Raw genomic sequence first — 113,548 nt, forward strand, 5'->3', positions numbered from 1 at the left:
TAATCTCAGAGACTTGTGCATAACAGAATATGCCTGCAGGTGGATGGTCAAGGAACAGCTTCACTCTGGCATATTGCCCAAGTTCGAGTGATTGTCTGCTAAGGTAAGTAAGCTGTCCGGCTCCAAAACTGGTGGTCATATATCGGAATTCAGGGGTGTCCTGCTGAGAAATCAGGTAGTTGAGTAGCAGGTTAAGTTTCCGGTTCTGCTGTTCTATCAGTTCGGCAACGTGTTTGAGGTTGTGTTGATTGAGTTCATGTTTTGCGGCATCGTTTTGTTGGTCCAGCAGGGCAAATTCGCTGGAAGCGACAAAAGGTGCGGGGATCTCGGCAATGTACTGTTCTAACTCGGGGAGAGCGGACCCTTGCGGGACCGGTTCAATATTTGCCTTCAGTGGTCCATTTACCGTAAAGAAATCGTTGTGCTGCATACGTTATTTCCTAATCAACTTGGATTAATTATCTCTGGGTATGTCAGAGTTAGCAAGAAAATGACCGATGAAATAGTCAAAAGTACGTAATTTAAAAGGAAAATTACGCCCGAGGGCTACAACCACAGTAGATTTCTGGGTACATTAACTAATAGATTTCATCCTATGGCCAACATTATGTTTCACCCTTTGCCCGTTTTTATTGGACTGCGCTACCTTCGAGGTCGATCAGGTGATCGGTTCAGTCGATTCGTTTCCTACATTTCTACTGCAGGAATCACCATCGGCGTCCTGTCTCTCGTGACCGTGCTATCAGTGATGAATGGCTTCGAGTCCCAGCTGAAGGGGCGGATATTGGGCGTTTTGCCTCAGGCAGTAATTTCCCATGACTCCGGTAGAATCAATGTCAATGAAAAGCCCGAAGCTTTGTTGAAGGACTTTGCGACTGCTCAACCCGCTGTACCTATTGTACGTAGCGAGTCGGTTGTGCAAAGCCATCAGGGATTGTCTGCGGCAATGCTGATTGGGATTGAGCCCAATTCTAATGATCCTATCCGTTATCGCTTGGTTAGCGGTGATATGGATAGCCTGGTCCCAGGCAAATACCAGATTTTATTAGGGCATGCTCTGGCACGAGAACTGGATGTGAGAGTCGGCGACAAAGTTCGCCTTATGGTCACCAGTGCCAGTCAGTACACGCCTTTAGGGCGTATACCCAGCCAGCGAATGTTTACCGTTGCCGGTCTTTATAGCACGGGGTCAGATGTAGACGCTCAGCTAGTGGTCACTCACATAAAAGATGCGGCGAGGTTAATGCGTTTTAAAGCGGATGAGGCCAGTGGTTGGCGACTGTTCTTTCAAGATCCTTTTGTGGTCTCTTCACTTAGCGAGCGAGCATTACCTGAAGGTTGGTTATGGAGTGACTGGCGTGACCAACGGGGTGAACTGTTTCAGGCGGTAAAAATGGAAAAGAACATGATGGGGCTGATGCTCGGGCTTATTATCGGCGTCGCTGCCTTTAATATTATTTCTGCTTTGATCATGGTGGTGATGGAGAAACAGTCAGAAGTAGCTATTTTGAAGACTCAGGGTATGACGGACAGACAGATACTTGCCATATTCATGGTTCAGGGAGCGAGTAGTGGGGCTGTCGGTGCCATTGTTGGCGGTGCATTGGGCGTACTACTAGCCAATAATCTCAACACACTGTTAGATGCCATGGGGGTTGCACTGTTTAGTTTTGGTGGTCAGTTACCTATTGAGGTAAACCCTGGCCAAATCGTGATCGTTGTCGTTTCTGCCGTAGTACTGAGTCTCGCGGCAACACTTTTCCCTTCTTATAGAGCATCATCCGTTAAACCTGCAGAGGCGTTAAGATATGAGTAGTCCATTAATCTCATGCAATAATATTTGTAAAACCTACCATGATGGTGCCGTGGATACCGAGGTACTGAAAGGGGTGAGTTTTGACATAAAGCAGGGTGAACTGGTGTCGATTATCGGCTCTTCAGGATCTGGAAAGTCGACGTTGCTGCACGTATTGGGGGCGCTTGATGATGCCACTCAAGGTGAGGTGACATTTTTGGACATGCCGCTACTTAGCCTGAGTGGTAACCAGCAGGCAAAATTGCGTAATCAACATTTAGGGTTTGTCTACCAGTTCCATCACTTGCTAAGTGATTTCACAGCGGTGGAAAATGTCGCTATGCCGCTTTTGATTGCGGGAAAAAGTGCCAAACAAGCGAGCAGTGAGGCGGCATCACTGTTAGAAAGGGTTGGGCTCAAACATCGATTGCAGCATCGGCCTTCAGAACTGTCTGGAGGTGAGCGTCAGCGTGTAGCGATTGCAAGGGCTCTGGTCAATAAACCGTCCCTGGTACTTGCAGATGAACCGACTGGAAATCTGGATCATTCAACGGCATTGGCGATTTATGATTTGATGCGAACCCTTAATCGTGAATACGGTACCGCTTTTTTGGTCGTTACCCATGATAATGAATTAGCGGCAAAAATGGATCGTCAACTGCATATGCAGGATGGATTACTTGTCGATGCTAAGTCGGCATAAACGGGGGAATTCATTTGTCACTTTCATTTTTTATTGGTAAGCGATTCAGTAAAGCCAAGCAGCGGAACTCCATGGTTTCGTTTATTTCTATTTCCTCCATCGTAGGTATCGCAGTCGGCGTAGCAGTGATAGTCATTGGCCTGTCAGCCATGAATGGTTTTGAGCGTGAACTTAAAAACCGGGTGCTATCGGTGATTGCCCATGGTGAATTTGAGGGGGTGAATGCACCTATTAAAAACTGGCAGAGCATCATAGACTCTTCATTACAACACAAAGAGGTTGAAGCTGCGGCACCCTATGTACGACTGACTGCTTTGGTTGAAAAAGGAACCCAACTGAAAGCGGTTGAGGTTCGGGGAGTGGCACCTGAACTGGAAACTCAGGTCTCACGTTTACCCAGTTATGTCAGCGGAAATACCTGGCAAAGTTTTCAAGCCGGGGAACAGCAGGTCATTCTGGGTAAAGGTGTTGCGGATCAGGTCGGTGCGGATGTCGGTGATTTCGTGACATTAATGATCCCGACCAGTAATGATTCCACGAAAGTTCAGTCACCAAGAAGAGTTCGGGTTAAAGTCACAGGGCTGCTTGAGCTCAACGGCCAGATTGATCATAGCCTGGCGATTGTCCCGTTACAGGATGCGCAACAATACGCACGACTGGGGGAGCAGGTTACGGGCGTCTCAATCAAGGTTAATGATGTCTTTAATGCCCCGTTAGTGGTTCGTGAAGTGGGCAACACGTTGACGGAATATGTCTATCTACGCAGTTGGAAGCAGAAGTATGGGTTCCTGTATCGTGATATTCAGTTGGTGCGCACCATTATGTACCTGGTGATGGTACTTGTAATTGGTGTTGCCTGCTTCAATATCGTTTCGACCTTGATGATGGCAGTCAAAGACAGGGCTTCGGAAATTGCCATATTACGGACAATGGGAGCGACAGATGGCCTGATCAAACGCGTCTTTATCTGGCAAGGCGTGTTCTCAGGTGTAGTGGGCAGTCTGGTTGGCGGCGTGTTGGGAAGTTTGGTTTCGATGAACCTGACCCCTATCGTATCCGCACTGGAGTCCATGATTGGGCATAAATTTCTTTCGGGAGATATATACTTTGTCGATTTCTTGCCATCCCAGCTCCTTTGGAATGACGTGGTACTGGTGGCGGGGACAGCGACGATGCTGAGCCTTATTGCCACCTGGTACCCAGCCACCAAGGCCAGCCAATTGAATCCAGCGGCGGTGTTGAGCGCCAAATAATCTACTTCTTACTAAGCATTACTCACTACGTATTAAAAAGCCCATTCACCGACAGGAGAATGGGCTTTTCATTAATTATCGACGAATCAATTGCATCAAATGGCTATGTTGCTCGAAACATGACGTTGATGAAATGTACCCGTATCTGCACTCAAGTTATCGTGTTGCCCGCTGCTGCCAACTGCGTACTACGGAATAGCGCCAAAGTCCGCGAATCCCAAAATAGCCAGCTAATCCGGCGACCACACCACAGATGGCACAACCAAGCAGGAAAGGGGGACCGATGGTGGTCATTTGTTCTGACAGATATTGCCAGGACAGCTCAAAGTGGAACGGCTGCGGAGGGGTACTCATGAAAAATGCCCCTACTTTGTAAGCGAAATAAAACAGCACGGGCATAGTGACCGGGTTGCTGACCCAGACCAGAGCAACGGATAAAGGAAGGTTTACACCAAATACTATGGCTAACCCTGCTGCCATAATCATTTGGCTAGGCAGAGGCACAAAAGCCATAAAAAGACCGACTGCGAAGGCACCGGCTGCTGAGCGGCGGTTTAAACACCACAGATTGGGGTTGTAGAGGACATTGCCGAACACTTTCAATGCCTTTTGTTTTTTGATCATCTCGTGATCGGGCATGAAACGTTTAATGAACTTTCTTGGCATAGGGAAACATGACTCTCTTATCAGGCATTCTTGCACCACTTCTCTACACACTCATTATAGTCAGTGCGGTGTGGTGGCCAATAATGCCTCATTACTACTGGTTGATTCCTACATCCTTGATGAGTTTAGCCTTAATAATAAAGCGCCAGTTGGTGATAGGGTTGGCGTTTACTGCAATGTCCGTGGCTTTAATACAAGGGAACCTATTGAAGCACCAATCAGAAGTGCTTTACCGATTTGGAACCGATATTAACATAAAAGCACAGGTTGACAGCTATTTTAAAAAAATAAGTCACGGGTATGAGGTCGAGGTGACCATTTTCTCAATCGATGAACTTGAACTGGACTATTTTGCTCGTCCAAAAGTCAAACTAAGGTTGCCAGTGGCGTTAGATATCGGGGCTGTCGTCAGCGCCGAGGTTAAATTGTCTCCGGTATTTGGTGTACTAAATTATGTCGGTTTCGATAAGGAGAAATTTTACCTTTCCAAAGGGTTAGTTGGGGAGATTGCCATAAGTCCCAAAAGCCACTTCATAGTAGAGAGTCACAGCCATTGGCGTGCTCGACTCCACAATGCGGTGACCAGGCATACCTCAGGCAGTCATTATCGGGGTTACTATCTGGCGCTCATTTTTGGCGACAGAAGCCAGTTAAAGCCCAATGACTGGCAAATGCTTAAACAGAGTGGTCTGTCCCACTTGATCGCCATCTCGGGTTTACATATCGGGATGGTGTTTGTTGTCGGCTTTGTGTTAGTGCGTGCAATAGCGCAATGGGTCGGATGGTTGCTACCAAGGCGCTGGCGCCATTTATTAACATTACAACGTCATTGGTTGAGTGCTCTTGCAGGGCTAGCTTTGGCGTTGACCTATGCTGCATTAGGCAATTTTGCGGTGTCGACAGTGAGAGCTCTGGTGATGTTGATGGTGGTTTACGGGCTGTCTGTCTCCCAGAGGCGTTTACCGTCAATGCTGATAGTGTTAATTACAGCTTGTGTGGTGGTGACCGTTGTACCTTTTTCGGCGGCCAGTAGCGGATTCTGGCTCTCGTTTCTGGCGGTAGTCTCTTTGATGATATCTGCTACGTTAACCCAGTCTTATTTTGGCATCAGGGCTATGCTCCTTACCCATCTGGCTTTGACTCTGTTATTTGTGCCGATTGTTCTCTACCTGTTTCAGGGGATAGCATCACTGACACCAATTTATAACTTGGTGTTTGTTCCCTGGTTTAGTTTTCTGGTTGTTCCGTTGTTGATGGCCGCAATGGTTTTTACTGCGTTAGGTTTACCTTGTGGATCTCTCTGGCGGCTGTTGGATACAGTCATGGTGCCCTTTGAAAATGCTATTAGTTTAGCGGACGCATTCTGGGTTGCACTGCCGGTCGATAATGCCATTTACGCTATTCCTTTGCTCATCGCGCTGGCTCTCGGACAAGTTGTCGCAAAACAGTGGTGTTTCATCTTTCTTATAGTCACCGTCTTTGGCGTTCAGTTCAGGTCAGTCAGCCGTCCGTTCTCTGTTCACTTTCTCGATGTTGGTCATGGGCTATCAGTGGTGATACAACAAGGGCGGGAAGCGGTAGTGTACGATACCGGCCGGGCCCGCGAGCACTTCTCGATGGCCAGTGCAGTGGTGACACCCAACCTATATGGGTTTGGTATAGCGCATTTAGAGGGGCTTATCATCAGTCATGCCGATAACGATCACTCTGGTGGTGAGCAGGTAATGGTCGAGGATTGGCGGCCAAATTGGGTGCGTAAACCAGATAAGACTTTAGGTAGTGAACCTTGTATAAGAGGTCAAAAGTGGCGTTGGCGGAGCGTCACATTTGAAGCGCTCTGGCCGCCAAAGCCGGTTTCACGTGCCTATAATCCCCATTCTTGTGTCGTGTTGGCCACTTTTCACTGGAAAGGTGGTGAGGAAAGGGTGCTGTTAACTGGCGATATAGAAAAGATGAGTGAAATACTCATCAGTCGTCAACTCAAGCCTTATACGCTTTCGGTAATGAGCGTCCCCCATCATGGCAGTTCCACTTCTTCTTCTAAGTATTTACGGCAAGTACTGATTGCTGAGAACGCGGTAGCCTCTACCCAGTACCACTCAAGATGGAAACTACCCAACCCCAAAGTGAAAGAGAGTTACCAGCAACAGGGTATTAATTGGTATGAGACCGGGAGGGATGGTGCGGTAAGTTTGCGCTTCATTGATGGAGAAATGACCGTTTCCACACTTAGAGCCCAGAACCTCGACCCATGGTATAGGCAGATGTTACGAAGCAGAGTAGAATGACGCAATAGATAAAAGAAACTGAACAATAATTATGTCGCTAAATCAAGATGAAACGACGCTGCAGACCTTTAAGCGCCTATGGACTTATATTCGCGAGTATAAAAAAGGACTGGTCGTAGCCGTTATTGCATTGGTCATCAATGCTGCCGCCGATACTTACATGCTGTCACTGCTTAAGCCACTTCTGGATGAAGGTTTCGGCGATGTGGAGTCTAATTTTCTAAAGATCCTTCCTCTTATTATTCTTGGGATGATGTTCATTCGGGGCACCAGTGGGTTTGTTTCAACTTACTGTTTGAGTTGGGTTTCTGGCAAGGTGGTCATGGAGTTGAGACGAAAGCTGTTTCGTCACTTTATGCACATGCCTGTGGCTTTTTTTGATAAAGAGTCGACGGGTGGACTATTGTCTCGTATTACCTATGATTCCGAGCAAGTAGCCGGGGCGACTAGCCGCTCACTGGTCAGTATTGTACGTGAAGGTGCCAGCATCATTGGCCTGTTGATTCTAATGTTCTGGAGCAGTTGGCAGTTGTCACTGGTGTTACTTGTTATCGCACCACTCGTTGCTTGGGCGATTAGCGTGGTTTCGAAGCGATTTCGAAAAATCTCGCGAAACATGCAGACATCCATGGGGCATATGACTACATCAGCGGAGCAGATGCTGAAAGGTCACAAGGTAGTTCTTAGCTATGGTGGTCAGCAGGTAGAAGGTGAGCGCTTTGACCAGATGAGCAATCAGATGCGACAACAAACCATGAAAATGGTAGCGGCCTCAGCTATAGCGAACCCGGTTATTCAGATGATCGCCTCACTAGCGTTGGTTGCAGTGTTGTATCTGGCCAGTTTTGATGAGATCCGCAATCAACTGACAGCCGGTACCTTTACGGTTATCTTCTCGGCTATGTTTTCATTGATGCGTCCGCTTAAAGCTCTTACCGGGGTGACTGCTGAGTTCCAACGTGGTATGGCAGCAAGCCAGACCCTGTTTAGCTTGATGGACTTGGACACTGAGCGAGATACCGGTGCGGTTGAACTGAGCAAGGTAAAGGGTGATATCAGGGTTAACGACGTCACATTTACCTATGAGGGAACAGAAAAACCGGCTCTTCGCCATGTGAGTTTTGACCTGCCCGCAGGTAAGACTCTGGCCCTTGTAGGGCGCTCTGGTTCCGGTAAAAGTACCATCGCGAATTTGTTTACCCGTTTCTATGACCTGGACAGCGGTAGTATCGAACTGGATGGTCACAAGATTGACGACATTAAACTAAAGAATTTGCGTAAACATTTTGCTCTCGTTTCTCAGAACGTGCACCTGTTTAACGACACTATTGCAAATAACATTGCCTATGCTGCCGAAGGTGAATATAGCCGTGAGCAAATAGAGCACGCGGCGAAACTGGCACATGCAATGGAGTTCATTGAAGGTATGGAAGAGGGGCTTGATACCGTCATCGGAGAAAATGGTGCAAGTTTGTCAGGTGGACAGCGACAGCGTGTTGCAATCGCCCGGGCGCTGTTACGCGATGCACCGGTTTTGATTCTGGATGAGGCAACGTCTGCTTTGGATACTGAATCGGAAAGAGCGATTCAATCGGCTCTTGATGAACTTCAGAAAGACAAAACAGTGCTGGTGATCGCGCATCGTCTTTCAACCATTGAACAAGCTGATGAGATCCTGGTGGTCGACGATGGTGAGATCATTGAACGAGGCGATCATCAATCCTTGCTGGAGCACAAAGGAGCGTATGCTCAGCTTCATAAAATCCAGTTTGGTGATCACTAGTGATCGACAAACTCTGGTTCAACCGCCATCCTCTTTACTACTTTCTGTGGCCACTTTTGTGGCCACTGAGCCTCGTCTATCGAACCATTGCGAAAAATCGCAGAGCGGCCTATTGCTCGGGGGCAAAACCAAGCTATCAGGCTAATGTTCCAGTTATTGTCGTGGGAAACATAACGGCAGGTGGAAACGGAAAAACGCCCATGGTGATTTGGCTGGTGGAGCGATTGAAACAGCAGGGGCTAAAGCCTGGTGTGGTTTCCCGGGGCTACGGTGGCAAGGCAGAGCAATATCCGCTGCTGGTTACCGCCGAAACCTCAACTAAGTGCTGTGGTGATGAGCCTAAGCTCATCTTCGAGCGCACTCGAGTACCGGTGTGCGTTGATCCTGTTCGATCAAATGCAGTTAAAAAGCTGGAGTCAATGAATGTGGATGTAATCATCACTGACGATGGATTACAGCATTATAAGTTATCGCGTGCATTTGAAATTGTTGTTGTTGATGGTACACGGAGATTTGGCAATGGGCATTCTATCCCGCTGGGCCCGTTACGAGAACCCGTGTCACGCCTGAAGGACGTTGATTTAATCGTCGTGAATGGCGGGGAAACGGTCAGCTCTGATGAGAAAAAGTTCGAGCTACAACCAGATAATGCTGTCAATTTGCAAACCGGTGAGCAAATGCCCGTTACTGAATTAGGGAAGCTGGCTGCGTTCGCAGGTATTGGTCACCCGCCACGGTTTTTTAACACGTTACGCAAACTAGGTGCTGACCTTGCTGTCGAGCAAGGTTTCGCCGATCATAAAGATTTTGAACCCTCGCAATTGTTCGCTTTGGGTCAGGGCGTCGATAATGTCCTAATGACCGAAAAAGATGCGGTAAAATGCCGAACTTTTGCTAAAGATAATTGGTGGTATTTGCCTGTTTCAGCTCAATTTACTCAACAGGACAGCGGGCAAATACTCGAAAAAATAAACAAGGTAATAGAAAGTTATGGATCACAGACTTCTTGAAATCGTGGCATGCCCGGTATGCAAAGGAAAACTGACGTTTGACAAAGACAAGCAGGAACTTATTTGTAAGCTGGACAGGCTTGCTTACCCGATCAAAGAAGGGATACCTGTGTTGCTTGAGCCAGAAGCGAGACAGATGAGCATGGAAGAGGGGCGCTAATGTCGTTTACAGTGATCATTCCGGCCAGGTATGAGTCGTCTCGACTACCCGGGAAACCATTGGCTGATATTGGCGGTATGCCAATGATTCAGCATGTGTATGAGCGTTCACTGCAGTCTGGAGCAGAACGCGTTATCGTCGCGACTGATGATTCTAGAGTCGAGCGGGCTGTTCAGGCCTTTGGTGGTGAAGTGTGTATGACTTCTGCTCAGCATGAGTCAGGTACTGAGCGTCTGGCCGAAGTGGTTGAGCAAATGAACATCGACCCTCAACACATAGTGGTAAACGTGCAGGGAGATGAACCGCTTATTCCAACCAGCATTATTGCTCAGGTAGCGGGTAATCTCGAAGACAGCACAGCACCCATGGCGACGTTGGGTGTGCAGATCGAAAACGAAGCAGAGACCTTTAATCCCAATGCGGTGAAGGTTGTGACCGATGAACAAGGGTATGCCTTGTATTTTAGTCGTGCCACAATCCCATGGGACAGGGACGCATACGCGCTCGAACCAAAGAAGAAGTCTTCAAGCCCATTGCTACGCCATATCGGAATTTATGCCTATCGTGCAGGCTTTATAAAGACCTATGTTGAATGGGCTCCCAGCGCTCTGGAAAAGATCGAATGTCTGGAGCAGTTGCGTGTACTTTGGTATGGCGAGAAGATCCATGTAGCGGTGGCTCAGGAAGCTCCGCCTGCGGGTGTCGATACACCTGAGGATCTTGAACATGTACGCAGATTGGTCGCCTCTCAATAGAAACGACCTCATCATTATTTGCTCAAGGCCGGGTGATTGGATGGTAACTCAACCCATTCACCTGGCTGAAGTCCGTTGAGCTCAAACTGTCCCATCGATACACGTATTAGCCTTAATGTTGGAAAACCAATATTCGCGGTCATGCGCCGTACTTGTCTGTTTCGTCCTTCAATAATCGTAATGCTTATCCAGGTAGTGGGGATATTAGCTCGAAAGCGCACCGGAGGCGTTCTTTCCCAAACATCGGGTTGTTCTATACGCTCTACGCGCGCAGGTAGCGTTGGGCCGTCTTTGAGCGTGACACCGTGACGCAGTTTGTTTAAATCCTCTTCCGTCGGGACTCCGTCTACCTGAACCCAATAGGTCTTTTCAGATTTTGATTTCGGTTGCGTTAACCGAGCCTGCAAGATGCCGTCATTAGTCAGAACCATCAACCCTTCACTGTCCCTATCCAGTCTGCCAGCGGCATACACATCCTTCACGGAAATGAAGTCCGCCAGGGTGTTGCGGCCTTCGCCATCGGTAAACTGGCTAAGTGTATCGTAAGGTTTATTGAATAATATTACTTTGCGCTCAGAAACAGATAGTCGTTTCTTATCGGGTTTAGAACCGGTAGCTGAATGGCGTTTGTTGGGGCGCTTTTTAATCCGGCCCCCTTGGTTCGACTCTTGTTTGAAACGAGCTCCCGGCGCGCGTTTGCGGCCCTTTGGTTTTCCCGCCGCTGTTTTAATCGTCATGTTAACTACCTTGCAAAAATGTAAACAAACTGTGTGCTGGAGTTTTGTCTACTGACGTTTTGAGCTATCATAAGCGCGCTCAAAAACAGGAATAACGCACAAGATAATAGACTAATTGGCCAAATTTGTTTAATTATAAGTGCTTAGGATTTCGTTTGACTGAACAGATAACGCGCAATCTAGTGGGTTTTTATCTGCATCTAACTTGGATTGACCACAGATTGTGTCCAGTCATAACGTTTACGCAGCTCAGTTTAAAGCTGCGTTAATTGATAAGGGTAGCCTTACCCGATTAGAACGATAGGGAAATTTCATGCCTACAGAAAAGCCGACAATCATCTATACCATTACTGATGAAGCGCCAGCGCTTGCGACATACTCGCTACTGCCAATTATTCAGTCTTTCACCGCTTCATCTGGTATTAATGTTGAAACACGAGACATCTCACTTGCAGGGCGTATCATTGCTAACTTCCCTGAATACCTGAAAGAAGAGCAACGTATTGGCGATGCACTTGCAGAGCTAGGTGAGCTAGCGAAAACGCCAGAAGCAAACATCATTAAGCTGCCAAATATCTCAGCATCGATTCCACAGCTACAAGCGGCCATTAAAGAATTGCAAGCCAACGGCTACGACCTGCCTGACTATCCAGAAGAGCCGAACTCAGCTGAGCAGGAAGCGATCAAAGCGACATACGACAAGATTAAGGGCAGTGCGGTCAACCCGGTTCTACGTGAAGGTAACTCAGACCGTCGCGCACCACTGTCTGTGAAAAACTATGCTAAGAAAAATCCACACTCAATGGGTGCATGGTCTAAAGATTCGAAATCACATGTATCAAGCATGTCAGGTAACGACTTCTTTGGCAGTGAAAAGTCTGTAACCGTTGCTGAGGCGACGGACGTTAAGATCCAGTTCACTTCAGCACAGGGTGATGTCAAGGTTCTGAAAGAGAAAGTAGCATTACAAAGTGGTGAAATCATAGACGCTTCTGTGATGAACAAAAATGCATTGGTTGCTTTCTTTGAAGAGCAAGTTGCCGAGGCTAAGAAGCAAGATGTATTGCTGTCTCTGCACATGAAAGCAACCATGATGAAGGTATCGGATCCGGTGATCTTTGGCCATGCGGTTAAAGTTTACTATAAAGATGTGTTTGCTAAGCACGGCGCATTGTTCGAAGAAATTGGCGTTGACGTTAACAATGGTATTGGTGACGTGTACGCGAAGATCGCGACGCTACCGGCTGAGAAGAAAGCAGAAATTGAAGCAGACTTAGCTGCTGTTTATGAGACTCAGCCTCCACTGGCGATGGTAGATTCCGACCGCGGTATCACCAACCTGCACGTACCTAGTGATATCATCGTCGATGCATCTATGCCAGCGATGCTGCGTTCCTCTGGCCAAATGTGGGGTCCGGATGGTAAGCAGAAAGACACGAAAGCAATGATACCTGATCGCAGCTACGCAAGTATCTATCAGGCAGTTATCGATTTCTGTAAAGAGAATGGTGCATTCGATCCAACGACAATGGGTAGCGTGCCTAACGTTGGCTTGATGGCTCAGAAAGCAGAAGAGTACGGCTCACACGACAAGACATTTATTCTTGAGCAGACTGGTAAAGTTGAAGTCGTTGACGCGGCAGGTAATGTTTTGATTGAACAACCTGTAGAGGAAGGGGATATCTTCCGCATGTGTCAGGTTAAAGACGCACCAATCCAGGACTGGGTGAAACTGGCGGTAACGCGTGCTCGTGCCTCTGAGACACCAGCGGTATTCTGGCTAGATGAAAATCGAGCTCATGATGCTGAACTTATCAAGAAAGTGAAACAGTATCTGCCTGAACACGACACATCAGGACTTGAGATTCACATCAAGTCGCCTCTGGATGCGACTCTGTTCTCGCTAGCGCGCATTAAGCAAGGCCAGGATACGATTTCGGTCACGGGCAACGTACTGCGTGACTACCTAACCGATCTGTTCCCGATATTAGAACTGGGTACATCGGCTAAGATGCTGTCTATTGTTCCGCTAATGAACGGTGGTGGTCTGTTTGAGACAGGCGCGGGCGGTTCGGCACCTAAGCACGTACAGCAGGTTCAAAAAGAAAACCACTTGCGTTGGGACTCATTGGGAGAATTCCTGGCATTGGCGGCTTCTCTGGAGCACCTGGCAGTTGTTTCTGGTAAGGCGCAGGCCAATGTTCTGGCGAAAGCTTTGGATGAGGCTACAGGTAAGTTCCTGGATAACAACAAGTCACCATCACGCAAAGTGGGTGAGCTGGATAACCGTGGCTCTCACTACTATCTGGCTCTTTACTGGGCACAGGCACTGGCACTGCAAACGGAAGACAACGAACTGGCGAGCCAGTTTGCGCCGATCGCTGAGCAATTGGCATCCAATGAAAGTGTGATTGTGTCTGAGCTGAATAATGCGCAAGGTGTAGCAGGTGATCTGGGGGGTTATTATCAACCGGACAACGCAAAAGCCTCACCGCTGATGCGCCCTAGTGCGACACTGAATAGCATTATTGGCTAACAGCACGTCACTCATCAAGCATTAAAAAAACCACCGAAAGGTGGTTTTTTTTTGTGGTCGTGTCTTCTGTGTGAGTCGTTGACGGTAGAACTACTTCGCTAAGTCACCTTCAACAGGGGTAACTTCGCTCGCGTGAAAGCCCTTTGGCCCTTCTTCTACTTCGTAGTTTACTTGTTGTCCTGCTTTCAGTGTACGGTACCCATCCATCTTGATTGTGGAGTAGTGGGCAAAAATGTCACCATCTTCGCCTTCCGGGCAAATAAAACCAAATCCTTTGGCGTTGTTAAACCATTTTACTGTACCTGTAGCCATGCTATACATCCCTCATGCATTTTGTTACTGAAGTCGTTTCGAAGACACTGACCTGTTGCTGCAAATTCTTCTTCACGGTGACTAAATTCTCCAATGACAACGCATGTTGTCCCCAGTACGGAATCCGTATTGAGTTGGGGTAAATTGCGTCAGGTTATTCTTACTAAGCGAGGAATACCGATGCAAAAGTTGTTAAATTTTAGTCACTAATTAACCACTGTAGTCAAACATTGGGCGTAGTCAATAGGAAAGTCGTATAAATAACTACATATTCTATACATATGCGCTTTGGTTTTAACAAAAGTGTAAAATGATACTTCTGTTTGCACCGGCTTCATGTATTCTAACTAGTAGGGAGGCGAAAGTTTTTCAAACGTGGCTCATATGTGATACACACTAATAGCATTGTTTTGTTTGCAGCGATACAATTGGTGCATTAGTCTCTTTTATTAGAGATGTTTTTCGAGTGTTGATATGGGGTTAATCTGGGCTGCAAGATTGGCAACATAACTTACACAGTGTTTTGAAATGTAAAGAAAACTCTCAAACATTTGGCCATGAGTAAAAATTTTGAATGGGTGACTCCAGACTCAGACTTACTGGAGAAAGAAAAAACTAAGGTTGAGCCGCCGGCAATGTACAACGTTATCCTCAATAACGATGACTATACGCCGATGGACTTTGTAGTAGAAATCTTGGAACGCTTTTTTTCACTCAACGAAGATAAAGCGACTCAAGTGATGTTAGCGGTACACTATGAGGGGAAAGCCATCTGTGGTACCTACACATCTGAAGTCGCGGAAACGAAAGTTGCTCAAGTGACCATGTATTCAAGGGAACATGAACACCCACTATTGTGTACCATGGAAAAAGCCTAATTTTCGCATGGATGACGTTTGTCATTCCTTAGGAGGTACTTATGCTTAACAAAGAATTAGAATCGAGTCTGAATGGTGCATTTGCTCGTGCCCGTGATAAAAGACATGAATTCATGACCGTAGAGCATCTCCTTTTAGCTTTGTTGGAAAATGACTCGGCTAAAGAGGCCTTAACCGCTTGTAACGCAAACCTCGAGAATTTGCGCAACGAGTTGGACACGTTTATCGATCAAACCACGCCCCTTATTCCCGAAAGTGACGACACCAGAGAAACTCAGCCTACCTTGAGCTTCCAGCGTGTCCTTCAACGCGCTGTCTTTCATGTTCAGTCTTCTGGGCGCAGTGAAGTCACGGGTGCCAATGTTTTAGTGGCAATTTTCAGCGAACAAGAGTCTCATGCAGCTTACTTGTTGAAGAAAAATGATATTAGTCGCCTCGATATCGTTAACTTTATTTCCCATGGCATTACTAAAAACGCCGGCCCTTCTGGAGATGAACCATCGAGTGGCTCATTAGGTGGCAGTAGTGAGAACATTGAGGAAGCCAATGGTGAAGACCGTTTGGAAAGTTTTGCTACTAACCTGAACCTGGTAGCGAAAGCTGGCAATATCGATCCGTTAATTGGCCGAGATAAAGAGCTGGAGCGCACGATTCAGGTGTTATGTCGTCGCCGTAAGAACAACCCATTGTTAGTGGGTGAGGCTGGCGTAGGCAAAACTGCTATTGCTGAAGGTCTGGCTTGGAGAATTGTTGAAGGTCAGGTGCCTGAGGTTATCAAAGACAGTGTGATTTACTCACTGGATATCGGCTCCCTGTTGGCGGGGACGAAATATCGTGGTGACTTTGAGAAGCGCTTCAAGGCGATTCTGAAGCAGCTTGAAAAAGAAGACGATGCCATTTTGTTCATCGACGAAATCCACACCATTATCGGTGCCGGGGCGGCGTCGGGCGGACAAGTGGACGCGGCGAACCTGATTAAACCACTGTTAAGTAGTGGAAAACTGCGTTGTATTGGCTCAACGACTTATCAGGAGTACAGCAACATCTTTGATAAAGAGCGTGCATTGTCTCGTCGATTCCAGAAAATCGACGTTGTCGAGCCGTCTCTTGATGATACAACTAAGATCCTGATGGGGCTCAAACCAAAATATGAAGAGCACCATGAGGTACGGTACACCAATAAGGCGTTACGTGCTGCGGTAGAACTTTCTGCCAAATATATTAATGAGCGCCACTTACCTGACAAAGCGATTGATGTTATCGACGAAGCCGGTGCGAGAAGCCGCCTGGTCCCTGCTAGTCGACGCAAAAAGACTGTCGGTGTGGCGGACATCGAAGCCATGGTGGCGAAAATGGCACGTATTCCGGAGAAGTCGGTGTCATCGTCTGATAAAGACATTCTGCAAAATCTTGATGACAAGATGAAGATGTTGGTATTTGGTCAGGACGATGCAATCGATGTGCTGTGTGAAGCGATCAAGATGACCCGTGCCGGATTAGGTAATGAAGACAAACCAGTGGGTTCATTCCTGTTTGCAGGCCCGACTGGTGTGGGTAAAACGGAAGTGACGGTACAGCTGTCCAAGCTGCTTGGTATTGAATTGCTTCGCTTTGACATGTCAGAGTACGGAGAGCGACATTCGGTAAGCCGATTGATCGGTGCACCTCCGGGCTATGTGGGTTACGATCAGGGCGGCTTACTGACTGACGCGGTAATTAAACATCCCCACTCAGTCGTGCTTCTGGACGAAATCGAAAAAGCTCACCCAGATATCTTCAACTTGCTGTTGCAGGTGATGGATAACGGTACGCTGACAGACAATAACGGTCGTAAAGCCGATTTCCGTAATGTTATCTTAGTGATGACCAGTAATGCGGGTGTGGCTGAAACGGAGAAGAAATCCATTGGTCTTATCCAGCAGGATCACAAGCCGGATGCTATGGGGGCCATTAAACGCGTGTTTACCCCTGAGTTCCGTAACCGTCTGGATGGCATCATTTGGTTTAACAGCTTGGATGATCGTGTGATTCATCAGGTGGTCGACAAGTTTATCGTCGAACTTCAGGCTCAGCTGGATTCAAGAGGCGTTTCACTGGAAGTCTCTGATGAAGCTCGTGACTGGCTTGCCGTTAAAGGCTATGACAAAACCATGGGTGCAAGACCAATGGGGCGTGTGATTCAGGACAAACTGAAGAAACCGCTGGCAAACGAGTTGCTATTTGGATCCCTAGTTGATGGCGGGACAGTGAAAGTCACGTTGGATAACGATGATCTGGTCTTCGAGTATATGGGCTCGAAGGAAGAGGCCGAAGCTCATCATTGATAAGCGCAGTAAACAAAAAACGGAGCCTAGGCTCCGTTTTTTTGTGTTCGGTTAAACTTAAAGATTAACGAGCACGGAAGACGATGCGACCTTTTGATAGGTCATATGGAGTCATCTCTACAGTTACTTTGTCACCAGTAAGGATACGGATATAGTTTTTACGCATCTTACCAGAGATGTGTGCAGTAACTACGTGACCGTTTTCTAGTTCAACACGGAACATTGTGTTTGGTAGAGTATCAAGGACAGTGCCTTGCATCTCAATTACGTCTTCTTTAGCCATTTAATCCTCTTTCGAAATGTGGCGTTTTTATCGGCAGGCATTGTGCCGATAAAATCTTTATATGTAAAGTTGCGCTGTATTCTACCCTTGCCAACGCTGATTTACTAGCCTTTGATGAGGCCTAAAGCGGGTTTTGTAGTTCATCGCTGCACAGTCATCGATCTGATAGCCTAAATACAGCCACTGTTTATTGTATTGTTGACAGAAGTCTAATTGGCACAGAACAGCATATGTACCAAGGGATAGCGGATAGTCTGGATCGTAGAAAGTATAGAAGGCACTTGCGCTGTCTTCGAGAACATCGGTAATCGCAACACCGATGAGTGTATCCCCATCAAACACATTAAGATAATGCATCGATAGCCATGAGCACTGGGCAAAATCGAAAAATTCCCGCTCGCGAGGTGGATACATGCTGCCAGAGGAATGTCGGTGCTCGATATAACGAGAGTAGAGTTCGAACCAATCGGAATGCAGCTCGGTCGAGATTTCCCAGCGCAGATGCCTGGCTTTTGAGCGTAGCCGTTTCTGACTCTTTGAAGGATGAAATTCAGCAACTTTGACTCTGAGAGCATCGCAGGCCAGACAGTGATCGCACTGCGGTTTGTATATCGCATCACCGCTGCGACGAAAACCGTTTGCTAATAGCATTTCGTAGTTACTGTCACAGTGAAGTTCTTTTTCGAGTACGATCGCGACTCGCTCTTCACGTCCCGGCAGGTAACTGCAATCTTGCTTACGACTTAATCCTATCCTGATTTGCTGTACAGCCATATTCATTTACTTCTCTCCATCTCAGTAGCAAATGATAGCTCTTGCGGCACAAAACAGGAAGTATGCACCGGTTTCTGTCGATAGGAATGAAGTTTTTCGATGAATGACTCACGACTGATTTCCTTGGCACCTAAGGACTCAAGGTGTGGATTCATGACCTGACAGTCAATCATCCGACCACCGTTAGCGCAAAAATGTCGACAGAAGTACCACAGTGCGATTTTCGAAGCGTTGGTTGCCAGCGAGAACATTGACTCACCACAAAATACTTGCCCAATCGACAGTCCGTACAGGCCTCCAATTAAGCGATGCTCATCCCATACTTCGATTGAGTGACAGTGACCTTGTTGTGCCAGTTCGATGTAGGCATTTTGCATATCTTCATTGAGCCAGGTTTCTTCGACTGGACGGGTACTGGCACAGTAGTGGATGACTTCCGGCGTACTCATATTAAGCGTGACTCGGTAACGGGTCTTACGTTGAAATTTCTTGAGGCTGCGCGATGGGGTATAGGTTTGCGGATCAAATATCGCTCGGGGAGCCGGACTCCACCACAATAGAGGCTCATTGGGACCAAACCAGGGGAAGACTCCTTGCTGATAAGCGCTCAGCAGCCGGGACGGACTGAGATCGCCCCCAAATGCGAGTAGGCCATTAGGTTCCTCCAAAGCTTCAAACGGAGAAGGGAAACTATAGTCGGTGTCACTGAGCTCAGTAAGGTAGATGGTCATAAACGGATTAGTGTCTTTTCCTTTAGCTAAAAGTATACGCAATTTTCAACTGTACTAGTCAACTAGTATTGATTGGTTGCTAATTGAGCGCTCAATGGGTTTTAGGGCTGGTGTTTACGGGTTATTTTCGTTAGGCTGCAATTACGAAGAATTATTGAGGATGCTTCAAATACAGGAATGAAGCATCGACAAAGGATTAGACACCATCAATGGAAAGCTTAACACTCCAACCTATTAAAAAAGTATCTGGAACCGTAAATCTTCCTGGTTCAAAAAGCGTTTCCAACCGTGCACTGTTGCTTGCAGCGCTTGCAGAAGGCACCACCACGTTAACCAACCTGCTTGATAGCGATGACATCAGACATATGCTTAATGCTTTGACCCAATTAGGCGTTGAGTATCAATTATCTGCAGACAAAACACAATGCGTTGTCAGAGGTTTGGGTAAGCCTTTTTCTGTTACTGAGCCTACAGAGCTGTTCCTGGGTAATGCTGGGACCGCAATGCGTCCTTTGGCTGCCGCTCTCTGCCTTGGGCAGGGTGAGTATGTGCTAACTGGCGAGCCACGTATGAAAGAGCGTCCAATTGGTCACTTGGTTGATGCTCTGGTAGAAGCGGGAGCGGACATTACCTATCTGGAAAATGAGCACTATCCACCGTTGAAAATTGTCGGTACAGGCTTAAAGGGCGGACATGTGAAAATTGACGGGTCGATCTCCAGTCAGTTTCTTACCGCTTTCCTGATGTCGGCTCCTCTAGCGGACGCGGATGTAACGATTGAAATTGTTGGTGAGTTGGTGTCTAAGCCATACATCGACATTACCCTGCACATTATGAAGCAGTTTGGGGTGGAAGTAGAGCACGATAATTATCAGCAGTTTGTGATTCGAAGTGGTCAGCAATACCGTTCACCGGGTCAATTCCTGGTAGAAGGCGATGCCTCATCTGCGTCATACTTTTTGGCCGCTGCAGCTATTAAAGGTGGTGAAATTAAAGTCACCGGTATTGGTAAAAACAGCATTCAAGGGGATATCCACTTTGCCGATGCGCTTGAAAAAATGGGTGCTCAGATTGAATGGGGTGAGGATTACATTCTTTGTCGAAAGGGCGAACTGAACGGCATAGATATGGATTACAACCACATTCCTGATGCAGCGATGACCATTGCGACCACGGCACTCTTTGCGAAGGGTACGACAGCGATTCGTAATGTTTACAACTGGCGCGTTAAAGAAACAGATCGTTTGGCTGCCATGGCCACAGAACTGAGAAAGGTAGGAGCGACAGTGGAGGAAGGCGAGGATTACATTATCGTTGAACCTGCTGCAGAGCTAAAGCATGCTGCTATCGATACTTACGATGATCACCGTATGGCGATGTGTTTCTCTCTGGTGGCGTTGAGTGATACTCCGGTGACCATTAATGACCCCAAATGTACCTCAAAAACATTCCCGGATTACTTTGATAAACTGTCCGGTTTGAGCCAATAAACGCGAAACGCCCCTTAATCAAAGGGGCGTTTTTTGTCGGCAAAACGAATTTTACTTGAGTGTAAACTCTTTAGATAAGTGGTGGGCCAGGTACTTAAACATATTGAAAACTGCCGTGGTTTTTTCTGTTGGCAGACCGTTACTGTCTAGGAAGTAGTTGCCCTTGAATACCAGCACGCCGTCTTTTTCCTCGACGCTATCTGCGCGCATTCCTTCTATATAATCATCGTGTTCCTGGATGATTTGGTTGGCAATTAAAAGTAGATCGAACTGTGTAATAGCATTTTTTTGTGACATATTGATGCCCATTTCTAAATAACGACAATGGCCGTAGTGTATACCTAAGTTAACGTGATATGAAGGTTGCTTGTTATATGTGTTGCTAATAATCGTAGTTGAGTGAATATATATCAGGTCATAGTCTGGATATTTGGCAGTACACTCAAGCGTATCTTGCATCAACAAATTTCTTAGCTATAGTTAGCAGCAATTTGTGATGTGACACAAATTTTGATTATTGTTGCTAGTCAACCGTGGTCTTTGACGTTTACTATTGCGCCATTTTTCAAGTAGAGAACGCATTCTGATCGGACATTTGTCGAGCAATTAGAATCTAATTGCAAAAAAACTGGTTGATCTTCTTTTGTTCTCGCTCAATAGTAAAAAGAAGCATAAATTTCGAACATCGTGCGATTAAATGTCGCAATGTGATATAGGACGTTAGTGTCATTATGGGAAAGTCACTGGTTATAGTGGAGTCACCTGCAAAGGCTAAAACTATTAACAAATACCTGGGTAAAGACTTTGTCGTCAAGTCGAGTGTGGGTCACGTGCGTGACTTGCCGACTGCCGGTCAAAGTACAGGTAAAAAAGCCGCAGCTGTGTCTACTAAAGGCTTAAGTGCGGAAGAAAAAGCACGCATTAAAAAAGAGAAAGACCGCAAGGCGCTAATCAAAAAGATGGGCATTAACCCATACGATGATTGGGCAGCGAACTACCAAGTTCTGCCTGGAAAGGAGAAAGTGGTTGCTGAGTTGCAGAAACTGGCCAAAGATGCTGACCACGTTTATCTCGCAACCGATTTGGACCGCGAAGGAGAAGCCATCGCTTGGCACCTTCGTGAGATCATCGGTGGCGATGAAGAGCGATATAAGCGAGTAGTCTTTAACGAAATCACTAAAAACGCTATCCAACAGGCTTTCCAGGATCCTGGTGAGTTGAATATGGATGGGGTTAATGCCCAGCAAGCACGTCGTTTCCTCGATCGCGTTGTTGGTTTTATGGTTTCGCCGCTACTTTGGAAAAAAGTGGCCAGAGGCTTGTCCGCAGGTCGTGTGCAGTCTGTAGCAGTAAAACTGTTGGTTGAGCGTGAACGAGAAATCAACGCGTTTATTCCTGAAGAGTTCTGGGATATTCACGCTGACACTAAAACTGGTGATAAAACGGACTTTCGTTTGTTGGTGGCTCAAAAGCAGGGTAAAGCATTCAAACCTGTTAATGAGGCCGAAGCTAAATCCGCCGTCGCGGTTTTGGATAAAGCCACTTATGAAGTGTGCAAGCGTGAAGATCGTCCGACACAAAGTAAGCCTTCCGCGCCATATATCACATCAACGCTGCAGCAAGCGGCAAGTACACGTCTTGGCTATGGTGTGAAAAAAACAATGATGCTCGCTCAGAGACTCTATGAAGCGGGTTATATTACATATATGCGTACTGACTCGACCAACTTGAGTGCCGAAGCAGTAGACGCTGTACGAGGCTATATTGGTACTGAGTTCGGTGACGCCTATCTGCCAGCCAAACCAAATTTCTACGGCAGCAAAGAAGGTGCTCAAGAGGCGCACGAAGCCATTCGACCTTCTGATGTGAACGTAAAAGTTGATGACCTTAACGGTATGGAAGCGGATGCTCACAAGCTGTACGCTTTAATCTGGAACCAGTTTGTTGCGTGTCAAATGACACCTGCAAAATACGATTCTACGACCATCAGTGTAAAAGCGGATGAATACACCCTTAAAGCCAAGGGGCGTATTTTGAAATTTGATGGCTGGACTCGAGTCCAGCGTCCGATGGGTAAGAATGAAGACGCAATCTTGCCAGCAGTGCAATTGGGTGACAAGCTGGATCTTGTTGCTTTGGATCCTAAGCAGCACTTCACCAAGCCGCCCGCGAGATATACCGAAGCCGCTTTGGTTAAAGAACTTGAGAAGCGTGGCATTGGCCGTCCATCAACTTATGCTTCGATCATTTCTACCATCCAGGATCGTGGTTATGTCAAAGTTGAACAGCGTCGTTTTTATGCTGAGAAGATGGGTGAGATCGTGACAGATCGTCTTGATGACAGTTTCACCGATCTGATGAACTATGATTTCACAGCCCGAATGGAGCAGAAGCTCGACCAAATCGCTGAAGGTGATGCAAACTGGAAGGGCGTACTGAACGAATTCTTCGAAGAGTTTACGACTGACCTTGGTAAAGCTGAACAAGATGAAGAGCACGGCGGTATGAAGCCGAACCACATTGTGATGACGGATATTGAGTGTCCTACGTGTTCACGTCCAATGGGGATTCGAACGGCATCGACCGGTGTATTCCTTGGCTGTTCCGGTTACGCACTACCACCTAAGGAACGTTGTAAGACGACCATTAACCTTGGGGATGAAGAAGGTATCATTAACGTTCTTGAAGAGGACGTCGAAACGGCTGCGCTAAGAGCGAAGAAACGTTGCCCAATTTGTGAAACTGCTATGGACGCGTACCTAATCGATGATAAGCGTAAGCTTCACGTTTGTGGTAATAACCCTAACTGTGATGGTTATGTCGTCGAACATGGTGAGTACAAAGTTAAAGGATACGATGGTCCTACTGTTGAGTGCGACAAGTGTGGCTCCGAAATGGTTCTCAAGAACGGCCGTTTTGGTAAGTACATGGATTGCACAAGTGAAGACTGTAAGAATACTCGTAAGATCCTGAAAAATGGCGAGATCGCTCCGCCAAAAGAAGACCCGGTACACTTCCCAGAGCTACCGTGTGAAAACTCAGACGCATACTTTGTCTTACGCGATGGTGCCTCGGGGCTATTTATGGCAGCGAGTAACTTCCCTAAATCTCGCGAAACGAGAGCGCCTCTTGTCAGCGAGCTGGCGAGATTTAAAGAACGATTGTCACCGAAGTTTATCTATCTTGCCGATGCGCCAACGGAAGACCCAGATGGTCGTCCGACTGTGGTTCGCTTTAGCCGTAAAACGAAAGAGAATTACATACGTTCTGAAATTGATGGAAAACCATCTGGATGGACAGGGCTATATGTTGACGGCAAATGGGAAATTACCGACAAACGTAAAAAGCCTAAAAAATAACCGGAATAAACGGTACGAAGAAAACAGCATCCATAAGGGTGCTGTTTTTTTATATGTACTAAAACGATTATTACCAATACAGTTTATATATTGACTAATAGGCGTCTCTTGCTGACTTCGTGGTCACTGGTCGTATAAGATACAGTTATTTGATTTAATTATATTTTTATAAATAACCATAGGTTTCGTGAAGTTAATGTTAACCTCATGTGTTGAGTATGTTTTATCGGTATGGCATTCTGTGAGGTAAGGCAGAAGTTTTAATGCAACTAAGCTCAATGTGCCGGAATGAGTGTTTGCTCATTGTATTCTTTATGGAAAGCGATAATTTAGAGAAAAGCCATATGCGGACTATGGTTGCGAGGAGGCTAAATAATAGACAGTCATATTAAAAAATAGACGAAAATACTGCTCTGGCTAATGATTGATATACAAGAATCAACGTTTGAATGCCTGAACGAATAATCAGGTTCGTCATCCGTTAAAAAACGAAGTTAGATACCCCCCTAATTTATAAGTATGTATCTGACTATAAATGGAAAAGCTGTAAAAAGACGGAGAAATCAATGGCTGGTGTATTAGGAATGATTCTTGCTGGTGGAGAGGGTTCTCGCCTGCGTCCTTTAACTGAATCGCGTAGTAAACCTGCGGTACCGTTCGGAGGGAGTTATCGTCTTATCGATTTTGCTCTCAACAACTTTATTAACGCAGATTTGATGCGCATTTACGTTCTTACTCAATTCAAATCACAATCCCTCTATCAACATATGAGGAAAGGCTGGAATCTGACAGGTATTACTGACAGGTTTATCGATCCTATTCCTGCTCAAATGCGCGACGGCAAGCGTTGGTATGAAGGGACGGCGGATGCAATTTATCAAAACGTACGATTTATCGAACTTGCTAATCCTGAGCACGTTTGTATTTTCGGCTCGGACCACATCTATAAGATGGACATCCGACAGATGCTGGACTTCCACAAGCGTAAAGAAGCGAAGCTGACAGTTTCCGCGCTTCGTATGCCATTGGCAGAGGCCTCGGAGTTTGGGGTTATCGAAGTGGATGAAGACGGTAGAATGATTGGTTTTGAAGAAAAGCCAGCCAACCCGAAATCCATTCCGGGTCATCCCGATATGGCGTTGGTTTCAATGGGCAACTATATTTTTGAAGCAGAAAGTCTTTGTAAAGAGCTGCGTTTGGATGCCGAAAATGAGGCCTCTAGCCATGACTTTGGTAAAGACATCATTCCTAAAATGTTCCCTGAAGGTGACGTATTCGTCTATGATTTCTCTACTAACAAAATCAGTGGCGAAAAAGACACCACCTACTGGCGTGATGTAGGTACTATCGATTCGTACTGGGCGGCGCACATGGATCTACTGCATGAAGATCCAGAGTTCTCACTGTATAACCGTAAGTGGCCACTGCATACTTACTATCCACCACTACCACCAGCAACCTTTGTGGATGCGGAACAAGAGAAAATAAGGGTAACAGATAGCTTGATTGCGGGCGGCAGTTACGTACGTGGATCTTCTATTTACAAGTCAGTATTAGGCTTTAGAAGTAACATTGCTGCTGGTTCAACAGTAAGTGAATCTGTTATTCTAGGTGATGTCAAAATTGGTGCTGGTTGTACAATCAAGCGCGCCATTATCGACAAGGACGTAGAAATTGCCCCTGGAACAGTGATTGGTGAGGATCTCGAACTGGACGCGAAGCGTTTCCATGTGTCTCCAGGTGGCATCGTTGTCATCAAGAAAGGGACAAAAGTTGGATTCTAAAATGAGAAACATAGATGTATGGTTTCCAGTTTCAGAGGTTCAGGGGCTCATCAAGAGCGGAGGCTTGGCGGATGTCGCCAAGGCTCTGCCAAAAGCTCTGCAGGAACTCGGCAAGCAGGTAGCGATAACCCTACCCGGTTATCAGAAATTACCAAATAAGCAAGACTACGAGTTCGTACTGGCCACTGAGCTTGAACACTGGCCACATACACCATATCAAGTAAAGAAAACCCATCTAGACGGTGTTGAAGTCTTTGTGATCGAATGTGATCAATACTTTGACAGACCAGAGCTATACGCAGAACACAATAGGGCCTATGCCGATAATGGTGAACGCTTCGGTTTTTTCGCAGCGGCAAGCCTGGATGTACTACCTAAGTTGGGAATCAAGCCGTCGGTGGTTCACGCCAATGACTGGCACACAGGGTTAATTCCGTTTCTGTTGAAAACTCGCTATGCTGAAGACGAGCGTTTTACTGGGGTGAAATCTGTACTGACGGTACACAACGCAATTTTCAAAGGTATTTTCTCCTACAGCCAGCTTGAAATCATTCCAGAGTTGCATCTGTCGGGCATGGAGTTTTTGCAATATGGCGAAGGCTGGGTGAGCACACTCAGAGCAGGTATAGCGTTTGCTGACAAAATCAATGCAGTGAGTCCAAACTACGCCGCAGAATTAGTGACACCACTTGGTTCGCATGGCTTGGTCGATGACTTTGTCCATCGCTCAAGAGACCTACACGGTATAGTGAATGGTTGTGATTATTCTGAGTGGAACCCGCGCCATGATCATTTCCTGCCTACCAACTTTGAAGACGAACTCGATAGTATGCTTGCTGGTAAACTTGCTTCCAAGCAGGTCTTGCAGCAGGAGCTAGGGTTGCCTGAGAAGGACGTGCCTATGGTGGGCATGGTGTGCCGTTTAACGCATCAAAAAGGTTTTCACTATATTCTGCCCATTCTGGACAAGTTCCTCAAAAATGATGTTCAGGTTGTGATTATCGGTACGGGTGAGCCACAAATAGCGTCTCACTTGAAAGATATTGCCGCTGAATTCACGGATAAGCTGGCGTTTGTTGAGGCCTATAGTAACCGCTTTGCTCATTTGGTTGAGGCAGGATCCGATTTCTTCCTGATGCCTTCTGAGTTTGAAGCCTGCGGACTGAATCAGATCTACAGTATGGCTTATGGCACCTTACCTATTGTGCGTAAAGTGGGTGGCTTGAAAGATACTGTCATCGATTTTGACGATGACCCGCAACAGGCAACGGGCTTTGGTTTTGACGAGCCTTGTCACGATGCTCTGCTTATCGTGCTGCAACGTGCACTATTGTTTTATCTTCAGCACCCTGATGAGATGCGAGAGATGCAACTCCGGGCGATGAGAAGAGACTTCAGTTGGACCGAGTCGGCCAAAGAGTATGTGAAGATGTACGACCTTGCTCTAGAGCAGGGCCATTGTTAATAATGAACGGAATAAGGCGGCTTTGAGCCGCCTTATTTTATGCAACTCACTCCATTTGCCGAAATATTTGGTAATCTTTTTTTGAGAAAATTCGTCTGGTTTTTGCCAGACACGTCTAGAATTGTGGTAACGTAATGTCCGTTATCAGTTAGTCCATTTGAGAGCCATGTCTGAGAGTCTTCTATTCCATAAAACCTACACGCACCCAACCAGCAAGGAGTGGGTAGTATTTGTTCATGGTGCAGGTGGCAGTTCAAACATATGGTTTAAACAGATAAGAGCTTACAGAGAGCACTTTAACCTGCTGTTTATTGACTTGCGTGGCCACGGGAAGTCCAATCAGCTCCTTAAAGACATCATGGCAAATAAGTACACGTTTAAAGATGTCACTATGGACATTGTTCGAGTATTGGATCATCTCAAGATTCAATCAGCTCACTTTGTCGGTATGTCCCTTGGTACGATCATTGTGCGGAATATTGCAGAGCTGGCGCATTCTCGTGTACGTTCGATGGTGCTGGGCGGAGCGGTAACGCGCTTTAATGTCCGCTCTCAAATACTGGTGAAAATTGGTAATCTCAGTAAACACATCATTCCTTACATGTGGCTCTATAGCCTATTCGCCTATATCGTGATGCCTCAGCGTGGTCAGCGCGAGTCCAGACACTTATTTGTGCGCGAAGCAAAGAAACTGTGTCAGAACGAGTTTAAGCGCTGGTATCGACTTACAACCGAAGTGAATCCGCTTAATCGTTATTTTAAAGACAGAGAGTTGCCTATTCCGACGCTATACTTGATGGGCGACAAAGATTACATGTTTATTAAACCAGTAAAGGAAATGGTGGCAGAACATAAATCGAGCCGTTTACTGGAAATCAAGGATTGTGGCCATGTCTGCAATGTGGAACGTCCGGAGGAGTTTAATAAGCACTCCATCGAGTTTATTAAGTCAGTGACTCCTTAGGTGGAGCGGGGGTTTGGCAGTTCCAGCACGCGCCAAATTGAGCTTCATTTAACTCATTGCATACCTGACAGATCCATTCTGGATGCAAACCACGGTGATTGGATTGTTGTTGCCACTCCAGGACAATGGCTTTGGCGAGGACTTTCTGTTCCACATCCAGCAACCAGACGTATGGAAGCGTGTCTTCATCGAATGGCACTTCTCCCCTCAAACCGAAGACTCCCTCACCGCGAACTTCACACCGAACGCCTTCAGCGCTCAACAGTTGCTGAACGATATGCGTTTCGGGTGAATTGCTACCAATAAAGACTTTCATCTATTCTTGAACCTGCGGTGCACGAGAAAACTTGGCCATGATCCATTTTGCAATTAACGGGAATAGGCCGAGTAGGGCAAACGAAGCGAGAACTGTTGGGGATACAATGCCTGAGAGGCTGTCAATGTTCGCGAGTTGAGTACCGGCGTTGAGATAGACGGCGGTCCCCGGCAGCATACCTAATTGGCTCACTAAGTAATATCTGGCAACATGAATTGGCGTCAGTCCCATCAACAGGTTAATGAGAAAGAAAGGAAATACCGGGATCAGCCTGAGTGAAAACAGATAGAATGCACCGTCTTTTTCAACGCCTTTGTTGATGGTGTCTAGTTTTCCACCAAACTTACTCTGTACCCAGTCACGTAATAAAAATCTGCTGCTTAAGAAGGCTAAGGTAGCTCCTATGGTACTAGCAAAAGAAACTAACAGCAGGCTGGTCCAGAATCCAAATAAGGCGGCACCCAGCAGGGTCACGACCGCTGCGCCGGGAACCGAAAACGCAGTAATGGCAATGTAAGCAAAGAAATATGTGAGGGCTGCGGCAACAAAATTCTGGTCTATGTATTCGCTAAGAGCTGCTTGCTGGGCCTTTGCGTTTTCCAGTGTCAGATACTGGCCGAAGTTCAATGCTAGAAACACAATGATGACGACCAGCAGCAATCCTAGTAATAATTTCTTGCTCATGAGTTAATCCTTAAAGGTGACTTTCTATAGTCTAGTAGAAAGGTCAAAGCGCTAATTACTTTCATCATAACCAAAAAAAATCAGCCAAGCGGCTGATTTTTCATAGAGAGACGGGTTGACTAGTTAATTAAACTTGCCAGTTCCTCTCTTTTTGTCTGCGGAATGACTGACCAGTGAGTACCATTAATGGCGCCCTCTAGTGCCCAGAGCAACTCAAGTCCGACCGTGTTTGAGTGAGTGCGTTGAATCGCTTTGAAAGCTTCAACGGCGCCCTGCTCCTGAAGGTCATACACTGACTCGATGCCGGCTTTTTTGAGCATACGCTCAGTGGCCAGTCTCAAGTTAGGTAAGTCTTTGAGTCGATTGGGTTTAGTCTCCGACTGTTGCACCTTTTCTGTTTTTGCAAACTCTAAAGCGGCTTTGGCATAGTTCAAGATTTGATCTTGATCTTCCCAGCATTCTTCAGGGAGTGCGAAGTATTTGGTAACAACAGGAAAGCCACGCTTCTTATAAACGTATGGTTTATAACCAAGTTGTTTAAATTTAGCGATCGTCTGACGGTTAGTTCTGATATGTAATTTGTTATTCACTGCTAATGCAAACATGGTATCGTCGACGAAGATACCAAATCCACCAAACATAGAACGAGATTTAACTCTTCCAAGCTGAGCGAACAATTGCATCGAGTTTTTTAGTATAGGATTGTCCATGCTTATTTTTTTCTCGGTGTTATTGATTGTGTCACCAGAATCAGGTCCGAGAGTTTAGCAAACGGGTGTCAGCTCTCTGTTAAGATTACCCTAAAAGAGCGCTAATACCTTTGCCATCGGTAACCCCGCTACCTATCAAAAAAAATTTGGTTTAGGCCGGTGGCTTTGCGTCCCACCCTTTCAAGTGGTTTGCCCTGTGCGTGACATCAATAGAATAAATGAAAAACGTACAAATCTATGACGGTTCAATCGTAAAAGTGTGACATTGCTTCAAATAATCGCTCGGGATTTGTGCTTGAGCGTATGTCGAATCAAACAATAAGCGATGAGTTTTATTGGATGGGGATCAAAAAAAAGTGCCGTATACGGCACTTTTTTTAAAACTAGGTGATTTTTTTGACAGAATCACGTTCTACAACTTCGGGGTGCATTTCGAAAATGCGTTTTTCGTGACCTTTATCTTTGATTCTTTCTAGAAGAATCTCAAAAGCATTCTTACCGACACGGCGTTTTGGCTGGTGAATGGTTGTCAATGGTGGTGAGAAATATTCTGCCAGTTCAATATTGTCGTAACCAATGACCGAGATGTCTTCAGGTACATTTACACCGAGTTGTTGAAGGCGACTCATCAATCCCAATGCCATTGTATCGTTGAAGCAGAAAATCGCAGTTGGACGATCTTCCATCGCTGCGATTCTGTTGGCGGCGATCACTGCAGTGTCACACTCGAAATTACCTTCGAGGATGCGGTCCTCTTTCATCTCGATTCCGGCTTCTGCCAGAGCACGTTTATAACCAACGATACGCTCCTGACAAACGGCTTTTTCCAGATGGCCACTCAGGCAGGCAATATCAGTATGGCCATTCTCGATAAGGAATTTCGTTGCCAGATAGCCACCTTCTTCAGAGTTGTCGATGATCTTGTCCGCTTGAGAGCTTTCTGGGCCCCAGTCCATAATAACTTTAGGAATATCAGACTGGCGGTCCAACATTTCCAGCAGCTCCTCAGTGAGATCCGAACACATGACCAGAATGCCGTCGACGCGCTTTTCGGCAAGCATGCGAATATAGTCTCTTTGTTTCTCGTAAACACCACCAGTGTTACACAGGATCAAAGTGTAACCCTGACGGTAGCAATAGCTTTCTACACCATCAATCACTTCTGAAAAAAACAGGTTGGTTGATTGAGTAACCAGCATACCGATGGTCTTGGTAGAGTTGCACTTCAGACTACGGGCAACGGCACTAGGTGCATAATTCAGTTCGTCGACAGCTGCCATGACTTTCTCTTGCGTGGCTTCTGCTACAAAACGAGTTTTGTTGATAACGTGAGAAACAGTGGTCGTAGAAACGCCGGCTAGGCGGGCGACATCTTTAATTGTTGCCATAGCTATATCCTATTAGTCGCGGCTTGCTTATATGTAGAGTATACCGCTTCGAATTGAGTGACCTCAAACGTTTGCTTCGCAAGAAGCCAGACAAAGCGAGATCGACTGTATTGTGCATTCCGAATGATAAAAACCGCTTTTGCGAAGGCCTGGCTTAATAATGTCTTTATTATAAATAGCGAACGCGAAAACGGATTTTACATTTAAACGGCGGATTGTAGACGCACCACAAGGCACAAGCAATCACTTATACAACAAAATTATAGATAAGGCGCATTTTTGCTCATCTGATGTAAGAGAGCCAGAGCATACGCCTGAACTATTTAGGCTTGATCACCTTTTAGGTAGGTCAGATCCAAGCGGATAAATGCTTCTAATAATCTTGCTGCCGCTGCATAAAAGCCAAATTCATCATGCTGTTGGCATTTAGTGACAAATTGGGGCACCCATGAAAGTAAAAAACCTTCGATGAAGCGAGCTTGCTCCTCGAATGCTCTGTTCATATGAGCTTCTGCTTCGAGTTCGTTGGAACGGATAATCAGGTTGCCTAAAAAATCCAGTTCGATAGCGAGGTGGTCTGCGGGTTCATTTAAATTCTCATCAACCGCAATGCTGTGTTTACTGAGCAACTCAGCCATCTCTTGAGCAGGCTTATCATTGAGCAGGCCAGACTCACCGATGTACATGGAAGCGTAGGGTAGTGCACCATGTTTGTCGGTTTTCAGGAACAAGTCACAGAAATCCGCTGAAAGTTCCAGTTGAGCATCTTCCCGAACCTGAAGTCTATTTAACGCATCGACGAGACTTTCGATAGCCTGTGTCAGTGTGGCGTTTTCCCCGAGTCCGGTTAAGAACGCACGAATTTCCGGACTGTGGTATTTGTCCAGTTCTTCGGTTGTCAGTTCTTTAGCAAACAGGCTTGATAGCCACCAATATATTTCTGCGCGTTGTTCATTAAATGCTTTGATTTCTTGCATTTTTGTTATCTCCAAAAGTGATATCACTATTTTAGCCAATAAAGATGAACAACAGTAATTATAGATATGAAAAAACATATCCAGTTGTGAAAGAAAATGAATAAAAAGAAGGGGTTGGGGGGGTAATTTATCGTGAGATTTAGTTGCATATCCGGAGCTGAAGTTGGATTTGTTTTGAATCAAGAAAACACACATTTTCTTCAAAACGACGCAATGTGCGCTAGAATTGTGACTAATTATGAATAGAATGGCATGGTCATTAGAGATTGAGAATAAAGACATGAAATATCACGTATTGGTAGTGGAAGATGATGTCGTTACTCGCAGTAAGCTTGTCGGCTATTTTGAAAGCGAAGGTTATTTAGTGAGTGAAGCAGAGAGCGGTGAGCAAATGCGCCAGATCCTTCAGGAATCGAGCATTGATCTCGTCATGCTGGATATCAACCTTCCTGGCGAAGATGGCTTGATGCTAACACGTGAGCTGAGAAGCCAGTCAGACATCGGCATTATTCTTGTCACCGGACGTACGGATAGTATTGATCGTATTGTCGGGCTCGAAATGGGTGCGGATGACTATGTGACTAAGCCGTTTGAGCTACGAGAGCTGCTGGTTCGTGTTAAGAACCTGCTTTGGCGCATTTCCCTTGCGAGAAAACAGCCCGTAGTAGAACAGGATGTGCAGAATGAAAATCTTATCTTCTTTAGTGACTGGGTGTTTGATAAGCAGCGTCGTTCACTGAGCAATAATGGTGAACCAGTCAAATTAACAAAAGCAGAATACGAACTGTTGGTTGCGTTGTCGGCCTACCCAAATCAAGTGCTTAGCCGTGAGCGTATCCTAAACATGATTAGCCATCGGGTCGATGCGCCTAATGATCGAACCATTGATGTATTGATTCGTCGAATGCGCGCTAAAATGGAATCGGACCCTAAAAACCCACAAATCTTTATTACGGTTCACGGCGAAGGGTACATGTTCGCAGGCGACTGATTGTTTTAGTTGTCGAATAAAAGCCAGACCATCTTTTGACGGGCTGGCTTTTTTAATGGTTTATTTACCACAGACGTTATTCAGGTAATGAGTGGCGTCGCAAGCAGAAGAACTATTGAGAGGGGACAGGCTCTTCCGGAGCGAGTTCGGCTTCCAGATCTTCGACAGTCACCTTATCGGATACCTGTGGTTGTTCCAGTTCGGATACGACAGGTAGGAATTCCTGATTGCCCTCATTTGCGACCCAGTCTCGTAGACCCTGCCAAATTTGCCCCATGGTTTCGTGCCAATAGCGTTCGGTCTGCTCAAGGTAACGTGATTGAGGAGTATACTTTTGCCAGGCTTGATCAATTTCCTTCTGCGCCAGGAAGTTGGTTGGTGCAGGGTACGGAGACAGCCCGGCAGACTCGAACTCATTCATCGCTCGCTTCATATGACTTGCTGATGTAACCAGAACAAGTTTTTTACTCTGCACGAAAGCGGCAGCTTGCCTCGCTTCTTCCCAGGTGTCTTTGGCAGTCTCAAGTAGAATGATATCAGGTTTTGAAACGCCTAATGCCAGTGCCACTTTTGCCATCACACGGGCGTGGCTTACATCGGTTCCACCAGCATAGCCTGACAAAATGAGCTTAGCGCCAGGATACATGCGTAATATGCGTATTCCTTCTGACAATCTCATTAGTGAAGCGCGACTCAGTTCTGAGGTGGGAGGGACTTGGTCATCCACGACATGACCACCGCCTAAAACCATGACATAGTCGATGGTCTCATTAATGGGGAGAAACGCACTGTACTGGCGCTCAAGTGGCATAAGCAAGCGACTTGACAAAGGTTGGAAAGAAATAAGAAATGTCCCACACAGAGAGACAAGAATAATCAGGCTTCCTAGCTTACGGCGCGCCGTAAACATAATGAGAATCAAGCCCAAGAAGCCAAGGATTAACATGGCAGGCAAAGGCATTAGTAAGGAAGACACGACCTTTTTCAGCTCAAACATAGAATAATAGTCCGAAAAAACACCACTTAACGCTAAAAAAGGGAGTTGACCCTTTATTCCTGTCACTTATATGACAGAATAGCTGTACGACTGGTTATCTTAACTTAATAAACCGTGATGCAAGACCGAAATTTCGACGATATCGCCCACAAATTTGCAAAAAATATTTACGGCTCTGAAAAGGGAGAAATTCGCCAAACCATTGTTTGGGAAGACTTAACCCAAGCTCTTGCCGAGTTGGATGATACTAGAAAAACGTTGCAAGTTTTAGATGCAGGAGGGGGTTTAGGGCAAGTTTCTCAACGAATTGCCGAGCGAGGGCACAGTATTACATTGTGTGACCTCTCTTCTGAAATGCTCAAACTAGCAAAAGCAGATGTTGAAAAAAATGGCCTACTCTCGCAATATCGCTGGATTCATAGTCCGGTACAGCGTATTGCAGAGCACATGCAGCAGCCTGTGAATCTGATGTTGTTTCATGCCGTAATGGAATGGTTAGCGGATCCCAGACCAGCGCTTGAAGCGGTATTAGCTCAAGTGAAACCCGGTGGTATCGCTTCTGTCATGTTTTACAACCATCATGGCTTAGTGTTCAAAAATGTTATATGTGGCAATATCCCCCACGTGTTAGAGGGTATGCCGCATAGAAAAAGATTTAAGCTTCAGCCTCAAAAGGGTCTGAAGCCAGAGGAAGTGTATCAGTGGATTGAAGACGCCGGATTTGAAATATGTGGTAAATCCGGTATTCGTTCGTTCAGTGATTACATCGGCAATATGCAGTACATGGGAGAGTACACCGCAGAGGATGTGCTTAAAATTGAGCAACAACTGTGTCGTCAAGAACCGTATCTCTCCATGGGCCGATACATTCATGTATGGGCCAGGAAAAAACAATAACAGGAAAGACCATGAGTGATAACACTCTGATTGCGGATGACCGCCCGATAGATGAACTCGTCGGTTGGGTCAAACAGCATGATTTTGCATTGAATCTTTCCACTGAACGGTTGGCATTTCTCATCTCCATCGCGGTGCTGAGTAATGAAAGATTTGATGAAGAGCTGGGTGAAGGTGAATTGCATGATGCGTTCAAAATCGTGACCCAGCAATTTGAGCAAACGGGCGAAGCCACCGCGTTTCGTGCCAACAATGCCATTAATGAGTTGGTGAAGCAGCGACTGCTGAGTCGATTTACCAGCGAAGTCAATGATGGCGCGAGTATATACAGACTTAGCCCTTTGGCTATTGGTATAACCGACTATTACGTCAGACATCGAGAATTCTCTAAACTCCGACTTTCTATTCAGCTCTCCATGATTGCCGGTGAGATGGCGAAAGCTATCCAGGCCGCACAGGAGGGAGGCACGGTAGATCACTGGCGTAAGAATGTGTTTGCTGTGCTGAAGTACTCGGTGGGGGAGATTTTTGACCAAATCGATCTCAACCAGCGCGTAATGGATGAGCAGCAGCAGTCGGTGAAAGTCCAGATTGCAGAGCTATTGAACAAAGATTGGCGTGAAGCTATCAATAACTGTGAAACACTTCTGTCCGAGACGTCCGCGACGTTACGAGAGTTGCAAGATACGCTGCAGGCAGCGGGTGACGAATTACAAACGCAGATCCTGGATATTCAGGAACTGGTGTACGGTGATGACGAGTTGGAGTTCGTTGGCGAGGCATTGTTTGGTTTGCAAATGAAGCTCGACCGAATTATTAGCTGGGGTCAGCAAGCTATCGACTTATGGATAGGTTATGACCGTCACGTTCATAAGTTTATCCGTACCGCAATAGATATGGATCAGAACCGGGCATTCAGTCAAAGGTTACGTCAATCCGTTACCGACTATTTTGATGCGCCTTGGTATCTGACTTATGCCGATGCCGAGAAGCTGAGAGATCTCAGGGATGAAGCCCTTGTCCTTCGTAATGACGAAGTTACAGGTGCAGTGCCACTGGAAGTGGAATACGAAGAATTTGAACAAGTAAATGATGAGCTTGCAGAGCGCATTGGAGAGATGCTGAAAGTCCACAAACAACAAGGCACGCCAATCGACTTAGGCATAGTGCTAAGAGATTACTTAGCCTCGCATCCGCATACCCATCATTTCGATCTCGCACGAATTGTTGTCGACCAGGCGGTCAGACTTGGTTACTCGCAGTCTGATTACTCCGCTATTCAGCCCGACTGGCAGGCGATCAACGATTTTGGCGCAAAGGTACAAGCAAATGTCATCGACAAATATTGACGAATACATGCCAGAAAAACTGGCAAAAGCGATCACAAACCCGCTGTTTCCAGCACTCGATAGTGCACTTCGCGCGGGAAAACATATCTCCAGCGAAGATATGGACAACCATGCGTTGTTATCTGACTTTGAAATGGAGTTAGCCAGTTTTTACCAACGCTATAACACTGAGCTGGTTAAGGCTCCAGAGGGCTTTTTCTATTTACGACCACGTTCCACTACATTGATTGGGCGTAGTGTCCTTTCGGAACTAGATATGCTGGTGGGTAAAGTATTGTGTTTCCTTTATCTGAGCCCCGAACGTCTGGCCCACGAAGGTATTTTTACCAATCAGGAACTGTACGAAGAGTTACTGGCACTGGCTGATGAGAAAAAGCTGATGCGATTGGTGACCAACCGAGCAACGGGCTCTGATCTGGACAAAGAAAAACTGTTTGAAAAAGTGCGTACTTCGTTGCGTCGACTTCGCCGCCTGGGAATGACCATTTCAATCGGTGATACCGATAAGTTTCGCATCAGTGAAGCCGTGTTCCGTTTTGGAGCAGATGTGCGAATCGGCGATGACATGCGCGAAGCGCAGCTAAGACTGATTCGTGATGGCGAAGCGGTTGTTCACACTCAGGCTCCGTCTCAGGGAAGCTTGATTCCAGGTGAACAAGCGAATGCTTCCGAAGGCATTGAACGTGAAGATACCCAGCAAATTCAACAGGAGGCTGACGTATGATTGAAAGAGGTAAGTATCAATCGATGACGATGGTCAACTGGAACGGCTTCTTTGCACGTACTTTTGACATCGACAGTTTGGTGACCACACTATCCGGTGGTAATGGTGCGGGTAAATCCACCACCATGGCGTCTTTTATTACTGCACTTATCCCGGACCAGAGCTTACTGCATTTTCGTAACACAACGGAAGCGGGTAGCTCTCAAGCATCCAGAGATAAGGGCCTGTACGGTAAGCTGCAGCCGGGCACCTGTTATTCGGCATTGGATGTGGTCAACTCTCGCAATCAGCGCATCTTATTTGCGGTGAAACTTCAACAGGTCGCGGGTCGGGACAAAAAAGTCGATATCAAGCCATTTATCATTCAGGGCTTGCCGAGCAGTGTGAAGCCAACGGATATCTTGATTGAAGCGGTATCGGATAACCATGCTCGCGTACGTCAAATCAATGAAGTTAAAGACGCTGTAAGCTCAATGGAAGGCGTGCACTTTAAAGCCTTCAACTCGATTGTGGACTATCACGCGCAAATGTTTGAGTTTGGCGTTTTGCCGAAGAAACTGCGTAACAACAGTGACCGTTCAAAATTCTACCGTTTGATTGAAGCCTCACTATATGGTGGTATCTCGAGCGCCATAACCCGTTCTTTACGTGATTACCTGTTACCACAAAACGGTGGGGTGAAGAAAGCGTTTCAGGATATGGAATCCGCACTGCGAGAAAACCGCCTGACTCTGGAAGCGATTAAGACCACTCAGGCTGACCGTGATCTTTTCAAACACTTGATTACAGAGTCGACTAATTATGTTGCGGCTGACTATATGCGTCATGCTAATGAGCGTCGCAACAAGCTGGAAACCACATTGTCGATGCGCAGTGAGCTGTTCGGTTCCAGACAGACCCTGATTGCACAAAATGAGTTGCTCAACAAAGTACAGCAAGAGCTGTCTATGTTGCTCGAGAGTGAATCCGGATTGGAACAGGATTACCAGGGGGCTCAGGACCATTTATTGCTGGTTCAGAACGCCTTGCGTCAACAAGAAAAAATCGAACGCTATCAGGAAGATCTTGAGGAGCTCAATGAGCGACTTGAAGAACAGATGATGGTGGTAGAAGAGGCGACAGAGCGCAAGCTGGCAGCAGAAGAGCAGGCCACATTTGCAGAAGAAGAGGTGGACAGCCTCAAGACTCAACTTGCCGACTATCAACAGGCTCTGGACGTTCAACAAACTCGTGCACTGCAATATCAACAAGCGGTTCAGGCACTCGATAAAGCTCGTGACCTGCTTGCAGATGACTCGTTAAATCAGGACAAAGCCGTTGAAACACTCCAGCAACTGAAAGCCGATGAAACTAAAAGTACTGCACAGGTACTAGAGCTTAAACATCGCCTGGACATGTCTTCGGCTGCGGCCCAACAATTTGAGTTGGCACTATCTCTGGTTAAACAGGTCGCCGGTGACGTTGTTCGTACCGAAGCAGGCAGCATTGCCCGATCGATGTTGAAACAAAGTGATGAACAGCAACAGCTATTGAAAAATGAGACTCAGTTGCGAGCTCAGTACCGCGAAGTAGAGAAAAACATTGAGCGACAAGAGCAGGCCAAACAACTTGCCAGTGAACTCGAGCAAACTGGGGTACGTGTTGCCACTGATGTTGATCTTGAACTGGAAGCAGAAAGTCAGCGTGAACGTGTGCTCGAAGTTGAACAGCAGCTTGATACGTTGAGAGACTGCGCCGGAGAACTGAAGCAGCGTGAACAAGAGTTCACCTCTGCGATGAGCAAACTGGAAAGTTATGCTCCTAATTGGATTCGCTCGTTCAATGCTCTGGAAGATCTTCGTGAGCAAAGCGGACTGGAGTTAACAGATCGCGCTGATGTCATCAGTTCGATGCAAGAGATCAATGATAAAGAGCGTCAAACGGCGTTCGATCGTGATGTATTAGCCAAAAGAAGGGAAGAACTGGAGCAGGAAATCGAGCGTCTGGCTTCTCCTGGAGGCTCAAATGACCCGCGCCTGAAAGGTTTGGCTGATACATTAGGTGGCGTTTTGTTATCGGAGATCTATGACGATATCACCATTAATGATGCGCCATATTTCAGTGCTATGTACGGTCCGGCACGTCATGCTATCGTGGTTTCTAACCTTGAAGGTATTAAGGAGAAACTGGTCGAACTGGATGACTGCCCGGAAGACCTGTACATCATTGAAGGTGATATCGATGCGTTTGATGACAGTTCATTCGATGCAGATGAACTAGACGGAGCGGTTTGTGTTCAATTGAATGAAAGGCAGCTACGTTATTCTCGTTTTCCGAAAATTCCGCTATTTGGACGAGCAGCACGTGAACAAAGACTGGAACTGCTGCGCGAACAACGCGAAGAAACGGTTGAAAAGCATGCTAAAGCTGCTTTTGATGCGCAAAAACTGCAGCGTTTGTATCAGGCATTTAATGCCTTTGCAGCACAACACATGCAACTAGCCTTTGAAGCGGACCCTGAAGCAGAGTTAGCCCGTTTACGTGAGCAGCGTAGCCAAGTTTCTCGCGAACTGAATGAGAATAAACAACGTGAACAGCAAGTCAGCTCGCAGCTGGCGAAAGCGAAGCACACTGTCACCTTACTGGACCGATTGGCCATATCATCAAATGTACTGTTTGATGAGACATTGACGGAACGTTTTCAGGCGCTCAATGAACAGATTGAAGCATTGAACTCGGCGAAGGCTTTCATGCATCAGCACGAGAAAACACTCGATAAGTTATCAGCTGTGGTCAACGCGCTAGATAGTGACCCAGAGCAGTTTGATGCATTAAGCCAAGAGTACCAACAAGCGGACAAAGCACTGCAGGCATTAAAAGCTCAGATCTTTGCGGTTGCCGATCTGGCAGAGCGACGTCCTTACTTTGCGTATGCAGACTCAGTGGATATGCTGAGTCAGAGCAGTGAACTGAGTGAACAGCTTAAAACCAAATTGGTTCAGGCAGAAGCGAGTCGTACCCGTTTGCGAGATGAACTGAAGCAGGTTCAGGAACAGAGCAACCAGTACAATCAGGTGTTGGCGTCGCTTAAGAGTTCACATCAGGCGAAACAGGAAACGGTTCAGGAGTTCAAAGCGGAACTTCAGGAATACGGCATCGTCCCTGATGAGTCGGCGCTTGAACGCGCGGAAAAGCGTCGTGATGAACTACAGATTGCGTTGCAAACTTCTCGTAGTCGCAAGTCGGAATATGAGAAAACCATGACCTCGACAGAACTGGAAATGAAGGGGCTGGCAAAGCGCCTGAAGAAAGTCCAGAAGGAGTACATCGAACTACGTGCTTATGTGGTTGCGGCTAAAGCGGGGTGGTGCAGTGTATTGCGCCTTGCCAAAGCGAACGATGTTGAACGTCGCTTGCATAAGCGTGAGTTGGCTTATTTGAGTGCGGGTGAGCTACGCTCGATGTCAGATAAATCGTTGGGCGCATTGCGTCTGGCTGTTGCTGACAATGAAGATCTTCGTGATTCATTACGTCAGTCCGAAGATACCTCTAAGCCAGAGCGTAAGGTTCTGTTTTATATTGCGGTCTATCAGCATCTGCGAGAACGCATTCGTCAGGATATTATTCGCACGGATGATCCTGTGGAAGCGATCGAAGAGATGGAAGTGGAACTGGCTCGTCTGACAGAGGAACTGACGCAGCGCGAGAACCGTCTTGCGATAAGCTCTGAATCTGTATCGAGCATCATCAATAAGACGATCCAGCGAGAACAGAACCGTATTCGCATGCTCAATCAGGGCCTGTCGAACATTCATTTCGGTCAGGTGAAAGGCGTGCGTTTGAATGTGAAGATCCGTGAGAGTCATGAACAGCTTCTGGTGGCACTGACAGGTGATCACAAGGATCTGTTTGAAAGCTCTCGCTATACCTTCTCGGAAGCAATGGCGAAGCTATTCCAGCGAGTGAATCCTCATATTGACATGGGACAGCGTTCCCCACAGGTGCTGGGTGAAGAGCTATTAGATTATCGTAACTACCTGGAACTGAGTGTAGAAGTGAATCGTGGTTCTGATGGTTGGTTACAAGCTGAATCGGGTGCCCTGTCGACCGGTGAAGCGATTGGTACCGGTCAGTCGATTCTTCTTATGGTGGTGCAGAGCTGGGAAGAAGAATCCCGTCGCTTGCGCAGCAAAGATATTCTGCCATGCCGACTGTTGTTCCTCGATGAAGCCGCCCGTCTCGATGCGAAGTCGATTGCGACTCTGTTTGAGCTTTGTGACCGTCAGGGAATGCAGCTTCTAATCGCAGCGCCTGAAAACATCAGTCCAGAAAAAGGGACTACCTATAAGCTGGTTCGTAAAGTGTTCAAAGATCACGAACATGTACATGTGGTGGGACTTCGTGGCTTTGGTGAGAATAAGCGACTGGAAGATGCCGAGAAGCTTGTCGAGCAGGTAACGGCTTAGAGTTGGTTCGTTGACAAAAATGCCTCCACATGACAATGGAGGCATTCTTGTCATATCTATACTGGGCCGTGCCTTTGCTAGATGACTGCGACATCGGTATCCAGCATGATAGGACAGTGTCGGGACTTAAGAGTCACTTCCAGATAGTTTGCTATTGAGGTCGGCTATTTGTTTCCAACGTTGAGGATACTTGTCTCCTAGCACAAGAAAAAAGTCGTCAAGATCCAATCTCTCATTTACAGCAATTTCGGCAATCCGATTCAAATAAATTTCTTCAGTTTCAAACGATCGAATGGGGTTTCGCTCCAAAAATAGCATCACAGCGTTACTCATATCTGCACTCCGCTTCAAAGAAAGTATCAAAGGGTTAAGGCACTGCACATTGATAACTATAGGGGTTTAAGACTTCTTTAGCTATTGATTTTTTTGTAGGTCGTTCTTTATGAACTCTAGCGCTTGCAATGCGACCTTTGGAACCACCTGATTAGCTGTCGGTCACTAAGTCATGACATTGGACCCTGCAATGTACCCAACTCTTAGCGACCGTATCCCTTTTCGTTACTACAATGGATAAAGATCAAAGAATCTAGCTATAGTAAAAAGGTTACTTTACCTTCGATAATTTACTTATTGCGCTTACGAGGTGGTGAGTTTTCTAAGTAGAATTGTGCCATAGGAGAAAGTTAGTGGACCGGCAATTGAAAATCCTTCACATCGTCAACAGGGTAGGCAACGGTGGTTCAGAGTCGGGTACCATTAATCTGGCACGTGGCCAGGCACATTTTCATCATGTTCGCGTCGTAGGGATCAAGCCCCCTCTGAAGACCAATCAAGACATCGCAGGCGCACTTATCAAATTACTAGAACAAGACGGAGTGGGTTATCATGAACTCAATTTCTCCAATTTACCGCCACGTTTGTTCGTTGCCGCATTTAGGTTAAAGTCTATCATTCAAAGCTTTGAGCCTGATATCGTACACTTGCATACCGACCATCCCGAATACTTATTTTCGATTATTAAACCCTGGGTAAAATGCCTGGTAGTGCGTACCATAAGAAATACCGTGTTCTGGCCCACAAGCACCTATCGAGGTCGCTTTACAGAGAGAAGAATTACCGATGCTGTCACTGTCCACTTTGACCACGACAATATCGCCTCGTTGAATCGGCGCAGAGCTGAGTTTGGTCTGAAACCACCCACCACTATTGAGGTGATTCCCAATGCGATTAACCGCCATTGCGAAACCAATAGTGCTGAAGCTCCGGTGCAGTACCATGAGGGATTCGTTAACTTGGGCTATATTGGACGTCTTTCATCTCAGAAAGGTCCTGATATTTTGTTTCAAGCTCTAGAGCAATTGCCAGCTCATACCGTTGTGTTGCATGTGATTGGTGATGGTGAAGATAAACAAAAGCTGATGAAAATGGCGGAGTCTATACAGCAAGAAATCATATTCTATGGTGCAGTCCCTTTTGCCAGGCAATATATAAAGGTCTTTGACTACCTTGTGGTGCCGTCTCGATATGAAGGCTTCGGACTTGTATCACTCGAAGCACAATTAGAAAAAACGCCAGTTATTGCCGCTCGCTCTCCTGGGTTATTAAACTCACTTCCTGAAGAATGGCCTTTGCTGTTTGACAATGAAAACAGCAAACAGCTAGCGGAGTTATTGACGCGCTTGATAGACGGTCAGGATGACTATACAGAGACAGTAAAAACTGGCTATGAGAATGCATTAAACTATACGATGGAAGCGCAAGTACGACGTTACACTGATCTTTATTTGCGATATCTGTAAAGTAGGTATGTCACTACCATTGTGAGCAGGGATGGGCTCTGTAGGCTCTGACAATTCAGAGCAGTCTATTTCTTCGAGGATGTTCCTGTTAACGATACCATACGCCACAAGCCGGGGCGGAAACGAAGCCTAGCCCTCAATTTTTTTCAGTAAATCGCCTTTCACTATCTCAAGTGCCTGCAAGGCGATTTTGGGGTCTACCTCATTACTTTCCAGTAGAAAGATAAGGTCAACGGCCAGTTTTATTTCTTCCGGCGCATGTTCTAATCCAGATTCATTCGACATTATATAAATTTCATCCTTTGGCTAATGGCATACTTAATGGCATTTATCGCACTCCGGCAACGTTGTAATCTTTGCTCGGTGGCAATGAGATCTTGTTTGCTTTGTCCTGAAGCGTCCAGTTTCAGCTCTTTTTCCCTGACCAGTTGACACAATCGCTGTTCCCAAGCCTTATGTTGCTTGAGGTCTGCTCGCAATTCAGTCAGAGGCTTGTTGTTCAGTGTCTGTCCGGAGCTTAACGGAAAGTCTGCCAATACTCTTTCCAGAGCTTCAAGTTGAGAACTAAAACGCTCGAGTAGGAATTCAACGGAAGACACATCACTCTGGCAATTGTTGATGTTTGTCAGAGCATGAACAAGGTTACGTTCCGCCTCTTCTACACAGGGGGTCAATTTGTACCCGGACGTATCAAAAAGGTGTTGATCGAAATAACGATGTCCCTGACTTATGTGTTGTTTATCGAATAAAAGTGCTTGGGTTTTGAGTTCCCCTAGTCTGGACTTTAGCTGGGCAATATTCATATGAGTCACCAAGTCAGCCGATATTTCGGCTAGAACCACGCCTCGTACGCGAGTTTGATCGCCAGGACACTGACGACAGAGACAAATATCGGTCGGATAAATTTAGCACCAAAGCGAATCGCTGAATGAGCTCCGATGTAAGCGCCAGCCATTAGACAAACGCCCATCGTTAAGCCTAGCACCCAATTGATATGACCTAAAACCGCAAATGTCACCAGCGAGGTAAAGTTACTGGTGAAATTCATCGCTTTTGCCAAGCCGGAGGCGAACAGAATATTCAGACGGTACAACGCCATGGAACTTACTGTCCAGAAGGCACCAGTTCCCGGACCCGCGACGCCGTCGTAAAAGCCGAGGGACAGTCCTTGTAAATATTGCTTTCTATTGAACGTAGGGCAGCCGATATCAACCTTATTATGCTCACCTTGAGGCGCGCGATGGAAAACGGTGTACAGGGCTGCTGCCAGGATAATCAGTGGCAGTACTTTTTCCAGCCACTCTGTGCTGATCATGTCGACCACTAACGTACCTAAGGTCGCGCCGAATAAGGTAGCGACAAAAGCCCGGAACCAGCATTCGGGGTTAAACAACCGTTTGCGGTAGTAAGTAAAAGCCGCAGTAGAGGAAGCAAAGGTGGCTGCCAGCTTATTGGTTCCCAGCGCAATATGGGGGGGTAATCCCAGTGAAAGTAGGGCGGGAACCGTTAACATGCCGCCGCCACCAGCAACGGCGTCAATAAAGCCCGCTGCAAATGCAACCAGCGCCAAAATCACCAACATGCTTGGTTCGATAAATTCCATCGAGACTTGTGACCTTTAATATTCAATAGTTCTTTTAAACGGGGGCAGGGAATCGAGCAGTGACTTGCCATACCTTTTTGTGACGATTCGCCTGTCGAGAATATAGAGCGTTCCGCAGTCTCTTTCTTTTCGCAGCAAACGGCCAGCAGATTGTATCAGCTTTTTACTTGCCTCAGGAACCGTAATCTGGAGAAATGCGTTGCCACCTTTGCTCTCTATATATTCTGCATGGGCCTGCTCAATGGGCGAGGTGGGTACTGCGAACGGGATTTTGGTGATGATCAGGTTTTCCAATAGTTCGCCCGGAAGATCCAATCCTTCTGAAAAACTGCCGGTACCAAATAGCACGCTGGTCTTGCCACATTGAGTCAACGTTTTATGTTTATTTAGAATTTCTGTGCGTGATTTTTCGCCCTGAACCTGTAATTGCCAGCCCTTAAGTGCGAACTTGGCTTTGACTTCGTCGGCGACTTTATTCATCTGCCAATAAGAAGAGAACAGTACCAGATTACTCTTTCCTTCCTGAATGTAGTTAAACAGCGAGTCGATGAGTTCGTCGGTAAACTGCGGCACCTGAGGTTCGTAACGCATTTTGGGCACAATGAGTTCTGCCTGGTCAGCATAGTTAAACGGAGAGGCTAATGCCAGAAACTGAACGCCGTCCTCGGCTTTTTGGCTGATCCCCGCCTGATTGCAAAAAAACGAAAATGAATTCAAAGCACGCATAGTGGCGGAAACCAGAACGGCACCAACGCATCGTGACCAAAGCTGTTGGTCAAGCTGCCAACCGACTTCCAATGGCGCAACACTGACAACATGGTCACCTTCTCGTTCACTGCTTTTCTCAACCCAGCGTGCTAATGGGGCGCCTTTCTCTTTTTGTGGTTCAGCCATAAGGCGCCAGACTGCGGCGAGGTTATCAAAGCGCTGGATATAAAATCCCAGCTCTGCCAGAGCGGGTTCGGCAATTCTGGCAGCGACTTCGCCGTCCTTGAGTCGCTCGGAGATAAGGTCGGCGATTTTGGCCGCGGCTTGGGCACCTTTTTGCGAATACTGTTTGAGTACTTTGGCTTGTTCCTCTAGCCAATCAGGTAGTTCGCCATTTTCAAACCGACAACTGTTTTCTTCAAAGGATAATCCTGAGCAGAACGTATTGACCTCACCAAGCATTGGGATGAGCTGTTGTATCGAGTCCTGAAGCTCGTTGCGAAAGCGACTGACACGTTTTTCATCAGCCAGACCAGAAAACTTAGCGGCAGACTGGTTCAGGCGCTCCAGCCAACTGGCCGCGCCTTTTAGTGTTGCCGCTGCAGAGGCGTGGTCTCGAGCAACGTGAGGCAAATGGTGGGCCTCGTCAAAGATAAAAATGGTGTTCTCCGGCTCCGGGAGAATCACACCGCCTCCTAAGTCCGCATCTGCCATCACTAAACTGTGGTTGGCGATGATGACATCATTTTTGTCCAGCTCTGAACGTGCCTTGGCAAACGGACAGCCTCGGTGCGCAGGCAAGCTGTTATTGCAACTGTGCTTTTCACTGACGATGGTCTGCCAGACAGCATCGCCAATGGGTTTGGGCCAGGAGTCGCGGTCACCATCCCATTTACCCTGTGCCAGTTTTTCGTACATAAGCTGCAGTTGCTTTATATCAGACGCTTTAGGCTTAGTTTCAAACATGGCGAGTTGGCCACCATCAGCACCACATGCTACGGCGAGCTTTTCTGCGCAACAGTATCGTTGTCTGCCTTTAGCAATAATAAAAGAGAAGTTCTGATCGGTAATGCGTCGAAACAGCGGCAGATCTTTATCGATAAGCTGTTCCTGCAGTGCGACGGTAGCGGTGGAAATAACAATCTTGCGGTTATTTTGTACCGCCACCGGAATGGTCGCCATTAAATAAGAGAGACTTTTACCAATTCCGGTTCCGGCTTCGGCCACCATCATGCGCGTCGACTTGTGATATTGACCACATAGTGTTTTAGCAATTTCTGAAACAAGATAGTTCTGTGCCCGTCTCGGAACAAAGTTTTCCAGCTGACTTTGCAGGTTCTGATAACTCTGGCGAATGGATTGTTGGATTTTACTGGTAAGCATAAGGTGACCCAAATTAACGACGTCGGAGTGTAGCACACTTTGGGTTTCAAAAAATATGGCCAAAATTCGCCGGGGTAAGTGGCTGGATTTAGATCGAAGTCACAAAAAATAAGTGAACTTTCATTAGGGGGGATATTTTTTGGATGGGAAAAAATATAAAACGCCAAAAAACCCACTTGTAACAAATAAAGTCCCGTTTGGGTGGGCTTTGTTTCTTGTTTAATGAAATAAAATACTGCCAAGTGTCATAAAAACAACATCGCTGTTGCAATTGAAAGGTGTTCAAAAAATTTGCAGTTGGTCACGCTGGTTTTTGTAAGTTGTTGTTTTTATTTGTTTTATATATATTTATTTATCTGGTTTAGAGTGTTTGACATTGCCTGATAACTTTTGCATTCTTGGTTTCGAGATTTAAAGGCGCTAAGTCAACCAAAGGACAAAAGGTTGTCGTTCTGAAGGAAGATTTAGACGTCACATATATTAAAAAAGGGAACCGAAAAGGAATTCCCATCTAAGAAAAGGCAGTGGATTATCATGAAAAAAACTCTAGTAGCTCTAGCAGTTCTAGCATCAGCTGGTTCTGCGCAAGCAATCGAACTTTATAACCAAGACAAAGTTACAGTTAACATGACTGGTGACGTTGAAGTTGTATACCTTAAAGATCGAGTTAAAGATGCTGAACTAACTCAAGAAATTCAAGACGCAGATTTCGGTTTTGATACTCGTTACCAAGTGAACGATGACCTTCAAATCGGTGCGTTCTGGGAGTTCTCTGGTGACGGCGGCGTAGCAGACACTGGTGACGTTTACATGGCGTTCTACTCTCAGTCTCTAGGTTCTATCAAGTTTGGTAAAACAGCTACAGCACTTGATGATGCAGGTATCGGTTCTGACTACCAGTTCGGTATTTCTTCATTCTTCCAAAACGGTACTCCTTTCTCTGGTGACGAAGCAATTCGTTATGACCTAGACAAAGGCACTTTCTACGTTTCAGCAGCATTCCTACAAGACAGAAACGGTAACAACGGTCTTGGTAACGACGGCACGTTCTTCGATGCAAAAGCTGGCTTCCGTGTAGCAGACTTCGACTTCACTGGTTTCGTTGGTAAAGCATCTTTCAAAGAAGAAGGTGCAGCGTTTGACGGTCAAGAAGAAACTCTATACGCTCTAGAAGCACGTTGGGGTGGTGTTGAAAACCTAAACCTAGCAGCTGGTTGGTACCGTGTTGACGGTGATACTGCAGGTGCAGACGTTGCTTCAGACACATTCGGTATCTCTGCAGACTACACATTTAACGCTATCAAATTTGCTGCAGGTTACAGCAACTCTTCAAACGACGTTGCTAACTCTGAAGACCTAAACTCTTGGTACCTAAACGCTGGTTATTCTCTAGCTCCTTCTACAACAGCTTATGTTGAAGTTGGTGGTGACGATGCAACAGATAACGAGCTAGGTTACGCAATCGGTCTAAAAGCTGAATTCTAATCACGCTTGTTGATTATCTTGCTTAAAAGCCACCTTCGGGTGGCTTTTTCTGTTTAATGAACAGTGTGTTAGAGCGCTCGGTTTATGCTAAAAATTACTAAAAAATACTTTTGTCTTTGGTTGAATATGGCATGATGACGGTACTGAGTCTGACTGAGTAAACCACAGAGTAATTAAGGAGTGACTCCAGTGAAGAGGTCTTTTATTGCAGCAGTGTTAACTGCAGGCGTTGTTTTTTCCACAAATTCGGCGACCCTCATTCCGATGAAGGGTATATCGTTACTGTACATTAATGGGCAGGAAGCGGAGTCAAAGATTAAACCTAATGAAGTAAAACCGGGCAAAACTCAGGTGGTACTTCAAATGGATAAAAAGGTGGGCCGAGGCAGCTCTCAAGCCGTGTACACGTCTGCCCCTTATGTACTGACGTTTGACGTTACCGGCGATGAAATTAAAATCAACCATCCGGTCGCGCGCAGTAAGCAAGAGGCGGAAGCGGTGTTTAGAACTGGCAACCCAGAGTGGCGAGTATCTCAGGATGGCAAATCGCTGACTTACTCCCAAGAGAAATTGCAAGGCCGTGAAGGTATGTTGCCATACATGGGTATGGTTGAACTGGTTGCCAAACATAATGAAGAACGCGGTATTACCTTTGGCAGTGGCGAAATGGTCGCGGCAGAAGTGGCAGCACCAGCTGTGGCAACGGCGGCGGTTGCCTCTGCTAACGGCAAGTCAGTTGAAGCCAAGCAAAATGCACAAACAGACAAGAAGACTATGCCAGCGGCAAGCAATGCCAATAACATTGAGCAGCTAAAAGCCTGGTATCTAAAAGCTTCTAAAGAGGAGCGTAAAGAATTCCGCAAATGGATGATCGATCAAGAGTAATTGACGCTCTCTATTTCACTTTTCTATTGAGGGGCAATATGCCCCTTTTTTGTGTCTGGCTAACAGGAATCTAACCATAGTCTGTCCAGAACTGGGTTATGATAACGCCATTATTCTGTTGCTAACGTCAGGCCCGTGAACCGTCTATTTTCACTTATTCAGCGCTTTCCTAAGCTTGTTCTTATTATCGTCACCTTCATTACTGGTGTTGCTATCTGGTATGGGCAACAGCACTTTCGGATGAATGCCGACTTATCTTCATTGGTCGAGCAAAATGGCGCTTGGGTTGAGGATCTTGATTATCTCAATGGGACTTTCCCTGAGTCGGGCAATGTTACTGTGCTGGTTACCAGTACTAATGGTTCGGATGTTAAAGTTCATGTCGCCGCGATAGCGGAACAACTGCGCGGGCAAGCTATCTTTAGTGAGGTTTTTGCGCCCCAGCTGCTGACTTGGTTTGAAGAGCATCCGTTGGGGTTTGTGAGTCAAAATGAGTTTGACCGTATTGAAGCCTTCACGCGCGACACGATTAAGCCAGCCGCGCTCGCTGCACAAGCGGTTAGCCTTGAGCTTTATTTGGCTGAACTTGCCCAAAGCGAACAGCCGAACTTAACGCCGCTGTTAGAGGCGATAAACAACCAGTCTGTTGATTGGGCAAAACTGGCTCAGAAAAATCTGACAAAACCCACCGCCTATGCCATTACGCTGGTTGCAGAACCAGACGCTTCGGCCACTGAGCCAAATCGTGCCATCATTGAGGCCATTAATCAGAGCATCATAGCTGCAGATTTACCATCAGACGTTGACGTTAAAATTACCGGTCAGGCAGCGCTGGATTATGATGAAATTGCTGATGCGAATAACAGCATTGCCGTTGCTGGTAGTGCCTCATTAGTTGGACTTATTTTAATCCTGGCAATTGGCATTCGCTCATTGCGGGTGATTGTCGCCTGTTACTTAACCGTATTAGTAGGTCTGGCCTGGACATTTGCGGCTGGCCTGGCTGTTATTGGTCATTACAACACGATATCCATCGTGTTTATGGTGATGTTCATTGGCCTTGCTGTCGATTTTTCTATTCACTTATGTCTCCACATTCAAGAGATTAGACTTAAAGGGGAGAGTGACTTGATAGCGATGCGCGATGCAATTGCCCATTCGCTTCGACCTTTGTCACTGTGTGCGCTTTCTTCTGCACTTGGTTTTCTAAGCTTCTACCCAACGGCTTACACTGGACTAGGTGAGCTAGGTGTCGTGTCTGCGTTGGGTATGGTGCTTGGCCTCGTTGCAACCTTTATCATTATTCCGCTGTTCTTTACTTTGTTTGGCTATCCGAGAGTGCGCCATCAACGTGATACCCATCGTTTTACCTGGTTTGGAGCGCAGCTGATGCGTTTTAAGGGCGCTGTGTTTAGCTTAGCGATAGTTTTAACGGTCGTGATGGGATATGGCGCAACTCAGTTTAAGTTTGATTTCTCAACGTTAGTGCTCAAAAACCCTCAGTCAGAATCTGTGCTGGCATTGAATCAACTGCAGCAAGAAGGGCTGGGTTCAAGCTATCAGCTGTTTGCCATTGCCAAAAATCAACAGCAAGCCGAGCAGTGGCAAAAACGTCTGATCAAGCAGGCTTCGGTGGCCTCAGTCAGAGTGGTTAGTGACTTCATGCCTAAACATCTCGAGCAGAGAACGCTACAGCTGCAAGCATTGTTTGCCGACTCTGATATAGAGGCACCGATGAGTTATTCAGAGTTCGTGGATAGGGCTAAAACTGAGCATTGGCAGGATAGCGAGCTCTTACCTGATGCGATAGATAGTGCAACGGTCGCTGAGCATTTATTCTCGGGTCTAGCAGATAGTTTGAACACACTGACTCAATTTGAACCCGTTGCTATTGAATCACTGCCAAAAGCTTTGAGTGAGCGCTACATCAGTCAACAGGGTAAATGGCTGGTGGTTATCTCTCCGAGCGAAGACATGACTAATGTCGATGCTCTGGAGCAGTTTATTACCGAGGTTAAGCAAATTGCACCTCAAGCCACGGGCAGAGCAGTCGCTGAACAAGAAGTGGGTAGTATTATTGTTCGCGCGTTTCAAGCGGCGATCATGATGTCGGTGTTTGGTATTGCGCTGATTCTTATTTGGACTGTTGAGAAAAAGCGAGACGTGTTACTGATTTTTATCCCACTTGCTTTGGCGTCAGTGTCGACGTTAGGGCTAATGCACTGGCTCGGGTTATCGATGAACATGGCGAACATTATCGTGATCCCGTTGATCTTTGGTTTGGGCGTAGATAACGGTATCCATATCGTGAAGCGTTTTCGTGCGGTGAGAACCTTGGCTGCGTTCTTTAAAACGTCGACGCCCAAAGCCTCTTTGGTGAGTTGCTTAACGACGTTGGCGACATTTGGTGCCTTGATCGTTGCCGATCACCAAGGCATGCATTCCATTGGACTCGTACTCACTATCGCATTGAGCTGTATTTTGGTATTCAGTTTGACGCTATTGCCGTTACTGCTTGAAGTCACGAAGAAAAAGCCCATTGAATAATGGGCTTGATGAGTTTTGAAGGTTAGAAGCGAGCGTCTAGGGTGACGAAAAAGCTCTTTCGTTGACCAAAGCCAAGTTCACTGATCAGTACCCAGTTAGGGGTGAACTCGTATTGTGCACCGACGAGTGTATTCCACTGATTTGCCAGGCTTTGCTTCACGGTGAACTTAGCGTTGTCTGGTACCGGTATCCCACCGAGAGGAAGATCCTTGATGCTTCCGGAGAGGGTTTGCTCAATATTCTGGTACTGAGCACCCACCCATGCACGTAGGGGCCAATCACTGTTACGGGAAAAGTCATAGCCGATACGAGGAGAAATCACGATGGAATCAATCTCTCCTTCAATAACTGTGAGGCTGGTTTTGGTATAACTGGCATCAACCAAGGCAAACAGACTTTTATAGCCACCGGCAATTACGGTACCCGCTCCATACATATAGCCGTCTAAATCCAGTTTAAATGGCTCGTTAACTTCGATACCGTCTCCCGGAAGGCCCGGAAACAGCTTAACGTTAGTGATCGTCGTTTCGGAATAGCCGTTGAGTTTGCCGCCAATCGCGTAAAAGTTAAGAAACGGCAGTACCCAAACATCGGCCTTGAGCGTCAGTACGTCGCTTTCCTGATATCCCCCTTCTGTCTTGATACCAATATTATCGAGGGCACCCAGACCAGACAATGAGATGGAATCGACATTAATGCCCTGAGAGACACTCATATACCCAAGACTCAATCCAAAAGCTTCAGGGAGAGTGTAACCACGCTCTTCGGCTTCTTTTTTAAATAAGGGAAGCTCGAGCGAATGGGCGATGTTTGCGCTGAGCAGGGGGAGAAGGACTAAAGTTCGGATCAATTGTCGAATAATTGCTTTCATTGAATGCGCCATGTTAAGGGGAATGATATACCTCAATTATAGGAGGGCGGATTGTAGTTGAGGTGTATATGGTTGAAAAGAGAATTTATTGTCAGAGAATAACAAAAATCCGCAAGCTCAAGGCCGGCGGATTTTTATCGTCAAAGGTGCGAACTATTATTTATCGACGTTCAATGCGATAGAGTTCTCTGTAGCAAACGCTGTTGCAACATTACCGCCTGCTAATGTCACGTTGGAAGCGGAAAGGAGAACGTTTGTTGTTCCCGCTGCAGCGACGGCAAAATCATAAGTGCCCGCATCGACATTAAGCACTGCGCTGTCTTTAAAGTCGACACCAGCCAGTACCACAGTATCTGCTGAGAACCCAGCTCCCGCAGGCGTCGCATGGATATCTACCAAGCCGGCTACAGGATTGGCGTGGACCACTCTCAATTTGGCGTACGTTGCCACACTGCGAAGATCTTCGACGATTGGCAATGCTTCAATCGAGCCTGCTGTACCTACTGCAAAAATGGTGGTTTCTGAACCTGGGGTGAACTCAGTATTTGGAGCGCTAAGAACAGCTGGCCCTGTGGTGCTTGTTGCGACAACATCTAGATTATATGTAGCAGCCGCGACATCCGTGCTTGCGATAGTCTCATAAGCAATGTTGCCAAGGCCGGGCACGACAGTTCCACCGACTAGCACGTCTACATTTGGAGCGCCATTAACAGCGTGGCCCACACGTACCGTGGCTTTCTCTCCACTGCTTCGCACGACACTCACTGACGTGCCATCGGCGACCAGCAAGTTCACCGGAGAAACAATGCCACCGCTAACGTTTGGTACTGCTGTGACCATCAAATCACTACCGCCGTCGAGCGCCAGTTCACCACTGTCAAATACTACGTCTGCGTCTGTACTTTGCCCAGCCAGCGTAATTCGAATTCTGTAGGTTCCAGCAGGAAGAGTGACGGGTAAATTAGCGTCGTCTTCTTTGAACGTCAGGTCGGAGATAGCAACAGTCCCGGAGCTGATACTGGCATCGGTGGTCACGTGAATGTCAACGCCGCCTACTGCAGGGTGAGCGTGCAAAACGTCGAGACGAATCGAAGATGCATCTGGACCCATACTTGAGCGAGAGAGGATGACTGGTTCAATCGCAGTCACATTATTGACGGCAAAGACGTCGTACTGCATATCGGGCGCCAGATTAACCGCGTTTGCGGTAATAACGTCAGCCGTCGCATCACCGGCGAGCAATCCTCGCACAATAAGATCGTGGTCACCGGAGTCAACGGTAAGAAGTCCACTACCTTGAGAGTAATCCACTTTGTCCAGACCAGAGACGATAGCACCATCCATCAATATAGACACTTTGGGGGCATCTGCACTGGCGTGCGTGACTCGGAGTTGAGATGAAGGGGTTGAGTCATTCGAATCACTGCCACAGCCAAACAGGGTGATTGCTGCAGCAGCGACTAAAGATATTTTAATAGTTTTCATAGCAAGCCTCTTTGCTTTTCATTAATCGCAAAAAGGCTTACGGTGTGAAAATCTAGTTAGTTCAAAAAAAACTCAAAACAAACTATCGGTTAAGAAACTGGTGTCTTATTGTCAGTTGAGCGTTAACTCGTTGAGTGGAAGCCAGTCAACGCTCACTCCCGCCTGTTCAAACATATCCTGGCTCACCATCACCTTTTCACCCCAGCGCGACATAAAGTCTTCGTCTTGCTCGGGGCAATGGACCACTGAAATACCTGTCTGAATAATTTTGGCTGCACAGTTGGGGCATGGGAAGTGAGTCACCCATATTTCACAGCCATCCAAATCTCGCTTGGCAAAAAGAATGGCATTTTCTTCGGCATGGAGTGTTTTTAGATATTTCGTCTCGCGCTCATCTATTTCTGCGCTATCGGAAATCCCGTGCGGGTAGCCATTAAAACCCACTGAAACGATACGATTTTTTTTGGTAATGACGGCGCCGACCTGAGTAGAAGGATCTTTGCTCCATGACCCAACCAGTTCTGCCATTTGAATGAATCGCTTCGCCCATTTAGAGACCATAATCACTCCATTTTCTCATGTTAAAGATAACTGCCAATGTATTGGCTAGAGTGTACAAAACTTGCTGTAACAAAACGAGTAATTTTGCAAACGATTACAAAGCTCAGCCCAGTTGTAGCGCAGTTGGATCAAGGTTTTTAGCTCAAATGATATATCGGTGAATGGAATCTAGACAGCAGCCCGATATTTTTGTGACTAACACGAAATTCTTTGTCAGAGTATCGCCAATTCTGCTTAAATTTAGTGAGAAGTGTCATAATACTGTGGCAGAATCTGAGCAAATCTTTAAGGATGGGAATATACAATGCGAAAAACACTGTTAGCGGTTTCTCTATGTAGTCTGTGTTTTAGTGCAGGAAGCTTTGCGTTTGTAAAAGATTGGTCGACCCAAAGCGTTCGCCAAGTCGAACAGGGAGCGAATCAAGGGGACCTGTTTGCTCAGATAGAGCTTGGTGATCGTTACGCAATTGGAAATGGCATTAAAGAAGATGATGCCAAAGCGGTTGAGTGGTACCACAAAGCTGCTAAACAAGGTAGCGAAACGGCCATGTATAAAATCGGCATGATGTATGATAACGGTCATGGTGTTGACTATAACCCAAAAGAAGCGGCATCCTGGTTTGAGAAAGCGTCTAAAAAAGGCAGCGTAGAAGCTCAGTACTATTTGGCAGGCATGTACAAATGGGGACGTGGCGTCGCTAAGAGCAATGCGAAGGCGGTGGAGTACTATCGTCAGGCTGCAGAGCGCAATTATGATGTAGCCCAGAACAGTCTTGGTGTTATGTATGCCAAAGGTCTGGGTGTAGAGAAAAATGATGCCGAGGCGGTTAAGTGGTATAAAAAAGCGGCAAAGAATGGTTATGCCTACGGTCAGCGTAACCTTGCTTATAAGTATTCTTTGGGTGAAGGCATAGAACAGAGCAATGTTGAGGCATATGCCTGGGCTTCTGTCGCATCCACTAACGGTTACGCAACCGCTGAAAATCTACGTGATGAACTGGCCATGAAACTAGCACCAGAACAGCTTGCAGAAGCCAAGAGCAAAGCGAGTGAGTATCTGGCCGCGTACTCTTCTCACAAGTGACGTCATAAAATTGGAATGAAAGGGAAGCATGGCTTCCCTTTTTTAATCGCCAAATTTTCTGTGATAGCGAGAGAGCATGGTTTCGTTACCCAATAACCCACCCTGATGGACATACATCAACGTCGTATCTGGGTTTGTGGCTAGCCATGGCGTCAAACAGCGCCACATCATGGGGTCATACAACAGATCAAATTCGATATCGGTGTGTTGCAGTAGCGAGAGCCATATCAGGTAATCTTCGCGGTAGAGTTTGCCAAAATGGTGTTTGTCCTCTAACTCCAGAATGGTTGGATAGTTTTCATATTCACCTAACTCCTGAAACTGACTTAGGAGGTAATCCTTCCCTCCAACGCAGGGGCATGTCAGAACCTCTATCCCTTTTGGTTTCAGCTCCTGAGATAAGTACAGGGCCGTTGTTCCCGTCCCAGATGGCAGTGCGACCTTGATGTTATTTCCTTTTTCAAATCGTGACCACGACAGGATCTCTTTTGCCAATTGCTCAATACCAACACGTGCTGCCTGAAAGCGACCTCCCTCGGGAATGATATAGCATGCTGGGTCCGAACCATGAACTGTTTGGATGTACTGTTCAGGGTGAGGAGCATCGCTCCCCACTATATCCGCTATTGAGAGCACTTCTGCGCCCAGTTCGAGAGCAGTGCGGTAGTTACCCATAGGGCGGTCATCGAGCCAATGGGGTTTGTGGGCGACATAGTAAGTGAGTTTGAGTCCTTTGATGCGGGCAAGGGCGGCTAGTGAGGTCAGAGAATTTGCTTGAGCAGAACCCCATCCAATAAGCCTGGTTACCCCAGGCAAAGGTTCATCTAATACCGAGGCAAACTTTCTTGCTTTATTTCCGTTAAAGTGTCCGTGAAGCAGATCATCTCTCTTGAGGGAAAAGAGATGTCCCTGAAATTGGTGCTGAGTTACAGGACTGTTTTTAAGATTCACGGCCAATGCCCTAATTTGAAGTAGGCCGGGATTTTATCCCGAAGAAATGATAGTTACAAACACAGAGCATACAAATGATTACATTGGCAAAGTGTCCCGTATGGCAAAATGGCGACCCTCAGGGAGAGGTCGTGCGAAATGACGCACAAATTGACATAAAAATGACGTTGCTTCAAAAAAACAGCCGTAGATAAGAATAACGTTTTCGTTTCGCCGATAATCGCCGGTTAGGTTGGTGAAACGTGCTTTTTAAGTAAAGGTTTTTGTTGAAATGGCGTTATATAAATGGATGTGAGCTATATTTGTTTCAAATATGTTCGAAGAGTCAATGTTTTGTGCGCTAAAGTCGTGTCAACGCTTTTAATTCTTTGAACGCCCTAGTAAACTTTGGTGTCCTTTTTCGTGTGTGTACACGATTCAACTGTGAGTTTAAAAAATGAGCCAGTCTTTTCTCCCTTTATGCAGACCTGCCGTCGATGAACAAGATATTCAAGCGGTCGTCGATGTACTTCGTTCAGGTTGGATTACTACCGGTCCTAAGAATGCTGAATTAGAAGCTAAGATTACACAGCATACGGGGGCATCTCACGCCGTAGCGTTAAGTAGTGCGACTGCCGGGATGCATCTGGTACTGCTGGCTTTGGGTATTGGTCCGGGTGATGAGGTTATAACGCCTTCACTGACCTGGGTTTCTACCGTTAACATGATTACCTTAGTAGGCGCCAAGCCTGTCTTTGTCGATGTTGATGCTGATACCCTGATGGCAGACGCGGACAAGATTGAACCGCTCATCAATGAAAAGACCAAACTGATTGTACCGGTTCATTATGCGGGTGCATCACTGGACCTCGACCCGATTTATGCATTGGGTGAAAAATATGGCATAGCGGTTGTGGAAGATGCTGCGCACGCGCTCGGCACCGAATATAAGGGCAAGCCAATTGGTCACCGTGGTTCTTGCTTGTTCTCGACTCATGCAATTAAGAACGTGACGACTGCAGAAGGTGGCATTTTTACTACTCATGATGCTGAACTGGCGGGTAAAGTACGCCGCCTCAAATTCCACGGTTTGGGTGTTGACGCGTTTGACCGCGAAACACAAGGTCGCGCTCCACAAGCCGAAGTAGTAGAGCCGGGCTTTAAGTACAACATGCCAGATATTTGCGCGGTGCTTGCACTTGGACAAATGGATCGCATTGATGAGATTACCGCCAAGCGAACCGAGCTGGCACTTTCTTATCGCGCTAAACTAGAGTCGATTAAAGGCATCACTCCGCTAGGTTTAGCTTCGCACGATCACAAGCACTGCTGGCACTTGTTGATCATTCGTGTCGATCCAGCGGTTGCAGGCCTGAATCGTGATGACCTTATCGCAGCGCTAAAAGAAAAAGGTATTGGTGCAGGTATTCACTTTAAAGCCTGCCACACTCAAAAATACTATCGTGAAAATTACACCAAACTGTTTGGGACAATGAACCCTGACTTAAGTAATACAGAACGTAACAGTAACCAAATCTGCTCACTACCGTTGTTCCCTGATATGACTCAGGAAGATGTAGAACGCGTAGTCAGCGCCGTTTCAGAAATAATTGGGTAAGCCATGAAACACAAACAAGCAATCAACTTTGTCTCTATCGTTATTCCTGTCTATAACGAAGAAAACTGTTTACAAGAGCTTATTGACCGCACGACCAAGGCGAGCGATAGCCTTGGTAAAGATTATGAGCTCATTCTTGTCGACGATGGCAGTCGTGACCGCAGTGCAGAGATCATCGAAGAAGCGGCTGCAAAAGAGGGTAGCCATGTTGTTGGAGTTATTCTTAATCGTAACTACGGTCAACATAACGCTATCATGGCGGGCTTTGATCAGGTTCGCGGTGATTTGATCATTACATTGGATGCGGATCTTCAGAACCCGCCAGAAGAGATCCCTAACCTAGTTGCTAAAGCGGAAGAAGGTTTTGACTCGGTAGGTACGGTGCGTAAGAACCGTCAGGACAGTGCATTGCGTCGTTATCCATCCAAGCTGATCAACAAGTTGGTGAAGCGCTCTACGGGTGTTGAAATGAACGACTACGGCTGTATGCTTCGTGCCTATCGTCGCCATGTTGTCGACGCCATGCTGGAGTGCCATGAACGTAGTACCTTTATTCCGGTACTGGCTAACGGTTTCTCTCGTCACACCACTGAGATTGACGTTCATCACGATGAACGCGCAGACGGTGAGTCAAAATACAGCTTTATGAAACTTATTAGTCTAATGTTTGACTTAATCACCAGTATGACCACAGCGCCACTGCGCATGTTGAGTATTGTTGGTGGTGGTATTGCAGCCGCAGGTATTGCTTTTGGCGCAATCTTGATGCTCATGCGCATTATGTTTGGTTCAGAGTGGGCAGGTGACGGCCTGTTCACATTGTTTGCTATTCTATTTGTATTTGTTGGTGCGCAATTTGTTGGTCTTGGCTTACTTGGTGAGTATATTGGCCGCATCTATTCAGATGTGAGAGCGCGTCCTCGTTTCTATGTGCAAGATGTTCTGGTTGGCGCAGCCACCCGAGAAGCACGTCAAAACGACGAATTAAAGAATCAAGAATAAGATTTATATTTAGAGGAAAATTTCATGAAAGTAGTAGTGTTTGCCTACCACAATATCGGTTGTACTGGCATTCGTAGCCTGCTTGATGCAGGTGTAGAAATCGAAGCGGTATTCACCCATGTTGATGACAGCAACGAGAATGTGTTTTTCGAGTCTGTAGCGAAACTTGCGGCGAAAAACGGTATTCCAGTTTACGCACCAGAAGACGTGAACCACCCTCTATGGGTTGAAAAGATCCGTGCGATGAAGCCGGACGCACTGTTCTCATTCTACTATCGCAACATGATCAGCCAAGAGGTGCTGGATATTGCGCCAAAAGGCGGTTTCAACCTACACGGCTCTCTGCTTCCTACTTACCGTGGTCGCGCGCCAATCAACTGGGCGCTGGTTAACGGTGAAACAGAGACAGGCGTAACGCTACACAAAATGGTTCAAAAAGCTGATGCGGGTGACATCGTAGGTCAAGAGAAGATCGCAATCACTGACGCTGACACGGCAGAAACGCTTCATAAGCGCATGAACGTAGCGTCAAGCGATTTGCTAAGCAAAGTCCTACCAACTATCGTTGATGGTTCTTTTAAAGCGACAGCACAAGACGAGAGTAAGGCAACTTACTTTGGCCGTCGCACTCCAGCTGACGGTGAGATCAAGTGGTCAAACGATTCTCGCACAGTATTCAACCTAGTACGTGCCGTTACAGAACCGTTCCCGGGTGCATTCACTTTCCTAGGTGAACGTAAACTGACGATCTGGAATGCAGAAGCAAGTGAAAAAACGTTCGATGTAACCCCAGGTACTATCGTGGCGACTAAGCCACTAACCATTGCGTGTGCACAAGGTTCACTGATTGTTAAGTCTGGCGAAGCAGAAAATGGCCTATACCTGGGTGGCGAGCAGCTAGCGGCTGAGCTTCACCTTGTTGAAGGTATGCGTTTTGGTCCTCAAGCAAGTGCACTTATCAACGCTAAGAAGCGTCAGAAAGTTCTTATCCTTGGTGCTAACGGCTTCATCGGTACTCACCTGACTAAGCGTCTTCTAGACGATGGTGGTTACGAAGTTTATGCAATGGACATGAACTCGAACCAAATTGAAGAGCATCTAAGCCACCCAGATTTCCACTTCGTTGAAGGTGATATCACTATCCACAATGAGTGGATCGAATACCACGTTAAGAAGTGTGACATCATTCTGCCACTAGTGGCTATCGCAACGCCTATCGAGTACACGCGTAACCCGCTGCGAGTATTCGAGCTAGATTTCGAAGAGAACCTGAAGATCGTTCGTGCCTGTGTGAAATACAACAAGCGCATCATCTTCCCATCGACGTCTGAAGTGTACGGTATGTCGACTGATCCTGAGTTCAACGAAGATACATCGCCACTGATCGTTGGTCCTATCAACCGTCAGCGTTGGATCTACTCAGTATCTAAGCAGCTACTTGACCGCGTTATCTGGGCTTATGGTAAAAAAGATGGCCTTAAGTTCACACTGTTCCGTCCGTTTAACTGGATGGGTCCACGTCTGGATAGCCTGAACTCAGCACGTATCGGTTCTAGCCGTGCAATCACTCAGTTGATCCTGAACCTTGTTGAAGGTACGCCGATTAAGCTTATCGACGGTGGTGAACAGAAGCGTTGTTTCACTGACATTTCTGAAGCGATTGAAGCGTTATTCCGCATCATTGAAAACAAAGAAGGTCTGTGTGACGGTCAAATCATCAATATCGGTGCACCAGAAAACGAAGCGAGCATCAAAGAGCTTGCTGAGACACTGGTTGAGAAGTTTGACAACCACCCACTTCGTGATCAGTTCCCTCCATTCGCTGGCTACAACCTGGTTGAAAGTAAAGCGTTCTACGGCGACGGCTACCAAGACGTACAACACCGTAAACCAAGCATCGCAAACGCGAAGAAACTGCTTGATTGGGAACCAAAAGTTCACATGAACGACACAATCGAAGAAACGCTCGATTTCTTCCTTAAAGGTGCAGTAGAAGAGAAGTAATGAATAAGAATGAAGTCACTAAAGTCGGTCTTCGTATCGATGTAGACACTTTTCGAGGTACCAAATTAGGTGTACCTAAGCTACTCGAGATCTTCGAGAAGCACGGAGTGATGGCTTCATTCTTCTTTACTGTTGGACCTGATAACATGGGGCGCCATATATGGCGCCTTTTGCGTCCTGCATTTTTGAAGAAGATGCTACGCTCTAAAGCCGCGAGCTTGTATGGCTACGATATTCTTATTCGTGGCACCATATGGCCAGGACCTGTGATTGGTAAAAAGCTGCGTCATATCATTGAAGCAACAGATACCGCTGGTCATGAAATCGGTCTTCATGCCTGGGATCACCATAAATGGCAGATGAAAACTGACTCTATGTCAGCTGAAGAGCTGCGTAGCGAGATCACCAAAGGCTATAACCTGCTTAAGGATATTACGGGCCGCGACCTACCGTGCAGTGCGGTTGCAGGTTGGCGTTGTACCGAGCAGACACTGGTGGAAAAAGATGCGTTTCCATTTAAGTACAACAGCGACTGTCGTGGAGATTCGATTTTCTCTCCTGGTGAAGGTATGGCTCCGCAAATTCCGGTCACTTTGCCGACTTACGATGAGCTGGTTGGTCAAGATGGCGTCGACAACAGTAACTATAACGATGCGATACTTAATCTAATTAAACGTGATGGTTTGAACGTCTACACCATTCACGCAGAAGTTGAGGGAATCGTTTGTGCTGAAATGTTTGAAGATTTGATTGTCAGAGCTAAGCAACAGAATATAGAATTCGTGCCTATGGTTGATCTGCTCCCGGATGCAGAAACACCACTTCCTAAAGATTCGATTAACAATATCGAGATGGAAGGGCGTGAAGGCTGGCTGACTCACCAAGCATCATTTGTTGAGAAGATGGGGCTTTAGCCAAACCTATCGTCGGTTCGAAACACATAAGCCCATGAACTCATGGGCTTTTATTCAATTGGATGAAGAATGCAACAATCTCGAATTAACTGGGCGGTGTGGGTACCGCTTTTCTTTATTGCGTTATACATTTTGCCACTGGATTTGCGTCCATTGTGGTCACCTGACGAACTTCGCTATGGTGAAATTTCTCGTGAGATGGTCGCTTCGGGCAACTGGATTGTCCCGACTTTTAACGACCTCCGCTATTTTGAAAAGCCGATTATGGGCTACTGGTTCAATGCGATTGCGCAAGTCCTTTTCGGTGATACCAACTTTGCGGTAAGAATTGCTTCAGCGCTGGCAACATTCGGTGGTGCACTTATCCTGGTCTCTGTAGTTGGCCGTATGGCTGATCGCCGTCAAGGCTGGTTAACGGCGGGTGTATTCCTGAGCATGTTCATGGTTGCGGCCATTGGTACCTACAGTGTTCTGGACGGCATGCTGGCATTTTGGCTCACTGCTTGTTACGCGGCATTCTTTTTTGCCACCGAAGCTACCACGACTAAGCAGCGTTGGATTTATTACGGACTAGCAGGCTTCTCTTGTGGCTGTGCGGTATTAACCAAGGGATTTTTGGCGCTTGCCCTACCTGTGATTGTGGTCGTTCCGTATATGATTGTGCAAAAGCAGTTCCTGGAAATCCTTCGTTGGGGCTGGTGGGTAATGTTGGTCGCGTTTGTTACATGCTTACCCTGGTCATTGGCCATTCATGCGGCGGAACCTGATTACTGGAATTACTTCTTCTGGGAAGAGCATATCCATCGTTTCTCTGCTGAAGATGCTCAGCACGCAGCGCCGATTTGGTATTATGTGCCATTCCTGTTTTTAGGTACGCTTCCTTGGATATTTTGGGCGCCATCTGCCACTATCCAGCTTAAAGGCGAGCTCAGCAAGCCACTGATCCGTTATTCGGTTTTGTGGGCGCTGATGCCGTTCCTATTGTTCTCTTATGCAAGTGGTAAGCTAGCGACTTACATTCTACCGTGCATGGCGCCTATCGCGATTCTGCTGACTCATGGCATCATTAAAGCCTACAACAACAAAGCCAAAGGGCTGACCATTGGATCGATTATTAATGGTTTATTTTTTGCGACAGTAGCCATTACGCTGATGGTGATGTTCTTTATGGGCAAATTGCCATTGGATGAAACGGAATCGTACCGTCCTTGGATCGCACTGTTTATTCTGGGTTTCTGGGCGGCATGTGCTTTCTTCGCTGCAAAAGCGAAAGCATTTGAGAGTAAGTTTGCCGCTTATATGCTGTCGCCTCTTGCGTTGTTCGCTTTGTTCTCGACTGTCGTACCAAACTCGACCATTGACTCTAAAATGCCAGCGCGCTTTATGGAAGAACTGGCACCTAAAGTCAGCGATAATATGGTATTGATTGCCGACTATCCCGATACCATGTCGGCAATAAACTGGTACCTGAAGCGCACAGATGTCTACATCACTAAAGGTATGGGTGAAGTGGATTATGGCTTGGGATATGAAGACTCTAAGCATCGCTACGTGCCTTTTAAGCAGCTTGGTGACTTCATCAAGCAACAGCAAGAGCACGCACCTGTGTTGCTTCATTTCAGGAACTTGCCAACTCTGCCAGATGACTTCCCGAAGCCAGATGATCACGTTGATCGCGGTCGTTACCACGCGCTGATCTTTAATCAACAAGACGCCCAGTAATGACAGTACTGCTGTTCATACTTTCAGTCGTTGCAAGCTCGCTTAGCCAGTATTGGCAAAAGCGAGCGGCTATGTATTTTGAAGAAAATCCTCAGCTATCGGCAATTGGAAAGCTGCTGAGCTTTCCGATGATACTGGGGATCGTATTTTTGGGTACCAGTGCGATCACCTGGCTTGGTGTGCTGAGTCAGTGGGATGTTTCGGTGGCGTATCCTCTGCTTAGCATCAATTTCGTGATTATGTTGCTGGTTTCTAAGTTTGCGTTTGGTGAAGTCATTGTGCCGAAGCAGTGGCTGGGAGTCATGTTTATCATGCTCGGCGTCGGCATTATTGGAGGAGCCAGCTAATGGTACTTAAGGATCTCAAAGCGGGCTTACCTGTTGCTCTGATAAGTGTGGCGCTGATATCCACGGCACAATTGACCATGAAGTGGGGGATGGGGCAGCTTTCCTTCCACTGGACGGAGCTGCAATCGTTACTTATCGAACACCAGTTTATTACGGCGATGTCGTTAACATGGCCAGCGCTGGTTTGCGTGGGTGTCGGACTAGGGTGCTATGCGCTTTCGATGGCTTGCTGGGTCATGGCGTTAAAGCATTTGCCGTTAGGTGTCGCATACCCACTGCTAAGCCTTAGCTATGTTTTGGTGTACGTACTGGCAGTCACGTTACCTTGGCTGGATGAGACATTTAGCTGGGCTAAGTTTTCCGGTATTGGTTTTATCCTTTTAGGTTTGACGCTGATCTTCACAGCGAAAAAATCCAGCGTTTAGGCTGGATTTTTTGTTGGCTTTATCTGCCCCTGCCGTCCACCATTATTTTCAATGTCTTGAAAACAATATGCAGATCAGTCAGTAACCAGGTCCTGTAGGAAGATAGAGATAGGGCATAACTGTGGTCGTAGCCGACTTTACTTCTCACATCTTCAATGCAGGTATCATAACCCTGATTGACTTGTGCCAGACCTGTGATTCCCGGTAGCACATCGTAAGTGCGTTCTACGAAAAATGGAATGTCACGTTCAAGCTTGCTGTAAAAATCAGGGCGTTCCGGGCGAGGCCCGATCAATGACATGTCACCTCTCAACACATTGATAAATTGAGGTAGCTCATCAAGGCGGGTTTTACGCAAGAATCGGCCTACTGGTGTAATTCTCGGGTCATTTTCTGTGGCCCATGTTGCTCCTGTTCTCGCTTCGGCATCGATGTACATAGTACGGTACTTGAGCACGTGGATGAAATCCATCTTGTCAGGGGTCCATCGACCCACTCTCAACTGTTTATAAAAGATTGGGCCCTTTGAGGTTAGTTTGATCGCTAACGCGACAGGAATAAATGAGATCCCCAAAATGAGCATGCCGACACAAGCGCCCACCAGATCGAAGATACGTTTCGAGATATGGATCGAGCGCTTTTCATAGCTAACTTTTTTCATGATGTTTCTCCTGATAGGAAATTCTTACCCACCTTCCGCGCTCCAACCCGAAGAGATAGCGCAGTCCGCCAATTAGATTCGCCGTGTGACCGACGACCAGATAAGTAATGAGTCTATTTATCTTAAAAGTTTGCGTGCCAGGAACGATGACACCCAGTATGGCAATGCCGTAGACAAACAGTTGAGCACCCAGTGCCAAACCAAACCATGCACTGGTATTCACCAGAAGAGCGGAAGTAATCAGGCAATTGAGCATGAGATATGGCGTCAACACTCTGAGCCCTTTTCCAGAGAAAAAGGTAAATGCAGTGCCTCCGTATTGGGGAGAAAATAAGCCAGCGAGCGCCAGTGTCTGCTGCATATTGCCCGCTGAGATACGAAGTCTTCGCTGAAAATCTTGTTTAGGTGCCGTTGCTTCGAGCTCTACCGCATTCATGTTGGGGGCATAGACTGCAACGTATCCTTTGCGGACAATGCGCATTGGTATCATAAAGTCGTCGTTAATTACATTGGCGGGGAGCGGTTCAAACAATCCTGAACGCACGAAATAGAGAGCGCCATGAGATCCAATGGTAGAGCCTATTGTCGACTCCTGAAGTTTAATTTGATTCTGATACTTCCAATAGGCGTGCTCGCCACTGTTTTCCTTCCCGAGCAATTGATAGGTACCGTTTACAACGCCAACCTTGGGGTCTGCAAATCGTTCAGCAGCGACAAGCAGCGCATCTACAGAGATCAGTGACGACACATCAGAGATGCAGATGATGTCGGTAGAGATTGTAGGCAAATACTGGTTGAGTATGGCGACCTTACCTTTATTGTCGATGTTATTAATAATGTCGAAATGCGTATCGCTACAGGCTGCTTGTTGAATGGCAGCCTCAGCTATTTGCACAGTTGTATCAGTGCTGCCATCACTGACAATGAGGACTTTCATTTTGCTTCTAGGGTAATCCAGAGAAGCACAGTTCAGAATCTTATCGGCGATCCAACGTGCCTCATTGAAGGCAGGGACAATAATGGTGACAGAGGGCAAAATGCGGTCAGATCTCTGTGGCTGATAGCTGCGTACTCTGCAGGCACTGGAAGGCACGGGGTGTCTCGCAGCCCACCATCTTAGCAGAATAGGATAGCCGACATGATGGTAAACGATTAAAAATGCACAGAGAAGAAATATGGTTATCAATGCAAATTCCATGGTTAATCCTTCTGGTAACGGAGTCATACGGTCATCAGCCCTGAGTAACAAGATTTCGGTAAGCTCTGCTCATAAGTCGCACGTCATTGTTCTCAACCACAAAATCTCTCGGGGAAAATAGGTGCTTGGTTTTCAGTGCTGTTTCCAATGCAGAAATCAGCGAAAAAACGCGATTTGATTTGGTAGTGATGCCGGAAAGAGGGCATAGTGTTTCTTTGACGGCCCCCACGTCAGTGACAACAACGGGAATGTTGCAAGCCTGCGCTTCTAGAGGCGAGAGAGGAAACCCTTCACAAATGGAAGGTAAACAGAACACATCAAGGGATTGATAAAAAGACGGCATATCTGCCACCAGCCCCAGAAAGTGCACTCGGTCATCTATGTTTAATGCCTTACTCAGCTTTTTGAGCTCCGCTTCCAACTGACCGATGCCGGCAATGGCAAGGTGTGTATCTTTGGACAGGCGAGCCATGGCTTTAATCAGAAACGCTTGCGCTTTCACGGGCTCTAGGCGTCCAGCGGTGCCAATAAGTTTGACGTCACGGGGTAACCCAAGAATACGGCGGGCGGCCGCCTGACTGCCAGGTACAAACCGATTGCAGTCAACTCCGTTTTTAATTACCGTTGGAGCGGTATAGGGATAGAGCTCGGCAAGTTGTTGTTGTACTTTGTTGGCATCGGCTACCAGGATCGGATTTACGATGCGAAGCGCCAAGTCTTCTACTTTCTGCCGTTTGTTATCGTTGAGGTGCCACATGTCGTGTTCAGTATGAATTCGAACCGGAACCCGACACAGTCGGGCAGCAAGGCCACCATAAAGTAGCGGTCCTATGTGGTGAGTATGGACCACCTGAGGCTGTAATTGCCTGAAAACATCGCAGACCTGTCGAATGAGCGAGAGTTGCGCTCCTTGTTTTTTGTTAAGGAACAAGAGTTGCGAATCAAAACGCTGGAGTTGCGGCCAGTGTTTGAGCGCGTGTTCTAATTCACCCTCCAGACTGACAACGAAGACCTGCTCTTCTCGGGTTGCTTGTTTCAACAACTCAAGCACCATAGTTTCCAGGCCGCCTGGCGCAAGGTGCTGAACCACATGCACAATGCGCTGACATTTGTTGATAGTTGAAGCTTGTTTGTGAGCTGGGTGGTTCATGATGTCCTCCTTGGCTTAGAAACTGTCCACTCGACCAGATTGATAGTCAGATTGCATTCTGCGTGCCATGATCAATTTTCTTTCTAAATCATATAAATATGTAAATTGTCGTCACGGTTGTCGAATTCAGTCGCATTTTGATTGTCAGCCTAGTTCAATTTTGGGAATGGCTGTGATCACAGGCACACCAGCCGTTAGCGCCAGTTGCTCGCGTCTTCTGATAGTTGTATCAAAAAGCTCCAATACAATGGCTGTTCCTATCCCCAACGCAATACCAGCTAACAACCCCAGCACGGCAAACACAGTGGGGGGAATGTTGGTGGGAGAACTTGGCGTATAAGGTAAGTCGATGACTTTTACCCGTTTATTTTGTTCGAAAATGCCCAATGAGCCTGTGAGTTGAGCCATTTCATACCGTTCTACCAGCTCATCGTATAACTGCCGTTTTAAAGTGACATCACGTTGCAATTTGAGAAGTTGTTTCGAATTGCTGCCGTAGTTGCGGGCGGTCGCATCGAGTTCTTCAATCATGACTTTCAAACTCGCCGTTTCTTGTTTAAGAGACTCATAACGTCCCCGTACCAGCTGCAGACTGTGAAGCTGGGTGATGAGAAGTGGCTGAAAGTCACTGGTATTGCTTACCGTGGCGTTGCTGGCGATGTCCCATAGCTGATCGCTGTCAAGTTCAGGCTGCTCGGATTGAAGTAATAGAGTACGCTCTTGCTCAAGCCTTTTGAGTTCACGCAGTTTGGCCTGCACCGAACTGTGAGTATCGGTGTATTTGGCCTTTAGAAGTGTCAAGGCGCTTTTTATCTCGATGATCTGCTCTTCCAGTTTCCCCACGATGGGGTTGGTTTTCGACAGTTGTTGGTCAAGTGACCCGAGGCTTTTTTCCACCCCCGACAGTTCCGCTTGTTTTTCTGCCAGTGTTTGTCGCAGCGATGCAAGCCGGCTTAGATTTTGGTTCTGCATTTCGGGCGTGGCAGCGGAGTATTGATTGTAATAGTCCGCGAGTGCCTGCTCTGCCACTTCCAGTTCGCTTTTACGCTTATTGATGTGGATAGTCAGGAACTCGCTGGAATCGCGAATAGAGGAGCGTTCGGGAGCAAGTAACTCCTCGACAAAATGAATACTGACGGACTCTAGCAACTCTTTCATTCCACTGGGTGAGGAAGCGGAGAGCTCTATTTTGATAAAGTCTTTTCCAAGCTGGCTGACGCTGAGGCTAGATGACAGTTGCCCAATGACCTGGTCTTTTTCTGAAGGCGTCATGGTTTCATTGATTAGATCAAGATCACTGGCAACAGAAAGCAATACGTGTCGACTGTTGAGCAGGGTTTTTAATGCTGCGAGGCGATCTTTCAGCATGGTTGACACCGCAATATCTTCCAAAAATGGGTTCATCTTAGCGGTTTCTTGAATCAGCATACTGGTATGTGATTTGTATTTAAGCGGCGCCAGCGCACCGATCGCGTAAGCGATAAATGGCATTATGAGAATCGGTATGACAATGGCGTAGCGACGACGCCATGCCGCCGTTAATATCACCAGTAAGCGTAACTTGAGTTCACTCATAACGCCTCCAGATATTGCTCAAGAATGTCCGCTCTCTTGTCCCAGCTTTCGTCATCAACCAGACCTTCAGGCAGTTTATGGGTGTTCTGTGCAAGGCGCTCAAGCGTTGTCACCATGGAATGCTTGTCACGCACAATATGTACATGACGACGGTACGGAGCCAAAGCTGGAAAGTCAGTAGTGACTACATGACTCCTCGCTGCCAGATATTCTTTTAGCTTTAAAGGGTTACACGCTCTGATTTGTTCGTTAAGCACAAAGGGCAGCAGGCTGACGGTCCAGTGCTGGCTATAGCTAGCCAGTTCCGAGTGTGCTCGAGGGCCCAGATAGGTAACATTTTCAGCGTTAACAATTGGGAAGCGCTCGAGTTCCAACTGACCGATAAAAACGAAGTCCCAATGCGGCATGGCCAAAATGGTTTCATTCAGTAGTTCATAGTCCAGCCAGTTAGAGAGGCTGCCATAAAATCCGGCGACAGGCCTTCCCCGGTCAGGAAGATCAGCTGCTCTTACTGTGGGAGTGGCGAATTGGTTGCAATCGACGCCGTGGCTTAGCAAGTTGGTTTTCGCCTCAGGAAATTTGGAAAGCAGGCTGTGGCTGGCGGTGATCACTAAATTGGCCTGTTCGACAAGACGTTTTTCATGCTCAAGGACAGTCTTGTGATCGACACCTGCCAGTGCCCCGAAGTCGTCGCCACAGTAGTAAACAATGGGGTGGTGGCCCAAACTGCTGCACACGTCAGCAGCGGTGGGTAAAGACGCCCAGACAATAGGATTATTCAGTGCCAGTTTGCGAATCATTGGCTTGAGTTGATATCTCATGAGTGCCGCAGCGACCTTTCGAGCCCACTGACTTTTTGGCGCAGGGATAGTGTAGAGATTCACCACACATATGGAGTCAGGAATGGGTTCTTTCGACATATTGAGCTGTGCGGCTTTGCCTCGGAGAAGCAATTTGTTCGCAGCTCTGATCATATCGTGTTGATTGAAGCGTGGCTGACGCAGGCCTATCGAGTTCACCCACAGCACTTTTCGGTGACGCGATAAGCGCTTGACCAAATGTTGGGTGCTGGACGGAAGAGCGCCGTAGTCTTCGCCAAATACAATCAAATCTCTCATCGTTATTTCCCTATAAGGCCATAAATAGTGCTATTGAGTTTGGTCTATGTGTCTGACGACTTTGGCAGGACTGCCCGCAGCAATGACATTGGCCGGTAAGTCATGAGTCACGACGCTTCCGGCTGCGACGATGGTGCCTTGTCCTATGGTCACACCAGTCTGGACAGTGACGCCTGTTGCAAGCCAAACGTCTTTTTCAAGCACGATGCTGCCCAAACGGTGGGGTTCATCGGGGTCGCCCGCAGCCCGCTGCTTAGCATTTAAAGGATGTCCGGAGTAGCCGAATAACTGACAGCGCCCGGCGATTCGTACATTGTCATGAATCTCAACGCGCTCAGATACGGCAATCGTTACCTGCCAGCCAATATCCACATTACTCCCGACACTAAGCGTCGGTGTGACACAAGGATCCGGATGGGGTGTGGTTCGGGCGCTAAATGTCGTATGTCCCGAGACTCGACAATCATTGCCTAACTCAATTCTCATTGGGCCAGTAATGAGTGGCAGGCCGCTGTACAGGTAAAGCGAGTGCCCACATTTGGCAAGACGTCCTTTAAAGGCTGGGGTATAGATAAAGAGTCGTGACAGGGTTTCGATCATGTTGCGAGTCAGGGTGACCAACCAGTACATCCCTTTGTTATAGATACCAGGTGTGGGAAGCCCTGCGGCTCTGACTCGTTTAAGAGTCACAAACAAACTTCTCATCTTGGGGTTCGGATGGCTTCGTAGCCAGTTTTTGAAATCAAACGAGGTGGTTGCGCTCATGGTCAAAGTCCTTGTACTTAGCTGAGGTACCAGAGTATTTTCAAGAACTAAGCCAAGAATTATATCTATTATAAATCAGTCGCTTAGAGGTTGTTGGTTGTGCTGGTTCTGAGGTCTCTCAAATTGAGAAGCAATTTGTGATACCGCAATGGTGAGCGCTGCAAGGATATAAATGGGCCAGATAAAGCCCTGAGTTAAGAATGTGCCCGAAACCAGAGTTCCGATGAGACCACTGTAGACGGCCAGGGACACCGAGGTCAGGTAGGGGGGAATACGGTCACAGTTGTCAATGACTGTTAATGTGTGTCTAGCACACTTGATGAGTTTATAGACGAAAACGATAAACAGAACGAGTCCGGTAAAGCCTGTCTCCGCGAGCACTCCAAACCAGGTACTGTGTACTGCGTGATTTAACCCATCCCAGTGAGGGCTATAAAAGAAGTAGTTGTAGTAGAAGTTGTCCAGTCCTACGCCAAGCAACGGGTTATCAAGTGCCATCTTAAAGGCGGCCTCCCAGGCATAAAGTCGCCCCATTGCTGATTCATCAATCCCGGCCTCGGCAGTACCTCCTGATGCGCGCTGCGAAATCCCCGCGAGGGCGTAGAGGGCAATGGCTCCGATGCCACCAAGTGAAAAAAACACCGTCTTGGAGCGAATGATTCTCCATGCGTAAACCCCAAAAACGGCCAGAGAGCCTAATAAGCCACCTCGACTCTGGGTTGCGAGTATCGCCATAAACAGAACGACAGATGTGGCGAGAGACAGTAGCCGGAACGGGATATTGATGCCTTTTGTCGTTGACGTTGCCACAGTGAACGCCAGAGGAAATAAAAGCACCAGAGCGAGGTCGTTAGGGTCACCAAGCATTGAGCCAAAGCTACGTCCAATAGTCACTCGTGAGCCTTCTACCAACCCGATGCCGTTCGCAGAGTTATACAGTGCTACGCAACCAACAATGAGACCTGCGGCCACAACAAGAAAAGAAAACCGGGACAGTTCTCTGGGAGAGGTAATGAGCCAGGCGACAGCAACCGTCATTATCATAATTTTGATGTAGGTTCCGGTGAACATTGCCATTGCGATGCCTCTGTTAGCGGCAAACAGCACGCCGACAACCACAACTCCCCAAAAGATAAACAGCCAGACAAAACATGGGTGCCAATAGAGTTTCATTTTTTGACTGATCAGTGTGTGCCAAAGTAGTGCCCCCAAAGCACCAGCTGAAAGCATCAACGGGATTTTCAATGGGTAAAGTACCGGGAATACTTCATGAATTCTGAAAAATGAGAACACAATGAACAGGGTCACAAGCCAGAAGGTCTGACTGAGTACCACCAAGATGGCAATCGGAGCCAGACTGATAATGAGACCGATGACCGGATGAGGAATGAGGATCCAAAGCCCCCCAACCAGCAGACAGAGTGACACACTCAGCAACGCATGTTTTGGTGCTTGCGATGAAGTGTGAGTCTGGAACATATCGGTATCCTTGTCATTGAGCGCTCAGTAAATGAAAAGCGTTAGGGTGCCAACACAACTCAGCAAGTAAAGTGCCATTATAAAAATTATTAAAATACAATGAGATAAACAAGGTGGGTCAGTTGGAGGCTTATTTAGATTACGGACTTATCATTATGGGAATCAGATTGAGAGGCATCAGAATGCGGTGATGTAAGGCTTGACTCTAACGTTGATACATCGCGAGCATTTGTGGGATCACGACCTGAGTAGAGTAGTTCTGCTCGATGGTTTGTTGGGCCTGTATTTTGATGTGCATTTTCTCGGAGTGGGTTAACGCACGCCAGTGACGAAGGCACTCAATCATTTGTTGTCTGGAGTCGACGATCCAACCGTTTCGACCGGAATCAATCAATGACGGCAGTTCGCCCAATGCAAAGCTAATAATGGGGATACCCCGGGACATCGCCTCGAGCGCCGCCATAGGCAGCCCTTCGTAACGAGACGTGATCAGCAAAATGTCAATATCCGGCCAGATTGATGCCATGTCAGTTTGATGTCCATGAAATGTCACATTATTGGATTTTATTTTGGTAAGTTCTGGCTCCATTTTTCCTGAACCGAATATGTGGAAAGGGGTTTCCGGCATCTGATTGGCTATCGAAACAAACACGTCCGGGCCTTTTTCCTCGCTTAACCTGCCGACAAAGGCGATGTTGTTACCTGTTGATTCCACAAGGGAGGCCTCGGGGACAAAATTATTGATAAGTTGGCTCGAACAGGGCAATTTAGACTGAATTTTCCGGCTGACGCAGATCCTCTGCTCGGTCAGAAAAGCACTGAAGCGGTCCAAAGCATCGTACCATCGAACACGCCCAGTGGGTGTTTCGCCTGCATGAAAGCTGCACACTAGCTTAATTTTGTCTGTGACCGCTAATAGTCGGGTGATACGTAGTAATATGTTGGCTTTGTAACCATGTGCATGAATCACGACAGGCCGGACCTTTGCCTCCGTGATGGCTTGCTTAAGCCGAAGCCAGAATGAGGAATTGGTGTAAGTCTGGTCCAGAACTTCTATTTTGATATTGGCATCGCGCAGCTGAGCCATTAATGGCGGTTCAGGCTTATAGCTGGAAAGAAACATGACGGTAACGAGTTGGTCATGGGATGTCAGTCCCTTCGCCAGTTCTAGTACGTGAGATTCGATTCCGCCAAATGCGCTGCTGTCCAGCAAGATCCAGATTGGCCCGTTAAGAAGCACTGTCTTCGGCCTCCCACGCTTGTTTTTTTCGATACACAGTGGATGGACTCAGTTCCAGCAACACTGCAGCATTGAGAACATTTCCGTCACAGTAATCAATGGCTTGCTGAATCGTCTCTCGTTCTACCTGCCACATTGGCCTGATCTCTACGGATGTATTATCAGTCACAGAGCCAGGTTGTGACGTTGGCAGTTCAGAAACGATGGAGGACGGTGGCTCGGGCTCGAGTTGCTGAGTCTTTGCTGTAGCCAAATCAGTTAGAGAAGATTGACGAATTGCCTTAATACTGCTGGATGTCACCTGAACAATTTCCGGAGGTAAGTGATTGACGCCAAGGGACTTATCGTCATTGAGAACGACGATGTTGCGTATCACATTTTGAAGTTGACGGACGTTTCCTGGCCAGTCATAGCGTTTAAGATAACGCTGAGCGTCTTTGGAAATGGTCTCAAAACGGCGTTTGTCCTGTTTGGCGTAGATGCGAAGAAAGTGGTCGGCCAAGGTGATAATGTCCTGTCCCCGCTCCCTTAAAGGGGGCATTTGAATCGGGACAACATGAACACGATAATAGAGATCTTCACGAAAGCGACCTTCTTTGACTTCCTTGAGGGGATCGCGATTTGTCGCACAGATAATTCGAACATCGACACTGTGCTCCTTGGTGGCACCTAACGGCGTGAACGTGCTCGTTTGCAGAAAACGCAGCAGTTTTTTCTGCATTTCCAAATCCATTTCACAGAGTTCATCTAAAAACAGGGTACCGCCATTGGCAAGTGATGCTGCCCCCTGCCTGTCGGTTGTCGCGCCAGTAAAAGCGCCCCTTACATGGCCAAAGACCTCACTCTCCATCAAATCTTTGGGGATGGCCCCACAGTTGATTGCGATGAACGGTTTATCTCTTCGCTCACTTTCCTGGTGGATTGCGTTGGCACAGACCTCCTTACCCGTTCCACTTTCGCCAATAATGAACACACTGGCGTTGGTATCCGCGACCGCATCAATGATCTTGTAGACCCCCTGCATGGGAATACTGCCACCGATAAAATCATGGAAACGTTGTCTGTCCATTTGCTGCTGTATGTCGTCAAGCATGTTCTCAAGATGCGCTTGCTTTAAATGGATACCGACGGATGTCTTGAGTCTGTCTGCCCGGATGGGTTTTTCGAGAAAGTCTTTAGCACCTTTTTGTATCAGTGTTACCGCGGTATCTACGCTGCCATGGGCGGTTGCGACGATCACCGGGACATGTAGATTTTTACTGCTCATCCACTCCAATATATCTTCCCCGGTCATATCGGGAAGTTGCAGGTCGAGAATAATGAGTGACGGCAATGTGCGCTCTAGTAGTCGTTTAGCTTCAGCGCCTGTTGCCGCATGAAGCAAATCATAAGGCTCGTCTTTCAAAAACTGTTTATAGAGTACGGCGAGAGAGGAAGAGTCCTCTACGAGGAGCACTTTTGGTGTCATGTCCGCTATCCTTGTGAGTTATGGCACTGCTGTATCTACAAGAATAGTACAAATCTTAGCGATTTCCGATAAATTCTTCCGTAACGCGCTGAATAGTAAGAAGTTGCTTCGCTAAATGCTAAATGGGTAGCGCCAGAAAACGATTTTGCCGAATTTTGCGCTTCATCCACTGAGTCACCTTAGACGGTAACCAGCGGAGTCGGTCAATTTCACGACAAATCTCATTCGCGAGAGTGGGTTGGTCCCGATAATTCAGTATCGCTCCAAGTAATTGAGTGTGGGTCCCTTCAGTCAGGCTTTGTACAGCGTCTTCTATCTGGCTGCTAAGAGTCACGCCACTCAATGCGACCAGATAGGTGCCATCACAGGCGTTAGCTACGCATTGCGCCGGAATATTGTTTTTGTTCACATTGAGTATAGGTGAGGTGTCGATGACCACGCGATCGTATTGTTCTAGCCAGACTGATACCTGTTGCCGTAGATTGCTAGGATCTTTAAACAACAATCTGGTTCTCGGCTCGCTAGGCGCGATGACACCGAGAAACACCTTTGGTGACTGTCGATCTTGCACCCAATTATCTTTCAGTTCGGACAATTCAGTAATTCCTGATTGTGCGGGGGTGATATCTAATGGCGTTAGACTGGGATGATATAAGTTCAGGTCGACCAGAAGCGTTCTGTGGCCGGCCAGCAAATAACGTTCAGTCAGAGCTTGTGCAATAGTGGACGTACCCTCAAAGCTATTACAGGCCGTCACACTAATAGAGCGACACTGTTTAAGTTCTGCATTGAGATACAGCTCTTCGATTTCCGCGTGGGTAGCTGGAATAGTCATTACAAAGCTCCTATTATCGCAATCGTCGACACGATCCTGAAAATATCGGTCAGTCCCAGTCGTGCCTGTTCCGCAAAGCTATTGCGGCGATCTGGGATATATATGGTATCGCCCGCTCTTAGTACAGGTAACATTCTGATGTCAGCAGTTTTACTGAATTCCACCAGATCGAAGGTTCGCGCCTGTCCCTGACAGCAGGACATATTGACGACGGTGATCTTCTCGACATAAGCTCTGTCAATCGGGCCACCTGCTTCTGCAAGGACATCCAGAATGGTCATGTTGTCGTTGTACACATATCGACCCGGGCTTTTCACTGCTCCAAGTATCCTGACGGTTTTCTCTTTCGGGGTATCCAGCCAGTTTCGGTTTTTCTCAGGGATGAAAATGGTATCCCCTCGTTTTACATCAGGCAGAATCGATTCATCGCCAGTCTCAAAATAAAGTGATAAATTGAGCTTGCTGACACGCGAGTAAGGTTGGTCTCTGTGAGTCACGCGAATGTTGTGAATATCCGCGTCTTTCGTTGGCCCGTCGGCTGCGGAGAGAATGTCGAGAAAGTGCATTTCATCGGTGAATCGATAGCGTCCAGGGGCGTTGACCTGACCAAAAACGTAGATGGACGCGTCTGAGCTTTGACGAACCCATTGCGCCTTATTGTCCGATGGATCCTGAGGTAGATCATGAACCCTAACCACCGCGCCAGCGGAAATATGCGGCAGTTCGGATTGTGGTGCGCCTTTTCTTACAAACTCATCCAGGTCAAACACCACCATTTTATTGCCGTTGGCGACCTCTATTTTTGATGTGTCTGCGCGACCCTTAGGGCCACCGACATGGGCAAGCAGATCCATTAAGTCCATTTCGTCAGACCATTCAATGCGTCCCGGGCGAACCACCTCACCAATCACATTGACGGCTCTGTCTGGAGAAACCTTCAGCCAGGACTTCTCATTAATGTCGGTTTTTTCCGGAACGAAGATAGCGTCACCGGGGTCGATATCAGGCGCTTTTCCTCTTGCCAAACCCTCGGTATAAGCCGTCATATCAAAAGGCACCACGCGACCGTCGGCCTTGATGACTCGAATCTGCCTTGATTCAGCAAAACGCGTTGGTCCTCCGGCGTTAGCGAGGATATCCATGAAAGTCGCCCCCTTCTTACCTTCGTAGGCACCAGGATGAGCCACTTCTCCCATCACATAAACAGTATTGGATCCCGATTTTATTTCCTCTTCTTGTTTCGGTACGAAAATGGTGGCCCCAGGCTGAAGCTGCGGCAACATTGAAGTGTCACCACTGTCGAGATAGCGTTTAAGGTTGAAGAGTATCGGACTGTTATTGCTGATAACCCGAATTTGCTCAACGCTGGCGTAGCGTGTCACGCCACCTGCACGCATCAATACGTCGACCAGATCGGTATTCGGTTTATAGGAGAAAGAACCCGGTGCATTGACCTCGCCGAAAACTTTGATAGCCTGGCGTGAGTCCGCGCTGTCACCGGAGTCAGCCAGTTTAGCCGGATCGAATTCCTGCTCAATATTGCCTACGAGGGGAGAGGCTGGAACAAAAAGGGTGTCCAGAGATTGTAATGAGGGCAGATTCTTGTCGTCGCCCGTATCAAGAAATCTCTTGTAATCAAATTCTTGACGATCAGCGCCGCGTTTTAGCAGCATTTTGTTCAACTGGGCTCCTGAGCGAAGGCCTCCGGCGGCATGCAGCGCCATTTGAACATTGGAATTGAAGGGGAGAGTGTACTCTCCCGGAGACATGACATAGCCCTGTACCGAAATGAGGATTTGCCGCTCAGCGATATAAACTTGTATGTTGGATGTATCACGAAAGACTTTATCCAAAGCGCTTTTTACTGCAAGGGTCAGTTGTTGTTCGTCATAGCCAGCTACGAAAACGGGGCCTACCTCAGGAAGCGTAATTCGCCCTCGCTTATCGACTTGAAACCCTCTATTCAGGCTTGATTCACCGGGTAAATCGACCTGAACCAAATCTCCAACCTGAACTTGTTTGTCATCAGCCTTTAAGACGGTTGAAATGGTTAGCAACAGTAGCGCACATGCGAGAACGGACAACGACCTGAGCAATTTCATCTTGAGACTCCTTGCTGTGGAGTGCTGGTTTGGTCAGCAATGACATCGATGCTGACACGACGGTTTGTCAGACGTACGCCCGGGCTATCACCTTCGTACAATGGAAGATCCTCACCGAGAGAGTGGGTATCAATACGAGCAGGCTCAAGTCCAAAAATCGTTAAATAGCGTTTCACCTGTTGGGCGCGGCCTTTGGCAATCCGCTCATTGTATTCGCTGCTACCCGTCGCATCTGCGTGTCCTGTTACCGAGAGGCGGATACTGGGGTGAGGTTTGAGGATGTTAGCCGCTTCAGCGAGATGGCCCATGTATTTGGGGTTTACTTCGACAGAGTCGTAGGCAAACTGGTTGTCTACATTTAGCAGATGATACACTTGCTCGACCACTTGCATCATGTTGTCAAATTCCTGTCCTTTTTGCGGAGGAGCACAGGTCGCTTGAGACAGCACGTAGTCCAGACGAAGTTCCAAATCGTTGAGTTTCTTTCTTTGAATGACGATATCGTTAGCTGCGTCGATCCACAACCCACCTTCCAGTTCACGTGCAATACGATTTTGTTTCTCCTGGGCCTGAAGAACTGCAGCAGGAAAGCACCATTGTGCGCCTTCTTGAACCAGAGAATCGAGGTGAAGTTTGGCGAGTTTCCAATCAAACCTTAATCCATGCTCAGGGCCAAGTGGTTCTTCGGGCATGACTGGCGAGAATTCGGAGCCTGCATAGTTCTCCGCAATTCCGCCAGTCCCTTCGTCTGGATAGCTTGTACACGCCAGAAGAAGTGAAGCCAGAATACAGGTAAGGCAAAGTTTAACACCCGCATGTACATCCATGTAAATACCACCTATATTGCCAACGAATCTGTGTTTTTATCGGTTATAAATACTCATTGCTCGCATGTGTGTTGACCGGAATCGCCTGACTAATTCTAAGTAACTGTATGATTTGAAGGGGCTGACCAGTTACATTCTCGAGGCGCATCCTGCGTTCACGTTCAACCAGACGCTTATATAGATAAACAATAGCACCGATGCCTGAAGAATCCATAAAGCGTACCTGACGGAGGTCGATTTCAATTTCTTGATGCCAATCGTTGTGAATAATGTCATCAATTTGCGACTGAGCGTCACGACTGCCTCGTGCATCAAAATCACCGAACAGTTCCACTTTTAGGGTATGATTGTTTGCTTCCGCTCTCAGTAGTTCCATCTTGTTTTCCTTTTCAGAGGTGTTTGAACATATTAGTAGCAGCATAGTTTATGCCAACTGAATTAAACTAATTATTTCAATAGGTTATGATGAGCGGAGTGGTCAAATCCTAAAATAAAAAAAGCGCTTCTCAAATTGAGAAGCGCTTTTCAGTTGTTATGGATATGGATAGTCTATCGACTTTGGCGTTTTGGCCCTTTTGCAGGTTTCCCACCTTTTGGGTTGCTAGTTGGGCGACCTTTTGGCGACGGCCGTCCTTTCGATTTTTTCTGGCCATCGGTGCGAATGTCCGGTTGTCCCTTAGTGTGTTTCGTTGCAAAGCGGTTAGCGCCGTGACGTCCGGACTTTCTGCGCTGTGCTGGTGTTTTCGCACTCAGATCTTCAGCAGGAACCAGACAGCCTGGTTTGTCACCAATCAGATACTGCTTACCCATGTTGGTCAGCGCTTCACGTATTAACGGCCAGTTAGCCGGATCGTGATAACGCAGCAATGCTTTATGTAAACGTCGTTGGCGCTCACCTTTTGCGACAGGGACATCTTCACGTTTTTTGTACTTTACGCGTTTTAGTGGGTTGGTCTCCGAGTAATACATAGAAGTGGCATTACACATTGGAGACGGATAGAAGTTCTGTACCTGATCACATTCAAAGTTATTCTTTTTCAACCACAGGGCCAGATTTAGCATATCTTCGTCTTCAGTGCCGGGGTGAGCGGAAATAAAATAAGGAATCAAATACTGCTTCTTGCCTGCTTCTGCGCTGTATTTCTCAAACATTTCTTTGAAGCGGTCATAGGTACCCATGCCCGGTTTCATCATCAGGTTGAGAGGTCCCTTCTCAGTATGCTCCGGAGCGATCTTTAAATAGCCACCAACGTGGTGTGTGACCAGTTCACGCACATATTCTGGTGATTCAATTGCCAGATCGTAACGAACACCGGAAGCGATCATTACTTTCTTGACGCCTTTGACCTTACGAGCTGCACGATAGAGGTCGATAGTGTGCTTGTGGTCAGTGTTGAGCTTGTTACAGATCCCCGGGAATACGCAAGATGGACGACGGCAATTAGCTTCAGCTTTGGGATCAGAGCAGCCCAGGCGATACATGTTTGCTGTTGGACCACCCAAATCAGAAATTGTACCGGTAAATCCAGGTACTTTGTCGCGAATGTCTTCCAGTTCGCTCAGAATCGACTTTTGAGAACGGTTCTGGATGATACGCCCTTCATGTTCGGTAATGGAGCAGAATGAACAGCCCCCAAAACAACCACGCATGATGTTGACCGATGTCTTAATCATATCGTAAGCAGGAATCTTTGCCTTGCCGTACATTGGATGAGGCACACGTGCATAGGGTAACCCAAACACATAATCCATTTCTTCGGTGCTGAGTGGGATCGGTGCCTGATTCACCCACAGTTCCCTATCGCCGTGTCGCTGAATCAGAGCTCGACCAGAATAAGGGTTGGTCTCTAAGTGCATTACGCGACTGGCATGTGCATAAAGAATTCGGTCGTTATTCAGCTTTTCGTAAGGCGGCAGTCTCACTGCAGTGTTAGCGGCATCATGACGACTCGGTCTAACCGAAATCGGTTTGGCGTCTGGCTCTTGCTTTTGTGTGTCACAGTTTGATTCCACTTGGTATGGATTCTGCGGCACAAAGGCTTTGCCAGGCTTTTCTATGCGTGAAGAGTCAATAATGGTGTAGCGCTCAGGTGCCTGAGACAGGTTAACCGCGGTACCGCGGATGTCGGCCATCTCAGCGATGTTTTGGCCATCGGCTAAACGATGTGCCACTTCGACCAGAGCACGCTCTGCGTTGCCGAAGAGCAAAATGTCCGCTTTTGCATCAAAGAGTACAGAGCGGCGGACTTTGTCTGACCAGTAATCATAGTGAGCAATGCGACGTAAACTGGCCTCAATGCCACCTAATACAATAGGTGTCTCTTTGTAGGCTTCGCGGCAACGTTGTGAATACACTAATGTAGCGCGATCAGGGCGCTTACCCCCTTCATTATCAGGCGTATACGCATCATCATGACGAAGTTTCCGGTCGGCGGTATAGCGATTAATCATTGAGTCCATGTTGCCCGCAGTAATACCGAAAAACAGATTCGGTTGCCCCAGAGCCATAAAGTCTTGTTTATTGCTCCAGTCGGGTTGGGCAATGATACCGACTCGAAAGCCCTGAGCTTCAAGCAGTCGACCAATAATCGCCATACCAAAACTTGGATGATCAACATAGGCGTCACCAGTGACAATGACGATATCACAACTGTCCCATCCCAGGGCATCCATCTCTTTTCTGCTGGTGGGCAGAAACGGAGCAACACCGAAGCATTCAGCCCAGTATTTTTTGTACTCATGGATGGGGGTAACGTTGTTGTACATATTTTGACCTCTAAGTTGGGAGGCGGGCATTATATACTTCAATGTCTAGGACTTCAAAGCCCAAACAAAGTGTGGTTTTTCAATGTAAATGGCTTTCACCGCGCAGCTGATATATTATCACCGCCATTGATTACCCTGATAACTTGTAAACTATGATAACCGCCGTTTTAACCTTGTTGGCCCCGGCCCTGACCGTAGCTCTGCTTATTCTGACTCTCATACTGTCTAAGGGAGATATCTGCCCTGGTCAACGCGGACGAATTCACAAGCTTTTTCCGGCCATAGGTTTACTTTGGTTGGCGATAGCATCGCTAAAAGTCGAAGCGTTTCTGGTTGTCTTCGCGATATTCTATTTTTATTCGCAGGTAAAAACGGGTAAAACCCGGGAAAAAGGGCCCTTCTGGGTGATACATCTGGCGAATGGATTCGGTGTGGCTTTCGCGGGTGTTATCATTGGGCAACAGCCAAATCTTGCCCAGTCTCTCTCATTGGCTTGTTCTGGATTACTTTTGGGCACGGTGTTTGCGCACTTACTTCTGACGATCGCAAGAACTCGTCTTCAGGCATTCCATCGCATCTTGCCGGTTAGTGGTGTTATTTTTGCAATGTTGCTGGCTGTGAGCTTCGCTCTTAATGCTTACCAGTGGGAGCCCGCTATTGTAACTCAGTTCACATCGGCAGCAGTGACTTCATTACTCTTTTTACTTGTTGGGATCCTTATCTGGAGTTGGCACATCATACGTCATACGCCGCCGGCCAAGGGACAATTGGTGGTCGCGTTTCTGAGCTTAATGGTGACAAATATCGGGTTACTGCAACTCTATTGGTTAGTATAAATTGCCACTGAGGTCACTTTCTATTTTGATAAATGAAGCTAGTCTTAAAAGGCTGGCTTTTTTTATGGAGTACGATTATGGACCTGAGTAACGTTAGTAGTTTTGACAGTATTATCTTACTGGGAATCGTTAATGAAAAATTGCGCCTGGAATGCGATTCTTTTGAAGAGCTTGCAAGCATGTACGAAATGGATGTCGAAGGTGTGGTTGGCAAGTTAGATGTGTTGGGTTATCAGTACGATCCTCTTACCAATCAGTTTAAGGCATACCAGCGTTAGTCATTGACTTTAAAAGAGCTAATGGAGATCACGATAGGCATGGTCTCCACCGCATCTGGCCGTTGTTATCCGCAACACTTCTTGTATTTCTTACCACTTCCACATGGGCAAGGGTCATTTCTTCCCACTTTGGTGCTTTCTATAGTGATAGGGCGGGGGGGAGTGGAGTCGTCCAGTTCACCATCAACGTAAAACCATTGCTCGTTTTCAAACAGAAAGCGCGATCTCTCTGACAGACAGTATTCAAGGCCTTCATCTTCAAGGTAGGCCTGAAATGAGACAAACCCTTCATTGTCTGTAGAACCCTCTTCAGTGCTCAGAACCTCTAGTCTGGTCCAGTGGCTATTGACAGATTCTGCAATAGAGTCTTTTTCCTGAGCGGCATGACAGCTAGGATGATAAGTGGCTACTACAAATTCAACGTTTTTGGTGATATGGGCACTAAAGCGTGCTCGCATCAGTTGCTCGGGGCGGGTAGCAAGCTTTGGGTTGTGGTGTATCGGTTGGCAACAAGTATCGTAAGGCTGCTTACTGCCGCAAAAGCAAAGTGTCATAACTAGTCCAAATTAGGCGTGGGTGTGGTATTCCGTTTCGATCGCCAAAAGATCTTCGGTCCACTTAATCGCGTCATCATAATATTTCGCAAGCTTCTCGTCACTAAGATCCAATTTATCGCGACAGGAAATGACCGTTACCCACTCGGCGGCTTCATACGCTTTTACTAAGGTAAGGATGTTGCCCAATGTACCCTGTTTGGTCACCAGTGCCACTTTAACCAGGTTGTCGATCGGCATTTTCTGCACCAATTCTTCTAGTGGTTGGTCAAATAATGAATCCAGTAAAGAGAACATGCCAGTCAAAAAACCAAGTCCTTCGTCGAGGTTGGTATTGAGGTCCGCCAGCAGTAATTCACAGAAGCGTGCCCGTTGAATCGACAAACTGTACAGGGTGTCGGGTTTATCGTCCTGAGTCGATGTAATGGCGACAAGAGAAATAAACTTGCGCAGTCGTTCTTCACCCAGGTAAACCAGCGCTTGTTTAAAAGACTTGATCTCGGCTCGAATCAGGTAAGAAGCATTGACAAAGGTAAGCAGTTTGTATGACAGCGTTACATCTTGCGAAATCAGGCGCTCAAGCTCATCGTAATTGATGTTTGGATTGGCAATCTCTTTACACAGTTGAACTACCGTCAGAAAAGACGGTTTGATTTGTTTACGTCTGATCAGTTGTGGACGACTAAAAAAGTACCCTTGGAACTGGGTGAAACCTACTTGCTTAGCAATTTCAAATTCTTCATAGGTTTCGACTTTCTCGGCCAGAAAAATAATGTCCTGGTTTTTGAGACGATCAATAAGCTTTTGTGCCTTAGACAGAGAATACTGGCGAATGTCTATCTTAATGATTGAGGTATACGGAAGAAATGGAAGCCACTCTTTGCGCGGGACAAAATCATCCAGAGCAAAAGTGTAACCAGCTTTTGACATCTTTTTCACCGCAGCCAGCAGTTCGGTCGTGGGCTCACAGCTTTCCAGGATTTCAATAACCAAGTTATCTTTGGGAAACAGAGTAGGTACTTGATTCACAAGGCTCTGGTAGGGAAAGTTCACAAACCCCAGTTTATCGCCAATCGTACTGTAATGGGTAGCAAGAAAGTGCTCAGATAACAATCTGTTGGTCGCCAGTTCCGGATCGATGTCCGGAAACGTATTGTTGGGACCGTCCCGAAACAGCAATTCATAGCCAACCGTTTTTTGTTCACTGTCTAAAATCGGTTGCCGGGCAATGTAGGAGTATTTCAAATTTTGCATCGTGATCTCAAAAACGTCGTTCTATTTTAACGTTTTATTACAGTCGTTGACTAATCATATGGCCGATTTTCTGCGGCTTGCGTCATGCTTTGAGCAAAACGGCGTACTTCTAACGAGTTTGAATCAGGTGAACAAACCAAAACAGAGCCTTGGTGATACCAATCGCCTAGGACGATACGTGTATACTTTTTGTCATCAACCGAAAAATGATGCACATTGGGTCGATGCGTATGACCGTGAATCATCAGATCCACACCTTCGCTTGTCATAAGTGCTTCGACTTCTGACTGCGTGACATCCATGATGTCGAGGGATTTGGTTGCTTTAACTTCTCGAATATCTCCCTGAATTTTACTTACGATACAGCGCCTTGTGAAGAAGGGGAGTCGATTGAATAGCCATTGAAGCCAGGGCATGTGAACTTTTGCTCGGAAAGACTGATATTTGGTGTCTTGTGTGCAGAGCGTATCACCGTGCAGAATGACGGTTTTTCGTCCGTAAAGGTCAATGACTGTATGTTCCGGCAATAGAGTGACACCGGTCTCCTGACAGAATCGTTTATTGAGTAAAAAGTCCCGATTTCCCTGAATAAAATAACAAGGTGTGCCTCGCTGCGTCAGAGAAAGGAATTCACTTTTGATTTGGGCAGCAAATTCAGAGGGATCATCATCGCCAATCCAAAATTCAAACAGATCGCCGAGTACATACAGAGCGTCAGCATGAATGGCTTCTTCTCGCATGAAATTTACAAAACAATCCGTCGTTTGAGGCTGGAGAGGTGAGAGGTGCAGATCAGATATAAATAGTGTTGTCATAGTGAGATCAAAGGGAGGGTTTCCCCTCCCTGACACGATTACTCGTGAATTGTTGTACCAGTGATGATCACTTCTTCAAGTGGTACGTCTTGGTGCATGCCCATTGAACCTGTGCTAACACCTTTGATCTTATTAACGATGTCCATGCCTTCGACCACTTCACCGAATACACAGTAACCCCAACCATCCAGGCTCTCTGAACGGAAGTCCAGGAATGTGTTGTCATTTACGTTGATGAAGAATTGAGAGCTTGCCGAATGTGGTTCCATAGTGCGAGCCATAGCAAGTGTACCCACTTTATTGCTCAGGCCGTTGTTTGCTTCGTTTTTAATTGGAGCGCGCGTTGCTTTCTCTTTAAGACCAGAAGTCATGCCGCCACCTTGGATCATGAAACCATCGATAACACGGTGGAATAGCGTGTTGTCGTAGAAACCATCGCGGCAGTACTGCGCGAAGTTAGCACTTGTTTCTGGTGCTTTTTCTTCGTTTAGTTGAATCTTGATGTCGCCGAAATTAGTGTGAAGGGTGATCATGATGAGTACCTATTACGTGTTTTTTTATATTAGAAACTCCGATTCTAGCCTAACTGAGTGCACAAGCAAACGAAGAAAGCCAGTGAACAGAAACTTAACGGGCGTTTTTTACCTGAACAGAGGTTAAAATCGTTTATTCTTCGAGCAAATTACAACATTTCTTCGCTTAATACCTCCATTCTGACAAGGATTATGGTTATAATCGCCGTTACTTTGTAAACGTAATAATCCAGATAGAGATCATGCTAAAAATATACAACACACTGACGAGACAAAAAGAGGAATTCAAACCTATTCATGCGGGCAAAGTCGGCATGTATGTCTGTGGGGTCACTATTTACGATCTCTGTCATATTGGTCATGGTCGTACATTTGTATCGTTCGATGTTGTATCTCGTTACCTGCGTTATGTCGGTTATGACTTGAATTTTGTTCGCAATATTACTGACATCGATGACAAGATCATCAAACGAGCGAATGAAAACGGTGAGTCGTGTGAATCGTTAACGGAGCGTCTGATCGGTGAAATGCACGCAGATTTCGATGCTCTGAACATGAAACGCCCGGATGTTGAGCCTCGTGCAACCGAGTTTATTGCCGAAATCATTGAATTGGTAGAAAAGCTGATTGAACGTGGTTTCGCTTATGTTGCGGACAATGGCGACGTTATGTTCGAAGTTGCTAAGTTTGATGAGTACGGCAAGTTGTCCAAGCAGGATCTGGATCAACTTCAGGCAGGTGCTCGTGTCGATGTAGAGAGTGCGAAACGTAGCCCGCTTGATTTCGTACTTTGGAAAATGTCTAAACCTGGCGAACCAACGTGGGAATCACCATGGGGTGCTGGTCGCCCGGGATGGCATATTGAATGTTCCGCAATGAACTCTTCGATTTTAGGCAATCACTTTGACATTCACGGCGGTGGCTCTGACCTTCAGTTCCCGCATCATGAAAACGAAATTGCTCAGTCTTGCTGTGCTCATGGCACTCAATATGTTAATACATGGATGCATAGCGGAATGGTGATGGTAGACAAAGAGAAAATGTCTAAATCACTTGGCAACTTCTTTACCATCCGTGACGTGCTGGAGCACTATGACCCAGAAACGGTACGTTACTTCCTGATGTCTGGCCACTATCGTAGCCAACTTAACTACAGTGAAGACAATCTCAATCAGGCTCGTGCGGCACTTGAGCGTCTGTATACTTCTCTTCGTGGTTTGGACATCAATGCCGAACCGACCGGCGGTGAGGAGTACGTGACTCGTTTTACCACTGCGATGAACGATGATTTCAATACGCCAGAAGCTTATTCGGTGCTGTTTGACCTGGCTCGTGAGATCAACCGTCTGAAAACCGTGGATATGGAGCAAGCGAGCCAACTAGGCGCTCTAATGCGCGAACTGGCTGATGTGATAGGCATTCTTTATCAGGATCCGGAAGCGTTTCTTAAGGGTGACGCAGGTGATGATGATGAAGTGGCTGAAATTGAAGCGCTTATCAAACTGCGTAATGATTCTCGTGCGTCAAAAGACTGGGCCAATGCCGATATGGCTCGTGACAAGTTGACCGAAATGGGCATTGTTCTGGAAGATGGTCCAGAAGGCACGACTTGGCGTCGTAAGTAAATTTTCGTAGCCCTTGGCATGCCAAGGGCTTCTTTTTAAATTTCAGATTTGGTGTAACGTTTTGGCTCAGATGTATTTCTATTACTCTGCAATGAATGCAGGTAAGTCAACGACTCTTCTTCAGTCTTCTTTTAACTATCAAGAACGTGGTATGAATCCTTTAATCTATACTGCAGCGTTGGATGATCGCTACGGCGTGGGATTGGTCAGTTCACGTATTGGTTTGCAATCAGAAGCGCAGTTATTTCAGCCGACGACTAATTTGTTCGATGATATTGCCACATTGAATGCGGCTGAGAAGCGTCATTGTATTTTAGTGGATGAATGTCAGTTCCTGTCTAAAGAGCAAGTATACCAATTGACGGAAGTGGTCGATAAGCTGAATATTCCAGTGCTATGTTATGGTCTGAGAACGGACTTTTTGGGTGAGCTTTTTGAAGGCAGTAGACATCTTCTTGCCTGGGCTGACAAACTGATTGAACTGAAAACCATCTGCCACTGTGGTCGTAAGGCCAATATGGTGATTAGAACCGATGAACATGGCAATGCGATCGCTGAAGGTGATCAGGTGGCGATAGGTGGCAATGACAGATATGTTTCCGTATGTCGCCAGCATTATAAAGAAGCGCTGGGCAAATAACGCCAATCAACTGAAGAACAAAAAAGGAAGCGAATGCTTCCTTTTTTAATGGCTTTCTGAATATCTAGAGTGCGTCCAGCGTGTGATCATATTTAAAGCTATAACCTAGTCTCTGCAGTTTTTCACTGGATATGGTTTTATCGGGTTCTGAACTGACTAAGTTCAATGAAGTGTCCAGTCCGGCTGAACGTAACGCAGCTCTGTAGAAAGTGACCTTGTCACACGTATTCGGTGTTGATGCGTTAACGACCGTTGCGTTGAGGTTTTCAAGACTGAAAATGATGGAGCCGATAGCGTCATCAAGATGCAACATGTTAGCCGCTGCCTGATCGCTGATCGATTTTAACTTGGATGCAAAACGGGAAGGGTGGCGATTGGGGCCGAATAAGCCACTACAACGTATGATGACATAATCCAGGGTAGAGTTTCTAACGTGCTCTTCCGCCGTCAACATAATGATGGATTTTGCACTGAAGTCATCCCGACCTTTGGCAATGGGGAGTCTCGCCATGTCTTCGGTCATGATTTCCGCTCTGTCAGGATAGACAGAGGTTGAGCTCACCATGATGATTTTCTCTACACCAATCATTTTGGCTAATTGGCAAAGTAGATTCCATTGTGATGCATATAAGGCACCACCTCCTTGTCTGAAGCCGGGAGGGAAACAGCCAATAAGTGTCTTAACATCCTTCGCCACCAGTTTATCAGCGAGGGACAAGATATCTTCTTCCTCTTTAACCTCATTGAGGTCGAGGCAAAAACCATCGAGTCCGGCGTCCGATAACTCTTCTACGCCTTGTTCGCTGGTGCGAGTAGGAATGACAGAATAACCTCTGTTTGACAGTGATTTGGCCAAAGGTAAACCCAACCATCCCGCCCCTACAATGAGAATTTGATTTCCGTTCATGTTATACGTCCTCGAAACGATGCCTTAGTAGCTCTCTCAACCGCTTATGTCCGGGATCTCTACTTTTACTCGAGTGTTGAATCAGGTCAATGTTGCTGATTGCTGATATTTTCTCAAATTCTATAGGAACCCTCACTAACTTGCCTTGAGCTAGCGCTTCTTTTGCCATATAAGATGGTGCATACGTCCAGCCAAATCCCTCAATACACCACTCCATAATCATAGCGTAACTGTCGGAATACCATACGTCGGGACTTAAGATTTGATGGAAGCTGCTCTTTTGTGAGCTACGCGAGCTGATTACTAGTTGCCGGTGCAAGCTAAGTATTTCAATGTGAGGGGAAATGGTATGCGCAAGAGGGTGGTCAGCCGCCACAAAGATGTCAAACTCAAAGGCTCCTACCACCTCAAAATCGAGAGAGAAGGGGATGACATGCTCACCGTAAACCAGACCGGATGTCGCACGTCCGGACTGAACCATTTCAATGATGTCCACGCTGCAAGCGAGTAAGCATTCTAGCTGTAAAGTGGGAAACTCACTGGCGAGATGTTTGAGTATTGGAGTGATTCGCTCAAGCGGAATACCTTCATCAACCGCCAGTACGATTGGTTGAATGTCTGTGACCGTCAGGCTGCTGACTAACTCTGACAAACGGTTGTGCTGAATCATAGCGGCTTTGGCATAGGGAAGAAGCTTATGCCCAGCATCTGTCAGTACCGGATAGCGGCCACTGCGGTCGAACACCTCGACACCGCAATCTATTTCCAGATTCATAATATTCTGGCTGATGGCGGACTGCACCTTCCCGAGTTTTCTTGCGGCAGCGGAGAAGGAACCCGCTTCGACTGTGGTAATAAAGGCTTCAATCTGCTCAATACTCAACATATCAGTTTTCCTGATGTTATCTCGTTTTCTGATACTTACAGCATAACGGATAATTGGCGTATTGGTACACAGAGTTTGAACGTATTGGGTTATCTATATGAACAATAAAGAAAGAATATTCCATGCCGTATTATTTGAAGCGTTGGCCCTTGCTATCATTATACCTATTGCATCTCTTGCAACGGGTAGTGGTTCAGTGCAACTGATGATTGTCGGAGTAGGGATGAGTGCTTTTACTGTTGTCTGGAATTACATCTACAACCACTGGTTTGATAAATATGTCCCCGGAGATCGCAGTGAGCGAACAGTGCGGACAAGAGTAGCTCACGCTTTGGGTTTTGAAGCAGGATTGATTCTGTTTACCATCCCTGCTATCGCATGGTTTTTACAGGTTTCGTTGCTGACTGCGTTGCTGATTGAAGCCGGATTCTTGGTGTTTTTCTTCTTCTATACAACAGGCTTTAACTGGATGTATGACAGATGGCAACCTTACCAGCGCTTACTTGTTCGGATTGGAAGACGCGGTGACATTCAGCCCTTGCAATAGGGAGAACTGACCACAGCGGCATGGATATGCCGCTGTGTGTTTGAATGGTTTTTAACTAAGAACTAAGAACTAAGAACGCGCAGTACGCGATCCGCATGTTCAGCAACCTCAATTCCCTCATCCGTCAGGTAACCACCATCTGGAAGGGTACACAGTCCTTTATCAAACAGTCTTTGGACTGCTTTTTGCATCTCTTCACTCGCATCATGATGAACTTTGATACCGGTTGCCGCACTACTAAGGTCAAACTGTAGCAGCAGATTCATTTCAGAAAGATGCTCTTGATTGAATTTCATTGAATTGCCTCTTGGTTGAGATTCTTCTCTCAACATAGTGGGGATCGCTTTCGTTGACAATCGCAGAGTTAATAAAGTGTTAGCTTGCGCCGCCTTATTAATGTGAATCGACGAATTTTTGAATGAAGTGGATGAAACGTAACCGGTTGAACACCCTTACAATGTATTTTGTCTATAAATTTGAATATAGTTCTAAGCTCACTATTGGCCAAGTTGGCATGAAGTTTACCTAGGGCTTAGATATGTCCTGGGTTTTTAGGAGAGTAGATGTCTACGGGCAAATTAGCAGTAGTATTGATGTGTGTTTTGGGGATTACCTCGTGTGCGAGCACACCAACAACGAATGATTCTCAGGCGAACCTTAGTCCTGAAGAAGTTCGGCTAACCAGAAGTAAGGTGTTCAGTGAAATTTCGGACACGTACACCACTTGGTCAAAGAAACTGGAGGGGTCGGAATCACTTCGAATCTACGCGCCAGAGAACTACCGTGACATGATGTCGTCCTGGAAAAGCGCACACGATTTGTTTATCGAGATGAGAAAAGATCCGAACCAAGTCGATAGTAAGCACTCAGTGTTCTCCAGCGAAACCTATGCAGTGGCATTTCGTGATAGGATCAATTCGGTAGAGTACAACTACAGTGCTATACAAGGCTTGAAGACACAGGCAGATGTTCTGCTGGAACCGGCAATGACTCAGATGGCTTATCTCATCGAGATTGAGGCTGGACGTTATTTCAAGCATGCGATGAATAACCTCAATCGCAGTTATCAAAGATTGTTTGAATATCTGGTGGTCTCAGAGGTGGAACATGCGGAGAGCTATCAGGATATCTTTCTGGATAATGCCAAAACACTAGAGGTGAGAGTCATAGAGGCGATTTATGTTAAGCCTCTGGAACAGAGATTGCTCGATCTATCTAAAGCCAGACATAACGTTCTGGCACCGGTGAGCTTTGGCTATGTTGAACAGGGCATTAAAGAGCTAGGTAACTATGTTTCGCATTCGCCACGACACTTTGATGACATTCAACAACAAGTCGATCGAATTAACTTCCAGTTCAGGCGTCTGGAATCAGTGGTTAAAGAAGTGACGAAGCTGGTCAGTATTGAGAAGTCTCAATTCGAACCAGTTGTGCTAGAGGCTGAATCTCGATTGCACAAAATATCATCGGTGGCCAAAGGCAACGATTATCGTGACCAACCGTTGTTAGCACAGTCTGAACGTATTGCTCATGACGTTGAAGCATTAAAGCGTGCAGATCGATCCAAGTCGCTGCAAAAAGAGAACGAGTTCTTAAAGAAAAAAGTCGCATTACTTGAGAAGCAAAACGAAGCTCACGTTCTCGCCACTGAACAGTTTACGCCAGACACTCAGCAAGTATTAGACAAAGCTGCGCAAAATAAAGCAGAAATAGAAGCTCTCAAAAAGCTGGTCTCTGCTTTACAGCAACAAGCCGATAACTCTTAGAGTTTCGATTTGGACACCTTTAGACGCCGCTTCAAGCGGCGTTTTTTTTACTTACAACTCTGGGGTTTTGAGAGTCCCATTTATCCTTTTCATTTATGAGAAATAAGCCTTTATTATTGAAAGAGGGCAAAGATTCCTTACCCGCAAACCATTTCGCTCACTCGATTTTTCACCTGTCAAGAACCTTGGTATAAAAATGATAAATAGGACTTGCTTTATTTATCGATTGGGGTGATTATCCGCGCCAATTCGATATGTAACCAAATATGTATAAGAGCGAAATGGAAATGAATCAATTTGATGCCTTGCTGCCTCCTCAAATGGCAGAACGTGCTGCTGAAGCTGGTGTAGGTAAAGCAACAAAAGACCCAATGAAGTCTTTTTTACTGGCTATTACGGCTGGATTGCACATAGGTATCGCGTTTATTTTTTATACCACGATTACAACTGGCGCAGGTGATCTTCCCTGGGGACTGACTCGTTTTATGGGAGGACTGGCATTCAGTTTAGGTTTGGTGCTAGTTATTATTACTGGTGGGGAGCTGTTTACCAGTTCTGTGTTGACGCTGGTGGCGCGTGCAAGTGGCAAAATCACCTGGCGTTCGCTATTCAAAAACTGGGTTGTGGTTTATCTGGGCAATATGCTTGGCGCTCTGTTTCTTGTGGGGATCATGCTGACCGCAAAACAGTACATGTTTGATGGCGGACAAGTTGGACTCAATACGATGCATATAGCTCAACATAAACTTCACCATGGCTTTTGGCAGGCCGTTGCACTGGGTATTATGTGTAATGTTCTGGTGTGTATCGCTGTATGGATGACGTTCAGTGGTCGTACGCTGACAGACAAAATCATTGTTATGGTTTTGCCGGTTGCCATGTTCGTATCGGCGGGTTTTGAACACTGTATCGCCAACATGTTTCAGGTTCCAATGGCTATCGGAATTAAGAATTTAGCCTCTCCCGAGTTTTGGCAAATGATTGGGGCGTCACCAGCTGAATTTGCTGATTTGAACGTGATGACCTTTGTGGTCAACAACTTAGTTCCGGTGACATTAGGCAACATTATTGGTGGTGGTGTCTTTGTGGGCATGCTTTATTGGCTCATTTACCTAAGAGATTAATCTGCGATCCGATTCAATTAGGCAAACTGGTACACGGTATTGAGCTAAAAGCGCGTTTTGACCCTTTAGAGTCAAACGCGCTTTTTGTTTGGGGGCTATCCCAACAGCTCCCCAGTAGACAAAGTGTCGGACATCTCTCTATCCTTGGTGCTATCAAGGTCGTTAGCAGACAGCGCTTCCGGTGTACAGATGAGCCAGTTTTTGGCGTCATCCTCGGTTAACAGCTGGGAATTGAGTACCATCAGTGATGCCATCGTTCGTCCTCCTGACGATTTATCTGATTCTTTGAACTGACATATCTTCAGGCTTTTACGCAAAGCCTGCACATAAAATAACCAGCATTCATGACGCCACTGTTAACGCTAGATGACGTCTGCACACATTTACACTATATCTAGTGGCCGCATTACAAAATTTCCATAAACTCAATAAGTTGGTTATCCACATATCCTGTGGATAACCTGGTTTAAATTGGGTGTGTAACATAAACGCGCCTGATTTATTGAGAATCAATAAAGTGGATTTCTGGTCTGCCAGCGTGGTTAAAACACCGGTGAACCACAAGGTTCAGTGTGAGGGTGATGGAAATAGTCATCATCACAAAAATGGCTATCATGATTATGAGCTGATACTTAATGGCGATAATTGGATTGGTTCCCCCCAGAATCTGACCTGTCATCATACCTGGCAGCGAAACCAGACCCGTGGTCGCCATGGTCGCGAGAATGGGAGCAAGCGACTTCTGCAATGCCACCCGGACAAACGGTAGCGTAGCGAATGGGATAGGGGCTCCAAGGGAAATAGAGGCTTCATATTCGCTCCAACGGCTTTCTAGTGAACCAAAGAAGTTTTGCAGTGCCACGATGTTGCCGCTCAGACTGTTACCTAAGAGCATCCCCGACAGAGGAATTACGTATTGCGCGCTGTAGAACGGATTAGGTTGAATGATAGCCAGGCAGAGTAATGCTATGACTGGAAACAGCCCAATCGCTAAACCTAACCCTACATACCCCATGAGTGGTCTTTTCGGTAACTTTGCTTTGCCAACAATCGCATTTGCCCCGACCAGAATCATGACCATCAACCACAGTAGGTTGACAACTAAGCTATTCAGATAAAACAAATATTCCAGATACAAACCCACAAGCGCTAACTGTAGGGTCATTCGTATCAGACCAACTACGGCATCACGCCCCAGAGCAAGTTTGTAACGGGCGTTAATGGCGAATGGGATACAAAGTGTGGATGCGAACAACAGTATTTGCCACCAACTGATATCTACGGCTTGCTGCATGAACCTGGCCATTGTTGAGAACGATAGGTCGTTAAATAGTACTGAATTCCCAGTTGGTTATCACTCTCTTTTGCCATGAAAAAAGATACAAGAAATTAACATTCAGAGGAGGATTGAGATCGGAAACACTGTCATATTGGTGTTTTTTGACCTTACTCGAAAGGGCTAAAGTTGCAAATTTGTTGCGTCGTTCACATACTTATAACTGTATTAATTTTTCATATCTGTTCATAAAATTTCACATAGATTTTTAATTAAATACAACTCGGGATGAACTCAAAAAACTGTTGATTAGTAAGGGTTGAGTGACCGGAATTGATTGAACCACACGGTTAGTATGGTTTAGCATTTTTCAATAGATACTTTAAATAATTGAGTTGCAAAACATCGTAACTCGCAAACTGTACACGATACAAAATAGGCAAATGTATGAGTGATGTTAACAAAGTTGAGAGTGCTGAAAAGCATGGCATGGAGTGGAAGTCCTTTTTCTTCATCTGTGCCGTTTTCTTCCCTCTTTTGAGTGTAGCCATCGTTGGTGGTTACGGATTTATCGTTTGGATGCTTCAAATCTTTGTATTTGGTCCTCCTGGTGTTCACGGCTAATTGCATAGCCTATTTATCAATCACGATATTCAAGAGAGTTAGTCATGAAATCCTTTTTTATCAAACTTTGGCGCACCATCAGCCGTCCAGCCGTTCATATCAGCCTGGGCGTACTGACTGCGGGTGGTTTTATCGCTGGTGTTATTTTCTGGGGTGGTTTTAACACGGCACTAGAAGCCACTAACACCGAAGAGTTCTGCATCAGTTGTCACACCATGCGTGATAACGTCTACGTCGAACTGCAAGAAACTGTTCACTGGAAAAACCATTCGGGTGTTCGTGCAACATGCCCGGATTGCCACGTTCCTCATAACTGGACCGACAAAATCGCTCGTAAGATGCAGGCTTCCAAAGAGGTGTTCGCGCAGGTCTTTGGTGATCTGGATACACCAGAAAAATTTGAAGCTCGTCGCTTTGAACTGGCTCGCCACGAGTGGGACCGCTTTTCTGCGAACAAATCACTAGAATGTAAAAACTGCCACAACTATGAGTCGATGGACTTTGAGCAGATGTCTCCGACCGCTCGTATTCAAATGAAGTCTGCTGCTGAACGCGACCAGAGCTGTGTCGACTGTCACAAAGGTATCGCACACAATCTTCCTAAAGATATGGAAAGAGCCAGCGGTATTGTGGGTGACCTTGAGCAAGTCGCTAACAGTACTTCTTACTCAAAAGACTCGACGGTTGTGTCTATTCGTCATCTACCTCTGTATACCGATGAATCGGCTGCCACAGAAGCAGGTCTGCTAAGTCCGGCAAGTAAAGTTAAGATTCTGGATGTGAAGGGCGATATGATCAAAGTTGAAATTGATGGCTGGCGCAAAGCAAAAGGCTTTGGCCGCGTAATCCAGGAAGACTTTGGTAAAAATATCTCAACGGCAATCCTGACTCGTGAAGTGTCGCAAAGCAGTGATGTACATGTGGGTGCGAAGAAAGAAGATGAGCTAACGGGCTTGCCTTGGGAAGAAGTGGCTGTAGATCTATGGATGAAACAAGAATCTATGGTGTCAGACTTTACTCCAATTTGGAACGCAGCGGGTGAAGCGTATCAAACCAATTGTTCGACCTGTCACACTCAGCCAGACGTTGCACACTTCAGTGCTAACGGTTGGGTAGGCATGCTAGACGGTATGATCGCATTCGTGAACTTCGACACAGATACAGAAGCTCTTGTACTTAAGTATCTTCAGAAGCACTCTTCAGATTACGCTGAAGGTCACCATTAATAGACGTCAATTGGAGTAATAAAATGGCAATTACAAGAAGAAGCTTCCTTAAAGGCGTTGCGGGCTCAAGTGCAGCAACACTGATTGGTCCGAGTTTGCTCGCTTCAGCGTCTGCGAGTGCAGCGGAGACGGACGGTACCTGGAAAACATCTGGCTCTCACTGGGGCGCATTTCGCGCCCGTGTTTGGGGGGGGAAAGTTCAGGAAATCAAACCTCTTGACGTAGACAAATACCCAACGGATATGCTCAATGGCATCAAAGGGATTATCTACAGCCCGTCTCGTGTACGTTACCCAATGGTTCGTCTGGACTGGCTGAAAAAGCACAAGTATGCACCGGAAACCCGTGGTAACAACCGTTTTGTTCGCGTGACCTGGGATGAAGCTCTGGATTTGTTCTATCGTGAGTTGGAACGTGTTCAGAAAGATTATGGTCCATGGGCTTTGCACACGGGGCAAACAGGTTGGCGCCAAACAGGGCAGTTCCACAGTTGTACTAACCACATGATGCGTGCCATGGGTCTTCATGGTTATTCGGTGAAGAAAGTTGGTGACTATTCAACAGGTGCTGGCCAAACCATTCTTCCTTATGTTCTTGGTTCTACGGAAGTTTACGCGCAGGGCACCTCTTGGGAACTGATCCTGGAAAACAGTGACAACATCATTCTTTGGGCAAATGATCCAGTGAAAAACCTGCAGGTTGGCTGGACGTGTGAAACTCACGAGTCATTTGCGTATCTGGAGCAATTAAAAGAGAAAGTAGCGAAGAAAGAAATCAACGTTATTTCTGTTGATCCAGTGAAGAACAAAACTCAGCGCTATCTTGAGAATGATCACCTGTATGTGAATCCTCAAACTGACGTGGCATTCATGCTGGGTCTGGCTCACACCATGTACAACGAAGATCTTTACGATAAGAAGTTCATTGACACGTACTGTCTGGGCTTTGAAGACTTCATCAAGTACGTTCAGGGTGAGACAAAAGATAAAGTAGAAAAAACCCCAGAGTGGGCGGCAGAAATCTGTGGTGTATCAGCGGATCAGATCCGTGAGTTTGCTCGAATGTTGGTCAAAGGACGCACACAGTTACTGTTCGGCTGGTGTGTACAGCGTCAGGAGCACGGCGAACAACCATACTGGATGGGGGCGGTTATCGCTGCCATGATAGGTCAAATTGGTTTGCCTGGTGGAGGGGTGTCCTATGGCCACCACTACTCTGGTATCGGTGTACCTTCAACAGGTTTTGCAGCGCCAGGTTCGTTCCCGCTGAACATCGATCAGGGTCAAACGCCAAAGCACACGAACCAGGATTTCAATGGCTATAGTCGCGTTATTCCAGTGGCGCGTTGGGTAGACAGTCTGTTAGAACCAGGCAAGAAGATTAACTCTAACGGTTCAGTGGTAACCCTGCCAGACCTCAAGATGATGGTATTCAGTGGTAACAACCCCTGGCACCACCATCAGGATCGCAACCGAATGAAGAAGGCGTTCCAAAATCTGCATACCGTGGTATCGATTGATTTTGCCTGGACGGCGACATGTCGTTTCTCAGACATTGTACTGCCTGCCTGTACACAGTGGGAGCGAAACGATATCGATGGTTACGGTGCGTATTCAGGTCGTGGCTTGATTGCGATGCACAAACTGGTTGATCCTCTGTTCCAGTCTAAAACGGACTTTGACATCATGACCGGACTAACTGCTCGTTGGGGTCGTTCAGATGATTATACCCGTGGTATGACGGAAATGGAGTGGGTGAAATCGCTGTACAATAACTGTAAAGATGCCAATAAAGGTAACTTTGAACTTCCTGAGTTTGAAGAGTTCTGGGAGAAAGGTTTCCTTGACTTTGGTACCGGTAAACCATGGGTAAGACACGCCGCATTCCGTGAAGACCCAGAGATCAATGCGCTGGGTACACCGTCCGGCTTCATTGAAATCACCAGTCGTACGATTGGCAACATGGGCTACGAACATTGTCAAGAACACCCAATGTGGTTTGAAAAGTCTGAGCGTTCACATGGTGGACCAGGGTCTGATAAACACCCGTACTGGTTGCAATCTTGCCACCCTGATAAGCGTCTGCACTCTCAGATGTGTGAATCAGAAGAGTTCCGGGCGACGTACGCAGTACAAGGCCGTGAGCCTGTGTACATCAACCCTCAGGATGCTAAAGCAAAAGGTATCAATGATGGTGATCTAGTGCGTGTCTTCAACGATCGTGGGCAATTGCTTGCGGGCGCGGTAGTGACAGACAGTTACGCGCCTGGTGTGGTTCGCATCGAAGAAGGTGCCTGGTATGGACCTCTTAACGAGAAAATTGGTGCACTTGACACCTATGGCGATCCAAACACATTGACTCAAGATATTCCATCGTCTGAGTTGGCACAGGCTACGTCTGCGAATACATGTTTGGTGAACTTTGAGAAATTTACCGGCAAAGTACCACCTGTGACCTCATTCGGTGGCCCAATCGAAGTGGTATAATTTCCAAGTACTTACTCATAGTTTTAACTAGTACACAAAACCCATCCATAAGGATGGGTTTTTTTTTACCTAACAATATACTCATTAGGTAACTTCCCCAAAAATGGTCGAGGAATTATGACCGAATATATTCCGATTTCTTCAGAGTTAGACGCACTGGCCATCAACTCTGATATCAAAGTCTCTCTACAAGGCAAAGAGCTCAGTTTTGAATATGTGAGCCTTCATTTTGAGCCGCTACCCTCGCGCACCGCACTGGTTCAGTTTGAAAATCAAGTAGAGTCGGGTGCTTATGTTTTAGGTGACGGTTTCCAGATGTTGTGTCAAACGGCTGGTAAATTGGGTAGCTTCATTGATGTGGGTCGTTGCCCGGACAATAACAGCAGTTACCGGATCTACCCAGAGGATGCCCCTCGTCGATTCTATAACTACCTGGTTGTCGAGCAGTCGACCGGATTTCATCTTTATGGTTTTACATCTTGTCACCGCTTTGCCGGCTACTTCGAATTACAGCACCGCAGCAATGGTGTTGATATTGTTGCGTTTATCGATGGTGAGTCCAGTGAACCGCAGCACTGGGAAACCAGTCAATTGGAGTCGCTAACCGTCTTACACGGCGACAGCCTTGAATCGGTCTACAATGAGTACGCCAACCTGATCTCCAACCATCATCCAAACCGAATCGGAGTGTCTGGAGATACACCAATCGGTTGGTGTTCCTGGTATGCTTATTACGCAGACGTTACTAGACAAAACGTGATGGAAAACGTCAAAGTGATGGAGGAGAAACTGTTCGATTTAGAATGGGTATTGCTCGATGATGGTTATCAGGCATTTATGGGCGATTGGTTAACGCCATCCGATAAGTTTGAAGGAGGCGTCAAGTCGTTGATTGCCGATATCAGGGCGAAAGGGAAAAAACCGGCCATCTGGATGGCACCATTTATTGCTCAAGCTGAATCGGAGGTATTTCGAAACCATCCCGACTGGTTCCTGCGTCATGAGTCCGGAGAGTTGCTTAAAGCCGAGGATGTCACCTACGGCGGTTGGCGTTGTACGCCATGGTACATTCTCGACGCGTCTCACCCAGAAGTTCAGGCGCACCTATGCGATGTTGTCAGAACCATGCGTGAGGAATGGGGGGTAGAATTATTCAAGCTTGATGCGAATTACTGGGGAACGCTGAAAGGTAAACGCTATCAGCAAGGTGTCACGGGAGTAGAGGCTTATCGCTTGGGAATGGCGGCGATTAATGAAGGGGCAGGGGGAGCCCTCATTCTGGGTTGCAATGCACCTATGTGGCCATCGCTGGGTTTAGTGGATGCGATGCGGGTTTCAGATGACGTAGAACGCCAGTCCGATCGCTTTGAACAGATAGCAAAAGAAACTTTCTATCGCAGTTGGCAACATCAGCGAATCTGGCTGATAGACCCTGACTGTGCGACGTTTACTTCATTGCCGAATCAGGGAACTGATAGAGCAAGTTATGAGTTTCATCGGAATGCCTTGTTGGCAAGCGGCGGGTTACTGCTATCGGGAGATCCGCTACCCGAGTTGACGCCCTTCGCAGAAGAAACGCTGGCCAGATTAGTATCCCGTCAACGTCATACCACGCGTGCGTCGATCTTTACTTCGCTCTCGATGAATCACGCAACGTTAAAGTTGTCTGAGGAGCGTCGATTGCACTGTTTGTTCCACTACAACGACGATGTCAGTGAATACACCCTGACGACGGAATACCCCTGCGATTGGTTTGATTACTGGAGTGGTGAGAAGCTGAACCAGGATCCAATACAGATCCTGCTGGTTCCGGTTAATCCAGGCCTTGATAGCCGGGCCATTGTGTCAGTCATTCACATTCCGAACTAGCTCCAATCACAGTTCGAACAACCAATAGTACCCGTAGCCAACAACAAGCGCGGGGACGGCCGAATAAAAGGTCGCCGCAATGGCGGCCTTAGGCGCTAGTGCAATGGCTGGAAACAGAGCATCACCATCATTGGAGATAGCATTGGCGATCTGACCGGACATGGGTACAGACCCAGTAAGGTAAAGTCCGGTTATCAGGATTTGTGGGCCGCAGCCGGGTAATAGGCCGACGACCATTCCAATCAGGGGCATGTAAGGGCCGTATCCCGATAAGGCTCTGGCTAGGTCGATGTCTGCGAAAAGGAACAAGAGCTCAAAAGCCAGAAAGGCGCTAATGACCCATGCACTGACAAAGTGGGTATCCTGAGCCGCTTTCTGGATTGGGTGTGAGTACGAGACTTTGTGGCCTTCTGCGACCGTTTTTTGATGGCCTTTGATCTCATTGGTGCAAGCCCATAGGCACATCATTACTACTGATAGTATTGCACCTAACCACTCAATACCGTGCTCAGGCAGTCTGAGCTGTTCATTGACGTCAATTTGCAGAGATAGAGTAATTGAGACAAATAGTGCAGGAGCTATCAACCACTTCCAAAACTGACCCTGTAAGTTCATGGCGACCTGTTGGTTTGTAGAAGGTGTCTGAGAACTATCACACGGGCAAGCATTAAGGGAGCGGTGAGGCAGATCTTTCTGTATGCCTGATGTTGGACGAAGAAAGTCAGCACAGTGAAGATGATTGACCAGAAATCCCGTCAGAATACCGACAACGACTCCCAGCAAGACTAGGCCAATTCCAACATTGGGTTTGCTGGCAAGAATAACAAAGGCCGCGTCGCCCATCGTCGCAGTCAGCACGGCAACCACAGAGCCAAAGCCTACCCGACCTGTGACAAATTGAGTGGTGACGATGATGGCGCCACCACAACCAGGTAAGGCACCCAGCAGGGATGAGAAAACCACTTGGTGATGAGGAGAGTGATGGTATAACTCGACCAACCGATTTGGGCTGGAAAATAGCCGGGCAATCAGATGGTAAAGGATTAATGTGAACGCTACGTAGCAAGAGACAGCCCAGAATGCGTCGGAAAGGGCGTGTACCGCAGTTTCTCTTGTGTCGTTTGCGACCAGTAACGTCAACATGACTACGGGCAAAAGCATGCGCTTATGTCTTGGTGTGAAAGGCTCCAGTTTCAACCCATTGAGCAAAGGAAATTTTTTAACGAATTGCATAAGTGAAAATGATATCAAATGAGAATTATTATCAACTATAGTTGCAGTGATAATGATTATCAATAACCTTTTTAACGGTGCGTCTCTCAAGAAATTGACCAAATCGCATATCAATCGATGACAAATTCAGAAATTCAGGTAAAGTATCGTCCCTCGTGAGATGTAAACAGGCGAATACGCCTGAGTGATCAGAATTAGTTAGGAAGCAAAATGATTTTAGTTGTCGGTCATAAGAACCCAGATAGTGATAGTATTTGTGGTGCACTCGTTGCTGCAGAACTTCTAAAAGCTCGTGGTCTTGAAGCGAAGCCTGTTCGTCAAGGCGAAATCAACCGTGAAACTCAGCACATCCTTGCAACGGCAGGTGTAGATCAACCAGAACTTCGCACTAGCGTAGCAGGTGAAAAAGTATGGTTGGTGGATTACACAGACCTTGCACAAGCACCAGATGATATTAATGAAGCCGAAATTCTGGGTATTGTTGACCACCACCGTCTGGGTGACGTGATGACGGTTAACCCGCTTGAAGCTTGGATTTGGCCGGTAGGTTGTACTTGTACTATCCTATTTAACCTTTTCAAAATGGAACAAGCTGAAATCACGCGTCCACTGGCAGTTCTGATGATGTCGGCAATTCTTTCTGACACGGTCGGTTTTGCATCTCCAACCTGCACTCAAAAAGACAAAGATGCAGTTGAGGAGCTGGCGAAGATCGCTGCTGTTGAAGACTTAGATGCATTTATCAAAGATCTTCTGATTGCGAAAACAAACATCGAAGGTCTGTCTGCAGCAGAGCTTGTTGAAAAAGATCTGAAGGCATACCCATTCAACGGTCGTGACGTTGTAGTTGGTCAGGTTGAGCTTGCGACACTTGAGCAAGTTGACGGCATGATCGAAGCGCTAGAAGCTGATCTAACTCGCCGCTGCGAAGAAGAAGGTCTGGCTTTCGCTGCAGTGATGCTAACTGATATCACAACAGCTCAAACTCGTCTAATCTACAAAGGTGAGTGGGCTGAGAAGCTGGTTAAGCATGAGAAAGACGGCATGCTTATGATGGAAAATACACTAAGCCGTAAGAAGCAAGGCTGGCCTTGGCTACAAAACGAGCTCGTGTAATTTTTCACCGAGTCTGACAGAGCCCTGGTAACCATGACCAAGCGTCATAGGTGCTGGGGCTTTTTAATTCCGCTATTCTAGAGTTAAACCTAATCTCTAGAGTTATAAATAAGCAAAAAGGCGCGCTGCAATGGCATTAGAACAACATCAAATTGATGAGATCTCTCGTTACGATGAAGAGAAGAGACTGAAGTACAGTGTGAAAACTATGGTGCAGGAACGTCAAATCTGGATCCTGACGGACGAGCACGGCTGCGTAATGCTCAACACAGAAGATGAAGATTGTGTCCCGGTATGGCCGCATCAAGAGCTTGCGGAGCAATGGGCTACAGGCGAATGGGATAACTGCAAAGCCGAAGCGATTTCACTCAACAAATGGCACAGCCGCTGGACATATGGTCTAGAAGACGATGAGCTTGCGGTTGTTGTGTTCCCAAATCAAAACGAGGAAGGCGTAGTGCTGTTCCCGGATGAGTTTGATTTTGAGCTTAAAAAGCAGGCTAGTAAATCTCGTTGATAACTGGCGTCAATAAACCGTAATCAGATATTTCTCACGGTAGGCAGAAAATCAAACATAGGGTAGACTCATCGTCTCTCTTTCTCTGCTTACTGTTTGTTATGTCGCGACTTTTTTTACTTCTCTCTACTTTCGTTTTCACCTCTTTCACTCATGCTTCAAATAAAGAGGCTTGGGATACCTTCAGCGACATTGGTGCTTATGGTCTGGTTGGACTTGCAGCAGGATTGCCTGCCTATCAGGGCGACTGGGAAGGCGTGTGGCAAGCGGGCTTGAGCATTGGCTCGGCATCTGCGATCGGTCTGGTGGGCAAGTATACTATTGATGCACCACGTCCTGACGGCAGTGACAATAAAAGTTTTCCTTCCAATCATACTGCGAACGCGTTTGCCTCTGCAACGACGCTCCATATTCGGCATGGTTGGCAGGTTGGTCTGCCTGCTTATGGTGTCGCCGCTCTGGTCGGCGTTGGTCGAGTTCAGGCTGAGAAGCATTACTGGCGTGATGTCGCTGCGGGAGCTGCCATTGGCGTGTTTACCGGTTGGTTGTTTACCGACACACTGGATGACAATGTTCAGCTTTTGCCTTGGGCGAGTTCGAAAGGGGCGGGGGTTTCGGTTACCTATAACTGGTAATACCAAGCTCAACAAGTCGTCATCCTTGATAAAAGTAATGACGACTTGATCAGCGTGTCATTTGGTTCGACGTTAGTCGCGCTTCCAAAGGATATGACAGAACTTATTGTCAGGGTCACGGCTCACAAGTAGGCGAGCGAAAACGTCATCCAAAACGTCATCGTCTTCGTTGACAAGACCGATGCGGACTTCCGCGTAACTCTCATCCACGTCAAAACCCACATGTTGAACCCAATCTGAACCTGTCTCGACCACCTCTGCAGCACCGCGGTCATCAAATTGTGCGGTGAACAGGATCACATCGGCAGCTTCCAGATTGTCCGGTGCCATTTCCAGAAAGATATCGTAAGCCGCTTCGATGACGTCATCGTATGAAATCAGTTCAGACATAAGTTACGCTCGGTTCATGTATTTACGTTCAGCTGTGTTAATCACAACACGGTCACCTGTTGCAATATACTCAGGCACCTGAACCGTCAGGCCTGTAGACAGGCGAGCTGGTTTCGTGCGAGCAGAGGCAGAAGCGCCTTTGATCGAAGGGTCGGTTTCTTCGATAACTAGTTCAACGGAAGAAGGTAGTTCCAGACCTACCGCACTACCGTTTACCAAGATAACTTGAACACCTTGAGTGTCTTCGTTAATGAATAGCAAATCGTCTTCAATCTCATTTTGTTTGAAAGTGAATTGACTGTAATCTTCGTTGTCCATGAAGATGTACTCGTCACCATCAACATAAGAGAAGGTAACGTTACGCTTGTTCATCTCAACGGTTTCAAGTGTGTCGTCAGACTTGAAACGCTCATCAACTCTTGAGCCTGTTGCTAAATCAGTGCAACGTAATTTGTAAATCTTTGCACCACCACGACCGCCAGGAGTCGTTACTTCGATATCTTTGATTAGCAACGTCTTGCCATTTGATTCAATCGCAAAACCTTTTTTTAGCTCACTTGCCTTAGGCATGGAATGTTTCCTTCGTTTTTGTTTAGACAATCAATTATACGTCCGAAATTAGCCTTTGCTCAAGATGCAAGTGATGGCTCAACTCAATCAATTGTTGATTGAAACTGCCAGACCTCAACCGTAAAATATGCCTATTCTCAGTCGATCAAAATGAAATCGTGTCAACGTCAACCCCACTATCAACGCTGATTCCTCAACCGGAATACATCCCAGTCATTGAAGACCTGATTGCTTGTTTGACAACAGGTTTCAGGACAAATCTACACAGTGTTTATGTTTATGGTTCAGTCGCACAAGGGCGAGCCATACCGAATGTATCAAATCTGGATGTCGTGGTGGTGACCCGCGAGCCATGCAAAGACAGTCAAAGCTCCCTGTTTAATACTATCAATTGGCGTTTTCAGCGTGAGTTCGCTTTTGTTCGTGGACTATCGATTCGAACGGCACTAGTCGCGGAAGTTGCCTCGTTAGAAGCTCTGTTTACCTGGGGCTTTCTGCTAAAACAATGCTGCGTAAACGTTATGGGCGATGATCTCGCTGAGTGCTTTGGGGAGTATGTACCCAGCTGGGAAATTGCCAAACAGTGGAATATGGACATCGGTCAAACGGCTCTGGAGCATCGACAACAAGTAGCGTTGGCTAACAGTCAACAAGAGATGTTGGTTAGCCAGCGGCAGATGGCTAAAAAGCTTCTTCGTGCTTCTTATGGTCTGGTAATGCATAAAACCAGACGCTGGCTAGATGATCCCGTGGCCTGTGGTCAGCAATTTCTGACTGTCTATCCAGAACGTGCTCAGACCATAGAGCGATTGGAAATATTGTTGGGTACACGGGCGATCCCTAAACGTTCGGTCGTCGCTCTGGTGGATGAGTTTGGCCCTTGGTTAGCCAAAGAGTACCAAAAACTGGAATTTAAGATTGGTTAGCTCTCTGGCCACGAATTGTGATTTTAAGGGATCAAAACAAGCCCATTTGCGGGGCACTGAGATCGTCGAAGTTTTGCCCGATGAAAGGAAGAATAGCCTCAGCGACCGGGCGTAGCTGTTTATCAATGTAATGCTGATAATCAATGGGAGAGCGCTGGTACTCTTTTGGCTCCGGACCATTAATCGTGATGACGTATTCAATCCGGCCACGATTCTGATATTGAAGAGGCCTGCCCAATTGTTGATTGATTTCGTCAGCCATCCGTGCGGCCCTGACCTGCGGAGGAATGTTTTTCTGATACTCGTGCAGCTTTCTTCGTAATCGCTTTTGATACACCAATTGATGGTCGAATTCACCGCGAGCTGTACTTTCAACGAATGAGCGAACGTATTCAGAAGGGTCTTGGTTATGAAATACCATTCTATACAGATGCTGCTGAAATTCTTGTGCCAGCGCGGTCCAGTCGGTTCTGGCACTTTCTAGTCCTTTAAAAATGAGTCGCTCATTTTCGCCCTCACCAATTAATCCCGCATAACGCTTTTTCGATCCGGTTTCTGAACCTCTGATCGTTGGCATCAAAAATTTGTGGTAGTGCGTCTCGTACTCAAGTTCAAGAATCGAATTAAGGTTGTATTCGTCCTTTAGATACGTAGACCACCATAGATTAATGGAACTGACTAACTGGTTTCCAATTTTGTCGGCATCTTCCGGCGTGAACTTACCGTTAAGAGAAACAAAGGTAGAGTCCGTATCGCCGTATATCACCTGATATCCTTGCTCTTCGATAAGTCTCCTGGTGGTCTTCATGATTTCATGACCACGCATGGTGATAGAAGAGGCGAGTCGAGTATCAAAGAAGCGGCAACCCGACGAGCCAAGCACACCGTAAAATGAATTCATGATGATTTTGATCGCTTGTGAAAATGCTTTTTCGTTATTAGTTTTTGCGACATCGCGTGCTTTCCACAGGTCTTCGATTAAGTTCGGTAGAAAATGCTGCGTTCTGTGGAATTGACCTCCTCGAAAACCTGCTACAGCCTGGTGGGATTCTTTGCCCAGTTCCAGTTTTAAACCTTCGATAAGTCCCATCGGATCGATCAAAAATGAACGAATGATCGATGGATACAGGCTCTTGAAGTCCAACACCAGAACCGAATCATATAGACCAGGAATCGAATCCATAACGTACCCGCCAGGACTCGCGATCCAGTTTTCGGGGTGCAGGCTAGGGGCAGCATAGTGTGAGCGATGCAGGCGCGGCAAATAAAGGTTGGTAAATGCGGCGACAGAACCGCCCACTCTATCAAGTTCGACGCCAGTCAGTTTTGTCCGCTCAATAGCGAACTGAAGCAGGTGAGTGTGTTCAAATATGCGGTTCACTAACACACAGTCCTGCAGGTTATACCTGGCCAGTGATGGTTTGTCGCTACGGAACATACTGTTGATCTCACTCATCCGATCGTGAACATTGTGAATTGCTTTCCCTTCACCGAGCAGCTCTTGCGATACAGACTCCAGTGACCAGGAGCGGAAATTGTAGGTTGCCGTCTTTAAGGTATCGATGCCATCCAGCACAACGCGTCCGGGAATAGTAATAAAGCTCTGCTGACTTGAGGGGAGAGTTCTGAAGTAAGTGCGCTGTTCGTTACGCCCAAGTGACAGAGTGACTTTATTGATTTCCGCTCTTTTGTGGAGCAGTTTGAAGTCGAAGTCAATAACGCTCCAACCCACAACAACATCGGGGTCGAAGGCCCTAAACCAGTCATTGAGTGCCAATAGTAGCGCTTTTTCGTCTATAACCCATTGAGTTGGAGTGTCAGTGGGTTGGGGCTCTCCAATCATAATGACCCGACTGTCTCGTTCGCTATCAAGACCTATCGAGTAGAGCTCTCCTTTTTCTGAGCATTCAATGTCCAGTGAGACAGTATGCAGCGTAGGAGAGTAATCATCCGCCTTGCATTTTGCCTGGGTAATACGAATAAACGAATTAGGTGTATTGGCGTTGACGACTTCGCTGTGGCCAACCACCGCCAGGCTTCCCTGAATAAAACGTTCCATCAGAAAACGGTCCGCAAGCTTAATATCGGCTTCCAAGACTAAAATGTCATTACTCAGAAGAATGTCGTTCAACTGACGGGCAGAAGCGATAGTCGGACAATAGACAGCTGCAAGGCTTTGACCTTCGAAACTTTTAAGTGTAACGGGCTTGAGTTCAGCAGCGATACCTGCGACTTTCGCCAGATCTCTCACCGTCTGAACTGCCTGTTGCGGCACAAAAAACACCGGCCTCTGACCTTCAATCAGAACTTGGGTGGGTCCGTACTGAGTGGAGAGCCACAATTCAATCTGAGGCCCCAGACGGGTATCTCTGGCTTGTCGGGTTAACAGAAACCCCTTATAGATGTTCAACTAGGTTTTTTCCTACTAGCGCGAGTCGCTTAACAAAGTGTTACTCAAAATATCAGCCATGAATGACACTGTAAGGGGGAATAGTGTAACAAACACCAACAAAGAGCGAAATTCGATAAATATCAACTAAACTGTATAGGTAAAGTGGAGATTTTATAATAGTGATTTATATCGAGTTTTTGTACCTTAATAGCATATGATGTGATTTGAGTTTCATAGTGGCAAGGGCACACTTTATCTTGATAAATCGAGGGGTTACGGTCATAGTGTATGAGGTTTGTCTAAAATGTAACCTGATGATTTTAAAGTTTTTATGATTGACGACTCTGCTTCTTCATCGTAATGTGTTTGCCAGAGTGTGTGCCCATGCGCGTTTGTGTGTGAGCAATTAGATTTTAAATGAGGTATGATAGTTAGCCATGCTGCTATCCACTAACCTCAAGTGGTCGCAGAGCCAATAGATAAGTGTGGAGATACAAGTTTGATTAATGTTTTCCTTGTAGATGATCACGAACTGGTTCGCACAGGGATACGACGTATTATCGAAGACGTCCGTGGAATGAATGTGGCAGGGGAAGCTGACAGTGGTGAAGAAGCCGTAAAATGGTGTCGCAGCAACCATGTTGACGTCATTTTAATGGACATGAATATGCCTGGTATTGGCGGTTTGGAAGCAACGAAGAAAATTCTACGCCACAATCCAGACGTTAAGATCATCGTATTGACAGTGCATACGGAAAACCCATTTCCGACCAAAGTTATGCAGGCCGGTGCGTCAGGTTACCTGACAAAAGGCGCGGCTCCTGATGAAATGGTAAACGCGATTCGTTTGGTTAATAGCGGTCAGCGTTATATCTCTCCAGAGATTGCCCAGCAAATGGCGCTCAGCCAATTTTCATCAGCTTCTGAAAATCCGTTCAAAGATCTCTCTGAACGTGAACTTCAAATCATGATGATGATTACCAAAGGGCAGAAGGTGACGGATATCTCCGAGCAGTTGAGTCTGAGCCCTAAAACGGTCAATAGTTATCGTTATCGACTGTTTAGCAAGTTAGATATCAATGGTGATGTTGAACTGACTCATTTAGCTATTCGACACGGAATGTTAGATACTGAGACCCTATAGCTGAGACAGTATCGTGTCGGAACACAATTTTGATTCAACATCCTTTCTCAAGACTGTAACGAACCAACCCGGCGTCTACCGTATGTATGACGCCGAGTCGGTGGTCATCTATGTTGGCAAAGCCAAAGATCTCAAAAAACGCCTTTCTAGTTACTTTCGCAAGCGTGTTGACAGCGAAAAAACCCGAGCGCTCGTTAGTAATATTGTCAAAATAGATGTCACGGTGACTCACACTGAGACAGAAGCGTTGATTCTCGAGCACAACTACATTAAGCAGTATCTGCCAAAGTACAATGTGCTGCTCAGAGATGATAAGTCTTATCCCTATATTTTTCTCTCAGGGCACAAGCACCCCAGACTGTCTATCCATCGCGGAGCAAGACGCAAAAAAGGTGAGTACTTCGGGCCGTACCCCGACTCCGGGGCGGTGCGACAGACTCTTCATCTTCTGCAAAAAATTTTTCCGGTCAGACAGTGTGAAGACTCGGTTTATGCCAATCGCAGTCGTCCATGTTTAATGTATCAGATCGGGCGCTGTGCCGGGCCTTGCGTAAGCGCGATAATCAGTGATGAAGAATACCAGGACCTGGTTGGTTTGCTGCGCCTGTTTTTGCAGGGAAAGGACAACACTGTGCTGCAAATGCTGGTGGATAAAATGGACGAGGCGAGTCGCACTCTTAAGTTTGAAGACGCCGCGGAATTTCGCGATCAGATTCAGGCCATCAGACGGGTTCAGGAACAGCAGTTTGTGTCAGAAGACAGTGACGATGATATGGATGTTCTTGGCTTTGCTCAGGAGAACGGAGTGGCGTGTGTTCATATCCTGATGATTCGACAGGGTAAGATTCTGGGAAGTCGCAGCCATTTCCCGAAGATCCCCAATAATACTGAACAGTCGGAAGTGTTTTACAGCTTCCTGAGCCAGTATTACTTGAATCAAACAGAATCAAGAACTATCCCGACTCGCATTATTTTAAATGACAACCTGATAGAAGATGTCTCCGATATTGGCCAGGCATTGACTGAAATTGCCGGTCGTAAAGTCATGTTCCACGTTAGCCCGACCGGTGCACGTGGCCGTTATCTAAAATTGTCTAATACCAACGCATTGACTGCTATTACGACCAAAATTAATCATAAGATGACCATCAATCAGCGCTTCAGGGCACTGCAGGATGCGCTTGATATCGACAGTATTACCCGAATGGAATGTTTCGATATCAGTCACACAATGGGCGAGAATACCATTGCATCGTGTGTTGTGTTCAACCAGGAAGGCCCAGTGAAGCAGGAGTATCGTCGATACAACATTTCAGGCATCACCGGAGGCGACGATTACGCGGCGATGGGACAGGTGCTGGAACGTCGTTATTCAAAACAAATCGATGTAGATAAGATCCCTGACATTATTTTTATTGATGGGGGCAAAGGGCAGTTAAACAGGGCGGTTGAGATAGTCTCCAACTACTGGGGAGACTGGCCTAAGCGTCCACTTATGATAGGTATCGCAAAAGGCGTTACGCGTAAGCACGGTTTGGAGACATTGATCACTCCTCAAGGACGAGAGTTCAACATGCCAGCTGATGCGCCAGCTCTGCATCTTATTCAGCATATTCGGGATGAAAGCCATAATCATGCTATTGCCGGCCATAGAGCAAAGCGTGCCAAAGCAAGACGAACCAGTCCACTCGAGGGAATTGAAGGTGTTGGACCGAAACGACGGCAGGCACTCCTCAAATACATGGGGGGATTGCAAGAACTTAAGCGAGCGAGTGTAGAAGAAATCGCCAAAGTACCAGGAATTAGCAATTCTTTGGCAGAAAACATCTATCAAGCATTGAAACACTAAAGAAAATCCCGCAACATAAAGACGCAGTAGAAAAGAGCCGATAACAATATGCGTTTAAACATTCCTAACATTCTGTCTTTGTTGAGATTATTTCTCATCCCGGTATTCATTGTCGTGTTTTACCTCCCATACAGCTGGGCGCCATTCGCCTCCGCTATGGTTTTCTGGGTGGCGGGATTCACCGACTGGCTAGATGGGATGTTGGCAAGAAAACTTGGCCAAACCTCGCGATTTGGGGCGTTTATTGACCCTGTCGCTGATAAAGTACTTGTAGCCACGGCGCTAATTCTGATTACAGAACATTTCCATAGTATTTGGGTGACTATTCCTGCGGTAACGATGATTGCGCGAGAAATCATTATTTCGGCTCTGCGTGAGTGGATGGCGGAAATTGGTAAGCGTGCGAGCGTTGCGGTTTCTTGGGTCGGCAAAGTAAAGACAGTGACTCAGATGTTTGCGCTTTGGGTACTGATCTGGCGATATGATGATTGGATGGTCTGGGTTGGCTTTGTTGCGTTGTATGTTGCAACGGTCCTTACCTACTGGTCAATGTTCCAATACCTGGCCGCGGCCAAGGATGATTTGTTGAACGCAGATAATGAATAGTGGTTAGGAAGAGGCGAGCGATATGCTCGCCTTTTTTGACACTTATGAATGAGTTATCAGTGCAGTTCGCCTTTTTAACCCTCTTTCAAATACTAACCTTCGTGGACCAAACTGGACTGAAGATAAGCTGGATTACAAGTTTTCTAGGCAAAAATGTGTATGTTTTTGCTAGAAAATTGAGCAAATTGGCGCTTTTTGGATGTTTCTTAGTCAAACGATTTAAAATATTAAAAAACGTGTTGACTCATTTTCCTGATTGCGTAAAATGCCTCCCGTACTCAAGAGGAACTGAACAAAACAAAGTGAACAACAGGTTTTGTTAACAGGTTTCAGAGTAACAATTAAGGCGCCTTGGCAGAGTGGCTATGCAGCGGATTGCAAATCCGTGGACCTCGGTTCGACTCCGGGAGGCGCCTCCATTCTCTCTTTGAGAATGTGCGACACTAGCTCAGTTGGTAGAGCGCAACCTTGCCAAGGTTGAGGTCACGAGTTCGAACCTCGTGTGTCGCTCCAAATTATAGTGATATGGCCTTGATGGCGGTATCAAGATGGTGTCTCCATCGCAAAGGATTTTGCGTGCCCTGGTGGTGGAATTGGTAGACACAAGGGATTTAAAATCCCTCGACGTTCGCGTTGTGCCGGTTCAAGTCCGGCCCGGGGCACCATCTCAAAATTAAGTCTGAAAAGACAAATGCGACACTAGCTCAGTTGGTAGAGCGCAACCTTGCCAAGGTTGAGGTCACGAGTTCGAACCTCGTGTGTCGCTCCAAACACTAAAACCCTAGCAGAAATGCTGGGGTTTTTTCGTTTTAGATTTCGTCCGCAATGGTTGATTTGAA

Annotated in this window: 101 protein-coding genes, 4 tRNA genes and 1 riboswitch (1 of these 106 running past the window's edge); of the genes, 55 read left to right on the forward strand and 50 right to left on the reverse strand. The window is 46.7% G+C overall.

Annotated features, from left to right (window positions below; translation table 11 throughout):
- Nucleotides 1–430, reverse strand: the 5' portion of a protein-coding gene (locus C4S60_RS11605; RefSeq protein ID WP_103880518.1) for a PilZ domain-containing protein. The gene continues 140 nt to the left of window position 1, outside the view; only the first 430 of its 570 coding nucleotides appear in the window; the start codon lies at nt 428–430; the stop codon falls past the left edge of the window.
- A gap of 177 nt (nt 431–607) precedes the next feature.
- Here C4S60_RS11605 and lolC point away from each other — a divergent pair, with 177 nt between their 5' ends.
- Genes lolC through lolE form a run of 3 tightly spaced genes read left to right on the forward strand, consistent with a single transcriptional unit; the run spans nt 608 to nt 3,751 of the window.
- A complete protein-coding gene (lolC, locus tag C4S60_RS11610) occupies nt 608–1,816 on the forward strand; it encodes a lipoprotein-releasing ABC transporter permease subunit LolC (RefSeq protein ID WP_103880612.1) in 1,209 nt (402 codons plus the stop codon).
- Nucleotides 1,809–2,498, forward strand: a complete 690-nt coding sequence (gene lolD, locus C4S60_RS11615; RefSeq protein ID WP_103880519.1) for a lipoprotein-releasing ABC transporter ATP-binding protein LolD — start codon at nt 1,809–1,811, stop codon at nt 2,496–2,498. The genes lolC and lolD overlap by 8 nt, the downstream gene beginning before the upstream one ends.
- 8 nt (nt 2,499–2,506) lie before the next feature.
- The gene (lolE, locus tag C4S60_RS11620) at nt 2,507–3,751 is read left to right on the forward strand and encodes a lipoprotein-releasing ABC transporter permease subunit LolE (RefSeq protein WP_103880520.1); all 1,245 of its coding nucleotides are present in this window, start codon (nt 2,507–2,509) and stop codon (nt 3,749–3,751) included.
- 156 nt (nt 3,752–3,907) lie between these two features.
- Here the strand turns inward: lolE and C4S60_RS11625 are convergent, their stop codons facing one another.
- Complete coding sequence (locus C4S60_RS11625; protein WP_103880521.1) at nt 3,908–4,417, reverse strand: DUF2062 domain-containing protein; 510 nt, start codon at nt 4,415–4,417, stop codon at nt 3,908–3,910.
- Between the two features lie 8 nt (nt 4,418–4,425).
- Here C4S60_RS11625 and C4S60_RS11630 point away from each other — a divergent pair, with 8 nt between their 5' ends.
- The 5 genes from C4S60_RS11630 to kdsB are packed head-to-tail and all read left to right on the forward strand — an operon-like array spanning nt 4,426 to nt 10,413.
- Nucleotides 4,426–6,705: a DNA internalization-related competence protein ComEC/Rec2 gene (locus C4S60_RS11630; RefSeq protein ID WP_103880522.1), complete on the forward strand. Its 2,280-nt coding sequence runs from the start codon at nt 4,426–4,428 to the stop codon at nt 6,703–6,705.
- A 31-nt stretch (nt 6,706–6,736) separates the two neighbouring features.
- Nucleotides 6,737–8,488 carry a lipid A ABC transporter ATP-binding protein/permease MsbA gene (gene msbA, locus C4S60_RS11635; protein ID WP_103880523.1) on the forward strand — a complete coding sequence of 584 codons (1,752 nt, stop codon included), beginning with the start codon at nt 6,737–6,739 and terminating at the stop codon, nt 8,486–8,488.
- Nucleotides 8,488–9,498 (forward strand): tetraacyldisaccharide 4'-kinase, encoded by a 1,011-nt coding sequence (lpxK, locus tag C4S60_RS11640; RefSeq protein WP_103880524.1) that lies wholly within the window; start codon nt 8,488–8,490, stop codon nt 9,496–9,498. The genes msbA and lpxK overlap by 1 nt, the downstream gene beginning before the upstream one ends.
- Nucleotides 9,479–9,658, forward strand: coding sequence for a Trm112 family protein (locus tag C4S60_RS11645; RefSeq protein WP_006075338.1), 180 nt, complete (start codon nt 9,479–9,481; stop codon nt 9,656–9,658). The genes lpxK and C4S60_RS11645 overlap by 20 nt, the downstream gene beginning before the upstream one ends.
- Nucleotides 9,658–10,413 (forward strand): 3-deoxy-manno-octulosonate cytidylyltransferase, encoded by a 756-nt coding sequence (gene kdsB, locus C4S60_RS11650; protein ID WP_103880525.1) that lies wholly within the window; start codon nt 9,658–9,660, stop codon nt 10,411–10,413. Before C4S60_RS11645 ends, kdsB begins: the two co-directional genes overlap by 1 nt.
- Nucleotides 10,414–10,427: 14 nt before the next feature.
- Here the strand turns inward: kdsB and C4S60_RS11655 are convergent, their stop codons facing one another.
- Entirely contained in the window at nt 10,428–11,150 is a 723-nt protein-coding gene (locus C4S60_RS11655; RefSeq protein WP_103880526.1) for a pseudouridine synthase, read from the reverse strand.
- A 313-nt stretch (nt 11,151–11,463) separates the two neighbouring features.
- Here C4S60_RS11655 and C4S60_RS11660 point away from each other — a divergent pair, with 313 nt between their 5' ends.
- On the forward strand, nt 11,464–13,686 hold the full coding sequence (locus tag C4S60_RS11660; RefSeq protein WP_103880527.1) for an NADP-dependent isocitrate dehydrogenase: 2,223 nt from the start codon (nt 11,464–11,466) through the stop codon (nt 13,684–13,686).
- A gap of 90 nt (nt 13,687–13,776) precedes the next feature.
- Here C4S60_RS11660 and cspD read toward each other — a convergent pair whose 3' ends face one another.
- Nucleotides 13,777–13,998 carry a cold shock domain-containing protein CspD gene (gene cspD, locus C4S60_RS11665; RefSeq protein WP_167390977.1) on the reverse strand — a complete coding sequence of 74 codons (222 nt, stop codon included), beginning with the start codon at nt 13,996–13,998 and terminating at the stop codon, nt 13,777–13,779.
- 557 nt (nt 13,999–14,555) lie between these two features.
- Between cspD and clpS the strand changes: the two genes are divergently transcribed.
- Together clpS and clpA are read left to right on the forward strand one after the other, a co-directional pair.
- Nucleotides 14,556–14,876, forward strand: a complete 321-nt coding sequence (clpS, locus tag C4S60_RS11670) for an ATP-dependent Clp protease adapter ClpS (RefSeq protein WP_103880529.1) — start codon at nt 14,556–14,558, stop codon at nt 14,874–14,876.
- Nucleotides 14,877–14,917: 41 nt separating this feature from the next.
- A complete protein-coding gene (clpA, locus tag C4S60_RS11675; protein WP_103880530.1) occupies nt 14,918–17,200 on the forward strand; it encodes an ATP-dependent Clp protease ATP-binding subunit ClpA in 2,283 nt (760 codons plus the stop codon).
- Between the two features lie 64 nt (nt 17,201–17,264).
- Here clpA and infA read toward each other — a convergent pair whose 3' ends face one another.
- From infA to aat, 3 genes are all read right to left on the reverse strand, one after another.
- Nucleotides 17,265–17,483 carry a translation initiation factor IF-1 gene (gene infA / locus C4S60_RS11680; RefSeq protein WP_001040192.1) on the reverse strand — a complete coding sequence of 73 codons (219 nt, stop codon included), beginning with the start codon at nt 17,481–17,483 and terminating at the stop codon, nt 17,265–17,267.
- Nucleotides 17,484–17,564: 81 nt separating this feature from the next.
- Complete coding sequence (locus C4S60_RS11685) at nt 17,565–18,263, reverse strand: arginyltransferase (protein WP_103880531.1); 699 nt, start codon at nt 18,261–18,263, stop codon at nt 17,565–17,567.
- A complete protein-coding gene (gene aat / locus C4S60_RS11690; protein WP_103880532.1) occupies nt 18,260–18,988 on the reverse strand; it encodes a leucyl/phenylalanyl-tRNA--protein transferase in 729 nt (242 codons plus the stop codon). The genes C4S60_RS11685 and aat overlap by 4 nt, the downstream gene beginning before the upstream one ends.
- A 209-nt stretch (nt 18,989–19,197) precedes the next feature.
- On the opposite strand from aat, the gene aroA reads away from it, so the two are divergent.
- Nucleotides 19,198–20,478: a 3-phosphoshikimate 1-carboxyvinyltransferase gene (gene aroA / locus C4S60_RS11695; protein ID WP_103880533.1), complete on the forward strand. Its 1,281-nt coding sequence runs from the start codon at nt 19,198–19,200 to the stop codon at nt 20,476–20,478.
- Nucleotides 20,479–20,529: 51 nt separating this feature from the next.
- On the opposite strand, the gene C4S60_RS11700 is transcribed toward aroA, so the two are convergent.
- Entirely contained in the window at nt 20,530–20,775 is a 246-nt protein-coding gene (locus C4S60_RS11700) for a YciN family protein (RefSeq protein ID WP_103880613.1), read from the reverse strand.
- A gap of 434 nt (nt 20,776–21,209) precedes the next feature.
- Here C4S60_RS11700 and topA point away from each other — a divergent pair, with 434 nt between their 5' ends.
- The 4 genes from topA to C4S60_RS11720 all read left to right on the forward strand — a co-directional run bounded on the left by topA (nt 21,210) and on the right by C4S60_RS11720 (nt 28,050).
- Complete coding sequence (gene topA, locus C4S60_RS11705; RefSeq protein WP_103880534.1) at nt 21,210–23,837, forward strand: type I DNA topoisomerase; 2,628 nt, start codon at nt 21,210–21,212, stop codon at nt 23,835–23,837.
- 566 nt (nt 23,838–24,403) lie between these two features.
- Nucleotides 24,404–25,621: a glucose-1-phosphate adenylyltransferase gene (gene glgC / locus C4S60_RS11710; RefSeq protein WP_103880535.1), complete on the forward strand. Its 1,218-nt coding sequence runs from the start codon at nt 24,404–24,406 to the stop codon at nt 25,619–25,621.
- Between the two features lies 1 nt (nt 25,622).
- A complete protein-coding gene (gene glgA, locus C4S60_RS11715) occupies nt 25,623–27,086 on the forward strand; it encodes a glycogen synthase GlgA (RefSeq protein ID WP_103880536.1) in 1,464 nt (487 codons plus the stop codon).
- Nucleotides 27,087–27,252: 166 nt separating this feature from the next.
- On the forward strand, nt 27,253–28,050 hold the full coding sequence (locus tag C4S60_RS11720; protein ID WP_103880537.1) for an alpha/beta fold hydrolase: 798 nt from the start codon (nt 27,253–27,255) through the stop codon (nt 28,048–28,050).
- On the opposite strand, the gene C4S60_RS11725 is transcribed toward C4S60_RS11720, so the two are convergent.
- The 5 genes from C4S60_RS11725 to torD form a co-directional block, all read right to left on the reverse strand.
- The gene (locus C4S60_RS11725; protein WP_103880538.1) at nt 28,031–28,366 is read right to left on the reverse strand and encodes a hypothetical protein; all 336 of its coding nucleotides are present in this window, start codon (nt 28,364–28,366) and stop codon (nt 28,031–28,033) included. The genes C4S60_RS11720 and C4S60_RS11725 overlap by 20 nt on opposite strands.
- Nucleotides 28,367–29,050: a TVP38/TMEM64 family protein gene (locus C4S60_RS11730; protein WP_103880539.1), complete on the reverse strand. Its 684-nt coding sequence runs from the start codon at nt 29,048–29,050 to the stop codon at nt 28,367–28,369.
- A gap of 119 nt (nt 29,051–29,169) precedes the next feature.
- On the reverse strand, nt 29,170–29,760 hold the full coding sequence (locus C4S60_RS11735) for a TfoX/Sxy family DNA transformation protein (protein ID WP_103880540.1): 591 nt from the start codon (nt 29,758–29,760) through the stop codon (nt 29,170–29,172).
- A gap of 115 nt (nt 29,761–29,875) precedes the next feature.
- A riboswitch (cyclic di-GMP riboswitch) is annotated at nt 29,876–29,964 on the reverse strand.
- A gap of 179 nt (nt 29,965–30,143) precedes the next feature.
- Nucleotides 30,144–31,148: an HTH-type transcriptional repressor PurR gene (gene purR, locus C4S60_RS11740; RefSeq protein WP_103880541.1), complete on the reverse strand. Its 1,005-nt coding sequence runs from the start codon at nt 31,146–31,148 to the stop codon at nt 30,144–30,146.
- Between the two features lie 323 nt (nt 31,149–31,471).
- Nucleotides 31,472–32,125, reverse strand: coding sequence for a molecular chaperone TorD (gene torD / locus C4S60_RS11745; protein ID WP_103880542.1), 654 nt, complete (start codon nt 32,123–32,125; stop codon nt 31,472–31,474).
- Nucleotides 32,126–32,405: 280 nt separating this feature from the next.
- On the opposite strand from torD, the gene torR reads away from it, so the two are divergent.
- Entirely contained in the window at nt 32,406–33,116 is a 711-nt protein-coding gene (gene torR / locus C4S60_RS11750) for a two-component system response regulator TorR (protein WP_103880614.1), read from the forward strand.
- Between the two features lie 112 nt (nt 33,117–33,228).
- On the opposite strand, the gene elyC is transcribed toward torR, so the two are convergent.
- Nucleotides 33,229–34,113, reverse strand: coding sequence for an envelope biogenesis factor ElyC (elyC, locus tag C4S60_RS11755; protein ID WP_103880543.1), 885 nt, complete (start codon nt 34,111–34,113; stop codon nt 33,229–33,231).
- Between the two features lie 114 nt (nt 34,114–34,227).
- Here elyC and cmoM point away from each other — a divergent pair, with 114 nt between their 5' ends.
- From cmoM to mukB, 4 genes are read left to right on the forward strand one after another with little or no spacing between them, the layout of a single operon-like run.
- Nucleotides 34,228–35,010, forward strand: a complete 783-nt coding sequence (cmoM, locus tag C4S60_RS11760) for a tRNA uridine 5-oxyacetic acid(34) methyltransferase CmoM (protein WP_103880544.1) — start codon at nt 34,228–34,230, stop codon at nt 35,008–35,010.
- Between the two features lie 11 nt (nt 35,011–35,021).
- Complete coding sequence (mukF, locus tag C4S60_RS11765) at nt 35,022–36,359, forward strand: chromosome partition protein MukF (RefSeq protein WP_103880545.1); 1,338 nt, start codon at nt 35,022–35,024, stop codon at nt 36,357–36,359.
- Complete coding sequence (gene mukE, locus C4S60_RS11770; protein ID WP_103880546.1) at nt 36,340–37,083, forward strand: chromosome partition protein MukE; 744 nt, start codon at nt 36,340–36,342, stop codon at nt 37,081–37,083. Before mukF ends, mukE begins: the two co-directional genes overlap by 20 nt.
- Nucleotides 37,080–41,528: a chromosome partition protein MukB gene (mukB, locus tag C4S60_RS11775; protein WP_103880547.1), complete on the forward strand. Its 4,449-nt coding sequence runs from the start codon at nt 37,080–37,082 to the stop codon at nt 41,526–41,528. Before mukE ends, mukB begins: the two co-directional genes overlap by 4 nt.
- A 126-nt stretch (nt 41,529–41,654) precedes the next feature.
- Here mukB and C4S60_RS11780 read toward each other — a convergent pair whose 3' ends face one another.
- A complete protein-coding gene (locus C4S60_RS11780; RefSeq protein WP_103880548.1) occupies nt 41,655–41,861 on the reverse strand; it encodes a hypothetical protein in 207 nt (68 codons plus the stop codon).
- 353 nt (nt 41,862–42,214) lie between these two features.
- Here C4S60_RS11780 and C4S60_RS11785 point away from each other — a divergent pair, with 353 nt between their 5' ends.
- The gene (locus tag C4S60_RS11785; protein ID WP_160111359.1) at nt 42,215–43,327 is read left to right on the forward strand and encodes a glycosyltransferase family 4 protein; all 1,113 of its coding nucleotides are present in this window, start codon (nt 42,215–42,217) and stop codon (nt 43,325–43,327) included.
- 129 nt (nt 43,328–43,456) lie between these two features.
- Here C4S60_RS11785 and rsmS read toward each other — a convergent pair whose 3' ends face one another.
- From rsmS to dinG, 4 genes are read right to left on the reverse strand one after another with little or no spacing between them, the layout of a single operon-like run.
- The gene (gene rsmS / locus C4S60_RS11790; protein ID WP_425275125.1) at nt 43,457–43,612 is read right to left on the reverse strand and encodes a pleiotropic regulatory protein RsmS; all 156 of its coding nucleotides are present in this window, start codon (nt 43,610–43,612) and stop codon (nt 43,457–43,459) included.
- Nucleotides 43,612–44,130, reverse strand: a complete 519-nt coding sequence (locus C4S60_RS11795) for a primosomal replication protein (RefSeq protein WP_103880551.1) — start codon at nt 44,128–44,130, stop codon at nt 43,612–43,614. The genes rsmS and C4S60_RS11795 overlap by 1 nt, the downstream gene beginning before the upstream one ends.
- Nucleotides 44,131–44,159: 29 nt before the next feature.
- The gene (locus C4S60_RS11800; RefSeq protein ID WP_103880552.1) at nt 44,160–44,930 is read right to left on the reverse strand and encodes a TSUP family transporter; all 771 of its coding nucleotides are present in this window, start codon (nt 44,928–44,930) and stop codon (nt 44,160–44,162) included.
- Between the two features lie 15 nt (nt 44,931–44,945).
- The gene (gene dinG / locus C4S60_RS11805; RefSeq protein ID WP_103880553.1) at nt 44,946–47,021 is read right to left on the reverse strand and encodes an ATP-dependent DNA helicase DinG; all 2,076 of its coding nucleotides are present in this window, start codon (nt 47,019–47,021) and stop codon (nt 44,946–44,948) included.
- Nucleotides 47,022–47,555: 534 nt separating this feature from the next.
- Here dinG and C4S60_RS11810 point away from each other — a divergent pair.
- The 3 genes from C4S60_RS11810 (at nt 47,556) to C4S60_RS11820 (ending at nt 51,938) form a co-directional block, all read left to right on the forward strand.
- A complete protein-coding gene (locus C4S60_RS11810) occupies nt 47,556–48,506 on the forward strand; it encodes a porin (RefSeq protein ID WP_103880554.1) in 951 nt (316 codons plus the stop codon).
- Nucleotides 48,507–48,695: 189 nt separating this feature from the next.
- Nucleotides 48,696–49,391 carry a YccT family protein gene (locus C4S60_RS11815; RefSeq protein WP_244183091.1) on the forward strand — a complete coding sequence of 232 codons (696 nt, stop codon included), beginning with the start codon at nt 48,696–48,698 and terminating at the stop codon, nt 49,389–49,391.
- Between the two features lie 135 nt (nt 49,392–49,526).
- Entirely contained in the window at nt 49,527–51,938 is a 2,412-nt protein-coding gene (locus C4S60_RS11820) for an MMPL family transporter (RefSeq protein ID WP_103880555.1), read from the forward strand.
- Between the two features lie 22 nt (nt 51,939–51,960).
- Here C4S60_RS11820 and C4S60_RS11825 read toward each other — a convergent pair whose 3' ends face one another.
- The 3 genes from C4S60_RS11825 to C4S60_RS11835 all read right to left on the reverse strand — a co-directional run bounded on the left by C4S60_RS11825 (nt 51,961) and on the right by C4S60_RS11835 (nt 54,855).
- Nucleotides 51,961–52,809, reverse strand: coding sequence for a TonB-dependent receptor (locus C4S60_RS11825; protein ID WP_208623265.1), 849 nt, complete (start codon nt 52,807–52,809; stop codon nt 51,961–51,963).
- A 156-nt stretch (nt 52,810–52,965) separates the two neighbouring features.
- Nucleotides 52,966–54,294 (reverse strand): DUF4397 domain-containing protein, encoded by a 1,329-nt coding sequence (locus tag C4S60_RS11830; RefSeq protein ID WP_103880556.1) that lies wholly within the window; start codon nt 54,292–54,294, stop codon nt 52,966–52,968.
- Between the two features lie 111 nt (nt 54,295–54,405).
- Nucleotides 54,406–54,855: a dCMP deaminase family protein gene (locus C4S60_RS11835; protein ID WP_103880557.1), complete on the reverse strand. Its 450-nt coding sequence runs from the start codon at nt 54,853–54,855 to the stop codon at nt 54,406–54,408.
- Between the two features lie 304 nt (nt 54,856–55,159).
- Here C4S60_RS11835 and C4S60_RS11840 point away from each other — a divergent pair, with 304 nt between their 5' ends.
- Nucleotides 55,160–55,939 (forward strand): tetratricopeptide repeat protein, encoded by a 780-nt coding sequence (locus C4S60_RS11840; protein ID WP_103880558.1) that lies wholly within the window; start codon nt 55,160–55,162, stop codon nt 55,937–55,939.
- A 42-nt stretch (nt 55,940–55,981) separates the two neighbouring features.
- Here the strand turns inward: C4S60_RS11840 and C4S60_RS11845 are convergent, their stop codons facing one another.
- Nucleotides 55,982–56,890, reverse strand: coding sequence for a pyridoxal-phosphate dependent enzyme (locus C4S60_RS11845; RefSeq protein ID WP_103880559.1), 909 nt, complete (start codon nt 56,888–56,890; stop codon nt 55,982–55,984).
- 436 nt (nt 56,891–57,326) lie between these two features.
- On the opposite strand from C4S60_RS11845, the gene arnB reads away from it, so the two are divergent.
- The 7 genes from arnB to arnF all read left to right on the forward strand — a co-directional run bounded on the left by arnB (nt 57,327) and on the right by arnF (nt 64,901).
- Nucleotides 57,327–58,487: a UDP-4-amino-4-deoxy-L-arabinose aminotransferase gene (arnB, locus tag C4S60_RS11850; protein ID WP_103880560.1), complete on the forward strand. Its 1,161-nt coding sequence runs from the start codon at nt 57,327–57,329 to the stop codon at nt 58,485–58,487.
- A gap of 3 nt (nt 58,488–58,490) precedes the next feature.
- Entirely contained in the window at nt 58,491–59,489 is a 999-nt protein-coding gene (gene arnC, locus C4S60_RS11855) for an undecaprenyl-phosphate 4-deoxy-4-formamido-L-arabinose transferase (protein WP_103880561.1), read from the forward strand.
- 24 nt (nt 59,490–59,513) lie between these two features.
- The gene (gene arnA / locus C4S60_RS11860) at nt 59,514–61,493 is read left to right on the forward strand and encodes a bifunctional UDP-4-amino-4-deoxy-L-arabinose formyltransferase/UDP-glucuronic acid oxidase ArnA (protein ID WP_103880562.1); all 1,980 of its coding nucleotides are present in this window, start codon (nt 59,514–59,516) and stop codon (nt 61,491–61,493) included.
- The gene (gene arnD / locus C4S60_RS11865) at nt 61,493–62,407 is read left to right on the forward strand and encodes a 4-deoxy-4-formamido-L-arabinose-phosphoundecaprenol deformylase (protein ID WP_103880563.1); all 915 of its coding nucleotides are present in this window, start codon (nt 61,493–61,495) and stop codon (nt 62,405–62,407) included. The genes arnA and arnD overlap by 1 nt, the downstream gene beginning before the upstream one ends.
- A 69-nt stretch (nt 62,408–62,476) precedes the next feature.
- Nucleotides 62,477–64,129 (forward strand): lipid IV(A) 4-amino-4-deoxy-L-arabinosyltransferase, encoded by a 1,653-nt coding sequence (arnT, locus tag C4S60_RS11870; protein WP_103880564.1) that lies wholly within the window; start codon nt 62,477–62,479, stop codon nt 64,127–64,129.
- Complete coding sequence (locus C4S60_RS11875) at nt 64,129–64,476, forward strand: DMT family transporter (RefSeq protein ID WP_103880565.1); 348 nt, start codon at nt 64,129–64,131, stop codon at nt 64,474–64,476. The genes arnT and C4S60_RS11875 overlap by 1 nt, the downstream gene beginning before the upstream one ends.
- Nucleotides 64,476–64,901 (forward strand): 4-amino-4-deoxy-L-arabinose-phosphoundecaprenol flippase subunit ArnF, encoded by a 426-nt coding sequence (arnF, locus tag C4S60_RS11880; RefSeq protein WP_103880566.1) that lies wholly within the window; start codon nt 64,476–64,478, stop codon nt 64,899–64,901. Before C4S60_RS11875 ends, arnF begins: the two co-directional genes overlap by 1 nt.
- 19 nt (nt 64,902–64,920) lie before the next feature.
- Here the strand turns inward: arnF and C4S60_RS11885 are convergent, their stop codons facing one another.
- The 14 genes from C4S60_RS11885 to C4S60_RS11950 form a co-directional block, all read right to left on the reverse strand.
- Entirely contained in the window at nt 64,921–65,562 is a 642-nt protein-coding gene (locus tag C4S60_RS11885; protein WP_103880567.1) for a sugar transferase, read from the reverse strand.
- Nucleotides 65,549–66,760 carry a glycosyltransferase family 2 protein gene (locus C4S60_RS11890; RefSeq protein WP_103880568.1) on the reverse strand — a complete coding sequence of 404 codons (1,212 nt, stop codon included), beginning with the start codon at nt 66,758–66,760 and terminating at the stop codon, nt 65,549–65,551. Before C4S60_RS11890 ends, C4S60_RS11885 begins: the two co-directional genes overlap by 14 nt.
- A gap of 34 nt (nt 66,761–66,794) precedes the next feature.
- Complete coding sequence (locus tag C4S60_RS11895; protein WP_103880569.1) at nt 66,795–67,910, reverse strand: glycosyltransferase; 1,116 nt, start codon at nt 67,908–67,910, stop codon at nt 66,795–66,797.
- Nucleotides 67,911–68,054: 144 nt separating this feature from the next.
- The gene (locus C4S60_RS11900) at nt 68,055–69,485 is read right to left on the reverse strand and encodes a GNVR domain-containing protein (protein ID WP_103880570.1); all 1,431 of its coding nucleotides are present in this window, start codon (nt 69,483–69,485) and stop codon (nt 68,055–68,057) included.
- The gene (locus tag C4S60_RS11905; protein WP_103880571.1) at nt 69,482–70,603 is read right to left on the reverse strand and encodes a glycosyltransferase family protein; all 1,122 of its coding nucleotides are present in this window, start codon (nt 70,601–70,603) and stop codon (nt 69,482–69,484) included. Before C4S60_RS11905 ends, C4S60_RS11900 begins: the two co-directional genes overlap by 4 nt.
- Nucleotides 70,604–70,633: 30 nt before the next feature.
- Nucleotides 70,634–71,368 carry an acyltransferase gene (locus C4S60_RS11910; RefSeq protein WP_103880572.1) on the reverse strand — a complete coding sequence of 245 codons (735 nt, stop codon included), beginning with the start codon at nt 71,366–71,368 and terminating at the stop codon, nt 70,634–70,636.
- Between the two features lie 75 nt (nt 71,369–71,443).
- Nucleotides 71,444–72,847, reverse strand: a complete 1,404-nt coding sequence (locus tag C4S60_RS11915) for an O-antigen ligase family protein (RefSeq protein ID WP_103880573.1) — start codon at nt 72,845–72,847, stop codon at nt 71,444–71,446.
- 205 nt (nt 72,848–73,052) lie between these two features.
- Nucleotides 73,053–74,087 (reverse strand): glycosyltransferase family 4 protein, encoded by a 1,035-nt coding sequence (locus tag C4S60_RS11920; RefSeq protein WP_103880574.1) that lies wholly within the window; start codon nt 74,085–74,087, stop codon nt 73,053–73,055.
- A complete protein-coding gene (locus tag C4S60_RS11925; RefSeq protein ID WP_103880575.1) occupies nt 74,077–75,555 on the reverse strand; it encodes a sigma-54-dependent transcriptional regulator in 1,479 nt (492 codons plus the stop codon). Before C4S60_RS11925 ends, C4S60_RS11920 begins: the two co-directional genes overlap by 11 nt.
- Nucleotides 75,556–75,673: 118 nt before the next feature.
- Complete coding sequence (locus tag C4S60_RS11930) at nt 75,674–76,390, reverse strand: P-loop NTPase family protein (RefSeq protein ID WP_103880576.1); 717 nt, start codon at nt 76,388–76,390, stop codon at nt 75,674–75,676.
- Nucleotides 76,390–78,492 carry an SLBB domain-containing protein gene (locus tag C4S60_RS11935; protein ID WP_103880577.1) on the reverse strand — a complete coding sequence of 701 codons (2,103 nt, stop codon included), beginning with the start codon at nt 78,490–78,492 and terminating at the stop codon, nt 76,390–76,392. Before C4S60_RS11935 ends, C4S60_RS11930 begins: the two co-directional genes overlap by 1 nt.
- Entirely contained in the window at nt 78,489–79,319 is an 831-nt protein-coding gene (locus C4S60_RS11940) for an OmpA family protein (RefSeq protein WP_103880578.1), read from the reverse strand. The genes C4S60_RS11935 and C4S60_RS11940 overlap by 4 nt, the downstream gene beginning before the upstream one ends.
- A 43-nt stretch (nt 79,320–79,362) precedes the next feature.
- Nucleotides 79,363–79,695, reverse strand: a complete 333-nt coding sequence (locus C4S60_RS11945) for an STAS domain-containing protein (RefSeq protein ID WP_103880579.1) — start codon at nt 79,693–79,695, stop codon at nt 79,363–79,365.
- A gap of 173 nt (nt 79,696–79,868) precedes the next feature.
- Nucleotides 79,869–82,085, reverse strand: a complete 2,217-nt coding sequence (locus C4S60_RS11950; protein WP_103880580.1) for a YgiQ family radical SAM protein — start codon at nt 82,083–82,085, stop codon at nt 79,869–79,871.
- A gap of 152 nt (nt 82,086–82,237) precedes the next feature.
- On the opposite strand from C4S60_RS11950, the gene C4S60_RS11955 reads away from it, so the two are divergent.
- Both C4S60_RS11955 and C4S60_RS11960 read left to right on the forward strand, forming a co-directional pair.
- Entirely contained in the window at nt 82,238–82,921 is a 684-nt protein-coding gene (locus C4S60_RS11955) for a hypothetical protein (RefSeq protein ID WP_103880581.1), read from the forward strand.
- Nucleotides 82,922–82,998: 77 nt separating this feature from the next.
- Nucleotides 82,999–83,199: a DUF4250 domain-containing protein gene (locus C4S60_RS11960; RefSeq protein ID WP_103880582.1), complete on the forward strand. Its 201-nt coding sequence runs from the start codon at nt 82,999–83,001 to the stop codon at nt 83,197–83,199.
- 65 nt (nt 83,200–83,264) lie between these two features.
- Here the strand turns inward: C4S60_RS11960 and C4S60_RS11965 are convergent, their stop codons facing one another.
- From C4S60_RS11965 to C4S60_RS11980, 4 genes are read right to left on the reverse strand one after another with little or no spacing between them, the layout of a single operon-like run.
- A complete protein-coding gene (locus C4S60_RS11965) occupies nt 83,265–83,753 on the reverse strand; it encodes a YchJ family metal-binding protein (protein WP_103880583.1) in 489 nt (162 codons plus the stop codon).
- Between the two features lie 12 nt (nt 83,754–83,765).
- Nucleotides 83,766–84,998 (reverse strand): EAL and HDOD domain-containing protein, encoded by a 1,233-nt coding sequence (locus C4S60_RS11970; protein WP_167390978.1) that lies wholly within the window; start codon nt 84,996–84,998, stop codon nt 83,766–83,768.
- A gap of 59 nt (nt 84,999–85,057) precedes the next feature.
- On the reverse strand, nt 85,058–85,822 hold the full coding sequence (gene lpxH / locus C4S60_RS11975; protein WP_103880585.1) for a UDP-2,3-diacylglucosamine diphosphatase: 765 nt from the start codon (nt 85,820–85,822) through the stop codon (nt 85,058–85,060).
- 38 nt (nt 85,823–85,860) lie between these two features.
- Entirely contained in the window at nt 85,861–86,355 is a 495-nt protein-coding gene (locus tag C4S60_RS11980; protein WP_103880586.1) for a peptidylprolyl isomerase, read from the reverse strand.
- Between the two features lie 242 nt (nt 86,356–86,597).
- Between C4S60_RS11980 and cysS the strand changes: the two genes are divergently transcribed.
- A complete protein-coding gene (gene cysS, locus C4S60_RS11985) occupies nt 86,598–87,980 on the forward strand; it encodes a cysteine--tRNA ligase (protein ID WP_103880587.1) in 1,383 nt (460 codons plus the stop codon).
- A 61-nt stretch (nt 87,981–88,041) separates the two neighbouring features.
- Nucleotides 88,042–88,620: a thymidine kinase gene (locus tag C4S60_RS11990; protein ID WP_103880588.1), complete on the forward strand. Its 579-nt coding sequence runs from the start codon at nt 88,042–88,044 to the stop codon at nt 88,618–88,620.
- Nucleotides 88,621–88,684: 64 nt separating this feature from the next.
- Here C4S60_RS11990 and C4S60_RS11995 read toward each other — a convergent pair whose 3' ends face one another.
- Nucleotides 88,685–89,527, reverse strand: coding sequence for an NAD-dependent epimerase/dehydratase family protein (locus C4S60_RS11995; protein WP_103880589.1), 843 nt, complete (start codon nt 89,525–89,527; stop codon nt 88,685–88,687).
- A 1-nt stretch (nt 89,528) separates the two neighbouring features.
- Complete coding sequence (locus C4S60_RS12000; protein ID WP_103880590.1) at nt 89,529–90,413, reverse strand: LysR family transcriptional regulator; 885 nt, start codon at nt 90,411–90,413, stop codon at nt 89,529–89,531.
- A 97-nt stretch (nt 90,414–90,510) separates the two neighbouring features.
- On the opposite strand from C4S60_RS12000, the gene C4S60_RS12005 reads away from it, so the two are divergent.
- Complete coding sequence (locus C4S60_RS12005) at nt 90,511–90,960, forward strand: PACE efflux transporter (protein ID WP_103880591.1); 450 nt, start codon at nt 90,511–90,513, stop codon at nt 90,958–90,960.
- A 62-nt stretch (nt 90,961–91,022) separates the two neighbouring features.
- Here C4S60_RS12005 and C4S60_RS12010 read toward each other — a convergent pair whose 3' ends face one another.
- The gene (locus tag C4S60_RS12010) at nt 91,023–91,256 is read right to left on the reverse strand and encodes a TIGR02647 family protein (protein ID WP_103880592.1); all 234 of its coding nucleotides are present in this window, start codon (nt 91,254–91,256) and stop codon (nt 91,023–91,025) included.
- 267 nt (nt 91,257–91,523) lie between these two features.
- Here C4S60_RS12010 and C4S60_RS12015 point away from each other — a divergent pair, with 267 nt between their 5' ends.
- Both C4S60_RS12015 and focA read left to right on the forward strand, forming a co-directional pair.
- Complete coding sequence (locus C4S60_RS12015) at nt 91,524–92,726, forward strand: hypothetical protein (RefSeq protein ID WP_103880593.1); 1,203 nt, start codon at nt 91,524–91,526, stop codon at nt 92,724–92,726.
- 281 nt (nt 92,727–93,007) lie between these two features.
- Nucleotides 93,008–93,850 carry a formate transporter FocA gene (gene focA / locus C4S60_RS12020; protein ID WP_146060864.1) on the forward strand — a complete coding sequence of 281 codons (843 nt, stop codon included), beginning with the start codon at nt 93,008–93,010 and terminating at the stop codon, nt 93,848–93,850.
- 95 nt (nt 93,851–93,945) lie between these two features.
- Here focA and C4S60_RS23555 read toward each other — a convergent pair whose 3' ends face one another.
- Together C4S60_RS23555 and C4S60_RS12025 are read right to left on the reverse strand one after the other, a co-directional pair.
- Entirely contained in the window at nt 93,946–94,104 is a 159-nt protein-coding gene (locus tag C4S60_RS23555; RefSeq protein ID WP_160111360.1) for a hypothetical protein, read from the reverse strand.
- A 245-nt stretch (nt 94,105–94,349) separates the two neighbouring features.
- On the reverse strand, nt 94,350–95,144 hold the full coding sequence (locus C4S60_RS12025) for an ABC transporter permease (protein WP_103880618.1): 795 nt from the start codon (nt 95,142–95,144) through the stop codon (nt 94,350–94,352).
- 429 nt (nt 95,145–95,573) lie between these two features.
- On the opposite strand from C4S60_RS12025, the gene torE reads away from it, so the two are divergent.
- The 4 genes from torE (at nt 95,574) to C4S60_RS12045 (ending at nt 101,331) form a co-directional block, all read left to right on the forward strand.
- Nucleotides 95,574–95,750, forward strand: coding sequence for a trimethylamine N-oxide reductase system protein TorE (torE, locus tag C4S60_RS12030; RefSeq protein WP_006075126.1), 177 nt, complete (start codon nt 95,574–95,576; stop codon nt 95,748–95,750).
- 44 nt (nt 95,751–95,794) lie between these two features.
- Nucleotides 95,795–96,976: a pentaheme c-type cytochrome TorC gene (torC, locus tag C4S60_RS12035; protein WP_103880594.1), complete on the forward strand. Its 1,182-nt coding sequence runs from the start codon at nt 95,795–95,797 to the stop codon at nt 96,974–96,976.
- A 23-nt stretch (nt 96,977–96,999) separates the two neighbouring features.
- Nucleotides 97,000–99,462, forward strand: coding sequence for a trimethylamine-N-oxide reductase TorA (torA, locus tag C4S60_RS12040; protein ID WP_103880595.1), 2,463 nt, complete (start codon nt 97,000–97,002; stop codon nt 99,460–99,462).
- A gap of 117 nt (nt 99,463–99,579) precedes the next feature.
- On the forward strand, nt 99,580–101,331 hold the full coding sequence (locus tag C4S60_RS12045) for a glycoside hydrolase family 36 protein (RefSeq protein WP_103880596.1): 1,752 nt from the start codon (nt 99,580–99,582) through the stop codon (nt 101,329–101,331).
- A 6-nt stretch (nt 101,332–101,337) separates the two neighbouring features.
- Here C4S60_RS12045 and C4S60_RS12050 read toward each other — a convergent pair whose 3' ends face one another.
- Entirely contained in the window at nt 101,338–102,564 is a 1,227-nt protein-coding gene (locus C4S60_RS12050; RefSeq protein ID WP_103880597.1) for a putative manganese transporter, read from the reverse strand.
- A 210-nt stretch (nt 102,565–102,774) separates the two neighbouring features.
- Between C4S60_RS12050 and C4S60_RS12055 the strand changes: the two genes are divergently transcribed.
- The 3 genes from C4S60_RS12055 to C4S60_RS12065 all read left to right on the forward strand — a co-directional run bounded on the left by C4S60_RS12055 (nt 102,775) and on the right by C4S60_RS12065 (nt 104,832).
- Complete coding sequence (locus tag C4S60_RS12055) at nt 102,775–103,680, forward strand: manganese-dependent inorganic pyrophosphatase (protein ID WP_103880598.1); 906 nt, start codon at nt 102,775–102,777, stop codon at nt 103,678–103,680.
- Between the two features lie 130 nt (nt 103,681–103,810).
- Complete coding sequence (locus tag C4S60_RS12060) at nt 103,811–104,197, forward strand: DUF2750 domain-containing protein (RefSeq protein WP_103880599.1); 387 nt, start codon at nt 103,811–103,813, stop codon at nt 104,195–104,197.
- Nucleotides 104,198–104,298: 101 nt separating this feature from the next.
- On the forward strand, nt 104,299–104,832 hold the full coding sequence (locus tag C4S60_RS12065) for a phosphatase PAP2 family protein (RefSeq protein ID WP_103880600.1): 534 nt from the start codon (nt 104,299–104,301) through the stop codon (nt 104,830–104,832).
- A gap of 72 nt (nt 104,833–104,904) precedes the next feature.
- Here C4S60_RS12065 and C4S60_RS12070 read toward each other — a convergent pair whose 3' ends face one another.
- Nucleotides 104,905–105,222, reverse strand: a complete 318-nt coding sequence (locus C4S60_RS12070) for an HI1450 family dsDNA-mimic protein (RefSeq protein WP_103880601.1) — start codon at nt 105,220–105,222, stop codon at nt 104,905–104,907.
- A gap of 3 nt (nt 105,223–105,225) precedes the next feature.
- Entirely contained in the window at nt 105,226–105,792 is a 567-nt protein-coding gene (efpL, locus tag C4S60_RS12075) for an elongation factor P-like protein EfpL (RefSeq protein WP_103880602.1), read from the reverse strand.
- Between the two features lie 158 nt (nt 105,793–105,950).
- Between efpL and C4S60_RS12080 the strand changes: the two genes are divergently transcribed.
- Entirely contained in the window at nt 105,951–106,718 is a 768-nt protein-coding gene (locus C4S60_RS12080) for a nucleotidyltransferase domain-containing protein (RefSeq protein ID WP_103880603.1), read from the forward strand.
- A 31-nt stretch (nt 106,719–106,749) separates the two neighbouring features.
- Here the strand turns inward: C4S60_RS12080 and C4S60_RS12085 are convergent, their stop codons facing one another.
- Complete coding sequence (locus C4S60_RS12085) at nt 106,750–109,128, reverse strand: DNA polymerase II (protein ID WP_103880604.1); 2,379 nt, start codon at nt 109,126–109,128, stop codon at nt 106,750–106,752.
- Between the two features lie 481 nt (nt 109,129–109,609).
- Here C4S60_RS12085 and uvrY point away from each other — a divergent pair, with 481 nt between their 5' ends.
- The 7 genes from uvrY to C4S60_RS12125 all read left to right on the forward strand — a co-directional run bounded on the left by uvrY (nt 109,610) and on the right by C4S60_RS12125 (nt 113,478).
- A complete protein-coding gene (gene uvrY / locus C4S60_RS12090) occupies nt 109,610–110,254 on the forward strand; it encodes a UvrY/SirA/GacA family response regulator transcription factor (RefSeq protein ID WP_103880605.1) in 645 nt (214 codons plus the stop codon).
- Nucleotides 110,255–110,267: 13 nt separating this feature from the next.
- The gene (uvrC, locus tag C4S60_RS12095) at nt 110,268–112,103 is read left to right on the forward strand and encodes an excinuclease ABC subunit UvrC (RefSeq protein ID WP_425275126.1); all 1,836 of its coding nucleotides are present in this window, start codon (nt 110,268–110,270) and stop codon (nt 112,101–112,103) included.
- A 48-nt stretch (nt 112,104–112,151) separates the two neighbouring features.
- Nucleotides 112,152–112,709 (forward strand): CDP-diacylglycerol--glycerol-3-phosphate 3-phosphatidyltransferase, encoded by a 558-nt coding sequence (pgsA, locus tag C4S60_RS12100; protein WP_103880607.1) that lies wholly within the window; start codon nt 112,152–112,154, stop codon nt 112,707–112,709.
- Between the two features lie 345 nt (nt 112,710–113,054).
- Nucleotides 113,055–113,128, forward strand: a tRNA-Cys gene (locus C4S60_RS12110).
- A gap of 18 nt (nt 113,129–113,146) precedes the next feature.
- Nucleotides 113,147–113,222: transfer RNA gene (locus C4S60_RS12115), tRNA-Gly, on the forward strand.
- Nucleotides 113,223–113,287: 65 nt separating this feature from the next.
- Nucleotides 113,288–113,374: transfer RNA gene (locus tag C4S60_RS12120), tRNA-Leu, on the forward strand.
- A gap of 28 nt (nt 113,375–113,402) precedes the next feature.
- A tRNA-Gly gene (locus C4S60_RS12125) sits at nt 113,403–113,478 on the forward strand.
- The last annotated feature ends 70 nt before the right edge of the window (nt 113,479–113,548 follow it).

The sequence above is a fragment of the Vibrio hangzhouensis genome, assembly GCF_900107935.1.
Lineage (GTDB): Bacteria > Pseudomonadota > Gammaproteobacteria > Enterobacterales > Vibrionaceae > Vibrio > Vibrio hangzhouensis.

What these genes read in the sequence shown, in the direction of transcription:
- lolC (WP_103880612.1), top strand. Translation starts at nt 608, where the DNA reads ATGTTTCACCCTTTGCCCGTTTTTATTGGACTGCGCTACCTTCGAGGT.
- lolD (WP_103880519.1), top strand. Translation starts at nt 1,809, where the DNA reads ATGAGTAGTCCATTAATCTCATGCAATAATATTTGTAAAACCTACCAT.
- C4S60_RS11625 (WP_103880521.1), bottom strand. Translation starts at nt 4,417, where the DNA reads ATGCCAAGAAAGTTCATTAAACGTTTCATGCCCGATCACGAGATGATC.
- C4S60_RS11630 (WP_103880522.1), top strand. Translation starts at nt 4,426, where the DNA reads ATGACTCTCTTATCAGGCATTCTTGCACCACTTCTCTACACACTCATT.
- msbA (WP_103880523.1), top strand. Translation starts at nt 6,737, where the DNA reads ATGTCGCTAAATCAAGATGAAACGACGCTGCAGACCTTTAAGCGCCTA.
- C4S60_RS11645 (WP_006075338.1), top strand. Translation starts at nt 9,479, where the DNA reads ATGGATCACAGACTTCTTGAAATCGTGGCATGCCCGGTATGCAAAGGA.
- kdsB (WP_103880525.1), top strand. Translation starts at nt 9,658, where the DNA reads ATGTCGTTTACAGTGATCATTCCGGCCAGGTATGAGTCGTCTCGACTA.
- C4S60_RS11655 (WP_103880526.1), bottom strand. Translation starts at nt 11,150, where the DNA reads ATGACGATTAAAACAGCGGCGGGAAAACCAAAGGGCCGCAAACGCGCG.
- C4S60_RS11660 (WP_103880527.1), top strand. Translation starts at nt 11,464, where the DNA reads ATGCCTACAGAAAAGCCGACAATCATCTATACCATTACTGATGAAGCG.
- cspD (WP_167390977.1), bottom strand. Translation starts at nt 13,998, where the DNA reads ATGGCTACAGGTACAGTAAAATGGTTTAACAACGCCAAAGGATTTGGT.
- clpS (WP_103880529.1), top strand. Translation starts at nt 14,556, where the DNA reads ATGAGTAAAAATTTTGAATGGGTGACTCCAGACTCAGACTTACTGGAG.
- clpA (WP_103880530.1), top strand. Translation starts at nt 14,918, where the DNA reads ATGCTTAACAAAGAATTAGAATCGAGTCTGAATGGTGCATTTGCTCGT.
- infA (WP_001040192.1), bottom strand. Translation starts at nt 17,483, where the DNA reads ATGGCTAAAGAAGACGTAATTGAGATGCAAGGCACTGTCCTTGATACT.
- C4S60_RS11685 (WP_103880531.1), bottom strand. Translation starts at nt 18,263, where the DNA reads ATGAATATGGCTGTACAGCAAATCAGGATAGGATTAAGTCGTAAGCAA.
- aat (WP_103880532.1), bottom strand. Translation starts at nt 18,988, where the DNA reads ATGACCATCTACCTTACTGAGCTCAGTGACACCGACTATAGTTTCCCT.
- aroA (WP_103880533.1), top strand. Translation starts at nt 19,198, where the DNA reads ATGGAAAGCTTAACACTCCAACCTATTAAAAAAGTATCTGGAACCGTA.
- C4S60_RS11700 (WP_103880613.1), bottom strand. Translation starts at nt 20,775, where the DNA reads ATGTCACAAAAAAATGCTATTACACAGTTCGATCTACTTTTAATTGCC.
- topA (WP_103880534.1), top strand. Translation starts at nt 21,210, where the DNA reads ATGGGAAAGTCACTGGTTATAGTGGAGTCACCTGCAAAGGCTAAAACT.
- glgC (WP_103880535.1), top strand. Translation starts at nt 24,404, where the DNA reads ATGGCTGGTGTATTAGGAATGATTCTTGCTGGTGGAGAGGGTTCTCGC.
- glgA (WP_103880536.1), top strand. Translation starts at nt 25,623, where the DNA reads ATGAGAAACATAGATGTATGGTTTCCAGTTTCAGAGGTTCAGGGGCTC.
- C4S60_RS11720 (WP_103880537.1), top strand. Translation starts at nt 27,253, where the DNA reads ATGTCTGAGAGTCTTCTATTCCATAAAACCTACACGCACCCAACCAGC.
- C4S60_RS11725 (WP_103880538.1), bottom strand. Translation starts at nt 28,366, where the DNA reads ATGAAAGTCTTTATTGGTAGCAATTCACCCGAAACGCATATCGTTCAG.
- C4S60_RS11730 (WP_103880539.1), bottom strand. Translation starts at nt 29,050, where the DNA reads ATGAGCAAGAAATTATTACTAGGATTGCTGCTGGTCGTCATCATTGTG.
- C4S60_RS11735 (WP_103880540.1), bottom strand. Translation starts at nt 29,760, where the DNA reads ATGGACAATCCTATACTAAAAAACTCGATGCAATTGTTCGCTCAGCTT.
- purR (WP_103880541.1), bottom strand. Translation starts at nt 31,148, where the DNA reads ATGGCAACAATTAAAGATGTCGCCCGCCTAGCCGGCGTTTCTACGACC.
- torD (WP_103880542.1), bottom strand. Translation starts at nt 32,125, where the DNA reads ATGCAAGAAATCAAAGCATTTAATGAACAACGCGCAGAAATATATTGG.
- torR (WP_103880614.1), top strand. Translation starts at nt 32,406, where the DNA reads ATGAAATATCACGTATTGGTAGTGGAAGATGATGTCGTTACTCGCAGT.
- elyC (WP_103880543.1), bottom strand. Translation starts at nt 34,113, where the DNA reads ATGTTTGAGCTGAAAAAGGTCGTGTCTTCCTTACTAATGCCTTTGCCT.
- mukF (WP_103880545.1), top strand. Translation starts at nt 35,022, where the DNA reads ATGAGTGATAACACTCTGATTGCGGATGACCGCCCGATAGATGAACTC.
- mukE (WP_103880546.1), top strand. Translation starts at nt 36,340, where the DNA reads ATGTCATCGACAAATATTGACGAATACATGCCAGAAAAACTGGCAAAA.
- mukB (WP_103880547.1), top strand. Translation starts at nt 37,080, where the DNA reads ATGATTGAAAGAGGTAAGTATCAATCGATGACGATGGTCAACTGGAAC.
- C4S60_RS11780 (WP_103880548.1), bottom strand. Translation starts at nt 41,861, where the DNA reads ATGAGTAACGCTGTGATGCTATTTTTGGAGCGAAACCCCATTCGATCG.
- rsmS (WP_425275125.1), bottom strand. Translation starts at nt 43,612, where the DNA reads ATGTCGAATGAATCTGGATTAGAACATGCGCCGGAAGAAATAAAACTG.
- C4S60_RS11795 (WP_103880551.1), bottom strand. Translation starts at nt 44,130, where the DNA reads ATGAATATTGCCCAGCTAAAGTCCAGACTAGGGGAACTCAAAACCCAA.
- C4S60_RS11800 (WP_103880552.1), bottom strand. Translation starts at nt 44,930, where the DNA reads ATGGAATTTATCGAACCAAGCATGTTGGTGATTTTGGCGCTGGTTGCA.
- dinG (WP_103880553.1), bottom strand. Translation starts at nt 47,021, where the DNA reads ATGCTTACCAGTAAAATCCAACAATCCATTCGCCAGAGTTATCAGAAC.
- C4S60_RS11810 (WP_103880554.1), top strand. Translation starts at nt 47,556, where the DNA reads ATGAAAAAAACTCTAGTAGCTCTAGCAGTTCTAGCATCAGCTGGTTCT.
- C4S60_RS11825 (WP_208623265.1), bottom strand. Translation starts at nt 52,809, where the DNA reads ATGAAAGCAATTATTCGACAATTGATCCGAACTTTAGTCCTTCTCCCC.
- C4S60_RS11830 (WP_103880556.1), bottom strand. Translation starts at nt 54,294, where the DNA reads ATGAAAACTATTAAAATATCTTTAGTCGCTGCTGCAGCAATCACCCTG.
- C4S60_RS11835 (WP_103880557.1), bottom strand. Translation starts at nt 54,855, where the DNA reads ATGGTCTCTAAATGGGCGAAGCGATTCATTCAAATGGCAGAACTGGTT.
- C4S60_RS11840 (WP_103880558.1), top strand. Translation starts at nt 55,160, where the DNA reads ATGCGAAAAACACTGTTAGCGGTTTCTCTATGTAGTCTGTGTTTTAGT.
- arnB (WP_103880560.1), top strand. Translation starts at nt 57,327, where the DNA reads ATGAGCCAGTCTTTTCTCCCTTTATGCAGACCTGCCGTCGATGAACAA.
- arnC (WP_103880561.1), top strand. Translation starts at nt 58,491, where the DNA reads ATGAAACACAAACAAGCAATCAACTTTGTCTCTATCGTTATTCCTGTC.
- arnA (WP_103880562.1), top strand. Translation starts at nt 59,514, where the DNA reads ATGAAAGTAGTAGTGTTTGCCTACCACAATATCGGTTGTACTGGCATT.
- arnD (WP_103880563.1), top strand. Translation starts at nt 61,493, where the DNA reads ATGAATAAGAATGAAGTCACTAAAGTCGGTCTTCGTATCGATGTAGAC.
- arnT (WP_103880564.1), top strand. Translation starts at nt 62,477, where the DNA reads ATGCAACAATCTCGAATTAACTGGGCGGTGTGGGTACCGCTTTTCTTT.
- C4S60_RS11875 (WP_103880565.1), top strand. Translation starts at nt 64,129, where the DNA reads ATGACAGTACTGCTGTTCATACTTTCAGTCGTTGCAAGCTCGCTTAGC.
- arnF (WP_103880566.1), top strand. Translation starts at nt 64,476, where the DNA reads ATGGTACTTAAGGATCTCAAAGCGGGCTTACCTGTTGCTCTGATAAGT.
- C4S60_RS11885 (WP_103880567.1), bottom strand. Translation starts at nt 65,562, where the DNA reads ATGAAAAAAGTTAGCTATGAAAAGCGCTCGATCCATATCTCGAAACGT.
- C4S60_RS11890 (WP_103880568.1), bottom strand. Translation starts at nt 66,760, where the DNA reads ATGGAATTTGCATTGATAACCATATTTCTTCTCTGTGCATTTTTAATC.
- C4S60_RS11895 (WP_103880569.1), bottom strand. Translation starts at nt 67,910, where the DNA reads ATGAACCACCCAGCTCACAAACAAGCTTCAACTATCAACAAATGTCAG.
- C4S60_RS11900 (WP_103880570.1), bottom strand. Translation starts at nt 69,485, where the DNA reads ATGAGTGAACTCAAGTTACGCTTACTGGTGATATTAACGGCGGCATGG.
- C4S60_RS11905 (WP_103880571.1), bottom strand. Translation starts at nt 70,603, where the DNA reads ATGAGAGATTTGATTGTATTTGGCGAAGACTACGGCGCTCTTCCGTCC.
- C4S60_RS11910 (WP_103880572.1), bottom strand. Translation starts at nt 71,368, where the DNA reads ATGAGCGCAACCACCTCGTTTGATTTCAAAAACTGGCTACGAAGCCAT.
- C4S60_RS11915 (WP_103880573.1), bottom strand. Translation starts at nt 72,847, where the DNA reads ATGTTCCAGACTCACACTTCATCGCAAGCACCAAAACATGCGTTGCTG.
- C4S60_RS11925 (WP_103880575.1), bottom strand. Translation starts at nt 75,555, where the DNA reads ATGACACCAAAAGTGCTCCTCGTAGAGGACTCTTCCTCTCTCGCCGTA.
- C4S60_RS11930 (WP_103880576.1), bottom strand. Translation starts at nt 76,390, where the DNA reads ATGACTATTCCAGCTACCCACGCGGAAATCGAAGAGCTGTATCTCAAT.
- C4S60_RS11935 (WP_103880577.1), bottom strand. Translation starts at nt 78,492, where the DNA reads ATGAAATTGCTCAGGTCGTTGTCCGTTCTCGCATGTGCGCTACTGTTG.
- C4S60_RS11940 (WP_103880578.1), bottom strand. Translation starts at nt 79,319, where the DNA reads ATGGATGTACATGCGGGTGTTAAACTTTGCCTTACCTGTATTCTGGCT.
- C4S60_RS11945 (WP_103880579.1), bottom strand. Translation starts at nt 79,695, where the DNA reads ATGGAACTACTGAGAGCGGAAGCAAACAATCATACCCTAAAAGTGGAA.
- C4S60_RS11950 (WP_103880580.1), bottom strand. Translation starts at nt 82,085, where the DNA reads ATGTACAACAACGTTACCCCCATCCATGAGTACAAAAAATACTGGGCT.
- C4S60_RS11955 (WP_103880581.1), top strand. Translation starts at nt 82,238, where the DNA reads ATGATAACCGCCGTTTTAACCTTGTTGGCCCCGGCCCTGACCGTAGCT.
- C4S60_RS11960 (WP_103880582.1), top strand. Translation starts at nt 82,999, where the DNA reads ATGGACCTGAGTAACGTTAGTAGTTTTGACAGTATTATCTTACTGGGA.
- C4S60_RS11965 (WP_103880583.1), bottom strand. Translation starts at nt 83,753, where the DNA reads ATGACACTTTGCTTTTGCGGCAGTAAGCAGCCTTACGATACTTGTTGC.
- lpxH (WP_103880585.1), bottom strand. Translation starts at nt 85,822, where the DNA reads ATGACAACACTATTTATATCTGATCTGCACCTCTCACCTCTCCAGCCT.
- C4S60_RS11980 (WP_103880586.1), bottom strand. Translation starts at nt 86,355, where the DNA reads ATGATCACCCTTCACACTAATTTCGGCGACATCAAGATTCAACTAAAC.
- cysS (WP_103880587.1), top strand. Translation starts at nt 86,598, where the DNA reads ATGCTAAAAATATACAACACACTGACGAGACAAAAAGAGGAATTCAAA.
- C4S60_RS11995 (WP_103880589.1), bottom strand. Translation starts at nt 89,527, where the DNA reads ATGAACGGAAATCAAATTCTCATTGTAGGGGCGGGATGGTTGGGTTTA.
- C4S60_RS12000 (WP_103880590.1), bottom strand. Translation starts at nt 90,413, where the DNA reads ATGTTGAGTATTGAGCAGATTGAAGCCTTTATTACCACAGTCGAAGCG.
- C4S60_RS12005 (WP_103880591.1), top strand. Translation starts at nt 90,511, where the DNA reads ATGAACAATAAAGAAAGAATATTCCATGCCGTATTATTTGAAGCGTTG.
- C4S60_RS12010 (WP_103880592.1), bottom strand. Translation starts at nt 91,256, where the DNA reads ATGAAATTCAATCAAGAGCATCTTTCTGAAATGAATCTGCTGCTACAG.
- C4S60_RS12015 (WP_103880593.1), top strand. Translation starts at nt 91,524, where the DNA reads ATGTCTACGGGCAAATTAGCAGTAGTATTGATGTGTGTTTTGGGGATT.
- focA (WP_146060864.1), top strand. Translation starts at nt 93,008, where the DNA reads ATGGAAATGAATCAATTTGATGCCTTGCTGCCTCCTCAAATGGCAGAA.
- C4S60_RS23555 (WP_160111360.1), bottom strand. Translation starts at nt 94,104, where the DNA reads ATGGCATCACTGATGGTACTCAATTCCCAGCTGTTAACCGAGGATGAC.
- C4S60_RS12025 (WP_103880618.1), bottom strand. Translation starts at nt 95,144, where the DNA reads ATGCAGCAAGCCGTAGATATCAGTTGGTGGCAAATACTGTTGTTCGCA.
- torE (WP_006075126.1), top strand. Translation starts at nt 95,574, where the DNA reads ATGAGTGATGTTAACAAAGTTGAGAGTGCTGAAAAGCATGGCATGGAG.
- torC (WP_103880594.1), top strand. Translation starts at nt 95,795, where the DNA reads ATGAAATCCTTTTTTATCAAACTTTGGCGCACCATCAGCCGTCCAGCC.
- torA (WP_103880595.1), top strand. Translation starts at nt 97,000, where the DNA reads ATGGCAATTACAAGAAGAAGCTTCCTTAAAGGCGTTGCGGGCTCAAGT.
- C4S60_RS12045 (WP_103880596.1), top strand. Translation starts at nt 99,580, where the DNA reads ATGACCGAATATATTCCGATTTCTTCAGAGTTAGACGCACTGGCCATC.
- C4S60_RS12050 (WP_103880597.1), bottom strand. Translation starts at nt 102,564, where the DNA reads ATGCAATTCGTTAAAAAATTTCCTTTGCTCAATGGGTTGAAACTGGAG.
- C4S60_RS12055 (WP_103880598.1), top strand. Translation starts at nt 102,775, where the DNA reads ATGATTTTAGTTGTCGGTCATAAGAACCCAGATAGTGATAGTATTTGT.
- C4S60_RS12060 (WP_103880599.1), top strand. Translation starts at nt 103,811, where the DNA reads ATGGCATTAGAACAACATCAAATTGATGAGATCTCTCGTTACGATGAA.
- C4S60_RS12065 (WP_103880600.1), top strand. Translation starts at nt 104,299, where the DNA reads ATGTCGCGACTTTTTTTACTTCTCTCTACTTTCGTTTTCACCTCTTTC.
- C4S60_RS12070 (WP_103880601.1), bottom strand. Translation starts at nt 105,222, where the DNA reads ATGTCTGAACTGATTTCATACGATGACGTCATCGAAGCGGCTTACGAT.
- efpL (WP_103880602.1), bottom strand. Translation starts at nt 105,792, where the DNA reads ATGCCTAAGGCAAGTGAGCTAAAAAAAGGTTTTGCGATTGAATCAAAT.
- pgsA (WP_103880607.1), top strand. Translation starts at nt 112,152, where the DNA reads ATGCGTTTAAACATTCCTAACATTCTGTCTTTGTTGAGATTATTTCTC.